The organism is Phaeovulum molybdatiresistens (assembly GCF_023544865.1).
Taxonomy (GTDB): domain Bacteria; phylum Pseudomonadota; class Alphaproteobacteria; order Rhodobacterales; family Rhodobacteraceae; genus Pontitalea.
On record NZ_JAMJFX010000009.1, the window covers coordinates 1 to 110,084 of the forward strand.

The 110,084-nt window shown below is 67.2% G+C and carries 111 protein-coding genes and 5 tRNA genes (1 of these 116 running past the window's edge); 42 read left to right on the forward strand and 74 right to left on the reverse strand.

Going from position 1 to position 110,084, the window contains the following annotated elements; genetic code table 11:
* Positions 1–580: 580 nt before the first annotated feature.
* The 3 genes from MXB90_RS17845 to MXB90_RS08120 all read right to left on the reverse strand — a co-directional run bounded on the left by MXB90_RS17845 (position 581) and on the right by MXB90_RS08120 (position 2,699).
* Entirely contained in the window at positions 581–703 is a 123-nt protein-coding gene (locus tag MXB90_RS17845) for a DUF6538 domain-containing protein (protein ID WP_462982246.1), read from the reverse strand.
* A gap of 61 nt (positions 704–764) precedes the next feature.
* Positions 765–840 (reverse strand) — tRNA-Thr (locus tag MXB90_RS08115).
* A 164-nt stretch (positions 841–1,004) separates the two neighbouring features.
* Positions 1,005–2,699, reverse strand: a complete 1,695-nt coding sequence (locus MXB90_RS08120; RefSeq protein WP_462982255.1) for an ABC transporter permease — start codon at positions 2,697–2,699, stop codon at positions 1,005–1,007.
* An 81-nt stretch (positions 2,700–2,780) separates the two neighbouring features.
* On the opposite strand from MXB90_RS08120, the gene MXB90_RS08125 reads away from it, so the two are divergent.
* The gene (locus MXB90_RS08125; protein ID WP_250043432.1) at positions 2,781–3,656 is read left to right on the forward strand and encodes a hypothetical protein; all 876 of its coding nucleotides are present in this window, start codon (positions 2,781–2,783) and stop codon (positions 3,654–3,656) included.
* A gap of 50 nt (positions 3,657–3,706) precedes the next feature.
* On the opposite strand, the gene MXB90_RS08130 is transcribed toward MXB90_RS08125, so the two are convergent.
* The gene (locus MXB90_RS08130; RefSeq protein WP_250043434.1) at positions 3,707–3,958 is read right to left on the reverse strand and encodes a DUF2312 domain-containing protein; all 252 of its coding nucleotides are present in this window, start codon (positions 3,956–3,958) and stop codon (positions 3,707–3,709) included.
* A 141-nt stretch (positions 3,959–4,099) separates the two neighbouring features.
* Here MXB90_RS08130 and MXB90_RS08135 point away from each other — a divergent pair, with 141 nt between their 5' ends.
* Positions 4,100–4,315 carry a hypothetical protein gene (locus MXB90_RS08135; protein WP_250043437.1) on the forward strand — a complete coding sequence of 72 codons (216 nt, stop codon included), beginning with the start codon at positions 4,100–4,102 and terminating at the stop codon, positions 4,313–4,315.
* A 32-nt stretch (positions 4,316–4,347) separates the two neighbouring features.
* Here MXB90_RS08135 and MXB90_RS08140 read toward each other — a convergent pair whose 3' ends face one another.
* Together MXB90_RS08140 and MXB90_RS08145 are read right to left on the reverse strand one after the other, a co-directional pair.
* Entirely contained in the window at positions 4,348–6,351 is a 2,004-nt protein-coding gene (locus MXB90_RS08140) for an enoyl-CoA hydratase-related protein (protein ID WP_250043440.1), read from the reverse strand.
* Between the two features lie 168 nt (positions 6,352–6,519).
* A complete protein-coding gene (locus MXB90_RS08145; protein WP_250043443.1) occupies positions 6,520–6,843 on the reverse strand; it encodes a TraR/DksA family transcriptional regulator in 324 nt (107 codons plus the stop codon).
* A gap of 165 nt (positions 6,844–7,008) precedes the next feature.
* Here MXB90_RS08145 and MXB90_RS08150 point away from each other — a divergent pair, with 165 nt between their 5' ends.
* Together MXB90_RS08150 and MXB90_RS08155 are read left to right on the forward strand one after the other, a co-directional pair.
* Entirely contained in the window at positions 7,009–7,434 is a 426-nt protein-coding gene (locus MXB90_RS08150) for a YeeE/YedE family protein (protein WP_250043446.1), read from the forward strand.
* Complete coding sequence (locus MXB90_RS08155) at positions 7,434–7,883, forward strand: DUF6691 family protein (RefSeq protein WP_250043449.1); 450 nt, start codon at positions 7,434–7,436, stop codon at positions 7,881–7,883. Before MXB90_RS08150 ends, MXB90_RS08155 begins: the two co-directional genes overlap by 1 nt.
* Positions 7,884–7,959: 76 nt before the next feature.
* Here the strand turns inward: MXB90_RS08155 and MXB90_RS08160 are convergent, their stop codons facing one another.
* The 14 genes from MXB90_RS08160 to aptA all read right to left on the reverse strand — a co-directional run bounded on the left by MXB90_RS08160 (position 7,960) and on the right by aptA (position 23,023).
* The gene (locus MXB90_RS08160) at positions 7,960–9,180 is read right to left on the reverse strand and encodes a FliM/FliN family flagellar motor switch protein (protein ID WP_250043452.1); all 1,221 of its coding nucleotides are present in this window, start codon (positions 9,178–9,180) and stop codon (positions 7,960–7,962) included.
* A gap of 109 nt (positions 9,181–9,289) precedes the next feature.
* A complete protein-coding gene (locus MXB90_RS08165) occupies positions 9,290–11,998 on the reverse strand; it encodes an ATP-binding protein (protein WP_250043455.1) in 2,709 nt (902 codons plus the stop codon).
* A 3-nt stretch (positions 11,999–12,001) separates the two neighbouring features.
* Entirely contained in the window at positions 12,002–12,286 is a 285-nt protein-coding gene (locus MXB90_RS08170; protein WP_250043457.1) for a hypothetical protein, read from the reverse strand.
* A gap of 1 nt (position 12,287) precedes the next feature.
* A complete protein-coding gene (locus MXB90_RS08175) occupies positions 12,288–12,668 on the reverse strand; it encodes a response regulator transcription factor (protein ID WP_250043459.1) in 381 nt (126 codons plus the stop codon).
* A gap of 54 nt (positions 12,669–12,722) precedes the next feature.
* Complete coding sequence (locus tag MXB90_RS08180) at positions 12,723–14,060, reverse strand: helix-turn-helix transcriptional regulator (RefSeq protein ID WP_250043461.1); 1,338 nt, start codon at positions 14,058–14,060, stop codon at positions 12,723–12,725.
* A gap of 96 nt (positions 14,061–14,156) precedes the next feature.
* The gene (locus tag MXB90_RS08185; RefSeq protein WP_250043463.1) at positions 14,157–14,330 is read right to left on the reverse strand and encodes a hypothetical protein; all 174 of its coding nucleotides are present in this window, start codon (positions 14,328–14,330) and stop codon (positions 14,157–14,159) included.
* A 123-nt stretch (positions 14,331–14,453) separates the two neighbouring features.
* A complete protein-coding gene (locus MXB90_RS08190) occupies positions 14,454–14,918 on the reverse strand; it encodes a hypothetical protein (RefSeq protein ID WP_250043465.1) in 465 nt (154 codons plus the stop codon).
* Positions 14,919–15,046: 128 nt separating this feature from the next.
* Positions 15,047–16,030: an ABC transporter substrate-binding protein gene (locus MXB90_RS08195; protein WP_250043467.1), complete on the reverse strand. Its 984-nt coding sequence runs from the start codon at positions 16,028–16,030 to the stop codon at positions 15,047–15,049.
* A gap of 54 nt (positions 16,031–16,084) precedes the next feature.
* Positions 16,085–16,933, reverse strand: a complete 849-nt coding sequence (locus MXB90_RS08200) for an ABC transporter permease (protein WP_250043469.1) — start codon at positions 16,931–16,933, stop codon at positions 16,085–16,087.
* Positions 16,933–17,793: an ABC transporter permease gene (locus MXB90_RS08205; RefSeq protein ID WP_250043471.1), complete on the reverse strand. Its 861-nt coding sequence runs from the start codon at positions 17,791–17,793 to the stop codon at positions 16,933–16,935. Before MXB90_RS08205 ends, MXB90_RS08200 begins: the two co-directional genes overlap by 1 nt.
* A 90-nt stretch (positions 17,794–17,883) precedes the next feature.
* A complete protein-coding gene (locus MXB90_RS08210) occupies positions 17,884–18,681 on the reverse strand; it encodes an ABC transporter ATP-binding protein (protein ID WP_250043473.1) in 798 nt (265 codons plus the stop codon).
* Positions 18,681–20,132 (reverse strand): dihydropyrimidinase, encoded by a 1,452-nt coding sequence (hydA, locus tag MXB90_RS08215; protein ID WP_250043475.1) that lies wholly within the window; start codon positions 20,130–20,132, stop codon positions 18,681–18,683. The genes MXB90_RS08210 and hydA overlap by 1 nt, the downstream gene beginning before the upstream one ends.
* Before the next feature lie 69 nt (positions 20,133–20,201).
* Positions 20,202–21,452, reverse strand: a complete 1,251-nt coding sequence (locus MXB90_RS08220; RefSeq protein WP_250043477.1) for a Zn-dependent hydrolase — start codon at positions 21,450–21,452, stop codon at positions 20,202–20,204.
* A 245-nt stretch (positions 21,453–21,697) separates the two neighbouring features.
* Positions 21,698–23,023, reverse strand: coding sequence for an omega-aminotransferase AptA (gene aptA / locus MXB90_RS08225; RefSeq protein ID WP_250043479.1), 1,326 nt, complete (start codon positions 23,021–23,023; stop codon positions 21,698–21,700).
* Between the two features lie 154 nt (positions 23,024–23,177).
* Here aptA and MXB90_RS08230 point away from each other — a divergent pair, with 154 nt between their 5' ends.
* Both MXB90_RS08230 and MXB90_RS08235 read left to right on the forward strand, forming a co-directional pair.
* Positions 23,178–23,807 (forward strand): TetR family transcriptional regulator C-terminal domain-containing protein, encoded by a 630-nt coding sequence (locus tag MXB90_RS08230; RefSeq protein WP_284040777.1) that lies wholly within the window; start codon positions 23,178–23,180, stop codon positions 23,805–23,807.
* A gap of 103 nt (positions 23,808–23,910) precedes the next feature.
* Positions 23,911–24,465 carry a hypothetical protein gene (locus MXB90_RS08235; RefSeq protein ID WP_250043484.1) on the forward strand — a complete coding sequence of 185 codons (555 nt, stop codon included), beginning with the start codon at positions 23,911–23,913 and terminating at the stop codon, positions 24,463–24,465.
* A gap of 16 nt (positions 24,466–24,481) precedes the next feature.
* Here MXB90_RS08235 and preA read toward each other — a convergent pair whose 3' ends face one another.
* Positions 24,482–25,783: an NAD-dependent dihydropyrimidine dehydrogenase subunit PreA gene (gene preA, locus MXB90_RS08240; RefSeq protein ID WP_250043486.1), complete on the reverse strand. Its 1,302-nt coding sequence runs from the start codon at positions 25,781–25,783 to the stop codon at positions 24,482–24,484.
* Between the two features lies 1 nt (position 25,784).
* Positions 25,785–27,128 carry an NAD(P)-dependent oxidoreductase gene (locus MXB90_RS08245; protein ID WP_250043488.1) on the reverse strand — a complete coding sequence of 448 codons (1,344 nt, stop codon included), beginning with the start codon at positions 27,126–27,128 and terminating at the stop codon, positions 25,785–25,787.
* A 220-nt stretch (positions 27,129–27,348) separates the two neighbouring features.
* Between MXB90_RS08245 and accB the strand changes: the two genes are divergently transcribed.
* Together accB and accC are read left to right on the forward strand one after the other, a co-directional pair.
* Positions 27,349–27,843 carry an acetyl-CoA carboxylase biotin carboxyl carrier protein gene (gene accB / locus MXB90_RS08250; protein WP_250043490.1) on the forward strand — a complete coding sequence of 165 codons (495 nt, stop codon included), beginning with the start codon at positions 27,349–27,351 and terminating at the stop codon, positions 27,841–27,843.
* A 10-nt stretch (positions 27,844–27,853) separates the two neighbouring features.
* The gene (accC, locus tag MXB90_RS08255) at positions 27,854–29,200 is read left to right on the forward strand and encodes an acetyl-CoA carboxylase biotin carboxylase subunit (RefSeq protein WP_250043492.1); all 1,347 of its coding nucleotides are present in this window, start codon (positions 27,854–27,856) and stop codon (positions 29,198–29,200) included.
* A gap of 28 nt (positions 29,201–29,228) precedes the next feature.
* On the opposite strand, the gene MXB90_RS08260 is transcribed toward accC, so the two are convergent.
* A complete protein-coding gene (locus MXB90_RS08260; RefSeq protein WP_250043495.1) occupies positions 29,229–29,933 on the reverse strand; it encodes a methyltransferase domain-containing protein in 705 nt (234 codons plus the stop codon).
* Positions 29,934–30,003: 70 nt separating this feature from the next.
* Here MXB90_RS08260 and aat point away from each other — a divergent pair, with 70 nt between their 5' ends.
* Entirely contained in the window at positions 30,004–30,642 is a 639-nt protein-coding gene (gene aat / locus MXB90_RS08265; RefSeq protein ID WP_250043497.1) for a leucyl/phenylalanyl-tRNA--protein transferase, read from the forward strand.
* Here aat and MXB90_RS08270 read toward each other — a convergent pair.
* The 6 genes from MXB90_RS08270 to MXB90_RS08295 all read right to left on the reverse strand — a co-directional run bounded on the left by MXB90_RS08270 (position 30,606) and on the right by MXB90_RS08295 (position 34,792).
* Positions 30,606–30,968 (reverse strand): DUF2155 domain-containing protein, encoded by a 363-nt coding sequence (locus MXB90_RS08270; RefSeq protein WP_250043499.1) that lies wholly within the window; start codon positions 30,966–30,968, stop codon positions 30,606–30,608. The genes aat and MXB90_RS08270 overlap by 37 nt on opposite strands.
* The gene (mlaD, locus tag MXB90_RS08275; RefSeq protein WP_250043500.1) at positions 30,965–31,465 is read right to left on the reverse strand and encodes an outer membrane lipid asymmetry maintenance protein MlaD; all 501 of its coding nucleotides are present in this window, start codon (positions 31,463–31,465) and stop codon (positions 30,965–30,967) included. The genes MXB90_RS08270 and mlaD overlap by 4 nt, the downstream gene beginning before the upstream one ends.
* Positions 31,466–31,480: 15 nt before the next feature.
* Positions 31,481–31,855 carry an NADH:ubiquinone oxidoreductase subunit NDUFA12 gene (locus MXB90_RS08280; protein WP_250043503.1) on the reverse strand — a complete coding sequence of 125 codons (375 nt, stop codon included), beginning with the start codon at positions 31,853–31,855 and terminating at the stop codon, positions 31,481–31,483.
* Positions 31,856–31,956: 101 nt separating this feature from the next.
* Positions 31,957–33,222, reverse strand: a complete 1,266-nt coding sequence (clpX, locus tag MXB90_RS08285) for an ATP-dependent Clp protease ATP-binding subunit ClpX (RefSeq protein WP_250043505.1) — start codon at positions 33,220–33,222, stop codon at positions 31,957–31,959.
* 120 nt (positions 33,223–33,342) lie between these two features.
* Positions 33,343–33,972, reverse strand: a complete 630-nt coding sequence (locus MXB90_RS08290) for an ATP-dependent Clp protease proteolytic subunit (protein WP_250043508.1) — start codon at positions 33,970–33,972, stop codon at positions 33,343–33,345.
* Positions 33,973–34,093: 121 nt separating this feature from the next.
* Positions 34,094–34,792 carry a fumarylacetoacetate hydrolase family protein gene (locus MXB90_RS08295; protein ID WP_250043510.1) on the reverse strand — a complete coding sequence of 233 codons (699 nt, stop codon included), beginning with the start codon at positions 34,790–34,792 and terminating at the stop codon, positions 34,094–34,096.
* Positions 34,793–34,978: 186 nt separating this feature from the next.
* Here MXB90_RS08295 and MXB90_RS08300 point away from each other — a divergent pair, with 186 nt between their 5' ends.
* Positions 34,979–35,494: a MarR family winged helix-turn-helix transcriptional regulator gene (locus MXB90_RS08300; RefSeq protein WP_250043513.1), complete on the forward strand. Its 516-nt coding sequence runs from the start codon at positions 34,979–34,981 to the stop codon at positions 35,492–35,494.
* Between the two features lie 24 nt (positions 35,495–35,518).
* On the opposite strand, the gene MXB90_RS08305 is transcribed toward MXB90_RS08300, so the two are convergent.
* From MXB90_RS08305 to gabT, 5 genes are all read right to left on the reverse strand, one after another.
* Positions 35,519–36,940, reverse strand: a complete 1,422-nt coding sequence (locus MXB90_RS08305; RefSeq protein ID WP_250043514.1) for a Glu/Leu/Phe/Val family dehydrogenase — start codon at positions 36,938–36,940, stop codon at positions 35,519–35,521.
* 38 nt (positions 36,941–36,978) lie between these two features.
* A complete protein-coding gene (locus MXB90_RS08310) occupies positions 36,979–37,899 on the reverse strand; it encodes a phosphate acyltransferase (RefSeq protein WP_250043516.1) in 921 nt (306 codons plus the stop codon).
* On the reverse strand, positions 37,893–38,996 hold the full coding sequence (gene buk / locus MXB90_RS08315) for a butyrate kinase (protein ID WP_250043518.1): 1,104 nt from the start codon (positions 38,994–38,996) through the stop codon (positions 37,893–37,895). The genes MXB90_RS08310 and buk overlap by 7 nt, the downstream gene beginning before the upstream one ends.
* Positions 38,997–38,999: 3 nt before the next feature.
* Positions 39,000–40,439, reverse strand: a complete 1,440-nt coding sequence (locus tag MXB90_RS08320) for an aldehyde dehydrogenase family protein (protein WP_250043521.1) — start codon at positions 40,437–40,439, stop codon at positions 39,000–39,002.
* Between the two features lie 75 nt (positions 40,440–40,514).
* The gene (gabT, locus tag MXB90_RS08325) at positions 40,515–41,810 is read right to left on the reverse strand and encodes a 4-aminobutyrate--2-oxoglutarate transaminase (RefSeq protein ID WP_250043523.1); all 1,296 of its coding nucleotides are present in this window, start codon (positions 41,808–41,810) and stop codon (positions 40,515–40,517) included.
* 123 nt (positions 41,811–41,933) lie between these two features.
* On the opposite strand from gabT, the gene MXB90_RS08330 reads away from it, so the two are divergent.
* The 4 genes from MXB90_RS08330 (at position 41,934) to MXB90_RS08345 (ending at position 45,738) form a co-directional block, all read left to right on the forward strand.
* On the forward strand, positions 41,934–42,509 hold the full coding sequence (locus tag MXB90_RS08330; protein ID WP_250043526.1) for a cupin domain-containing protein: 576 nt from the start codon (positions 41,934–41,936) through the stop codon (positions 42,507–42,509).
* 297 nt (positions 42,510–42,806) lie between these two features.
* Positions 42,807–43,826 carry a TRAP transporter substrate-binding protein DctP gene (gene dctP, locus MXB90_RS08335; RefSeq protein ID WP_250043528.1) on the forward strand — a complete coding sequence of 340 codons (1,020 nt, stop codon included), beginning with the start codon at positions 42,807–42,809 and terminating at the stop codon, positions 43,824–43,826.
* 20 nt (positions 43,827–43,846) lie between these two features.
* The gene (locus MXB90_RS08340; RefSeq protein ID WP_250043531.1) at positions 43,847–44,353 is read left to right on the forward strand and encodes a TRAP transporter small permease subunit; all 507 of its coding nucleotides are present in this window, start codon (positions 43,847–43,849) and stop codon (positions 44,351–44,353) included.
* A 65-nt stretch (positions 44,354–44,418) separates the two neighbouring features.
* Complete coding sequence (locus MXB90_RS08345; protein WP_250043534.1) at positions 44,419–45,738, forward strand: TRAP transporter large permease; 1,320 nt, start codon at positions 44,419–44,421, stop codon at positions 45,736–45,738.
* 67 nt (positions 45,739–45,805) lie between these two features.
* Here MXB90_RS08345 and MXB90_RS08350 read toward each other — a convergent pair whose 3' ends face one another.
* Positions 45,806–48,262, reverse strand: coding sequence for a Lon protease family protein (locus tag MXB90_RS08350; protein WP_250043703.1), 2,457 nt, complete (start codon positions 48,260–48,262; stop codon positions 45,806–45,808).
* A 170-nt stretch (positions 48,263–48,432) separates the two neighbouring features.
* Between MXB90_RS08350 and ftsH the strand changes: the two genes are divergently transcribed.
* Positions 48,433–50,250: an ATP-dependent zinc metalloprotease FtsH gene (ftsH, locus tag MXB90_RS08355; protein ID WP_250043536.1), complete on the forward strand. Its 1,818-nt coding sequence runs from the start codon at positions 48,433–48,435 to the stop codon at positions 50,248–50,250.
* Here ftsH and MXB90_RS08360 read toward each other — a convergent pair.
* The 13 genes from MXB90_RS08360 to MXB90_RS08420 form a co-directional block, all read right to left on the reverse strand.
* The gene (locus tag MXB90_RS08360; RefSeq protein ID WP_250043538.1) at positions 50,244–51,449 is read right to left on the reverse strand and encodes an ABC transporter permease; all 1,206 of its coding nucleotides are present in this window, start codon (positions 51,447–51,449) and stop codon (positions 50,244–50,246) included. The genes ftsH and MXB90_RS08360 overlap by 7 nt on opposite strands.
* 1 nt (position 51,450) lies before the next feature.
* Positions 51,451–52,203 carry an ABC transporter ATP-binding protein gene (locus MXB90_RS08365; protein WP_284040774.1) on the reverse strand — a complete coding sequence of 251 codons (753 nt, stop codon included), beginning with the start codon at positions 52,201–52,203 and terminating at the stop codon, positions 51,451–51,453.
* A 1-nt stretch (position 52,204) separates the two neighbouring features.
* Positions 52,205–53,452 carry an efflux RND transporter periplasmic adaptor subunit gene (locus MXB90_RS08370; RefSeq protein WP_250043540.1) on the reverse strand — a complete coding sequence of 416 codons (1,248 nt, stop codon included), beginning with the start codon at positions 53,450–53,452 and terminating at the stop codon, positions 52,205–52,207.
* A 156-nt stretch (positions 53,453–53,608) separates the two neighbouring features.
* On the reverse strand, positions 53,609–54,079 hold the full coding sequence (locus MXB90_RS08375; protein ID WP_250043542.1) for a hypothetical protein: 471 nt from the start codon (positions 54,077–54,079) through the stop codon (positions 53,609–53,611).
* A gap of 3 nt (positions 54,080–54,082) precedes the next feature.
* On the reverse strand, positions 54,083–54,454 hold the full coding sequence (locus MXB90_RS08380) for a glycine zipper domain-containing protein (protein ID WP_250043544.1): 372 nt from the start codon (positions 54,452–54,454) through the stop codon (positions 54,083–54,085).
* Between the two features lie 147 nt (positions 54,455–54,601).
* Positions 54,602–56,911, reverse strand: coding sequence for a Tex family protein (locus tag MXB90_RS08385; RefSeq protein ID WP_250043546.1), 2,310 nt, complete (start codon positions 56,909–56,911; stop codon positions 54,602–54,604).
* A 77-nt stretch (positions 56,912–56,988) separates the two neighbouring features.
* On the reverse strand, positions 56,989–57,711 hold the full coding sequence (locus MXB90_RS08390; RefSeq protein ID WP_250043548.1) for a GNAT family N-acetyltransferase: 723 nt from the start codon (positions 57,709–57,711) through the stop codon (positions 56,989–56,991).
* Complete coding sequence (menC, locus tag MXB90_RS08395; RefSeq protein ID WP_250043557.1) at positions 57,708–58,832, reverse strand: o-succinylbenzoate synthase; 1,125 nt, start codon at positions 58,830–58,832, stop codon at positions 57,708–57,710. The genes MXB90_RS08390 and menC overlap by 4 nt, the downstream gene beginning before the upstream one ends.
* Positions 58,833–58,852: 20 nt before the next feature.
* Positions 58,853–59,638, reverse strand: coding sequence for an ABC transporter ATP-binding protein (locus MXB90_RS08400; RefSeq protein ID WP_250043566.1), 786 nt, complete (start codon positions 59,636–59,638; stop codon positions 58,853–58,855).
* Positions 59,635–60,342, reverse strand: a complete 708-nt coding sequence (locus tag MXB90_RS08405; RefSeq protein WP_250043568.1) for an ABC transporter permease — start codon at positions 60,340–60,342, stop codon at positions 59,635–59,637. The genes MXB90_RS08400 and MXB90_RS08405 overlap by 4 nt, the downstream gene beginning before the upstream one ends.
* Entirely contained in the window at positions 60,339–61,052 is a 714-nt protein-coding gene (locus MXB90_RS08410) for an ABC transporter permease (RefSeq protein ID WP_250043571.1), read from the reverse strand. Before MXB90_RS08410 ends, MXB90_RS08405 begins: the two co-directional genes overlap by 4 nt.
* Before the next feature lie 79 nt (positions 61,053–61,131).
* Positions 61,132–61,902, reverse strand: a complete 771-nt coding sequence (locus MXB90_RS08415) for an ABC transporter substrate-binding protein (protein ID WP_250043573.1) — start codon at positions 61,900–61,902, stop codon at positions 61,132–61,134.
* Between the two features lie 59 nt (positions 61,903–61,961).
* Positions 61,962–62,870: a MurR/RpiR family transcriptional regulator gene (locus tag MXB90_RS08420; protein ID WP_250043575.1), complete on the reverse strand. Its 909-nt coding sequence runs from the start codon at positions 62,868–62,870 to the stop codon at positions 61,962–61,964.
* A 186-nt stretch (positions 62,871–63,056) separates the two neighbouring features.
* On the opposite strand from MXB90_RS08420, the gene MXB90_RS08425 reads away from it, so the two are divergent.
* Positions 63,057–63,653 carry a rhodanese-like domain-containing protein gene (locus tag MXB90_RS08425; protein WP_250043577.1) on the forward strand — a complete coding sequence of 199 codons (597 nt, stop codon included), beginning with the start codon at positions 63,057–63,059 and terminating at the stop codon, positions 63,651–63,653.
* Positions 63,654–63,691: 38 nt separating this feature from the next.
* Here MXB90_RS08425 and MXB90_RS08430 read toward each other — a convergent pair whose 3' ends face one another.
* The 7 genes from MXB90_RS08430 to dksA form a co-directional block, all read right to left on the reverse strand.
* Entirely contained in the window at positions 63,692–64,381 is a 690-nt protein-coding gene (locus MXB90_RS08430; RefSeq protein WP_250043580.1) for an ABC transporter ATP-binding protein, read from the reverse strand.
* Entirely contained in the window at positions 64,378–65,130 is a 753-nt protein-coding gene (locus tag MXB90_RS08435) for an ABC transporter ATP-binding protein (protein ID WP_250043582.1), read from the reverse strand. Before MXB90_RS08435 ends, MXB90_RS08430 begins: the two co-directional genes overlap by 4 nt.
* The gene (locus MXB90_RS08440) at positions 65,123–66,103 is read right to left on the reverse strand and encodes a branched-chain amino acid ABC transporter permease (protein WP_250043585.1); all 981 of its coding nucleotides are present in this window, start codon (positions 66,101–66,103) and stop codon (positions 65,123–65,125) included. The genes MXB90_RS08435 and MXB90_RS08440 overlap by 8 nt, the downstream gene beginning before the upstream one ends.
* Positions 66,100–67,014: a branched-chain amino acid ABC transporter permease gene (locus MXB90_RS08445; protein ID WP_250043587.1), complete on the reverse strand. Its 915-nt coding sequence runs from the start codon at positions 67,012–67,014 to the stop codon at positions 66,100–66,102. Before MXB90_RS08445 ends, MXB90_RS08440 begins: the two co-directional genes overlap by 4 nt.
* A 79-nt stretch (positions 67,015–67,093) precedes the next feature.
* A complete protein-coding gene (locus MXB90_RS08450; protein ID WP_250043589.1) occupies positions 67,094–68,248 on the reverse strand; it encodes an ABC transporter substrate-binding protein in 1,155 nt (384 codons plus the stop codon).
* Between the two features lie 99 nt (positions 68,249–68,347).
* Positions 68,348–69,541: an FAD-dependent monooxygenase gene (locus tag MXB90_RS08455; RefSeq protein ID WP_250043592.1), complete on the reverse strand. Its 1,194-nt coding sequence runs from the start codon at positions 69,539–69,541 to the stop codon at positions 68,348–68,350.
* Positions 69,542–69,648: 107 nt separating this feature from the next.
* Positions 69,649–70,074, reverse strand: coding sequence for an RNA polymerase-binding protein DksA (dksA, locus tag MXB90_RS08460; protein WP_250043594.1), 426 nt, complete (start codon positions 70,072–70,074; stop codon positions 69,649–69,651).
* Positions 70,075–70,324: 250 nt separating this feature from the next.
* On the opposite strand from dksA, the gene MXB90_RS08465 reads away from it, so the two are divergent.
* The 5 genes from MXB90_RS08465 to rnd all read left to right on the forward strand — a co-directional run bounded on the left by MXB90_RS08465 (position 70,325) and on the right by rnd (position 75,436).
* Positions 70,325–71,167 (forward strand): AAA family ATPase, encoded by an 843-nt coding sequence (locus MXB90_RS08465; RefSeq protein ID WP_250043596.1) that lies wholly within the window; start codon positions 70,325–70,327, stop codon positions 71,165–71,167.
* A 237-nt stretch (positions 71,168–71,404) separates the two neighbouring features.
* Complete coding sequence (locus MXB90_RS08470) at positions 71,405–73,450, forward strand: ASKHA domain-containing protein (RefSeq protein WP_250043598.1); 2,046 nt, start codon at positions 71,405–71,407, stop codon at positions 73,448–73,450.
* Positions 73,451–73,633: 183 nt separating this feature from the next.
* Positions 73,634–73,707, forward strand: a tRNA-Gly gene (locus MXB90_RS08475).
* 89 nt (positions 73,708–73,796) lie between these two features.
* Positions 73,797–74,147, forward strand: coding sequence for a RidA family protein (locus MXB90_RS08480; RefSeq protein WP_250043600.1), 351 nt, complete (start codon positions 73,797–73,799; stop codon positions 74,145–74,147).
* Between the two features lie 134 nt (positions 74,148–74,281).
* Positions 74,282–75,436, forward strand: coding sequence for a ribonuclease D (rnd, locus tag MXB90_RS08485; RefSeq protein ID WP_250043602.1), 1,155 nt, complete (start codon positions 74,282–74,284; stop codon positions 75,434–75,436).
* Positions 75,437–75,513: 77 nt separating this feature from the next.
* Here rnd and MXB90_RS08490 read toward each other — a convergent pair whose 3' ends face one another.
* Positions 75,514–76,002 carry a hypothetical protein gene (locus MXB90_RS08490; protein WP_250043604.1) on the reverse strand — a complete coding sequence of 163 codons (489 nt, stop codon included), beginning with the start codon at positions 76,000–76,002 and terminating at the stop codon, positions 75,514–75,516.
* A 121-nt stretch (positions 76,003–76,123) separates the two neighbouring features.
* On the opposite strand from MXB90_RS08490, the gene MXB90_RS08495 reads away from it, so the two are divergent.
* A complete protein-coding gene (locus MXB90_RS08495) occupies positions 76,124–76,552 on the forward strand; it encodes a SufE family protein (RefSeq protein ID WP_250043606.1) in 429 nt (142 codons plus the stop codon).
* Between the two features lie 75 nt (positions 76,553–76,627).
* Here the strand turns inward: MXB90_RS08495 and purN are convergent, their stop codons facing one another.
* Together purN and purM are read right to left on the reverse strand one after the other, a co-directional pair.
* Entirely contained in the window at positions 76,628–77,215 is a 588-nt protein-coding gene (gene purN, locus MXB90_RS08500) for a phosphoribosylglycinamide formyltransferase (protein WP_250043608.1), read from the reverse strand.
* On the reverse strand, positions 77,212–78,270 hold the full coding sequence (gene purM / locus MXB90_RS08505) for a phosphoribosylformylglycinamidine cyclo-ligase (RefSeq protein WP_250043609.1): 1,059 nt from the start codon (positions 78,268–78,270) through the stop codon (positions 77,212–77,214). Before purM ends, purN begins: the two co-directional genes overlap by 4 nt.
* Positions 78,271–78,421: 151 nt before the next feature.
* Between purM and MXB90_RS08510 the strand changes: the two genes are divergently transcribed.
* From MXB90_RS08510 to MXB90_RS08535, 5 genes are all read left to right on the forward strand, one after another.
* Positions 78,422–78,497: transfer RNA gene (locus MXB90_RS08510), tRNA-Ile, on the forward strand.
* 108 nt (positions 78,498–78,605) lie between these two features.
* Positions 78,606–78,932: a hypothetical protein gene (locus MXB90_RS08515; RefSeq protein WP_250043612.1), complete on the forward strand. Its 327-nt coding sequence runs from the start codon at positions 78,606–78,608 to the stop codon at positions 78,930–78,932.
* Between the two features lie 526 nt (positions 78,933–79,458).
* Entirely contained in the window at positions 79,459–79,659 is a 201-nt protein-coding gene (locus MXB90_RS08520; RefSeq protein WP_250043614.1) for a hypothetical protein, read from the forward strand.
* 163 nt (positions 79,660–79,822) lie between these two features.
* Complete coding sequence (locus tag MXB90_RS08525) at positions 79,823–80,506, forward strand: cupin domain-containing protein (RefSeq protein ID WP_250043616.1); 684 nt, start codon at positions 79,823–79,825, stop codon at positions 80,504–80,506.
* Between the two features lie 13 nt (positions 80,507–80,519).
* On the forward strand, positions 80,520–81,596 hold the full coding sequence (locus MXB90_RS08535) for a flavin monoamine oxidase family protein (protein ID WP_284040775.1): 1,077 nt from the start codon (positions 80,520–80,522) through the stop codon (positions 81,594–81,596).
* A gap of 241 nt (positions 81,597–81,837) precedes the next feature.
* Here MXB90_RS08535 and MXB90_RS08540 read toward each other — a convergent pair whose 3' ends face one another.
* Complete coding sequence (locus MXB90_RS08540; RefSeq protein WP_250043618.1) at positions 81,838–82,851, reverse strand: LLM class flavin-dependent oxidoreductase; 1,014 nt, start codon at positions 82,849–82,851, stop codon at positions 81,838–81,840.
* Positions 82,852–83,203: 352 nt separating this feature from the next.
* Here MXB90_RS08540 and MXB90_RS08545 point away from each other — a divergent pair, with 352 nt between their 5' ends.
* Positions 83,204–83,902, forward strand: a complete 699-nt coding sequence (locus MXB90_RS08545) for a spermidine synthase (RefSeq protein ID WP_250043620.1) — start codon at positions 83,204–83,206, stop codon at positions 83,900–83,902.
* A 48-nt stretch (positions 83,903–83,950) separates the two neighbouring features.
* The gene (locus MXB90_RS08550; RefSeq protein WP_250043622.1) at positions 83,951–84,685 is read left to right on the forward strand and encodes a pseudouridine synthase; all 735 of its coding nucleotides are present in this window, start codon (positions 83,951–83,953) and stop codon (positions 84,683–84,685) included.
* Between the two features lie 113 nt (positions 84,686–84,798).
* On the opposite strand, the gene MXB90_RS08555 is transcribed toward MXB90_RS08550, so the two are convergent.
* From MXB90_RS08555 to MXB90_RS08570, 4 genes are all read right to left on the reverse strand, one after another.
* A complete protein-coding gene (locus tag MXB90_RS08555; RefSeq protein WP_250043624.1) occupies positions 84,799–85,773 on the reverse strand; it encodes a type I glyceraldehyde-3-phosphate dehydrogenase in 975 nt (324 codons plus the stop codon).
* 87 nt (positions 85,774–85,860) lie between these two features.
* Positions 85,861–85,937, reverse strand: a tRNA-Arg gene (locus MXB90_RS08560).
* A gap of 49 nt (positions 85,938–85,986) precedes the next feature.
* Entirely contained in the window at positions 85,987–86,445 is a 459-nt protein-coding gene (locus MXB90_RS08565) for a GNAT family N-acetyltransferase (protein WP_250043626.1), read from the reverse strand.
* Positions 86,446–86,535: 90 nt separating this feature from the next.
* Positions 86,536–87,933: a S8 family serine peptidase gene (locus MXB90_RS08570; RefSeq protein WP_250043628.1), complete on the reverse strand. Its 1,398-nt coding sequence runs from the start codon at positions 87,931–87,933 to the stop codon at positions 86,536–86,538.
* A gap of 99 nt (positions 87,934–88,032) precedes the next feature.
* On the opposite strand from MXB90_RS08570, the gene MXB90_RS08575 reads away from it, so the two are divergent.
* Together MXB90_RS08575 and MXB90_RS08580 are read left to right on the forward strand one after the other, a co-directional pair.
* Entirely contained in the window at positions 88,033–88,524 is a 492-nt protein-coding gene (locus MXB90_RS08575) for an RNA polymerase sigma factor (RefSeq protein ID WP_250043630.1), read from the forward strand.
* Positions 88,525–88,563: 39 nt separating this feature from the next.
* Positions 88,564–89,394: an anti-sigma factor family protein gene (locus MXB90_RS08580; RefSeq protein ID WP_250043632.1), complete on the forward strand. Its 831-nt coding sequence runs from the start codon at positions 88,564–88,566 to the stop codon at positions 89,392–89,394.
* Between the two features lie 28 nt (positions 89,395–89,422).
* Here the strand turns inward: MXB90_RS08580 and MXB90_RS08585 are convergent, their stop codons facing one another.
* From MXB90_RS08585 to MXB90_RS08600, 4 genes are all read right to left on the reverse strand, one after another.
* Positions 89,423–90,334: an ABC transporter permease gene (locus tag MXB90_RS08585; protein WP_250043633.1), complete on the reverse strand. Its 912-nt coding sequence runs from the start codon at positions 90,332–90,334 to the stop codon at positions 89,423–89,425.
* 80 nt (positions 90,335–90,414) lie between these two features.
* Positions 90,415–91,665, reverse strand: coding sequence for an ABC transporter permease (locus tag MXB90_RS08590; RefSeq protein ID WP_250043634.1), 1,251 nt, complete (start codon positions 91,663–91,665; stop codon positions 90,415–90,417).
* Positions 91,666–91,785: 120 nt separating this feature from the next.
* Positions 91,786–92,889: an ABC transporter ATP-binding protein gene (locus tag MXB90_RS08595; protein ID WP_250043635.1), complete on the reverse strand. Its 1,104-nt coding sequence runs from the start codon at positions 92,887–92,889 to the stop codon at positions 91,786–91,788.
* Between the two features lie 328 nt (positions 92,890–93,217).
* Positions 93,218–93,304 (reverse strand) — tRNA-Leu (locus tag MXB90_RS08600).
* 184 nt (positions 93,305–93,488) lie between these two features.
* Between MXB90_RS08600 and lipB the strand changes: the two genes are divergently transcribed.
* The 4 genes from lipB to MXB90_RS08620 all read left to right on the forward strand — a co-directional run bounded on the left by lipB (position 93,489) and on the right by MXB90_RS08620 (position 97,134).
* The gene (gene lipB / locus MXB90_RS08605) at positions 93,489–94,193 is read left to right on the forward strand and encodes a lipoyl(octanoyl) transferase LipB (protein ID WP_250043636.1); all 705 of its coding nucleotides are present in this window, start codon (positions 93,489–93,491) and stop codon (positions 94,191–94,193) included.
* Positions 94,194–94,271: 78 nt separating this feature from the next.
* Complete coding sequence (locus tag MXB90_RS08610) at positions 94,272–94,694, forward strand: c-type cytochrome (protein WP_250043637.1); 423 nt, start codon at positions 94,272–94,274, stop codon at positions 94,692–94,694.
* A 199-nt stretch (positions 94,695–94,893) separates the two neighbouring features.
* Positions 94,894–96,567 carry a cytochrome c oxidase subunit I gene (ctaD, locus tag MXB90_RS08615; RefSeq protein WP_250043638.1) on the forward strand — a complete coding sequence of 558 codons (1,674 nt, stop codon included), beginning with the start codon at positions 94,894–94,896 and terminating at the stop codon, positions 96,565–96,567.
* Between the two features lie 9 nt (positions 96,568–96,576).
* Positions 96,577–97,134, forward strand: a complete 558-nt coding sequence (locus MXB90_RS08620; RefSeq protein WP_250043640.1) for a DUF2244 domain-containing protein — start codon at positions 96,577–96,579, stop codon at positions 97,132–97,134.
* 75 nt (positions 97,135–97,209) lie between these two features.
* Here the strand turns inward: MXB90_RS08620 and MXB90_RS08625 are convergent, their stop codons facing one another.
* Positions 97,210–97,668: a GatB/YqeY domain-containing protein gene (locus MXB90_RS08625; protein WP_250043642.1), complete on the reverse strand. Its 459-nt coding sequence runs from the start codon at positions 97,666–97,668 to the stop codon at positions 97,210–97,212.
* Positions 97,669–97,835: 167 nt separating this feature from the next.
* On the opposite strand from MXB90_RS08625, the gene carA reads away from it, so the two are divergent.
* A complete protein-coding gene (carA, locus tag MXB90_RS08630) occupies positions 97,836–99,002 on the forward strand; it encodes a glutamine-hydrolyzing carbamoyl-phosphate synthase small subunit (RefSeq protein ID WP_250043644.1) in 1,167 nt (388 codons plus the stop codon).
* 146 nt (positions 99,003–99,148) lie between these two features.
* Complete coding sequence (locus MXB90_RS08635) at positions 99,149–101,146, forward strand: glycosyltransferase (RefSeq protein WP_250043647.1); 1,998 nt, start codon at positions 99,149–99,151, stop codon at positions 101,144–101,146.
* A 12-nt stretch (positions 101,147–101,158) separates the two neighbouring features.
* Here MXB90_RS08635 and MXB90_RS08640 read toward each other — a convergent pair whose 3' ends face one another.
* Positions 101,159–101,824 carry a GntR family transcriptional regulator gene (locus tag MXB90_RS08640; RefSeq protein ID WP_250043649.1) on the reverse strand — a complete coding sequence of 222 codons (666 nt, stop codon included), beginning with the start codon at positions 101,822–101,824 and terminating at the stop codon, positions 101,159–101,161.
* A 150-nt stretch (positions 101,825–101,974) separates the two neighbouring features.
* On the opposite strand from MXB90_RS08640, the gene MXB90_RS08645 reads away from it, so the two are divergent.
* From MXB90_RS08645 to MXB90_RS08660, 4 genes are all read left to right on the forward strand, one after another.
* On the forward strand, positions 101,975–102,622 hold the full coding sequence (locus MXB90_RS08645; protein WP_250043651.1) for a pyrimidine 5'-nucleotidase: 648 nt from the start codon (positions 101,975–101,977) through the stop codon (positions 102,620–102,622).
* Positions 102,623–102,729: 107 nt separating this feature from the next.
* On the forward strand, positions 102,730–102,954 hold the full coding sequence (locus MXB90_RS08650) for a hypothetical protein (protein ID WP_250043653.1): 225 nt from the start codon (positions 102,730–102,732) through the stop codon (positions 102,952–102,954).
* 67 nt (positions 102,955–103,021) lie between these two features.
* The gene (locus tag MXB90_RS08655; protein ID WP_250043655.1) at positions 103,022–104,233 is read left to right on the forward strand and encodes a UbiH/UbiF family hydroxylase; all 1,212 of its coding nucleotides are present in this window, start codon (positions 103,022–103,024) and stop codon (positions 104,231–104,233) included.
* A gap of 102 nt (positions 104,234–104,335) precedes the next feature.
* Complete coding sequence (locus tag MXB90_RS08660) at positions 104,336–104,674, forward strand: hypothetical protein (protein WP_250043656.1); 339 nt, start codon at positions 104,336–104,338, stop codon at positions 104,672–104,674.
* A 7-nt stretch (positions 104,675–104,681) separates the two neighbouring features.
* Here the strand turns inward: MXB90_RS08660 and MXB90_RS08665 are convergent, their stop codons facing one another.
* Complete coding sequence (locus MXB90_RS08665; RefSeq protein ID WP_250043658.1) at positions 104,682–105,140, reverse strand: Lrp/AsnC family transcriptional regulator; 459 nt, start codon at positions 105,138–105,140, stop codon at positions 104,682–104,684.
* Positions 105,137–105,595: an Lrp/AsnC family transcriptional regulator gene (locus tag MXB90_RS08670; RefSeq protein ID WP_250043661.1), complete on the reverse strand. Its 459-nt coding sequence runs from the start codon at positions 105,593–105,595 to the stop codon at positions 105,137–105,139. The genes MXB90_RS08665 and MXB90_RS08670 overlap by 4 nt, the downstream gene beginning before the upstream one ends.
* A 126-nt stretch (positions 105,596–105,721) precedes the next feature.
* Here MXB90_RS08670 and ilvC point away from each other — a divergent pair, with 126 nt between their 5' ends.
* The gene (gene ilvC / locus MXB90_RS08675; protein ID WP_250043663.1) at positions 105,722–106,744 is read left to right on the forward strand and encodes a ketol-acid reductoisomerase; all 1,023 of its coding nucleotides are present in this window, start codon (positions 105,722–105,724) and stop codon (positions 106,742–106,744) included.
* Positions 106,745–106,871: 127 nt separating this feature from the next.
* Here the strand turns inward: ilvC and glmM are convergent, their stop codons facing one another.
* The 3 genes in view from glmM to MXB90_RS08690 are tightly spaced (at most 17 nt apart) and all read right to left on the reverse strand, a layout consistent with a single transcriptional unit that may run on beyond the window.
* Entirely contained in the window at positions 106,872–108,215 is a 1,344-nt protein-coding gene (glmM, locus tag MXB90_RS08680) for a phosphoglucosamine mutase (protein ID WP_250043665.1), read from the reverse strand.
* Positions 108,212–109,231, reverse strand: a complete 1,020-nt coding sequence (gene folP, locus MXB90_RS08685) for a dihydropteroate synthase (protein WP_250043671.1) — start codon at positions 109,229–109,231, stop codon at positions 108,212–108,214. The genes glmM and folP overlap by 4 nt, the downstream gene beginning before the upstream one ends.
* 17 nt (positions 109,232–109,248) lie before the next feature.
* Positions 109,249–110,084, reverse strand: partial view of a dihydroneopterin aldolase gene (locus tag MXB90_RS08690; RefSeq protein WP_250043672.1) — the 3' portion only. The gene runs 106 nt beyond the window's last position; only the last 836 of its 942 coding nucleotides appear in the window; the start codon falls outside the window, past its right edge; it ends in the stop codon at positions 109,249–109,251.

Consider the following 110,084-nt stretch of genomic DNA (forward strand, 5'->3'; position numbering starts at 1 on the left):
ATGGGTCTGCTCATGCCCTCCAGCTACCACACTGGATTCACGAGATGAATCCCCCACGGGTTTTGTGCAACAGAGCCGCGGTGCGACGACAACTCGCCTGCGGCGCCAGATCGAATGATGGCGCCGTGCAGGTGCTATTTCGCCAGATTTCCGCGGCCCGCGCGCGATCCATCGGCGGCAGCCCGCCGGATCGGCGGGGTTCGGGGCGGATGTGACAGCATGGCCTGGCGTGCGGGGAAGGCGTTCGCATCCGACTTCGTGTAGACTGCGATGTCCTTGTCTCCGCATACGTCAATGACATAGCCGCAAGACCGTTCAGCGGACCGCTGGAAGGTGATGGGCGACCCTTGCCCGTCAGGCGCAGGTAGATGCCGACAGCCTTTGAGAGCTTCACGCTGGCCGCTATGGACGCCGTAGGTGCGATCGGCAGCGCGGAAGGAGCCGCGCCGCCTTTCCCAGCCATGCGGAGCATGTGCTTCCCCGGCAGATCGTTGTCGGTGATTCTGAGGTAGCACCAATACTCGTCGAGCTTCTGGGCAGCCCGAATGGCGCGAGAAGCAGCTACTTTGACCGACCGCGTTCACAAAGAAAATGAGATTTTCGGTGATGTGTAATGGTGCCGAAGGTCGTTCGGAACCCGTCTTGCGAAGGAGTAGACCCCGTCCTTCACAAATGAATGGGGTGCAGTTTTGTTCTCCGCCACGTTCTACGCTCGCTCTATCCAAAGACAAAGCTGAGGCCAATCAATGGTTTAGAGTTCAAAGTGGTGCCGGAGAAGGGACTCGAACCCCCGACCCTCGACTTACAAGATCGCCGCTCTACCAACTGAGCTACACCGGCCAACCACAAGGTTCAGATAAATCGCCCGCCCCGCGCGCGCAAGCCCCCGCGCGTCCCCGCCCCCCGATCCTGCCTGCCTTCGGCTTTGCAAAAATATCCTCCGGGGGTCCGGGGGTGGAAAACCCCCGGTCGCGCCGTCTGCAGGCCACGCAAGGTCCGCGACCTCACCCCCGCGCGGGCTGGCCCCGATTGGTCCGCGCCAGAATCGCCACCGCGACCAGCCCCACCACCATCACCAAAAGCGCGGCCGGCGAGGCATCGCCCAGGTTTTCCAGGCTCGCCTTTTCATGCACCCGCGTCGCCAGCGTCTCATAGTTGAACGGCCGCAACAGCATCGTCGCCGGCAATTCCTTGACGCAATCGACAAAGACCAGCAGCAGCGCCGACCCGACCGAACCCTTCATCAGCGGCAGATAGACCTCGCGCAGGGCGCCGCCGGCGGTGCGGCCCAGCGACCGCGCGGCCATCGGCAAGGACGGTGACACTCGGCCAAAGGCGGTATCGGCCGCCCCCTGCGCGATGGCAAAGAACCGCACCACATAGGCCAGCACGATTGCCGCCGCCGACCCGGTCAGCAACAGCCCCGGATCATGCCCGGTCAGCGCCAGGATCAGATCAGCCAGGCGGTGATCCAGCGCCGCCAGCGGCAGCAGGATGCCCACCGCCAGCACCGCCCCCGGCGCGGCATAGCCCAGCGTGGTAAAAGGCAACACCAACCGCGGCAGCTGCCGTCCGGTCATCCGCACGCCATAAACCATGAACAGCGCCGCCAGCACCGTCAGCACCGCCGCCGTACCGCCCACCGCCACCGTATGCCACAGCGCGCGGCTCAGCCCCGGGCCGAACCAGCCATCCGGATTGGCCAGCGCATGCGCCCCCATCACCGCAACCGGCAGCACAAAGCCCAAGGCGAAGGGCAGCGCGCAGGCCAGCATCGCGGCCCATCCCGCAAGGCCGCGCAGGGACTGGCGCGCAATCGGGCGCGGCTGGCGGGCCGATTGGTAATAACGCGAATTCTTGCGGCTGACCTTTTCCAGCGCCAGCAGCGCAAAGACCACGCCCAGGATCACCCCCGCGATCTGCGCCGCGCCCCCGGCATTGCCGGCCTCAAGCCAGGTGGTAAAGATCCCCGTGGTCAGCGTCTGCACCCCGAAATAATCCACCACGCCATAATCGGCCACCGTCTCCATCATGGCGATGGCCGCCCCCGCCGCGATGGCCGGGCGCGCCAGCGGCAGGCCCACCCGCCAGAACAGGCCCAGCGGCCCCGCGCCCAGGGCCCGGGCCACCTCATAGCTGCCGCCCGATTGTTCGCGAAAGGCCGCGCGCGCCAGCAGATAGACATAAGGATACAGCGCCGCCGCCAGCACGATCACCGCCGCCGCGCGCGAACGCACCGGCGGAAACCAGTAATCGCGCGCCGAGGCCCAGCCAAAGGTCTCGCGCAGGGCGATCTGCACCGGGCCGGAATAATCCAGGAAATCCACCAGCGCATAGGCCCCCACATATGCCGGGATCGCCAGCGGCAGCAGCAGCAGCCATTCCAGCACCCCCGACAGCGGAAAGCGATACATCGTGATCAGCCAGGCCGCCCCCGCCCCCACCATCGCCGACAGAATGCCCACGCCCCCCGCCAGGATCGCCGTATTCACCAGATAGCGCGGCAGCGCGGTCGCCATCAGATGCGGCCAGATGTTTTCCGACGGGTTCGCCGCGACCCACAGCACCGCCAGGATCGGCGCGACGATCAGCGCCGCAATCACCAGCGCGCCCGCCGACCAAAGCCCGCTGCCGGACTGGCGCAACCCCTGCGTGGCGGCGCCCGCGCGCGCCAGTGATTGACTGTTTTTCTTGGTCATCATGCAAGTGGGTTACAGCAAAGCCATTTGCCTGTCCAGAAAGGCCCCTGTAAGACTTTGCCGAACAGTAGGGTATATGTCATGCAGGTTGTATTCCACCTTGGCGCACACGCAACGGATGAAGACCGGCTGGTCCGCGCGTTGTTGCGCAATGCCGATACGCTCAATGCCGATGACATCGCGGTGCCCGCGCCCTCACGCTATCGCATGGCGCTGCGCGATGCGCTGGTCGCGCTGAAGGGCGACCCCGCCCCGGCCGATGTGCAGACCCGTCTGCTGACCGGCGCCATCGACCGCGACCCGCCGCGCCGGATCGTGTTCAGCCATGACTTTTTCCTCTGCGTGCCCCAGCGCGTCATCCTGCCGCAGGGGTTTTACAGCATGGCGCCGGGCAAGTTCGCGCCGCTGGCCAACCTGTTCCCCGAGGCCCGGACCGAATTTCACCTGGCGCTGATCAACCCCGCCACGCTGATCCCCGCCCTGCTGGGACGGATTGAGGGGGCAAGCTATGAAACCCTGATGGCGGGGCATGATCCGCGCGCGCTACGCTGGGCGCCGGTGGTGCGGCGCATGGTCGAAGCGGCGGCGGGCCGGCGCTTTGTGATCTGGTGCCACGAAGATACGCCGCTGATCTGGCCCGAGGTGATGCGATCCGTCGCCGGCCTGCCGCCCGAGGCGCCGCTGCGGGGCGATTTCACCATCCTGTCGACGATCATGTCCCAGGCCGGGATGAAGCGCCTGCGCGCCTATCTGGCCAGCCATCCGCCGAAAACCATCGCCCGGCGGCGGCGGATCATCAGCGCCTTCCTGGACAAGTTCGCCCTGCCCGACCAGATCGAACTGGCCCTGCCTTTCCCGGGCTGGGACGAGGCACTGGTCGAGGAGATCACCGCCGCCTATGAGGCCGATTGCGCCGAAATCGCGGCCCTGCCCGGGGTCGAATTCATCACCCCCTGAGGCGCGACCGCGACGGGGGGCGCCGGACGCTCAGGCCCGGCGCAACCGGGTCAGGCCATGCCCAGCGCGGCCTTGTAGATATCCAGAATCGCCTCTTCTTCGGCCAGATCATTCTTGTCGCGCTTGCGCATGCCGATGATCTTTTTCATCACCTTGGTGTCATAGCCGCGGGCCTTGGCCTCGGACATGATATCCTTCTGCTGTTCGGTGATGTCCTTTTTCTCGGCCTCAAGATGTTCATATTGCTCGATGAACTGGCGCAGTTCGTCGGCGGCGACATTGTAGGTGGCATCGCTGGGCATGTCGGTCCTCTTTCACGGGCGCATCGCTTTGGCCCCCTGACTAGACGGTCATCGGCCGGTCTTCAAGAAGATGCCGCCCTTGCCATGCGCGGGGCTTCGCGCTAGGCGGCAAGGATCGGCACAATTGGGTGAGGACGGGGCATGGACGGGCTGATCTGGACGGGCGCGGCGGTTTCGGTCGCGGGCTTGGCGGGGATTGTCTGGTGCATCCTTGCCGTCACCCGGGCCAAGCGCGCGGGGCTGAACGATGCCGCGCTGCGCGCGCGCCTGCAGCGGGTGGTGGCGATCAACCTGGCGGCGCTGTTCGTGTCGGTCTTGGGGCTGATGATGGTCGTGATCGGCGTCGTGCTGCGCTAGCGCCCCGCCGGGCCATCGCGCAGGGCCATCGCTCAGGCCAGGCTAAGGTCGCCAAACCGCTTGCCATTGCGGATCAGCACATCCCACAGCGTGACGGGCGCGGGTGCGCCTTCCGCCTCGGCCAGCGCGCGCAACAGCTTGCGCGTGGCCAGAAGGCCCGCCTGGTCGGCCTGAAACAGCGGCCCGCCCAGATGATCGGGAAAACCCAGGCCCAGAATCGCCGCCAAGTCGATATCGCTGGCGCGATGTGCGGCACCTTCCTGCAGCAGGGCGGCGCCCTCGGCGGCCATTTCGGCCCACAGCCGGGCGCGCAGCGTGGCCGGCGGCAGGCGGCGCGCGACCACCCCGGCCTCGCGCCGGACGGCCTCCAGCAGCGCGTCCAGCCGCGGGGCGGGCACGGGCGGGGCGCCTTCGGGATGCAGATACAGCGCCGCCCCCGCCCCCTGCTGCGCCAGCGCCAGAAGCCCCGGGTCACGCCCGCCACGCCGGATCGCCGTGGCCAGACGGCCCGGACCGATGCGATCGACGCGCGCCAGCGGCCCCTGCGCCAGGCCCAGTGCGATCAGCGCCTGATCCACCTGCAGCGGCGCCGCCCCCGCGATCACCGCACGTTCCGCCGCGGCCAGCAACGCCGCCTCCAGCCGTGCCAGAATGCCCACGCCCGCCGCCGCGCCCAAGATAACCGCGCCCGGTTCCAGCGCCAAAAGCCCGTGCGCCAGCGCCACCGCAGCAGGCGCCGCCTGATCGCTGGCCGCAACTTCGCAAAACGCCCCGCCCCGGCGCAGCCCCAGAACCGGGCCCGCCGCCTGCGCGCCTTCCAGCACCAGAACCGTCGCCGGGCCGCACAGCGCGCGCAGCCCCGCCGCGGTTTCGGCCCGCGCCTGCGCCGGGCCGCCCAGCCCCGCCACGATCAACGCGGGCGCATCGCCCCCCGCCGCGCGCAGGCCCGCCGGTTCGGTCGCAGCCCCCAGCCGGCCCCAATCGGCCTCGCGCCGGGCGGGGTCCAGTCGGCCCGCTTGCACCGCGGTTTCCTGCGCCATGGCAATGCGCGCAAAGGCCTGCTGCAAGCGTTCGGGGGCCGAGGCGCCCAGAACCACCTCATGGCCCGCGCCGATCAGCGCCAGCGCCAGCGTCTCGGGCTGATCCCACAGAGCCACGCGCAGCGGCGGCTGCAGATCGGGCCGGGGCGCCGACGCCACCGCCCCGGGCAGATGCGCAGCCCGGCGGCGCGCGGCCGCGGCATGGCGCAGGCCCTGCGCCACCGCGCCCCCGGCCAGATCGGCAAAGGCGACCTCTTCGTAGTCCAGCGCCTCATCCAGCGGCAGCAACAGCGCGGCCTCGGCGCAATCGGCACGCCGGCCTGCAGCCTCGGCCAGCGGGCCCGGCGCGATGCGCGCGCGCGCCTGCGCCACCGCCGCAAGCCCCGCCGCCGGATCGGCCAGGCCCGCATCAGGGCCGCGGCCCAGCGGCAGGCCATTACCCAAAAGCCCGCGCGCCAGAGCCACGGGATCGGCAGCCTCGGCCGACAGAACGGCATCGCAAAGGCCAAGGCCCAGCGCGTGCTGCGCGGGGATCGGCCCCTGAACATGATTGCACAGCGCCAGCGCCGCCCCCGGCCCCGCCCGGCGCGCCAGCCGCACCAGCCCGCCCGCCGCAGGCAACAGGCCCAAGTCGAACTCGGGCGCAAGGAAGGTGGTCCCGGTCAGCGCCACGCGCAGCCGCGCCGCCTGCGCCAGCGCCAGCGCACCGCCCGCCACCTGCCCCGACAACAGCGCGATCACCGGCACCTGCGCCCCCGCAAGCCCCCCGGCCAGCGCCCGCAGGCCCGGCGCGCCGGGGACATCGTCATAATCCCCGGCCACATCCACCGCGACCGGCCAGCCCGCGCTGGCGCATAGCACAACCGCCCGGGCACCCGGCGCGGCAAGCGTCTCTGCCAAGGCAGCGCCAAGCGCGGCCCGCAGCGGCGCGCCAAAGCCCGCGTCAGGACGGCCCGCCAGCACCGACAGGTCGATCACCGCGACCCCTTCGGTCATTCGAAACCCGCCTTGCACGGTCATCTCCACTCGCCCCTTGCGCGCCCATCCCATTGCCGGGGCCCGAGTTTACGGCCAAATCGGCACAAGGCAACGCCCCGAAGGCCGATTTGGCACGGGGCGTGCACAGGCCGCGACCCCATGGTTAACGGCGGGGATCAGCGGCGGTCAATGCGCGGCAGCGTGATCGCGGCAAAAGGGGGTGCCGGGCAGCACGTCCAGCCGCTCCTCGGCGATGCGTGCGCCGCAGGTGACGCAAAACCCGTATTCCCCCTCGATGATGCGCTGAAGCGCCGCGTCGATCATGCGGATCTCGGCCTGCGCCGCATGGCCCAGATCTTCCAGAACCTCATCCTGTTCGCGTTCGGTGGCCAGCTCTTCCCAGTCCTTTTCCTGATGCTGGTCCAGCTCAGAATCGATGCTTTGCATGCGCTGTGTCAGCTGGGCGCGGCGGGTTTCCAATTCGGCCTTGCGGGTTTCTACGGATTTCATCGCAATCTCCTGTCGATCCTGTCCATTTAGGCATAGCACCCCCACGCAGCCTTGATACAGGTCAAAGCGGACCCGCCTTGAGATTGTCCGCCCCCCGCCTGTATCCTGCCCCCGCGCAAGGGAGCGCCGGCGTCCCCGCCGGCTGCGCGCGAATTGGGAGAAAGCATGGAACAAGACTGGATCTGGGGCCTTGTCGGCGGCCTGATGATTGGGGCGGCGGCGGGCCTGTATCTGCTGGTGAACGGCCGCATCATGGGGGCAAGCGGCATTCTGGGCGGGCTGGTGGACGGCACCGGGCGGCGCGAGGGCGCCGAGCGGCTGGCCTTTCTGGTCGGCGTCATCGCGGTGCCGCCGATTCTGGTGCCGCTTTATACGGTCGTGGACACGCATATCACGTCGAATGCGGTGGTGATCGTGCTGGCGGGCCTGCTGGTGGGCGTAGGGACGCGGATCGCCAATGGCTGCACCTCGGGGCACGGGGTCTGCGGCATGTCGCGCTTTTCGCTGCGTGGCTTCGTGGCCACGGTGTTCTACCTGCTGGGCGGCGGTCTGGCGCTGGTGCTGGGGCGCCATGTTCTGGGGGTGATCTGATGCGCAACCTGTTCGCCTTTATCGCCGGGGGGCTGTTCGGCGCGGGGCTTCTGGTCTCGGGCATGGTGGATACGACCAAGGTGCAGGGCTGGCTTGACGTGTTCGGCGCCTGGGACCCGACGCTTGCCTTTGTCATGGGGGGCGCAGTGGTGCCCATGGTCTTTGTCTGGCGCCTGGCGGACCGGCGCGGGCGCGCGGTGCTGGGCGATCCGATCCCGCGACCGCAGCCGCCTCTGGTGGACCGCAACCTTGTGGTGGGGTCGCTGCTGTTCGGGGCGGGCTGGGGCATCGCGGGGCTGTGCCCGGGACCGGCGCTGGCACAGCTGAGCTTTGGTGGCTGGCAGGGCGCGCTGTTCGTGGCCGCCATGGTGGCCGGGATGGCGGTTGCGCCTAGCCTGCGCGGCCTGCTGGACCGGGTCGACCGCCCCATGCCGCAGCAGGACGCCTGACCCCGGGGCGACCAGACAGGCGGACGCGCCGCGCCGCCCTGTCTGGCCAGCCCTGCCCGGGCGCGGCACCCTGCGCCTAGAAGGCCGAACCCATGCGCAGCGGCGCCAGCCCCGCCCCGTCATCCAACGGGGCCGGATCAAGCCCCCCAGCCAGCGGGTCGAGGCCCCCGGCAAGGCCGGGCATGTCCGCCCCGAAGTTGGCAGGCGAGGGCAGGTCCAGATCGAAGCTGCGCGCCTCATTGCGGGCATTTTCGGACAGGAACCCGGGCGGCGAGGTCGCCATCCGGGCCGAGGGCCGGGGCATCGGTGCCAGCGTCGCGCCCGATGCCTCGGGGCTATCGGCGCCCGGGTCTTCCTCACCCGTCTCGCAGCGCGGCACCACGCGTAATGCCCGCATCCCGCGCGCCTGGCCCAGCCGCCCGCCCGCGACATGGCGCCCGCCGCTGCCTTCCAGGCGCAGCGATTCCAGCGCATCGCCCGGCAAGGGGATATCCATGCCCACCCGCAGCGACAGCACCGCCGACAGCGGCACGGTCATGCGATGCAAAACCGCGTTCAGCGTCACCGGCGCGGCCAGGACCGAGCGTTCCATCTGCGTCTGCCACTGCGCCTGCGCATCGATTGCATCGGGGGCATCGCCCCCCAGCACCGGGTCCGCCCCCCCGCGCCGGGCCACCGCAATCCGGTCCGGCCCCGGGCCGCGGCCCTGCGCGGGAACCGCCCAAAGAAACCCCGCCTCACGCTCACCGCCCGCGCCCAGGCGCAGCTGCGCCCGGTAGACGCGATAGGACACATCTTCCAGCAAAAGGCCCAGCGGGCGCGGATCATCCAGGAATGAGGCATAGCGGAACCCACCCGCCCAGGTGATCGCCTCATCCGCCGCAAGCGATTCTTCCACCGCGGCCAGCACCGTGTCGATGAAATCGGCCGACATCGTCGCATCGGTCCGCGTCGGGCGGCGGGCGGGCGGGGCATGGGCGGACAGCCGGCCCATCGTCTGCGCCTCGATCAGGGCCGACATCATCCGCGGCGGCAGCGCCACCAGGCCCAGCCCTTCGCCCGGGCCTTCGACCATCGCCAGCAGGGACAGGTCTTCCAGCGCCTCGGGTAGGTCCGACAGCGTCATGCGCGTTTCCTTCAGATCGACCACCTGCGCGGCCAGGTTCAGCCGGTCCTGCGCCGCCCGCACCAGCGCCTGCGAAATTGCCCGATCCGGTGTCATCGGCGCCCCGGGCGGGGGCGGCTTGCCCGCCTCGGCCTTCTTGCGCAACACCGTATGAAGCCTGTCGCTGGTCATCCGTCTGGTCCCGTCTTCGCCCCCGCAAGCCCCCGACAGGGGCCTTTTCCGAAGGGATCGCAGATCAAGGTTTAGAAATCGTTGCCAACTGTTCGTTTTCCGTTCCGGCCTACACGCCCGGATCGGCCCCCGCCGCCCCCTCGCGCCGGCGCAGCGGCAGGGTCACGCGAAAGGCCGCGCCCCCCTGCCCGGGCACATAATCGATGGTGCCGCCCAGGTTCACCATGATCTCACGGCAGATCGCCAGACCCAGCCCCGCGCCCCCCGCCTTCGACGTATCCGTCAGGCGCGAGAATTTCTCAAAGATCAGGCCTTGCGCCTTTTTCGGGATGCCGGACCCGTTGTCGATGAAATCCACCTGCACGCGGTTGGCGCGCTTCTTGACCTCGATGCGCAGCACGGGGCGGTCGGCGTCACAGTATTTGCGCGCGTTTGAAATAAGGTTGATGAACACCTGCACCAGCCGGTCGGCATCGGTAAAGACCGGCATGTGTTCGGCGGTGAAATCGCGTTCAATCCGGAACGGGCGTTCCGCGCGCGAGGATGAGGCCGCCGTGACCGCGCGGCTGATCAGATCATGCAGGTTGGCCACGGTGATGTTCAGCTGCGCCTTGCGGTTTTCCAGCACGCTGAGGTCCAGAAGATCATCCAACAGCCGGGTCAGGCGGCGGGCCTCTTCGTGGATGATCTCGGCATATTGGGCGCGCATCGGTTCGGGCAGGTCGGGTTCCATCAGAATCTCGGAAAACGCCCGGATCGAGGTCATCGGTGTGCGCAGTTCATGGCTGATCTGGCCCAGGAAGGCATCCTTCTGCACCGACAGCTCGGTCAGCTTGTCATTGGCCTCGCGCAGCGCGCGCGCGGTGCGGGCCAGTTCCTCGGACTTGGCTTCCAGCTGGGCGGAATATTCCTTGATCTCGGCGGCCTCGCCCGCCACCGCGATCAAATCCTGCACCGACACACTGGCCCCGCCCGACAGCTGCGCGATCATCGCATGGGCCGTCGCCGCCCCGACCGAGCCCGCCAGCTGGCGTTCCAGCCGGGCGATGAAATCAGGCGTGGTGTCGGGCAGAAAGCCCGCCTTGCCCTGCGCGGCCGCCTCGGCCTGAAAGAATCGCTGCGCCTCATCCGCGCCCAGGATGCGCTGGGACATCGACAGCAGATCCTCGGCCTCGGCCTGGCCGCGCGACCAGCTGCGCGCACCGGGCGCCTGATCGAAGATGTTGACGAAGGCCACGCCCTGAAGCCGCTCCATCGGGCCGGGGAAGGAAAACAGCGACACCCCCAAGAAGGCCGCCGTGTTCAGCAAAAGCGACCAGAACAGCGCATGCAGCAAGGGGTCCAGCTCCTCGATCCCGAAAAGCGCGCGCGGACGCAGCCAGCCGATGCCAAAGGGCCCCTCGGCGAGGACGGCGGCGGAAATCAGGCCATCTTCCCCAAAAGACGGCAGGAACAGCGTGTAAAGCCAGATCGCAAAGCCCAGGCACAGCCCCGCGATCGCGCCCGACCGCGTGCCCCCGCGCCAGAAGATGCCGCCGATCATCGCCGGCAGCACCTGCGCGGTGCCCACAAAGGCGATCAGCCCGATCGCCGCCAGCGCCGCCGACCCGCCCGACAGGCGAAAATAGCCATAGCCCATCGCCAGCACCACCGCGATCGACAGCCGCCGCGACATCAGCACCAGCCCGCGCACATCCCCCGGCGCGCGCGCCGATCCCACCCGCAACGCCAGCCACAGCGGCGTGACGATATGGTTCGACACCATCGTCGCCAGCGCAATCGCCGCCACGATTACCATCGAGGTGGCCGAGGAAAACCCGCCCAGAAAGGCCAGCAGCGCCAGCCCCCCCTCGCCCGCGGCCAGCGGCAACGTCAGCACGAACAGGTCCGGGTTGGTGCCCGGCGGCATAAGTTCCAGCCCGACCACCGCGATCGGCACGACAAACAGGCTCATCAACATCATATAGGCGGGAAAGGCCCAGCTGGCGGTGGCCAGATGGCGTTCGTCGGTGTTTTCGACCACCATCACCTGAAACATCCGCGGCAGGGTCAGGATGGCCGCGGCGGACACGAAGGTCAGCCCCGCCCAGCGGCCCGGCTGCAAGCGCCAATCCGAAATCGCCGAGGCATCGATGCGCGCCAGCACATCCGCCACACCCCCTGCCAGCCCCCAGACCACGAAGATCCCCACCGCCAGCAGCGCCACCAGCTTCATCACCGCTTCCAGCGCGATCGCCATGACCACGCCGTGATGGCGTTCGTTGGCATCCAGGTTGCGCGTGCCGAACAGGATGGTGAACAGCGCCAGCCCCCCCGCCAGCCACAGCGCCGTCGCCCCCTGATCGGGCAGCGCCCAGCCCAGCGGCGCATCGGCGGCAAAGACCCCGAAGCTGAGCGTGACCGATTGCAGCTGCAGCGCGATATAGGGCGTGTAGGACGCAACCGCCATCAGCGTGACGATCACCCCCAGGGTGTTCGACTTGCCATAGCGGCTTGAAATCAGATCCGCGATCGAGGTCACCCGCTGCGCCCGGCCAATCCGCACCAGCTTGCGCAGGATCCACCACCAGCCGACAAAGACCAGCGTCGGGCCCAGATAGATCGTGACGAATTCCAGCCCCGAACGCGCCGCATAGCCCACCGCGCCGTAAAAGGTCCAGGCGGTGCAATAGATCGACAGCGACAGCGTATAGACGATGGGGCTGCGCAAAAACCGCACGCGCTTGCCGCGCATCTCGCGCCGCTCGACCTCAAAGGCCACCGCGAACAGGATGATCACATAGACCAGACAGACCGCGACCAGAACGTTGAAGGGCATCGCCTAGCCCCCCGGTCCATTGCTGCCCTCGGGAACCTCTTCATCCTCAAGCGCGGGGCCCAGCGCGCGTGAAAGCCCAAAGGCCGCCAGGATCAGAAAAAGCCAGACCGCGAACAGATAAATGGTGCCGCGCGCTGTATCGGGCTCGGGCGTCTGGGCGGGTTGCCACAGGGTGGGCAGCATCACCAGCACCGCCCCCAGCAGCGGCAACAGGCGCACCGCATCCATCATCCGCCGCCGCCGGTAGGACCGGCGCGCCAGGAACAGCGGCTGACCGGTCGCCGGCATCTCAGGCGGGCTCGCCGTCGGCCAGCGCGCGCACGGCGGCCAGCACATCGGCATTGGCAAAGGGCTTGGACAGAAAGGCGCTGGCCCCGGCGCGCGCGGCCGCGTCGCGGTCACGCTGCTGGCCGCGCGCGGTCAGCATCAGCACCGGCAACGCCGCAAAGCGCGCATCGGCGCGCAGATCGGACAGGATTTCCAACCCCGACCGACCCGGCAACATCAGATCCAGGATCACCACATCGGGGGGCGCCGCGGCAATCGCCGCCATCGCCGTCAGCCCATCGTGCTGCAGCGACACCTGCCAGCCCGCGCGCGACAGGATGAACCGGATCGCCTCGGCGATATGCGGCTCATCCTCGATCAGAAGCACATGCCTGCCCGACATTCTGCGCTATCTCCTCTTCCCCGGTGCCGACTATCGCGGGGCGCGGGGCGCGTGTCAAACACCGCGCGGGCCCTGGCCCTCGGTCAGGATCGAGGGTTCACGCCGCCCCGGGCAGGCGGCGCGCGGGCAGATCCGGCACGATGACCCCACCGCGCGTTCGGAAGCGGCGCGTTCGGCGGGCGCGGGCAGGATCAGCATGAAGGCCTCGGCCAGAACCGGCCCGTCAAAGCCCGCGGGCGCGCGCGGCTCGCAAAAGGCAAAGGTCAGAAAGCGTTGCGGCAGGCGACCGGCCATATCGACCACGGCGCGGATCGGCTGCATCGGTCGGGCCAGCGCCTCATAAAGCGGCCATAGCGGGCAGGCCGCGCCGAAGCGCGGGAGCGCAAAGCCCGGCATGGGGCGGCGAAAGGTCAGCGTGCCGGACCCGTCGCAGATCACCAGGCCCAGCGCGGGCAGGCCATCGGTGCCCGCCGGCAGGCTGGCCAGCCGACGAAACACCACCGACAGCGGCACCCCCGCATGCGCCGCGATCCGCCCCGGTTCCGGGCCCTCGGCGGCAAGGGCGGCACGCAGGCGCGCCAATGGCAGCGCGCGCGCATCGGCGGCAGCGCGGTCCAGATACATCCGCGCCAATGTGCGCCCCGCCCCGCTGGCCAGTTCCGGCACCCCCGCGATGACCGCCTCGGGGTCGAACCGGCCGGGGCGTTCGACCTCGTCCAGATGCCAGCCGCGGGCTGCCAGCCAGGCCTCCAGCTCTTCCTGCGGCGAGGACAGGCCCGTCTCGGCCTCATCCAGCGTATCGAGATAGCCCACCAGCGCCTCGGCCGTGTCCGACAGGCGCAGGCTTTCTTCCTGAATGGTGCGCAGAAAACGCGCGCGCCACTGCGGCTCGATATCCTCGGCCTCGACCAGAATCGCCGCGGTTGACCGCAGCGAGGTCACCGCCGACAGCACCTCATGCAATGAGGCCAGCAGGAACGGGTCCTGCGCCATGCGTTCGGCATAGCCTTCGACGACGCGTTCCAGCTGCGCGACCCGCGCCTGCCCCCCCGCCAGAACCGCCGCCCAGCCGGGAAAGCGGCCCACGAATTCCTCAATCCGGTCCAGTTCGGGCGCCGCCGACAACGGATCGCCCAGCCCCGCCGCCGCCGCAGCCTCGCGCAGACCGTCAAACAGCGCGCCCTCGGCCCCCTCGGACAGGGCCAGCGGATCAACCGACAGCGCCCCGGCCAGCTGATCCAGCAGGCTGTCGCTGACCCGGCGGCGGTTGTGTTCGATCAGGTTCAGATAGGCCGGCGACACGCCCACCGCGCGGGCCAGATCGGCCTGCTTCATGCGCAGCGCGGTGCGACGTTCGCGTATGCGGGTGCCGGTCAGGGCGGAACGGGCCATCGAAACCTCCGCCCAAGGATTTACACGGAAACCGCCGGGGCCAAAAGGTTTTTACAAGGCCAGGGCAGCCCCGGCCCGCCGCCCCGACCCCACGCCTCAGCAGCCCGGCGGGGTTACGGTCGCCATTTCGCTGATCGTGTCGACACCGGGTTCACACTGGCCGACCTCATCCTGCACGGGTGCGCAGGCCGCGACCAGCACCGCCATGCCCAGCGCTGCCAGCGCCGCGCGCCAGCCACCGACACCGCGGCCATTCATCACAAGCTTCATTCGATCCTCCTTGCCCGACAGGGGCCCGATCCCAGCCCCCGCTCCTTGCCATCGTAACCGAAATCCTGACCGCGAAACCCGCCGCAATCAAGCCCCGCGCCCGTGACGCTGCGTCATGCCGCGCTATTGGAAGGCGCGGAAGCGATGCCCCAGTTCCACCGCGCGATAGCCGCATTGCTTGGTTGCGGTGGCCAGATGCTGGCTGTCGGTCACCACGCCGCGGGCCAGATCGCGGCCAAGGGCCGCCTCGCCCGCCGCAATATGGGTGGCAAGGTCGCCGCCGCGATCGCGCAGCCGGCGCAGCCAGAAGGTGGCCTGTTCGTCGATGAAGCCGGTCATGCCCGCGGTCACCTTGCCCCGCGTCATCGCCTGCGAGGCGCGCGCCACCGCCAGGCAATAGCCCGCCTCGGCCGTCATGTTCGGCGTGCCGAACAGATACCCCGGCGCCGAGGCTGGGGCCAGCCGCCAGATCCCGTAAAACAGCCCCGCCACGACCGCCAGGGCAAGCCCGCCCCCGGCGATCCAACGCCACCTGCCCTGCCCGTCCGACGCCCGCCTTGAACGCGCGGGCCCTGCCTGCGCCACCATGTTCGCCCCCATGATCGACACCCCAGATCACGCCTGAGTCGTCGCCATCAAAACAGGCAAAGGTAAAGAAAAAGCGCGCATCCCCGGGGATGCGCGCCAAAATCAGCGCAAGCGCCGCACCTTGCGCCTTACTGCAGCGCCTTGTCGGTGATCTGATGCGTCCAGGCGCCTTCGGGCATTTTCGAAATCACCGGGTCCGATCCACCGCCCATCAGCGTGCCCACCGTCCGGTCGAAATCGGCCGGGTCCAGCGCGCCGTTCGAACCGGCGGTCAGCTTGGCGATCTCGGCCATCATGCGTTTCTGATGGGTTTCCGTCTGGGCGCCGGTCTCATCATTGTCCAGCACGATCATCGCGGCTTCGTCGGGGTTTTCCTCGGCGTATTTCCAGCCCTTCATGGACGCGCGGACAAAGCGGACCATCTTGTCCTCAAACGCCGGGTCTTTCAGATTGTCTTCCAGCACATAAAGCCCGTCTTCCAGCGTGGCCACGCCCTGATCCTCATACTTGAAGGTGATCAGTTCTTCCGGGCTGATGCCCGCGTCGATCACCTGCCAATATTCGTTATAGGTCATGGTCGAAATGCAGGCCGCCTGCTTTTGCAGCAAGGGATCGACGTTGAAGCCCTGTTTGAGCACCTCAACCCCGTCCGCGCCGCCATTGGTGGGCAGGCCCAGCGTGCTCATCCACGACAGGAAGGGATATTCGTTGCCGCCAAACCAGACGCCCAGCGTCTTGCCCTTGAAATCCGCAGGCGTCGCCACGCCCGATTCCTTCAGACAGGTCAGCATCATGCCCGACGATTTGAAGGGCTGGGCGATGTTCACGATCGGCAGGCCCTTTTCGCGCGCGGCCAGTGCGGACGGCAGCCAGTCCACCATCACATCGGCCCCGCCCCCCGCCATCACCTGCGGCGGCGCGATATCGGGGCCGCCGGGCAGGATCGTGACATCCAGCCCCTCTTCCTCATAGAACCCCTTGTCCAGCGCGACGTAATAGCCACCAAACTGGGCCTGGGTGACCCATTTCAGCTGCAGCTTCACCTCATCCGCGGCCCAGGCGGCCGAACCCGTCAGCGCCGCCAGCGCCACACCCGTCATCAGCTTCTTCATTCTCGCTCTCCACTGTTGACCCCCGGCGTTTCCGATGCCGGGTGTTTGTAATTCCTATCGGCGACGGCGCTGTGACGGATGCCAGAAGGTCACCCCCCGCTCGATCAGCGCCATCACGCCATAGAAGGCCGACCCCGCCACCGCCGCCACACAAATTTCCGCCCAGACCAGCGGCAGATCAAGCTGTCCCACCGCGGTCGAGATGCGAAACCCCATGCCCCGCGTCGGGCTGCCGAAAAATTCGGCAACGATCGCCCCGATCAGCGCCAGCGTGGTCGCAATTTTCAGCCCGTTGAACAGAAACGGCATCGCCGCGGGCAGGCGCAGCTTGACCAACGTCTGCCAATAGCTGGCCGAATAGGTCGCCATCAGATCGCGCTGCAAGGCATCTGATGCCTGCAGCCCCGCGACCATGTTCACCAGCACCGGGAAGAACACCATCACCACGACCACCGCCGCCTTCGACTGCCAGTCGAAGCCGAACCACATCACCAGGATCGGCGCGATACCGACAATGGGCAGGGCGGCGACGAAATTGCCCACCGGCAACAGGCCGCGCTGCAGGAACGGGGACCGGTCGATCAGCACCGCCACCGCCACCGCCGCGCCGCAGCCGATGACATAGCCCGACAGCGCGCCCTTGACGATGGTCTGCAGGAAATCGGCCCACAGGATCGGCGTCGCCCCGGCAAAGCGGCTGGCGATGGCCGAGGGCGCGGGCAGGATCACGGGGCTGACCCCAAGACCGCGCACCAGCCCCTCCCACAAGATCAGCAGCGTCGCGCCGAACAGCAGCGGGATGAACAGCCGCACCCGCCGGTCCGCGCCATGGCGGGCGGCCAGCCAGCTGTTGAAGGCCCAGGCCGCCAGCCAGAACAGAACCACCCCGCCTGCCCAGATCATCACGCCATCCCCATGCGTTTCAGCGTGGCGCGTTCAATCGCGCCCACGATCACCACCAGCCCGGCCGCCAGCGCCGCCGCCGCAAACAGCGCCGCCCAGATCTGGATCGTCTGCCCGTAATAGGACCCCGACAACAACCGCGCGCCCAGGCCCGCCGTGGCGCCGGCCGGCAATTCCCCCACGATCGCCCCCACAAGGCTGGCCGCAATCCCCACCTTCAGGCTGGCGAACAGATAGGGCAAGGACGCGGGCAGGCGCAGCTTCCACAGCGTCTGGGCCCGGCTGGCGTTATAGGTGCGCAGCAGATCCAGCTGCATCCCGTCGGGCGCGCGCAGGCCCTTGACCATCCCCACCAAGACCGGGAAGAACGACAGATAGGCCGAAATCACCGCCTTGGGCAAAATCCCCGTCACCCCCACCGAGGCCAGCACCACGATCACCATCGGCGCAATCGCCAGGATCGGAATGGTCTGGCTGGCAATCGCCCAGGGCATCACCGACAGATCCATCGCCCGGTTGTGCACGATCCCCACCGCCAGCACGATGCCCAGCCCCGTGCCGATGCCAAAACCCAACAGCGTCGCCGACAGCGTCACCCAGCCATGCCAGACCAGGCTGCGCTTCGAGGTGATCTTCTGCCCCGCCACACCATCCCAAAGGCCACGGGCCACCTGATGCGGCGCAGGCAAGACGGGGCGTTCCTGCGCCATCGTGTCGTTGACCACATCCACCAGGGTCGGATGCGTGCCCGCCCGCGCCGCCTGATCATAGGTCCAGGCAGAATTCAGCCAGACCGCCGCGCCATACCAGACGACCAGGATCGCCAGCACCACCACCAGAACCGGCAGGACCGACCTCATCGCCGCGCTCTTTCTTCTTGGTCCAAATACTCTCGGGGGGCGCGGGGGGCAGACAGCCCCCCGCATTCCGCCCGCCATCCCTGCCCCGCGCTAGTCATAGGCATGGCCCGCCCGCAGACCCTCGCGCACGCGATGGGCAATCTCCAGAAATTCCTTCGAATCACGGATCTCCAGCGGGCGTTCGCGCGGCAGGGGGCTGTCGATCACATCGGTGATCCGCCCGGGCCGCGGCGACATCACCACGATCTTGGTCGACAGATAAACCGCCTCGGGGATCGAATGGGTGACAAAGCCAATCGTCTTGCCGGTCCGCGCCCAAAGCTTCAGCAACTCCTCATTCAGACGATCCCGCACGATTTCGTCCAGCGCCCCGAAGGGTTCATCCATCAGCAGGATATCGGCGTCAAAGGCCAGTGCGCGGGCGATGCTGGCGCGCTGCTGCATCCCCCCCGACAGTTGCCAGGGGAATTTCTTGCCAAACCCCTCCAGATCGACCAGCGACAGCACCCGCGCCACCCGTTCGTCCTGCTCGGCGCGGGCATAGCCCATGATCTCCAGCGGCAGGCGGATATTGCCTGCGATCGTGCGCCAGGGATAAAGCCCCGCCGCCTGAAACACATAGCCGTAGGACCGCGCCTGCCGGGCGGCCTCGGCGGTCATGCCGTTCACGCGCAGCACGCCCTCGGTCGGATGCTCCAGCGCCGCGATACAGCGCAGGAACGTGGTCTTGCCACAGCCCGAGGGACCGATGAAGGACACGAATTCCCCCCGCCCAATCTCCAGATCCACGCCCTTCAGCGCATGCACCGGGCCGTCATTGGTCTGGAACGTCAGCCCCAGACCCGTCGCCTCGATCACCGGCGCCGCAGCGCCCGTCACATCCTTCATCACACCCCCGACGCCGGTATCCCAGACCGCTGCACGGGCCGCGGCGCAGTCAGCTCCTTCCAGGTGGACAGCGCCCTGTTCACCGCCGCCCCGGCCGGGCGGGCCACGAACTGCCCATGCCCCTCGGCCGGCGCCACCGCGCCCTCGGTCACCGCCACCCGCCCGCGCGTCAAGGTAAAGCGCGGCAGGCCCGTCACGACCTTACCCTCGAAGACGTTGTAATCAATGGCCGATTGCTGTCGGGATGCGGAAATCGTCTTGCTGGCCTTCGGATCCCAGACCACAAGGTCCGCATCCGCCCCCACCAGAACCGCGCCTTTCTTCGGATAGATGTTCATGATCTTGGCGATATTGGTCGAGGTGACGGCGACGAATTCGTTCATCGTGATCCGGCCGGTGTTCACGCCATAGGTCCACAGCATCGGCATCCGGTCCTCAAGCCCGCCGGTCCCGTTCGGGATCTTGGTGAAATCGCCCACGCCATAGCGCTTCTGGTCGCTGGTGAAGGCGCAATGATCCGTCGCCACAACCGACAGCGTCCCCCCCGACAGCCCGGCCCACAGGCTGTCCTGATGGCGCTTGTCGCGGAACGGCGGGCTCATCACGCGGCGCGCGGCATGGTCCCAATCGGCGTTGAAATATTCGCTGTCGTCCAGCGTCAGATGCTGGATCAGCGGCTCACCCCAGACGCGCTTGCCCTGCTGGCGCGCGCGCCGGATCGCCTCATGCGCCTCCTCGCAGCTGGTGTGCACCACATAAAGCGGTACGCCGGCCATATCGGCAATCATGATCGCACGGTTGGTGGCCTCGCCCTCGACCTGCGGCGGGCGGGAATAGGCATGGGCCTCGGGGCCGGTGTTGCCCTCGGCCAGCAGCCGCGCCGAAAGCTCGGCCACCACATCGCCGTTTTCGGCATGGACCATCGGCACCGCGCCCAATTCCGCACAGCGCCGGAAGGACGCGAACAGCTCATCGTCATTGACCATCAGCGCGCCCTTGTAGGCCATGAAATGCTTGAAGGTGTTGATGCCGCGATCCACCACCTCCTTCATCTCGTTAAAGACCTGCTCGCCCCACCAGGTCACCGCCATGTGGAAGCTGTAATCGCAATGCGCCCGCCCCGCCTTGTTGTCCCACATCTGCAGCGCATCCAGCAGCCCCTGCCCGGGGCTTGGCAGCGCGAAATCCACCACCATCGTGGTCCCGCCCGCCAGCGCCGCCCGGGTGCCGCTGTCGAAATCATCGCTGGAATAGGTGCCCATGAAGGGCATCTCCAGATGGGTATGCGGGTCGATCCCGCCCGGCATCACATAGCAGCCGGTAGCGTCCAGGACCTCATCGCCCGTCAGCCCCGGACCGATCGCGGCGATCCGGCCGCCCTCGATCAACACATCCGCCTTGTAGGTCAGATCCGCGGTCACGATCGTGCCGTTCCTGATCACCGTGCTCATCCGTCATCCTCCCGCCTTGTTTCTTCTTGGCTCAAATACTCCGGGGGTCCGGGGGCAGCGCCCCCGGCCTCACGCCACCACCTGCGCCACGTCCAGCACCGCATGCAGCAACACATCCGTTCCGGCCGCGGCCCATTCGGGGCTGATTTCTTCGGCCTCGTTATGGCTCAGCCCGTCCACGCAGGGGCACATCACCATCACCGTGGGCGCCACACGGTTGATCCAGCAGGCGTCGTGGCCCGCGCCGGAAATGATATCCATGTGGCTATAGCCCAGCCGCTCGGCCGCGCCGCGCACGACCTGCACCAGACCCGGGTCAAAGGTCACCGGGTCGAAATGGCCCACCGGCGCAATCGCGATCCCCAGGCCCAGCTCGGCCGCAATCGCGGGGGCCTCGGCCTCAAGGCGCGCGCGCATGCCGTCCAGCTTGGCCTGATCGGGGCTGCGGAAATCCACCGTGAAGACCGCCTTGCCCGGGATCACATTGCGCGAGTTCGGGTAGACATTCGCCTGCCCCACCGCCCCCACCGCGCCGGGCTGGTTGTCCATTGCGATGCGGTGGACCAGTTCGATGATCCGCGCCATGCCAAGGCCCGCATTCACCCGCATGTTCATCGGCGTCGAGCCGGTATGGGCATCCTTGCCGGTCAGCGTCACCTCCAGCCACCACAGGCCCTGGCCGTGGGTGACCACGCCGATGTCGCGGCCCTCGGCCTCCAGGATCGGGCCCTGCTCGATATGCAGCTCGAACATCGCATGCATCTTGCGCGCGCCCACGGGTTCGTCCCCGACCCAGCCGATGCGGGCCAGTTCATCCCCGAAGCGTTTGCCCTCGGCATCGACCCGATCATAGGCCCAGTCCTGCCCATGCATCCCGGCAAAGACACCCGAGGCCAGCATCGCGGGCGCAAAGCGCGTGCCTTCCTCATTCGTCCAGTTCGTCACCACGATCGGATGGCGCGTGCGCAGCCCCAGATCGTTCATCGTGCGCACCACCTCCAGCGCGCCCAGAACGCCCAGCACGCCGTCATATTTGCCGCCCGTGGGCTGGGTATCCAGATGGCTGCCCATGTAAACGGGCAGCGCGTCGGGGTCGGTGCCCGCGCGGGTGGCGAACATGTTGCCCATCGTGTCGACGCCCATGGTCATGCCCGCTTCCTCGCACCAGCGCTGAAACAGCGCACGGCCCTCGGCATCGGCATCGGTCAGGGTCTGGCGGTTGTTTCCGCCCGCGATGCCCGGCCCCACCCGGGCCATCTGCATCAGGCTGTCCCACAGGCGCGCGGAATTGATACGGAGGTTCTCTCCGGCTGCTGGCATTGGTGTATCTCCCTGTCGGCTGCAGGCCATTTCCGGCTTCTTGCGACGATTCCGTGATTGACCCTGGGGTCCCGGTCAGGCGACCACGTTCTGACCAAACGGTCAACAAAATTCTCGGCCCCCGCGGCGCAGCCGCCCTGCAATTCGCCCCTGCCCGAAAAACAGACAGACCCACGGCCCGACCGCCCGAAGACGGGCAGGCCCAGGCCCAGAAAAAAGGCCCCGGTTTCCCGGGGCCCTTCGGTTCAATCCAGCCCCTCCAGCACCTCTTTCAGGGTGCCGATCAGCTGGTCGATATGGGATTTCTCGATGATCAGCGGCGGCGACATGGCGATGATGTCGCCGGTGGTGCGGATCAGGATGCCTTTCTCATAGGCCTTGAGGAAGGCCGCGAAGGCGCGCTTGGTCGGCTCGCCCGGGATCGGGTCCAGTTCTACCGCACCGATCAGACCCTCGTTGCGGATGTCGATCACGTGACGGGTGCCGCGCAAGGAATGCAGCGCATCCTGCCAATAGGGGGCCAGCTCGGCCGCGCGGTCGAACAGGCCTTCCTCGCGGTAGGTGTCCAGCGTGGCGATGCCGGCGGCGCTGGCGATCGGGTTGCCGGAATAGGTGTAGCCGTGGAACAGTTCGATCATATGTTCAGGCCCGGCCATGAAGGCGTCATGCACCGTCCCCGTGGTCAGCACCGCGCCCATCGGGATCACGCCATTGGTCAGGCCCTTGGCGGTGGTCATCATGTCGGGCAGCACGCCATAATGCTGCGCGGCAAATGCGCTGCCCAGGCGGCCAAAGCCGGTGATCACCTCATCAAAGATCAGCAGGATGCCATGCTTGGCCGTGATCTCGCGCAGGCGCTGCAAATAGCCCTTGGGCGGCAGCAGAACGCCGGTGGACCCCGCCATCGGTTCCACGATCACCGCGGCGATGGTTTCCGCGCCATGCAGCGCGACGATGCGTTCCAGATCATCGGCCAGATGCGCGCCATGTTCGGGCTGCCCCTTGGTAAAGGCGTTCTGCGCCGGCAGATGGGTATGCGGCAGATGGTCCACCCCGCCCAGCATCGTGCCAAAGACCTTGCGGTTGTTCACGATCCCGCCGACCGAAATCCCGCCGAAGTTCACCCCGTGATAGCCGCGTTCGCGCCCGATCAGCCGGGTGCGCGCGCCCTCGCCCCGGGCGCGATGATAGGCGATGGCGATTTTCAGCGCCGTATCAACGCTTTCGGAACCAGAGTTCGTGTAGAACACATGCTCCATCCCCTGCGGCGCGATGTCGACCAGGCGGTTGGCCAGTTCAAAGGCGATCGGGTGGCCCATCTGGAAGGCGGGGGCATAGTCCATCTCGGCGGCCTGTTTCTGGATCGCCTCGGTGATCTTGGGGCGGCAATGGCCCGCGTTGCAGCACCACAGCCCCGCGGTGCCATCCAGCACCTGGCGGCCATCGGCGGTGGTGTAATGCATGTCCTTGGCGGCCACGAACATGCGCGGGTTCTTCTTGAACTGCCGGTTTGCCGTGAAGGGCATCCAGAAGGCATTCAGATCATTGGGCGTCTTGCGGTCCAGCGCCATTGCGATATCTCCCCGAAGTGCCCGCGGGACGGTCCGGGGCTGATTTTCTTTGACCATGCGGTCAGCGTCACGCTACCACAGGGCAAAGCCCAGTCAAGAACGCCCCGGCCTGCAGTCGGGCCCCCGCGCCGGAGAATGCCACGTGAACGATCCCCTGTCTGCCCCCCGTGACCCGGCGGCCCGCCCCCAGACCCGCATCCAGGCGCGCAACACCCGCGCCATCCTGGATGCCGCGCTGGAGGTGTTTTCCGCCCAGGGGTTCCGCGGCGCGACGCTGGATCAGATTGCGACCGAGGCGGGCCTGTCCAAGCCCAATCTGCTATACTACTTCCCCTCGAAAGAGGCGATCCACCTGGCCTTGCTGGGCGGGCTGCTGGACGTGTGGCTGGCGCCGTTGCGCGCGCTGGACCCCGAAGGCGACCCGCGCGGCGAGATCATGGGCTACATGCGCCGCAAGCTGGACATGAGCCGCCAGATGCCGCGCGAAAGCCGGCTGTTCGCCAATGAAATCCTGCAGGGCGCGCCGCGTCTGAAGGGGTTGATCGAGGATGATCTGAAGACGCTGGTCGATGAAAAGGCCGCCGTGATTCGCCGCTGGGCCGATCAGGGGCGGATCGCGCAGGTCGATCCCTACCATCTGATCTTTTCAATCTGGGCGCTGACGCAGCATTATGCGGATTTCGAAATGCAGGTCCGCGCCGTGCTGGGCCCCGATCGCGACCCGTTCGACGAGGCGGGCATCTTTCTTGACATGATGTTTTCGCGGCTGCTGGCGACCGATTAACCCTGGCCCGCGAAAGCCGCCCCCGGGCAGGCCAGCCTTTACCCTTCGTTCACCCCTCGGGCGCAGAATCGTTTGCGTGGGATTTTAATGAAGGAGGCCGGGGATGGACCGGATTTCGGGGCTGATGCCCCAGATCGGCTGGTCGCCACTGCTGGCGGTGGCGGCCCCGAAGAAAGCACCCTCAACAACGGTCGAGGCCGCCGGGGGCGCCGACGGGGCGCGGGCCAGGCTGGGGGCGGATGTCGGCGGGCAGACCGGCCAGCCGCGCGGCTTTGCCGGCGCGCGCGACCAGGGTCAGGGCGATGCCGACGCCGGGCTATATGGGGGTGAGCCGCCGCCCGACCCCGATGCCCCCACCGGCCCGCCCCCCGCCTTCGACATGACCTGGCTGGAGGCGCAGGCGGCCCGCCGCCGCGCGGGCCTGCCCGATCCGCCCCCGCGCGATGGCGGGGAAAAGGACGCCGGGCAGCCGGAGGCTTTGCAACTGGCCCCGGGGCAACCCGACCCGGTCCAATCAGGCCTTGGCCCTGCCGCCCTGTCGGTGCCCCGGGACGATCCCACCCCGCCCCGGGACGAGGCCGCCCCCCGCCCGGCCAAGGCCGAGGGCTGGCCTGTTCTGGCCCCCGATCCCGCGCCACGGCTGGATGTGACGCGCTGATCGGGCCGGGCCGCCGTTATTCGGCGGCCTGGGCGCTGGGGTTGTTGGGATGCGTGGTCCAGTTGGCGTAATCGCCCACCACCTGCCCGGTGCGCGGGTCCACCGCGCCCTTGGGCAGTTCTTTCATGGTGATGCAGTTTTCCACCGGGCAGACATCGACACACAGGTTGCAGGCCACGCATTCTTCATCCTTCACGGTGAAGACGCGGTCGGGCGACATGGCGATGGCCTGATGGCTGGTATCCTCGCAAGCGGCATAGCAACGCCCGCATTTGATGCAATCATCCTGATTGATCACCGCCTTGGTGACATAGTTCAGGTTCAGATACTGCCAGTCGGTCACATTGGGCACCGCACGGCCCACCAGATCGGCGGTGCTGGTGAACCCCTTGCGGTCCATGTAATCCGACAGGCCCGAGATCATTTCCTGCACGACCTTGAAGCCATAGGTCATCGCGGCGGTGCAGACCTGCACATTGCCCGCACCCAGCGCCATGAATTCGGCCGCATCGCGCCAGGTCGTCACCCCGCCGATGCCGGAAATCGGCAGGCCGGCGGTGGCGGGGCTGCGGGCGATTTCGGCCACCATGTTCAGCGCGATGGGCTTGACCGCCGGGCCGCAATAGCCGCCATGCGTGCCCTTGCCGTCGATCTTGGGTTCGGGCGCGAAGTCATCCAGATCTACCGAGGTGATCGAGTTGATCGTGTTGATCAGGCTGACCGCATCGGCGCCGCCGCGCTTCGCCGCCTCGGCCGGTTTGCGGATGTCGGTGATGTTGGGCGTCAGCTTGACGATGCAGGGCATGCGGCTGTGCTGTTTGACCCAGCGCGTGACCATTTCGATATATTCGGGCACCTGGCCCACGGCAGACCCCATCCCGCGTTCGGCCATGCCATGCGGGCAGCCAAAGTTCAGCTCGACCCCGTCGGCGCCGGTATCTTCGACCCGGGCCAGGATCGCCTTCCAGCTGTCCTCGTCGCAGGGCACCATCAGCGACACGACCAGCGCGCGGTCGGGATAGTCACGCTTGACCGACTTGATTTCACGCAGGTTCACCTCCAGTGGGCGGTCGGTGATCAGCTCGATGTTGTTGATGCCCAGCACGCGCCGGTCGGCGCCGTGGATCACACCATAGCGCGGGCCGTTGACGTTGACGACCGGCGGGCCTTCGGCGCCCAGCGTCTTCCACACGACCCCGCCCCAGCCCGCCTCATAGGCGCGGCGGACGTTGTATTCCTTGTCGGTGGGCGGGGCCGAGGCCAGCCAGAACGGGTTGGGCGACTTGATGCCGATGAAATTGCTGGTCAGGTTCGCCATGTCAGGCCCCCATCAGGAAAGTGTGGATGTCTTCGGCCGCATCGCGGCCCTGGGCCACGGCGGTCACGGTCAGGTCATCGCCGCCCAGGGCGCAATCGCCCCCCGCCCAGACCCGCGACAGGCTGGTGCGGCCGGAATGTTCGATCCAGATCTTGCCCCCCGCGATCCGGATCGCCTCGGGCGTGCCCTCCAGCGTCTGGCCGATCGCCTTGAAGCATTGGTCGGCCTTCAGCCGGAAGGTTTCAGGCAGGCGCTCGATCCCCTCGGGGCCGGGGCGGGTATAGGCAAATTCCACCTCGCGCACCGCGCCATTGCCGTGGATCGCCACGGGCATCGCATTGGCGATGATCCGGACCCCCGCGGCGGTGGCATGGTCCTGTTCGTGGCGGCTGGCGGGCATGTCCGCTTGCGACCGGCGATAGACGATGGTGACGTTTTCAGCGCCCAGCAGTTTGGCCTGCACCGCGGCATCCACCGCCGTCATGCCGCCGCCGATCACCACCACGTCACGGCCCACCGGCAACGCGGCCAGATCGGCGGCCTGGCGCAGTTCGGCGATGAAATCGGTGGCGGGGGTGACGTGGTCGCGGTCCTCGCCCGGGATGCGCAGCGCATTCACCCCGGCCAGCCCCATCCCCAGGAACACCGCCGCATGGCGGGCCAGAAGATCGTCCAGCGTGCCATCGCCCGCACGGCCCAGTTGCCAGTTCTCGACCACGCTGATGCCGCCGATCTGCATCAGCCAGTCGACCTCGGCCCGGGCAAAACCGCCCGGCGCCTTGTAGGAGGCGATGCCATATTCGTTCAGCCCCCCCGGCTTGGGGCGCGATTCATAGATCGTGACATCATGGCCCCGCATCGCCAGCCGATGCGCGCAAGCCAGGCCCGCAGGCCCCGCCCCCACCACCGCGACCGACTTGCCCGTGGGCGTGGCGCGGGCGAAGGGATGGGCATTGGCCGCCATCAGCGTGTCGGTGGCAAAGCGCTGCAGCGCGCCGATCTGGACCGGCTGGCCCTCGGCGGTTTCGCGCACGCATGACCCTTCGCACAGGTTTTCCGTCGGGCAGACCCGGGCGCACATGCCGCCCAGGATGTTTTGCGACAGGATCGTCTTCGCCGCCGCCTCGGGCGTGCCGGTCGCGATCTGGCGGATGAACAGCGGAATGTCGATCGCGGTCGGACAGGCCGTCACGCAGGGCGCGTCATGGCAGAAATAGCACCGATCCGCCGCAACCCGGGCTTCGTGCCCATCCAGCGGCGGGGCGACATCGGCAAAATTCTGGCAATAGGATTCGGCTGTAAGCCGCCCCGGCACCACGCCGGGGGTCAGCTGGCTGTTGGTCACGGTGGACCTCCCTGTGATTGGTGTTGTTTTGTCCTACGCTGCCACAGGCTGAAATTTTATCAAGTGGTAAAATGCAGTCCGCAGGCGCGCGTGCCGCGTCCTGGACAAACGCTTCCCGCTTTCCTCCCCCGCATGGGTCGCGTATAACGCCCCCCAGAAATGGCGACGCCCGCGCCGGACGGGCGGGACAAGACCCGATAACGGATCCTTTGAGGACGGCATGACCAAACATTCCCATGAAAACGACGTGGCCTTCATCCAGGCGCTGGCAGAACTTCTGAACAAGAATGAGCTGACCGAGCTGTCGGTGGTGCGCGAATATGGCGAGGATGACAGCCTGGAGGTGCGCGTGGTCAAGCAGGCGACCGTTGTCGCCGCCGCCGCGGCCCCCGTCCACTATGCCCCCGCCCCGACTGCGGGCCCCGCCGCGGCCGCCCCCGTAGCCGCACCCGCCGATGCGGGCGGCGATCCGGCCAGCCATCCGGGCGCGGTCAGCTCGCCCATGGTCGGCACGGTCTATCTGGCGGCCGAACCGGGCGCGGACCCCTTCGTCAAGGTGGGCGATGCTGTGAAAGAGGGCCAGACCCTGCTGATCGTCGAGGCGATGAAGACGATGAACCACATCCCCGCGCCGAAATCGGGCACGGTCAAGCGCATCCTGGTCGATGACGCCTCGCCGGTCGAATACGGCACGCCGCTGATGATCGTCGAGTGAGGGGCGCGCGATGTTCGACAAGATCCTGATCGCCAACCGCGGCGAGATCGCGCTGCGCGTCATCCGGGCCTGCCGCGAAATGGGGATCGCCTCGGTCGCCGTCCATTCCACCGCCGATTCCGATGCCATGCATGTGCGCATGGCCGATGAAAGCGTCTGCATCGGGCCCAACCCGTCCGCTGACAGCTATCTGTCGATCCCCGCGATCGTGGCCGCCTGTGAAATCACCGGCGCGCAGGCGATTCATCCGGGCTATGGCTTCCTGTCGGAAAACGCCGCCTTCGTGCAGGTGCTGGAAGACCACGGCATCACCTTCATCGGTCCTTCGGCGGAACATATCCGCATGATGGGCGACAAGATCACCGCCAAGGAAACCGCCAAGAACCTGGGGATTCCGGTGGTTCCGGGCTCGGACGGCGGCGTGGCGGATTTTGCCACCGCGAAAACCGTGGCGGCCCAGATCGGTTATCCGGTCATCATCAAGGCCACCGCCGGCGGCGGCGGGCGCGGCATGAAGGTGGCGCGCGATGAAAGCGAGCTGGAAGTGGCCTTCCGCACCGCCCGGTCCGAGGCCAAGGCCGCCTTCGGCAATGACGAAGTCTATATGGAGAAATACCTCCAGCGTCCGCGCCACATCGAGATCCAGGTCTTTGGCGACGGCAAGGGCAACGCCGTGCATCTGGCGGAACGCGACTGTTCGCTGCAGCGCCGCCACCAGAAGGTGTTCGAAGAGGCCCCCGGCCCCGTCATCACCCCCGAACAGCGCGCCCGCATCGGCAAGATCTGCGCCGATGCCATTGCCAAGCTGGGCTATTCCGGCGCGGGCACCATCGAATTCCTGTTCGAGGATGGCGAATTCTACTTCATCGAGATGAACACCCGCCTGCAGGTGGAACATCCGGTGACCGAGGCGATCTTTGGCGTCGACCTTGTGCGCGAACAGATCCGCGTGGCCGAAGGCTATCCGCTGTCCTTCACGCAAGATGACCTGTCGATCAACGGTCACGCGATCGAAGTGCGGATCAACGCCGAAAAGCTGCCGATTTTTTCGCCCTGCCCCGGCAAGATCACCCAGTATCACGCGCCGGGCGGCCTTGGCGTGCGGATGGACAGCGCGCTTTATGACGGCTATTCGATCCCGCCCTATTACGACAGCCTGATCGGCAAGCTGATCGTGCATGGCCGCGACCGCCCCGAGGCCCTGTCGCGCCTGTCGCGCGCCTTGGGCGAGCTGATCGTGGACGGTGTGGACACCACGATCCCGCTGTTCCGCCAGCTTCTGGAAGACCCCGACATCCAGACCGGCGACTATTCCATCCACTGGCTGGAAAAGTGGCTGGCGAAAACCTACGGCTAAGACAGCGCCCCCGAAACCGGGGGCGTTTTCATTTCGGGCGCAGCAGGCAGGTGGCGCGGCGCTTGACCTCGGGGCGGAAGTAATCGGCCACCGGGGCGCGGCGATCGGCGGGCAGATCGGACCAGTCCAGCCACTCGCAAGCGTAATCCAGCGCATCGGCAATCGCCTCCATCGCGGGGAAGGACGGGATGCCGATCAGTGCGCGGTCCTGCCCCGCGATCTGGGGGATGGAATTCAACACCTTGTCGGTGCGTTCGCGCCCCAGCACGATCACCGGCCCCGGACGCAGGGCAAATTCGCTGTCGACGATCACCAGCCGCGGGCCCAGCGCGCGCACCAGCCGGAACAGGCGAAAATGGTCCATGACGTGATACAGGATGCCCAGAACGGCAACGACGTCAAACCGTTCGCCCGCGGCAATCGCCTGTTCCATGCCGTCAAAAATATCGTCGCAGCGCAGCGTTACCCGCGCGGCAAAATCGCTTTGCGGGAAATGCGCGAAGCGGTCGATCAGATCCTGCCGCCCCTCGATCCCCACCACCTGCGCCGCGCCCGCCGCGGCAAAGGCATAGGACCAGCGCCCGTCATGCGCGGCCAGATCCAGCACCCGCGCGCCCGCGATCTGTGGCACCAGCGGCGCCACGATCCTGCGGTGACGTTCGTTCAGCCGCGTGACGGCGCCGGGGTCTTCGGCATAGGCCGCGACCTGGGGCAGAAAGTCGAAAAAACCCATATTTGCCCCCGGCAAGAAACTCGTCCATCCTGCCGCCAGATTAGACAGGCGTCAGGGGGCGGGCAAGGCGATGGGCCAGGGATTGACGGGGGAAATGCTGCTGGCGGGCTATGCGCGCGGCATCTTTCCGATGGCCGAAAGCCGCGAGGATCCGACGCTCTATTGGGTCGATCCGCGCCAGCGCGGGGTGATCCCGCTGGACGGCTTTCACCTGTCGCGATCTTTGGCCCGCACGATCCGACGCGGCGGCTTCCGGATCAGCACCGACACCGCCTTTGCCGCCGTGGTGGATGGCTGTGCCGCGCGGGATGAGACCTGGATCAACACGCCGCTGCGCGCGCTTTACGACGATCTGCACGCCAAGGGCTTTGCCCACAGCCTGGAGGTCTGGGCCGGTGATCAGCTGATCGGTGGGGTGTTCGGTATCGCGCTGGGGGGCGCGTTCTTCGGCGAAAGCATGTTTTCGGCGCGCCGCGACGCCTCCAAGATCGCGCTGGCCTATCTGGTGGACCGGCTGCGCCAGACGGGCTTCACCCTGCTGGACACGCAATTCCTGACGCCGCATCTGGCAAGCCTGGGGGGCGTGGAAATTCCGCGTGCCGATTATCGCCGCCAGCTGGCACGCGCGCTGCGCCAGGACGCGAATTTCAGCGCCCCCGCCGTGCCCGACGCTCAGTCAATCTTGCAGCGGATGACCCAGACGTCATAGCGGCGGTGATCCAACGCCGACAGTGCCGGGCTGTCCGCGATCATCCAGCCCGAAAAGGCGGGCGCGCTGGCGCCGCGATCGGTGATAGTGACATGGGCGAAGGCGTTGGAGGAAGGATCCTCGGCCGGATAGCGGCATTCGCGCAAGGTCACCGTGATCAGGCCATAGGTCACGCTTTCGCCCGCCGCCAGGTCCAGATCGGTGGTCGATCCCGCAACCTTGTCCAACGCGCGCAGCACGGCGCCGGGGGCCTGGGCCACCTCTTGCGCGGCCAGGGGGGCGGACAATGCCGCAAGCAGGGCCGCACCGATCACCGACCTGATCATGGCGCATCCCCCGCCGCATCCTCGGGCGCCACGGCACCCGGCGCGGGCGCGTCATCGCCGCCGCCATCAACGAATTTCATCATCAGCGAAATCACCGAAACCGCGCCCTGCGTATCCTCGATTTCATCGCCGGGGCCCAGGTTGTCCAGGCTGCCACCGGGCATCAGTTCGATGAAGGCGCCGCCCAAAAGCCCCTCGGACGACACCAGAATCGCGGAATCGGTGGGGAGAATCACATCCTTTCGCAGCGCGACCGTGGCATCGGCAAAGAAGGTCTGCGGGTTCAGTTCCAGCTTGGTGACCGTGCCCACCTTGACCCCGGCCAGCCGCACATCGGTGCCAACCGTCACCCCCTCGACCGAGCGGAACGAGGCATGCAGGTCATAGGTGCCCGACGTGGACCCAAGCCCCCGCCCCTGCGACGCCCAGGCCAGAAAGCCCGCCGCAACGGCCAATACGACCGCCCCCGCCAGCACTTCGGTGCGGTTCTCGCTCATCGCCGCTCCTCCGGGTTATTCGGGCTGCCAGGCCTCATAGTCGCGCCGCTCGGCAGGGGCGGTGCGGCGCAACGACCCTGCGGGCGCATAGGCGCCGGGCGTGCCGGTCAAGTTTTCCTTGTGCGGCAGTTCCCAGGCCTTGTGGGCCAGCGGCGCGGTGGTCGGCGGCTGATCCCAGGTGAAGTGGATCCAGCCGTGCCAATCGGGGGAAATCCGGCTGGCTTCGCATTCGCCATTGTAGATCACCCAGCGGCGCTTGCCATCGCGGGTCTGGTAATACGCGTTGCCCTGTTCATCCTCGCCGACCTTGACCCCCTTGCGGGCGGTAAAGATCTGGGTCCCGAGCGTCTGGTCATTCCACCAGGTCAGAAGGCGAAGCAGGAATTTCATCATAAACCTCCGCGGGCAAGTCCCGCCCCTTATACCGCAGGCGCGCGCAAGGTCCAGTGCCTTGGGGTGCCAAAGCGAAGGCGGGCCGAAGCCCGCCTAAATCAACCCGCCGATTTCGGCTCTTTCTTCTGATCGGCATAGATCAGAAGCGGTTTCGCCCCGGGGCTGTCCACCGCCTCGTCGTTCACCACGACTTCCTGCACGCCGGTCATGCCCGGCAGTTCGAACATCGTATCCAGCAGGATGTCTTCCATGATCGAGCGCAGCCCCCGCGCGCCGGTCTTGCGCTTGATCGCGCGGCGCGCGATCGCGCTCAGCGCGTCTTCGGTGAAGGTCAGCTTGACGTCCTCGATCTCGAACAGGCGCTGGTATTGCTTGACCAGCGCGTTCTTGGGTTCGGTCAGGATGGTAACCAGTGCGGCCTCGTCCAGATCGGTCAGGGTGGCGATCACCGGCAGACGGCCGACGAATTCCGGGATCAGGCCGAATTTCAACAGATCCTCGGGCTCCAGCTCCTTGAACAATTCGCCCACGCCGCGATCATCGGGCCCCTTGACCTCGGCGCCAAAGCCCATCGCGGACCCTTTGTTGCGCTGCGCGATGATCCGATCCAGGCCCGCAAAGGCGCCGCCACAGATGAACAGGATGTTGGTCGTGTCCACCTGCAGGAATTCCTGCTGCGGATGCTTGCGCCCGCCCTGCGGCGGAACGGATGCGACCGTGCCTTCCATGATCTTCAACAGCGCCTGCTGCACCCCCTCGCCCGAGACATCGCGGGTGATGCTGGGGTTGTCGGACTTGCGCGTGATCTTGTCGACCTCATCGATATAGACGATGCCGCGCTGCGCGCGTTCGACGTTGTATTCGCTGGCCTGCAGCAGTTTCAGGATGATGTTTTCCACATCCTCGCCGACATAGCCCGCCTCGGTCAGCGTGGTCGCATCGGCCATGGTGAAGGGCACATCCAGGATCCGCGCCAGCGTCTGCGCCAGCAGCGTCTTGCCGCAGCCGGTGGGGCCGATCAGCAGGATGTTCGACTTCGCCAGTTCGATATCGGCCTTGGACCCGTGGTTCAGGCGCTTGTAGTGGTTGTGCACCGCGACCGACAGCACGCGCTTGGCATGTTCCTGGCCGATCACGTAATCGTCCAGCACCTTGCAGATGTCGCGCGGGGTGGGCACCCCGTCGGTGGCCTTCAGGCCCGTCGATTTCGTCTCTTCACGGATGATATCCATGCAAAGTTCGACACATTCGTCACAGATGAACACGGTGGGGCCCGCGATCAGCTTGCGCACCTCATGCTGGCTCTTGCCGCAGAACGAGCAGTAGAGCGTGTTCTTGCTGTCCGAGCCGGAATTGTTCGCCATCGTCTTCCTCTGGGCTGGCCCGGCGCGAACCGGGGCCTGTCTTGGGCTGTCCCTGAAAGTCTAGGACAGCCCTACCTTCATCACAATGTCAAAATGACGCCGCGGGCATCGCCCCGCCCATCACTTTTCCGCTTCGGCCTTGCCGCGGCTTTCCAGGATCTCGTCGATCAGGCCCCAGTCCTTGGCCTGTTCGGCCGACATGAAATTGTCGCGTTCCAGCGCCGCCTCGACCGTGGCCAGATCCTGGCCGGTGTGGCGCACATAGATCTCGTTCAGGCGATTCTTCAGCTTCTGGGTTTCCTGGGCGTGGATCATGATGTCCGTCGCCTGCCCCTGATACCCGCCAGAGGGCTGGTGCACCATCACGCGGCTGTTGGGCAGCGAAAAGCGCATGCCCTTTTCCCCCGCGGTCAACAGCAGGCTGCCCATCGACGCCGCCTGCCCGATCACCAGGGTCGAGACCTTGGGCCGGATGTATTGCATCGTGTCATAGATTGACAGGCCGCTGGTCACCACGCCGCCGGGGCTGTTGATATACATGGCGATTTCCTTGGACGGGTTTTCCGCCTCAAGGAACAGAAGCTGCGCACAGATCAGCGTCGACATGCCGTCATGCACGGGGCCGGCCAGAAAGATGATGCGTTCCTTCAGCAGCCGCGAATAGATGTCATAGGCGCGTTCGCCGCGGCTGGTCTGCTCGACCACCATCGGCACGAGCGTGTTCATGTACAGATCAATCGGGTCTCTCATCGCGCCTGCCTCTTTCCGCTGTCTCGTGAAATCCATAGCCCCAGAACTTTACCGGAGTCTTAGTGTCGCGATCCGGGGCCTGCAAGGGCGCGCGATGCGATGGGCCCCGATATCGCGCCGCTCACTCCGCCGGGCCGATCGTCAGGCGCACGGGGTCCAGCCCCTCGATCACGCCCTCGATCACATCGCCGGGCTGCACCGCGCCCACACCCGCCGGCGTGCCGGTATAGATAAGATCGCCCGGGCCGAGATGATAGAGCGTGGACAGATGGCAGATCAGATCCTCGATCCCCCAGACCATGTCGGACAGGTGCCCCGCCTGACGCGGCGCGCCATTGACCCGCAGCGTGATCGCCCGCGCGCCCGGCAGGCCGAAATCCTCGGCCCGGGTGATCGGGGCGATCACGGCCGCGCCCTCAAAATCCTTGCCTGTATCCCAGGGGCGGCGCTTGTCCTTGGCCGCTGCCTGCAGATCGCGCCGCGTCATGTCCAGCCCCGCCGCATAGCCAAAGACCGCCGCGCGCGCCTGATCCGGGGTGGCGCGAAAGGCGGGCGCGCCGATCGCCACGACCAGCTCCATCTCATGCTGATAATCGGACGTCCCCGGCGGATAGGGCTGCACCGCCCCCGACAGTTCCACCGCATGCGGCGCCTTGAGGAAATAGAACGGCGCCTCGCGGTCGACCTCGGCGCCCATTTCGCGGGCGTGATCGGCATAGTTGCGCCCCACGCAAAAGATCCGGTGAACGGGAAAAGCCGCGCGTGTGCCCCGCACCGGAACGGTGCGCGGCGCGGGTGGGGCAAACAGCAGATCGTGCATCGGGCGCTCCTGTCCTCGGGGGCTTGCGGGCGCGGGCATCCTGCGTCAGCGCCCGCCCGATGCCAAGCCCCCGCGCGCGGCAAGATAACGCCCCCGGAACGCCCCCCTTGCGCATCGCATGACAAATCGGCGATGAAACCATGACGCCGGGCTGTGGCGGCCCGTGCCAACCGACAAGGAGGCAGCATGCTTGCGCTGCACGATTCACCGGGCCATCTGGCCCGGCGCCTGCACCAGATATCCACCTCGATCTTCGCCGATCACATGGCCCGGCTGGGCGAAGACATCACCCCGGTGCAATATGCCTGCCTGGTGGCGCTGGTGGATTTTCCGGGCCTGGATCAGGCCAGCCTGTCGGGGCTGGTGGCCCATGACCGGGTGACGATCGGCGGCGCGGTGGACCGGCTGGTCGCCAAGGGCCTGGTGCAGCGCAAGATCAGCCACCGCGACCGCCGCGCCCGCGTCCTGACGCTCAGCCCCGAGGGGCGCGAATTGCTGGACCGGATCGAACCCGGGGTTCAGATGATGCAGTCGGAATTGCTGGACGGGCTGACCGACAAGGAACGCGCCACCTTCCTGCGGCTGTTGCGCAAGGCCGTCGTCGCCGGCAACGACCGTAGCCGCGCGCCGCTGCATCTGCCCGAAATCCCGACAGATCCGGCATCGGACGCCCCATCCGGCGCGACAGACGGGGACGGCTAAGACCGCCGCCCCCGGCCCAGGGCCTTACAGCCCCTTGGACCGATAGGCCTCGGCCACGCGGCGGATCGCGATGCAATAGGCCGCGGTGCGCAGATCGGCCACGCGCGGGTCATCGTGCCACAGCGCGCGCATCGCCTGATAGGCCGCGCGCATCGTGTCATCCAGCCCGGACCGCACCAGTTCCAGTTCCGAGGCCCCGTTCAAAAAGTCGCGCTTGAAGCCCGGCGACAAGGTCCAGCCCAGGCCCTTGTCCGCGCTCAGCCGTTCCAGCTCATTCACCAGCATCTGGTTGCGCGCCTCTTCATGGCGGCGCTGCATCCGCCCAAAGGGGATGTGCGACAGGTTCTTGACCCATTCGAAATAGGACACCGTCACCCCGCCCGCATTGGCATAAAGATCGGGGATGATCACCACGCCGCGATCGCGCAGGATCTGGTCGGCCTCGGCGGTGACGGGGCCGTTGGCGGCCTCAAGGATCAGCGGCGCGCTGATCCGGGCGGCGTTGCCTTCGTGGATCGCAGCCTCCATCGCCGCGGGGATCAGGATGTCGCAGGGCGTCTCCAGCGCGGCCGCGCCGTCGGGGGTAAAGCTGCCGCCGGCAAAGCCCTTGACGCCCCCGGTCGCGCGCAGATGGTCGATCAGCGCGGGAATATCCAGCCCCGCTTCATTGCTGATCGCGCCGTCGCGTTCCACCACGCAGATGATCCGCGCCCCGTCTTCCTGCGCCAGAAAGCGCGCGGCATGGCTGCCCACATTGCCCAGGCCCTGCACCACGATGCGCTTACCGTCCAGATCGCCCGACAGCCCCGCGCGCGCCACATCCGCCGGATGGCGGAAGAATTCGCGCAAGGCATATTGCACGCCCCGGCCCGTCGCCTCGACCCGGCCGACGATGCCGCCCGCGTTCAAGGGCTTGCCGGTAACGCAGGCATGGGCGTTGATATCGGTGGTGAACATGCGCGCATATTGGTCCGCCATCCAGGCCATTTCGCGTTCGCCCGTGCCCATGTCGGGGGCGGGCACGTTCTGGCTGGGGCTGATCAGGCCGCGCTTGGCCAGTTCATAGGTGAAGCGGCGGGTGATCTGTTCCAGCTCATGCGGCTCCCAGTCGCGCGGGTCGATGCACAGGCCGCCCTTGGACCCGCCAAAGGGGGTTTCCACCAGCGCGCATTTATAAGTCATCAGCGCGGCCAGCGCCTCGACCTCATCCTGGTTCACGCCCATCGCATAGCGGATGCCGCCCTTGACCGGCTCCATATGCTCGGAATGAACAGATCTGTAGCCGGTGAAGGTGTGGATCTGCCCGCGCAGCCGCACCCCGAACCGCACGGTGTAGGTGGAATTGCAGACGCGGATCTTTTCTTCAAGGCCCGGCGACAGGTCCAGCAGCGCCGCCGCCCGGCGGAACATGACATCGACAGAATCGCGGAAGGAAAGGTTCGACATGGATCACCTGTTGGGGTTTGGGATTATTCAGGGAACGGTCAGGCGCAGGCCGCCTGCCCGGCCAGCACGCAATGCGCCATGATCAGCCCGGTCACCCGCCGATCCGGCCCATCGGCGCGCGAATTCAAAAGCACCGGCGCCGCCGCGCCCAGCACCAGGCTGCCGGTCTGCGCCTGGCCATGCAGCTTCCAGGCCTTGGCGGTGGCATTGGCGGCCTCGATATTGGGAAACAGGATCAGATCCGCCTGCCCCGCCACATCCGAACCGCCCAGACCCTTGGCCTCGGCCGCGGGCCGGCTGATCGCCACGTCATAGCCAAAGGGCCCGTCGATGATCAGCCCCGGCAGATCACCCGCCCGCGCCATCGCGGCCAGCGCGGCGGCATCCCCGGTGGCGGGCTGGCGGTCGCTGACCTTTTCGGACGCCGCGATCGCCGCAACCCGGACCTGATCCAGCCCCAGCCCGCGAAACAGCGGCAGCGCGTTCAGCACGATCGCGCGTTTCTGTTCCAGCGTCGGCGCCGGGATGATGCCATTGTCGGTCGCCCCGATCAGCCGCGGGACCGAGGGCATCTCGGCCAGCGTCAGGTTCGACAGAATACCGCTGCCCCGGATGCCCGCGTCACGGTCGACCACGGCGCGCAAATAGGCCGCGCTGTCGACATGACCCTTCATCAGCACCCCGGCCCGCCCCGCGCGCAGTTCCGCCACGGCGGCGGCGGCGCAGGCGGCGGGGGTTTCGGCGGACAGCAGGCGGATGCGGTCGCGCAAGGCCGCGGGCAGCGCCGCAGCGATCCGGCCCGCATCCCCTGAAATTGCGGCGCTGGCGACCAGCCCCGCCTCAAACCCCGCGATCACCCCGGCCAGAACATTCGGATCATCGCCCCCCGCCACGGCCAGATCCAGCGGCGGGCGGGCGGCCATCGCGGCACGCAGGGCGGCAAAGCTGCGGATCACCATGGCAGCGGCTCAACCGCAAGGGTGACGGGCCAGCGCATCGCCGCCTCGGCCCCCGACAGAACGCGCGCGGCGCCTTCGGCCAGGGCGCGCGATTCGTCCGATCCGGGATAGATCCGGATCGGTGCCAGCGCGCCGCAACGCTCGGTCAGGGCCTGCGTGATGCGCGCCGAATGCGCGATGCCCCCGGTCAGCACCAGCGCATCGGCGCGGAAATCCAGCACCGCCGCCATCGCGCCGATCGCCTTGGCGGTCTGATAGACCATCGCCTGCAGCACCAGATCGGCGCGCGCATCGCCCGCGGCGGCCATGCTTTCGGCCTTGCGGATGTCCTTGGTGCCCAGATAGGCAAAGACCCCGCCCTGACCATACAGCCGCCGCATCAGCGCGTCCTTGTCATAGCGCCCGGAAAAGCACAGCTCGATCAACGGGATCGGTGGCAGGCCCCCGGCGCGTTCGGGCGTGAAGGGGGAATTTTCCATCCGGTTCGTGCTGTCCACGATCCGCCCGCCCCGCAGCGCGGCGATGGAAAAGCCCGCGCCCATATGCGCCACCACGGCATTCGTCTGCGCGAAAGGCTTGCCCAGCTCTGCCGCCAGTCGCCGCCCGCAGGCGCGGATGTTCAGCGCATGCACAAAGGAAAAGCGCGCAATGTCCGGGCAGCCCGAAACCCGCGCCACCGGCGGCAGTTCATCGACGCTGACCGGATCGACGACATAGGCCGGGCATCCCGCCTGCGCCGCGATGGCATGGGCCAGCGGCGCGCCCAGGTTCGAGGCATGGTGATGACGCGGCGTGTGCAGGGCAAAGCGCACCAGATCGGGACAGACCCCGATCACCCCCGCCGGTACCGGCGACAGCATCCCGCCGCGCCCCGCCACCGCGACCAGCCGCGCGCCCTGCAGATGCGCGTCCAGAAAATCGCGCAGGCAGGCCGCGCGATAGTCCAGCTGATCGGCAATGGCGGCAAAGCCCGCCATCACCGTTTCCTCATGTTCGATCGTCGCCTCATGCACCGGGCGCACCCCGGCGCCTTCAGGCGCGAACAGGCCCACCCGGGTCGTGGTGGTGCCAGGGTTGATCGTCAGGATCAGATCCATGGCTCAGCCCGCGAAGCTGTAGGCGGTCTTGACGGTGGTGTAGAATTCGGCGGCATGGCTGCCCTGTTCGCGCGGGCCAAGGCTGGACCCCTTCCGCCCGCCGAAGGGGACGTGGTAATCCACCCCGGCGGTGGGCAGGTTGACCATCACCATGCCCGCCTGCGCATGGCGCTTGAACGCGCGCGCATGGCGCAACGAACTGGTGCAGATCCCCGCCGACAGGCCAAAGTCGCTGTCATTGGCCACGGCCAGCGCCTCATCGAAATCGGCGACCTTGATGACGGCGGCGCAGGGGCCAAAGATTTCCTCACGCGCGACGCGCATGGTGTTGCGCGCGCCCACGAACAGCGCGGGGCGCTGGAAAAAGCCCTCGGTCGGGCCGTTCAGCCGCTCGCCCCCCAGCACCTCGCAGCCCTCGTCGCTGGCCAGGCGGACATAGGACAGGTTGCCCTCCAGCTGCGACAGGCTGGCGACGGGGCCGATCTGGCTGGCGGCGTCCAGCGCGGGGCCCACGCGCAGCGCGGCGGCCTGACGGGCCAGTTCCTCGACAAAGGCGTCGTGAATCCCCGCCTGCACGATCAGCCGGGACGAGGCCGTGCACCGCTGGCCGGTCGAAAAGAACGCGCCGTTCAGACAGACGGACACGGCCGTGGCCAGATCGGCATCGTCCAGAACCACCATCGGGTTCTTGCCGCCCATCTCCAGCTGGACCTTCTTCATCTGCTCGGCCGCGCGGCGCGCGATCATGCGCCCGGTCGGCACCGATCCGGTGAACGAAATCCCGCCGATCAGCGGATGATCCAGCATCGCCGCGCCGACCGTGCTGCCCGGCCCCATGACCAGGTTGAACACACCCGCCGGGCAGCCCGCCTCATGGATGATCTGCGCCAGCAGATGCGCGGTCCCCGGCGTCAGATCGGCGGGCTTCATCACCACCGCATTGCCATAGGCCAGCGCCGGCGCGATCTTCCAGGCCGGGATCGCGATGGGGAAGTTCCAGGGCGTGATCAGCCCCACCACGCCCAGCGGTTCGCGGGTGATCTCGACATCCACGCCCGCCCGGACCGAGGCCAGCGCCTGACCCGGGATGCGCAGCGCCTCGCCCGCGAAAAACCGGAAGATCTGCGCCGCGCGGCGGGTTTCGGCCACCGCCTCGGGCAGGATCTTGCCCTCTTCGCGCGCCAGCATCGTGCCGATTTCGGTGGCGCGCGCCTCGATCAGGGTGGCGATGCGGTCCAGAAGGTCGGCGCGCGGCTGCGGGCCTGCGTCGAACCAGGCGGCCTGCGCCTGGGCCGCGGCCTCGGCGGCGCGGGCCACATCCTCGGCGTTGCCTGCGGCATAAAGCCCGATCTCATCGGACAGATCCGAGGGGTTGCGGTTCATCGTGGCGGTTTCGCCCGGGCACCAGGCCCCGGCAATAAGGTTCAGATGCGGCTGGGTCATGGGGCCTCCGGGCAACAGGGGGCCGCGCGCCGGATCGCTCCGGCGCGGGCCATTACAGGGTTCGGGTGGGGTGGCTCAGGCGGCCTGCTTCATCACCGCCGCCTCGATCGAGGCCTCGATGATGTCCAGCGCCTCATCCAGCTGATCCATCGGAATGGTCAGCGGCGGCAGCAGGCGGATCACGTTATAGCGCGTGCCGCAGGACAGAAGGATCAGGCCGCGCGCCTCGGCCTCGGCCACGATGGCGCTGGTCAGCGCCGCATCGGGGGCGTTGCTGGCGCGGTCGGTCACCAGTTCAAAGGCATTCATCGCGCCCAGGCCCCGCACCTCGCCAATGCATTCCATGCCCTGACGCGATGCGATCTGGTTCAGCCGGGCTCGGATCTTTTCGCCGATCTGATCAGCGCGCTCGCACAGCTTTTCGTCCTCGATCACGTCCAGCACGGCATGGGCCGCGGCCACCGCCAGCGGGTTGCCCGCATAGGTGCCACCCACCCCGCCGGGGTTCGGCGCATCGACGATCTCGGCCCGCCCCGTCACCGCCGACAGCGGGAAGCCCCCGGCCAGACCCTTGGCCATGGTCACCAGATCAGGCACCACGCCGGCATGTTCGCACCCGAACATCCGCCCCGTGCGCGCCATGCCGGCCTGCACCTCATCCAGGATCAGCACAATGCCATGCTGGTCACAGATTTCGCGCAGACGGCGCAGGAAGCCGAAGGGCGCTATGGTAAAGCCGCCTTCGCCCTGCACCGGCTCGACGATCATCGCGGCCACGCGTTCGGGATCGACCGAAGACGCGAACAGACGGTCCAGATGGCGCAGCGCCTCATCTTCGCTGACGCCATGCAGCGCGTTCGGGAAAGGCGCGTGGGCCACCTCGGGCGGCATCGCGCCAAAGCCCTTCTTGTAGGGCGCGACCTTGCCGGTCAGCGCCATCCCCAGCAGCGTGCGGCCGTGGAAGGCCCCCGAAAACGCGATCACCCCCGACCGCCCGGTAAAGGCGCGCGCCATCTTGACTGCGTTTTCCACCGCCTCGGCGCCGGTGGTGACCAGCATCGTCTTTTTCTCGAAATCGCCGGGCGTGGCCGCGTTCAGCCGTTCAGCCAGCCGGACATAGCTTTCATAGGGCGCGACGTGGAAACAGGTATGGGTGAAGGCCTGCGCCTGTTCGGCCACCGCCGCCATCAGGCGCGGGTGGCGGTGCCCGGTGTTGTTCACCGCGATCCCGGCGGCGAAATCGATGAACCGGCGGCCATCGGCATCCCACAGTTCGGCATTTTCGGCGCGGGTGGCGTAGATGCCACGGGTGGACACGCCGCGCGCGACAGCGGCGGACTTGCGGGCGGACAGTTCGGCATTCGTGGTCATGGCACACTCCCTGCTATGCTTCGAATCAACCCTACATTCGCGCAGGATTTTGAGCAAGAGATTCCTGCCAATTGCACAAGCGATTGCGCAGCCCTATCTTTGCTGCAGCAAACAGGAGGCCCCATGCAGGATTTCGACGTAGGCGCGCGGCTAAAGGAAATGCGGGTGGCGGCAGGCATGTCGCAGCGCCGGCTGGCGGAACTGTCGGATGTGCCGCATGGGCAGATCTCGATGATCGAAACCAACCGATCCAGCCCCTCGGTCGCCTCATTGCGCAAGATCCTTGGCGGACTGGGCGTCACAATGTCGGAATTCTTTGAACCCGACAGCGGATCCAGCAGCGCGGTCTTTTTCAAGCCGGGCGAGCTGCGCGACCTGACCTCGCGGCTTTACAGCACCTTTGAGGCGCAGGGCCGCATCACCCTGCAACAGGTGGGGGATGCGCGCGCGCACAACCTGCAGATCCTGTATGAACGCTATGAACCGGGCGCGGATACCGGCGAAACCATGCTGGAACATGTCGCGAGCGAAGGCGGCATCGTCATCGCGGGCGAACTGGAAATCACCGTGGGCGAACAGACCGCGATTCTGAAGGCGGGCGACAGCTATCTGTTCAACTCGACCCAGCCGCACCGATTCCGCAACATTTCCGACCGCGAATGCGTCGTCGTGTCGGCCTGTTCGCCGCCATATCTGTGATTCCGACCGGATCTGGCGCGAAAATTTTGGCGATCTGACAGGGATTTGCGCAAAATATTACGCACCACCCGGAAAATATCTTGCGCAAAATTCTGCGCAGCCCTAGGAATCGACCCTGAGGAGTTGAGGGATTTTCGGCCCCCTGCCACCGGCAAGAAGACCGGCCCGGGGATGCTTGAAATCTTGCGCGGCCTGAACCGGCCTGCCGGGGGGCTGCATAATCGCATGGCGCGGAACAAAGGCCTGGCGACTGTGCCGGGCATCGGTCCCGCCATGCCCTGACGGGAGAGGAAGACCATGACCCCCACCAAGACCTTCGGCCGCATCGCGACCGGCCTTGCCGCTGCCCTGCTTCTGGGCAGCGCCGCGCTGGCCGATACCACGCGCATCCGGTTCCACACCTTCTACGGCACCGAAATCGACGATATCGCGAAGAAATTCCGCGACACGGTCGAGGAGAAATCCGGCGGCGCGCTGAAGATCCAGTATTTCCGCGGGGGCGAACTTGTCGCTTCGGACCAGTTCGTCGACGCCATCGCCAAGGGCTCGATCGACGTGGCCTATGGCGTGGGCAGCTACTGGCCGGGCATGATCGACATCGGCAATATCGAGGCCGGCCTGCCGGGCTTCTGGACCTCAAAGGACGAAGCCGCCGCGATCCTGGAAAGCGACACCTTCCTGGCGATGCTGGAAGATGCCTATGCCGAAAAGGGCGCCAAGTTCATCGGCCGCGGCTATGGCTCGGACTATGACCTGCTGACCAAGGCCCCGGTGACCAGCCTGGACGATCTGAAGTCGATGAAGATCCGCGCCACCGGCCAGGTCGCCAAGGTGCTGCAGGCCTTTGACATTCCCACCGTCTACCTGCCCGCGCAGGAACTCTATATCGGCCTGTCGACCGGCGTGATCGACGGCGCGATCTATGGCGGCCCGGTGGAATACGAGCAGCTCAAGCTGCATGAGGTCGCCACCCATTACACCTTCCTCAACATGCTCAACCCCGGCTGGACCGATACGATCATCGCCAACCCCGCCGTCTGGGATGGCCTGTCCGACGAAAACCGGACGATCCTGAAAGAGGCGATCGATCAATACGCCGCCGACATCCACGCCTGGCTGGAAGAGGGCAACGACAAGATCATCGAGGCCGGTGAAGGCGGCATCTTCACCTTCGCCACCCTGCCCGCCGAAGATTCCGCCCGCCTGACCGAGGCCGCCCAGGGCGTCTGGCAGGAAGAAGCCGCCAAATCCGACCGCAATGCCAAGGCGATCGAGATGCTGGTGGACAACGCCAAGGCGCAGGGCCGCCTGAAGTGAGCGTGCTTGCCCGATATCTCGTGGCACAGGATGGCCTGTCCGACCTTGTCGGACGGGCCATTTCCTGGCTGACGCTGGTGATGATCGGCGCGCTCGTCTGGGAAATCGGCGCGCGCTATTTCCTGAACGCCCCCACCGTCTGGGCGCATGAACTGTCGACCATGCTCTATGGCGGGTTCTGCATCCTGGCGGGCAGCTACACGCTGCGCCATCAGGGCCATGTCCGATCCGAGGTGGTCTATGGCCTGCTGCCCCCGCGTGCCCGCGCGGCCTGCGATGTGGTGGTCTATGTGCTGGCGCTGATGGTGCTGGTGGTGTTTCTGGACATGGCGATCGATTTTGCCGCGACCTCCTGGGCCGCGCGCGAATATTCCGCCCGCTCGATCTGGCAACCGCCGCTTTATCCGTTCAAGACCGTGCTGCCGGTGGCAGTGGGCCTGCTGGCGCTGCAGGTCGTGGCCGAATTGCTGCGCGCGCTGCTCCGGCTGGCCGGGCGCGATGATGAACGGCTGGCCCCGCGCAACTGACCGCGGCGGATCTGAACCCTTCCCTTTGACCTGACGCGCCGCCCGGCGCAGACAGGAGGATACCCATGGTCGATCTTGATCCGATGACCATTACCGCAATCATGTTCGCATCCATGCTGGTGCTGATGATCCTTGGCGCGCCCTTGGCCTTTGCGCTGATGATTTCGGGCATGGGCGCGGCCTATATGATGTTCGGGCCCGGCGGGCTTGACCTGCTGGTCGCGTCCGCCTTTGGCGCGATGGACAATTTCCTGCTGGTGTCGCTGCCGCTGTTCATCTTCATGGGGCTGGTGCTGGAACGGTCCGGCATCACCGACGATCTGTTCGCGATGATGCACAAGCTGATGGGCGGCCTGCCCGGGGGCTTGGGCGTCGGAACGGTGCTGATCTGCGCGATCATCGCGGCGATGGCGGGTGTGTCGGGGGCGGCCACGGTGTCGCTGGGCATCATCGCGTTGCCCTCCATGCTGCGGCGTGGCTATGACAAGCGGCTGGTCACCGGCACGATCATGGCCGGGGGCGCGCTTGGCTTTCTGATCCCGCCGTCGGTTCTGATGATCATCTATGCGTTCCTGGCGCGCGAATCCGTGGGCAAACTGTTTGCGGCCGGGCTGATCCCGGGGCTGATGCTGGCGGGGATCTACATCGCCTATATCCTGATCCGCTGCGGCCTGCGTCCCGAAATGGGCCCGCCCGCGCCCGCCCACGATCGCGTCAGCGGCGTGGAAAAGCTGAAGGCGCTGCGCCATCTGGTGGCGCCGGGGCTTCTGGTGGGGGCGGTGCTGGGCTGCATCATCGGCGGCATCACCTCGCCGTCCGAGGCTTCGGCCATCGGCGCCTTTGGTGCGCTGGTCATCGCCGGGCTGCGCGGGCGGCTGGACTGGCCGATGCTGAAATATGTCATGCTGTCCACGACAAAGCTGATGGGCATGCTGATGTGGATCGCGCTGGCGGCGGTGTTCTTTTCCAAGATCTACGTGGGCCTTGGCGCGGGATCGGTGGTCAGCGACCTGATCGACGATTTCGAGGTTTCGCCCATGGCGGTGATCGTGGCGATGCTGGCGGTCTATTTCGTGCTGGGCATGTTCCTGGACGATTTCGCCATCGTCTTCATCACCGTGCCGATCTTTGTGCCGATCGTGCGCGAACTGGGCTTTGACACCACCTGGTTTGCGGTGCTGTTCGTGCTGTCGATGCAATCGGCCTATCTGACGCCGCCGTTTGGCTACAACCTGTTCTACATGCGATCGGTTGCGCCGAAAGAGGTGACGATCACCGACATCTACATGGCCGCCCTGCCCTTCGTGGGGCTGCAGATCCTGGGCCTGGCGCTGGTGGTGATCTTCCCGCAGATCGCGCTGTGGCTGCCCTCGGTGCTGTTCTGACCGCAGACGGCCTTGCCACTGACCCGTAAAAGAACGCCCCGCCGGACCGATCCGGCGGGGCGTTTGATCAGCTGTCCTCGGCCCCGGTGGTGGTCACGGTAATCTCGGGCTGGGCAAAGCCGCGCCGGGCCTCGGCAAAGTCCAGCAGGCGCACCTCGACATTGCCGTTGACCGTGCCGCCCGGGAATTCGTCATTCATCCCGCGCACGCCCGCGGGCAGGCCGGTCAGGATTTCCATCGCCTGATCCACATGCGAAATCGCATGGATCTGGAACTGTCCCGCCGCCACCGCCGCCACGACATCGGGACGCAGCATCAGGTTGTCGGCGTTGCGCCGCGGGATCAGCACCCCCTGCCGCCCCGTAAGGCCTTGCGCGCGGCAGCTGTCGAAAAACCCTTCGATCTTTTCGTTGATGCCGCCCACGGGCTGCACCTCGCCCATCTGGTTGATCGATCCGGTGACCGCGAAGGATTGCGACAGCGGCACCTCGGCCAGCGCCGACAGCAGCGCGCACAGTTCCGCGACCGAGGCGCTGTCGCCCTCGATCCCGCCATAGGTCTGTTCAAAGACCAGGCTGGCCCAGAGCGATAACGGCTCTTCTGGGGCGTAGCGGGTGGACAGAAAGCTGGACAGGATCAGCACCGCCTTGGAATGGATCGGCCCGCCCAGCTTGACCTCGCGTTCGATGTCGATGACCTGGCCCGCGCCCACCCGCACCCGCGCGGTGATCCGCACCGGCCAGCCAAAGCGCGCCCGGCCCAGCTGTGCCACGGTCAGCCCGTTGACCTGCCCCACCACGCTGCCGCGGGTGGAAATCAGGATCGTGCCGCGCCCGATCATGTCCTGCATCCGTTCACGCGGCAGATCGGCGCGCCGTTCGGCGGCACGTTGCGCGGCCTCGACATGATCGGCGGTGACCGTGGCCGCCCCTGCCTGGCCCGCCAGATGATCGGCCTCGCGCAGGATGTCCCACAGCGCGCTCATGCGCAGCGACAGCTTGGTCTGGTCCTCGGCCATCCGCGTCGCCGCATCGACCATCGCCGCGACGCCATCACGGGTCACATGACGCAGCTTTTCATCGCGCACGATCTTGGCCAGCATCCGCGCCAGCAGCCGCAGCGTTTCGGGATCGCGCGTCATGTCATCGCCGAATTCCGCCGCCACGCGGAACAATTCGGAAAAGTCGGGATCAAGGTCTTCCAGCAGCAGATGCAGCAGCCGGTCGCCCACCAGCACCACCCGCACATCCAGCGGGATCGGGTCCGGTTCCAGCGTGGTGGTGGCGATCAGGCCCATCCGCTCGGCCGCGGTAATGACATGCACCGCCTCGGTTTCCAGGCAGCGCTTCAGCGCATCCCAGGCGAAGGGTTCGGACAGCACGCGGCGCGCATCCAGCAGCAGATAGCCGCCATTGGCCCGATGCAGCGCGCCGGGGCGGATCTGGGTGAAATCGGTGACCAGCGTGCCCATCGTCGGCAGGTATTCGATCCGCCCCGTCAGATTGGCCAGCGTCGGCAAGGTTTCCACCACGACCGGCGCGCCCTGCCCCGTATCATCCGCGACCGAGACCATGACATTGACGCCATAGCGGTGAAAGCGCAGGTCGTCATGCACCCGGGCGGTGGCCACCGGAAAAGGGCCATCCTCGCCGCGCGCGCCGGCCTTCAGGAACAGTTCGGCATTGGCGATGATGTCGGTGCGCACCGCCTCAAAATAGGGCACCAGCACCGCGATCTTGCCAAAGGCGGCGGTCGCCTCTTTCATCGCGGTCGCCACGGCCGCCTCGGCCAGTTCGGCATTCAGCCGCGTCACCTCGGCGCGGTGTTCCTTTTCCAGCCGCGGCAGGGCAGACAGGAATTCCTCCAGCTCCTGTTCGGTATCCGCCAGGTGTTTCTGGATCTCGACCCGTTCGTCTTCGGGCAGGCGGGCGATCGCCTCGGATTTCAGCACCTCGCCTTCCTTCATCGGCGCCAGGGCAAAGCCCATCGGCGTGCGCAGGATCGCCACATCGCGGTCGCGCGCAGCCTCGCCCAGGGCCTTGAAGGCCGTGTCGCGCCGGCCCGAAAATTCCTCTTCGATGGCGGCGCGGCGGCTTTGATATTCCTCGCTGTCGAACAGGGCGGGGATGTCATTGGCCAGATCGTCCACCAGTTCGCGCATCGCATCGCGCAGGCGCGGCCCCACCCCGCGCGGCAGGCAGATGGCGCGCGGCTTGTCGGGGTTGTCGAAGTTGTGGACATAGACCCAGTCCTGCGGCGCGGGCCGCGCGGCCGCCTCTTGCTGCAGGATGCGCAGCACGGCGGAATGGCGCCCGGTGCCTTCGGGGCCGTGGACGAACAGGTTGAAGCGGCGATGGCGCATCCGCGCGGCCAGGCCGATCGCTTCCATCGCGCGGTCCTGCCCGATGAAATCGGCCATCGGTTCCAGGGTTTCGGTCGTCTCGAAGTCGAAAAGCGCGGGTTCGCAGACCGCCCGCAATTGTGCCGCCGACAGGACCGTGCCCGCGTGATCGTCGCTGCCCATTGCCACTGGTTCCTCCATTGCCGCCCCAATCTGATGGATCGAACCTAGCATCATGGCGCAAAAGGGAAACCCGCCTTTCGACCCGATCGCCACCCTTGGGCTTTATCGCGGGGCCGAAGCGGCCTATCGTGCCCCCGGACAACGGCAATGGATACGGCAGGGGCGGCGCGATGGACAAGGAAAAGCAGTTCCACATCTGGTATGTGCTGATGGGGTTCGTGGCGCTGCTGCTGTTTCAGGAATGGCTCAGCGGTGCGGCGGTGACAGAACGCATCCCCTATTCGCGCTTTCTGGACATGCTGGAACGCGGCCAGATCGCCGAGGTGCAGGTGACGACCGAACAGCTGTCGGGCCGCTATGCCGAACCCCATGACGGGCGCACCAATTTCGTCACCAATGTCGTGTCCAAGGATCTGGCCGATGCGCTGTCGCGCAATCAGGTGGAATTCGACGGCACGGTGGAAAACACCTTCATCGGGGCGCTTTTGTCCTGGGTGATGCCGGTGATCCTTTTGTTCGCGCTGTGGTCGTTCTTCTTTCGCCGCTTCGCCGAAAAGCAGGGCTTCGGCGGGGTGATGAACGTGGGTAAATCCAAGGCCAAGGTCTATGTCGAAAAGGACACCGGCGTCACCTTTGACGATGTGGCCGGCGTCGATGAGGCCAAGGCCGAGCTGAAAGAGATCGTCGATTTCCTGCGTGAGCCGGAAAAATTCGGGCGCCTGGGCGCGCGCATCCCCAAGGGCATCCTGCTGACCGGCCCGCCCGGCACCGGCAAGACGCTGTTTGCCCGCGCCATCGCGGGCGAAGCACGGGTGCCGTTCTTCTCGATCTCGGGGTCGGAATTCGTGGAAATGTTCGTGGGCGTCGGTGCGGCCCGCGTGCGCGATCTGTTCGAACAGGCCCGCAAGGCCGCGCCCTGCATCATCTTCATTGATGAACTGGATGCGTTGGGCAAGCGGCGCGGGATCGGCGGCCTGGGCGGGGGCTATGACGAAAAGGAACAGACGCTCAATCAGTTGCTGGCCGAACTTGACGGGTTTGATCCGCGCGAAGGCATCGTTTTGCTGGCCGCGACGAACCGCCCCGAAATCCTTGACCCTGCCCTGATGCGGGCGGGCCGCTTTGACCGGCAGGTGGTGGTGGACCGCCCCGACCGCACGGGCCGCGCCGCGATTTTGCGGGTGCATCTGCGCAAGGTGAAGGCGGCGGGGCTGGATGTGGACCAGATCGCGGCGCTGACGCCGGGCTTTACCGGGGCCGAACTGGCCAATCTGGTGAATGAGGCCGCGATCCAGGCCACCCGCCGCGGCGCCGAGGCGGTGACGATGGACGATGTGACCCGCGCCATCGAACGCATCATTGCGGGGCTGGAACGCAAGGGCCACCTGCTGAACCCGCGCGAACGCGAAACGGTGGCCTGGCACGAAATGGGCCATGCGCTGGCCGCCGCCTCGCTGCCCGGGGCGGACCCGGTGCACAAGGTTTCAATCATCCCGCGCTCGGTCGGGGCCCTGGGCTATACCATGACCCGCCCGACCGAGGACCGCTTTCTGATCACCGGGCAGGATCTGGAAAACCGGATGGTCGTGCTGATGGCCGGCCGCGCCGCCGAGGATCTGGCCCTGGGCGAGATTTCCACCGGCGCCGCCGATGACCTGGCCCGCGTCACCGACATCGCGCGCCAGATCGTCACCCGGTATGGCATGCACCCCGATCTGGGGCAGGCGGTGCTGGAACCCGAACGCGCCAGCTTTCTGGGCGAGGACCGCCTGACCCTGTCGCCGCGCGACTATTCCGAGGCCACCGCGCGCGAAGTCGACATCGCCGTGCGCGACCTGATCGCCCGCGCCTTCGCCCGCGCCCGCGACCTGCTGGAAGCCCGCCGCGCCGATCTCGAGGCCGGCACCCGCCTGCTGCTGGAACGCGAAACCATCACACCGGACGACTTTCCCGCCCTGCGACAGGCCGGGCCGGGCGACGGTCACTGATAACGCAGCGCCTCGATCGGATCGAGGCGCGCGGCGCGGCGCGCGGGGAAAAATCCGAAGATCACCCCGACAAAGCCTGAAAACAGAAAGGCCAGCGCCACCACCCCAAGGCTGGGCGAAAACGGGATCACCATGATCTGCGCGGCCAGAAAGGCCAGCCCCAGCCCCAGCGCGATGCCCAAGACCCCGCCGATCACCGACAGCACCACCGCCTCGACCAGGAACTGCGTCATCACTTGCGCCGCACTGGCCCCGACCGCCAGCCGGATGCCGATTTCGCGCGTCCGCTCGGTGACCGACACCAGCATGATGTTCATGATGCCGATGCCCCCCACCAGCAGGCTGACCGCTGCGACAGATGACAACAGCCCCGTCAGCACCGCATTGACCGACGACAGCATTGATGCGATCTGCGCCATGTCCAGCACCGAGAAGTTATCCTCTTGCCCCGGCCCGATGCGGCGGCGTTCGCGCAGCAGCGCCTCGACATCGCGGATGCCGCGCGCGGTGGACACGCCCGGCGCCAGCGCCACCGACAGGGTCGATACATCCTGCATGCCCAGAAGCCGGCGTTGCACCGCACGGATCGGCATCAGGATGAAATCGTCCTGATCCTGCCCCATCGCGCCCGCGCCCTTGGCCTGCAACAGGCCGATCACCTGGCAGGACACGGTCTTGAGGCGGATCACCGCGCCGGTGGGATCGGCCGCGCCGAACAGCGCCCGGCGCAGGCTTTCGCCCAGGATGCAGACCGCGGCGCCCGCGGCCTCTTCGCCCGGGGCGAAGGCGCGGCCGCGCAGCACCGTCCAGTTCGACACCGTCAGGTAATCCGCCGTCGTCCCGGTGACCGAGGTGGCGACATTGGCATTGCCGAACACCGCCGTCTGCCCCGTGGTCACGATCGGCGCCACCGCCTGAACCGCGGGCAGATCGGCCAGCGCCGTTGCGTCGTGCAGGCTGAAAGCCGGGGCGCTTTCGCGCGCGCCGGGGCCCATCATCTGCTTGCCGGGGCGGACCATCAGCACATTGGTGCCCAGGCTTGCCACGCTGGCGCGCACCTGTTCGGACGACCCCTGCCCCACGGTCACCATCGCGATCACCGCCGCCACGCCGATCACCACCCCCAGCACCGTCAGGAAGGACCGCAGCGCGTTGCGCGTGATCGCCTGCAGCGCCAGGCGGATGGTTTCCCACAGCATCTCAGCCCCCCTGCCCGCGCGGCGCCACCGGCTCATCCCGGGCCAGGCGGCCATCGACAAAGACCACCAGCCGCCGGGCAAAGGCGGCCATGCCTTCCTCATGCGTGACCATGACGATGGTGATGCCCTCATCGCGGTTCAGCCGGGTCAGCAGGTCCATGATTTCGTGCGAGCGCTGGGTATCCAGGTTGCCCGTCGGCTCATCCGCCAGGATCAGCATCGGGTTGCCGACCAGCGCGCGGGCAATGGCCACACGCTGCTGCTGGCCGCCCGACAATTGCGAGGGGTCATGCCCCTCACGCCCGCCAAGGCCCACCTTGTCCAGCGCGGCGCGCGCCTGGGCGGCGCGTTCGGCCCGGCCCAGCCCCTTGTAGATCAGCGGCAGTTCCACATTTTCCAGCGCCGAGGTGCGCGACAGCAGGTTGAAGCCCTGAAAGACGAAGCCCAGATATTCGCGCCGCAGCACCGCACGCTGATCGCGGCTGAGCCCGGCCACCTCGACCCCGTTGAACAGGTATTGCCCCGAACTTGGCCGGTCGAGGCAACCGATAATGTTCATCGCCGTCGACTTGCCCGACCCGGACGGGCCCATGATGGCGACAAATTCGCCCTGCCGGATCGTCAGATCGACACCATCGACCGCGCGCACCTCAGCCTCGCCGGTGCCATACACCCGGGTGATGCCACGCAATTCGATCAGCGGCGGACCATCGGGTTGGGCGGGGGGTTGGGCATCGGGTTGGGCGGCGGCCATGCTACGGCGCCCCGGTCTGATCGGTGATCACCGCCTCGCCCGCGGCCAGATCGCCGGCAAGGATCGCCGTGTGACGCCCGTCGCTGTCACCCGGCGTCACCGCCACCTCGACCGCCGCGCCATCGCGCAGCGCCCAGACCGACCGCGCGGCCCCGTCACCCGCCGCCCCATTGCCGCGCGGGCGGGCGGGCATGATCATCCCGATCAGCCCCGATCCCGTGGCGCGTTCGGTTTCCACCACCTGCGGCGGGGCAAAGCGCAGCGCGGCATTGGGCACAAGCAGCGCATCGTCGACCTGGGAAACCGTGATCGTGGCGGTGGCCGTCATGCCGGGGCGCAGCGCCAGATCGGCGTTGTCCACCGACAGAACGCCTTTGTAGGTCACCACCCCATCGGTGGTTTCGGGGGCAAAGCGCAACTGCACCAGTTCGGCGGCAAAGGCCCGGCCCGGATAGGCATCCACGGTGAACTGCGCCGGATTTCCCACCGCGACACGGCCGATGTCGGCCTCATCAATATCAACGCGCAGTTCCATCCGGGCCAGATCCTCGGCCAGGGTGAACAGCGTCGGCGCCTGCAGCGTGGCGGCAACGATCTGGCCCGCCTCGGCGGCGCGGTCCAGCACGATCCCGGCGATGGGCGATCGGATCACGGCATTGTCCAGATCGGCCCGGCGCAGCGTCAGATTGGCCTCGGCCAGGGTCAGATCGGCCCGCGCCATGTCCAGCGCCGCGCGCGCGCGATCAAAGGCGGCCTGCTTGGCCACGAATTCGCGATGCGTGCCGACGCCGCGTTCATCCAGCTGGCGCTGCGAGTCATAGTTTACCTGCGCCTCGGTCAGGCTGGCCTCGGCCTGGGCGACCTGGGCGCGCGATGCGGCCAGCGCGGCCTCGGCATTGGTCAGCTGGGCGCGCAGCTTGGTGTCATCCAGCCGCGCCAGCACCTGCCCCACCGCGACGCGGTCGTTGTAATCCACCTCGACCGTGGCCAGCGTGCCCGACAGTTCCGAGGATACCGCAACCTCGGTCGTGGGCTGCACCGTGCCGGTCGCGGTCACGGTCACCACCAGCGGGCCGCGGGTGACAGGCTCGGTCAGATAGCTGACCGATGCCCCCTGCCGCGCCGATTGCAGCCAGACGGCACCGCCCAGCGCCAGCACCAGAAGCCCGGAAGCCCAAAGCCACCAGGGCCTGCGCCGCGCGCCTGCGGCGGCAAGGGTGCGGGCGATGTCGTCGCGCGACTGGCTCATGGGAACGTCCTTTCGGGCCCGGCTGTCAGGGCAGGCCAAAAAGATCAGAGCCGTCCGCCCATGTCCAGTGCCAGCACATGGGCCAACACTGGGCGGGGCCGCCTTGCGGACCGCTGCGGGGCCGGGCAAATTGCCACAGCCACGCTGCAGACAGGGTCAGTCCTTGCGCGGGCGGCGCAGGGCCAGTGCCAGATCAAGGCCGATCAGAAACGCCCCCAGCAGCGCCGGAACCGGCCCCTGATCGCGCATGGTGTCGCGCGCTGTCCCGCCGAAGGCCGCATTGAGACCGGCCTGAAACCCCGCCTCGGCCCCGGCTGCGGCGCCAGCGGTGGCGCCTGTCGTCGCGGCAACGGCGGGGGCAACGGGCGCCGGCACGGGCCGGGGCCGCGCCAAGGCCAGTAGCACCAGCCCCAGCCCGCCATAGGCCAGCCCCAGGACCAGCGCCACCTGCACCGGCGCCATCACCGCGCGCAGCGCAAACCAGGCCGAGGCGGTCAGAAAGCCCAGGCCAACCAGCACCATCCCTCCGCCCAGCGCGCCCAGCGCCAGCCGCCGTCCCAAAGCGGCGGCCCGGGCGGCGGCCTGCGCGCGCAGCCCGCCCGCCATGCCGCGGATCACGGCCAGCATCGGTTATTTCCGCGCCAGCAGCAGGCCCGCCAGAAAGCCAAGGCCCGCCGCAATGCCCATCGCAGTCGCGGGCTGGCGGCGCACCATGTCATTGCATTCGGCATAGGCATCGGTCGCGCGCTGGGCCAGATCCTCGGCGCGCTGTTCGCCCGCCGCATAGAGCCGTGAGGCATTGTCGCGCAGGCTGTCGGCCACGGCCTCGCCGCGGTGGCGGCCCAGATCGGCCAGCGTCCCGGCAATGCGCGCCATATCCTCGCGCAGGCGATCCAGTTCCTGGCGCAGATCCTCGGCCGAGGGTTCGGTGATCTTGTCCTTCACCTCACGCGCGGCGGCCTTGGCGGTATCGGACATCGAGGCGGTGGTCTGGGCACTCATCATCATCTCCCTTGTGATGGTCGATTACAGCGGTGGTGCGGGGCAACCCCGCGCCGGTGACATCCCCATAACGCAGCCGCCGCGCCGGGGGTTCCCGACGCGGCGGCGGTTTGGGGGCAACCCCGGCAGCGGGGCCCGGTCCGGCGTTCAGCGTTTGCGCATCGCATCCAGCAGCGCCGCGCCCAGCGCGCCGGGGCCCGCATCGCCCTTGGGCGGGGCGGCCTGCGCCTTGCCCCCGCGCGGGCCCTTGGCGGGCGCCCGGGCGGGATCGGGGCGGGCAGCTTCGTCACGACCGCCGCCGTCCTTGCGCATGCTCAGCCCGATGCGCTTGCGGGGGATGTCGACCTCGACCACGCGGACCTTGACCACATCGCCCGCCTTCACCACCTCATGCGGGTCTTTGACGAAGCGGTCGGCCAGCTGGCTGACATGGACCAGCCCGTCCTGATGCACGCCGATATCGACGAAGGCACCGAAGGCCGCGACATTGGTGATTGTGCCTTCCAGCACCAGGCCGGGGCGCAGATCCTTGATATCCTCGACCCCCTCGGCAAAGGTCGCGGTGACAAAGCTGGGGCGGGGATCGCGGCCCGGTTTTTCCAGTTCCGCCAGAATGTCGCGCACCGTGGGCAGGCCAAAGCTGTCGTCCACGAAATCTTCGGCCCGCAGCCGGCGCAGGGCGGCGGTATCGCCCATCAGCGCGCGGATGTCGCGCCCGCAGGCCTTCACGATGCGCCGCGCCACGCCATAAGCCTCGGGGTGGACGGCCGAGGCATCCAGCGGTTCCGCCCCGTCGCGGATGCGCAGGAAGCCCGCGCATTGTTCAAAGGCGCGCGGCCCAAGGCGGGCGACCTTCAACAGATCCTTGCGGCTGGAAAACGCCCCGTTCGCATCGCGATGCGCCACGATCGCCTCGGCCAGCGACGGCCCAAGGCCCGAGACATGCGCCAGAAGCGGCGCGGACGCCGTGTTCAGATCGACCCCGACGGCGTTCACCGCATCCTCAACCACCGCCTCCAGCGAGCGGCCAAGGCGGTGCTGGTCCACGTCATGCTGATACTGGCCGACGCCGATGGATTTGGGCTCGATCTTGACCAGTTCGGCCAGCGGATCCTGCAGCCGCCGCGCGATCGACACCGCGCCGCGCAGGCTGACGTCCAGATCGGGGAATTCCCGCGCCGCCAGTTCGGATGCCGAATAGACCGAAGCCCCCGCCTCGGACACCACGACCTTGGTGGGTTTCCTGGTGCCGGGCAGCTTTTTCAGAAGGTCCGCCACCAGACGTTCGGTTTCGCGGCTGGCGGTGCCGTTGCCGATGGCGATCAGCTCGACCCCGTGTCTCACGATCAGGCTGGCCAGCGCGGCTTCGGCCCCGCGCAGGTCGTTTTTCGGCTGGAACGGATAGACCGTGGCGGTGTCGATCAGCTTGCCGGTGGCATCGACCACCGCCACCTTGACCCCGGTGCGGATGCCGGGGTCCAGCCCCATCGTCGCCTTCGCCCCCGCCGGTGCGGCCAGAAGCAAGTCCTTGAGGTTGCGGGCAAAGACCCGGATCGCCTCGTCTTGGGCGCGGGCGCGCAGATCGGCCATCAGGTCCAGCATCATCGACAAGCTCAGCTTGACCCGCCAGGTCCAGCCCGCCACCTGCCGCAGCCAGCGATCGCCCGCACCATCGCTGCGCACCTCCAGCGCGGCGGCGACCATGGCTTCGGCGCGCGCCGCGCCCTCATCGCCATCGGGGCCGATGTCCAGCGTCAGCACGCCCTCGTTCGCCGCCCGCATCATCGCCAGCGCGCGGTGACTGGGCACATCGGCCCATTTTTCCCGATGCGCGAAATAGTCGGAAAACTTCGCGCCCTTGTCTTCCTGCCCGGCGATGACCTTGGCGACCAGCCAACCGTCGCGCTGCAGGAAGGCGCGCAGATCGCCTAGAAGGGTCGCGTTTTCCGCCAGCCCCTCGGCGATGATGTCGCGCGCGCCGTTCAGCGCGTCTTTCACATCCGGAACCGCCTCGGACAGATATCCCGCCGCCAGCGCCTGCGGATCGGCGGCGCGGTCGGCCAGGATCGCCTCGGCCAGCGGGCCAAGGCCGTTTTCGCGCGCGATCGTGGCCTTGGTGCGGCGCTTGGGCTTGTAGGGCAGGTAAATATCCTCAAGCTCGGCCTTCGTCGTCGCGCCCGCGATCGCGCGTTCCAGATCGGGGGTCAGCTTGTCCTGGCCCTTGATCGTGTCCAGGATCGTGGCGCGGCGCGCCTCCATCTCGCGCAGATAGGCCAGCCGGTCGGCCAGCGTGCGCAGCTGCGAATCGTCCAGCCCCCCCGTCACCTCTTTGCGGTAGCGCGCGACGAAGGGCACGGTGGCGCCCCCGTCAAGCAGCGCGGCGGCCGCGGTCACCTGTTCGGGGCGGGCGCCGATATCCTGGGCGATGGTCCTTGCGATGCGTGCTGCGGTATTCACGTCTGGCCGTCCGATCTGCTGCTGTTGGGGAGGTCCTTCTAGCGCCCCGGCCCGCCCGCGCCAAGACGGCGCGGTGCCTAACGCTGGTCTTGCGTCAGCAGATAGCAGGAAGCCGCCGGGTCGAACCCGGTGACCCGCAAGCCGCGCGCAAAGGCATCCCGCATCGCCGCGCGCAGGTCCAGCCGCGTGGCCAGCGCTGCGGTCGGATCGGCGGCGATCAGCGCGTCCAGATCGGGCGGGATCGGCAGGCGCAGGTCCACGGGGGACGAAGGCACCGGCGCCCGCGCCGCCCGCGCGACGACGCCGGGCGCGGCCAGATCCCATTCCGCCAGCACCCGATCCGAGGGCAGGCCCGCGTTGATCCCTTCCATCGGGCCGTAATAATCGACCAGATAGGTGCCCGCCGTGGCCCCCAGCGCGGCGATGTTCAGACGCGCGTTGATCGCGCGCATCGGATCATAGGTCCATCGGACCGTGTGAATGCCACGCGCCAGGCACCAGTCGCGCTGATACCATTTCAGCCGCGCCCCAAGTCCCAGCCCCCGCGCATCGCCATGCACCGCCAGCCGGTGCGAATGCTGCACCCCCGCCGTGGCGGTGGGAAAGCCGAAGACGAACCCCAGCAGCTGCCCGCCCCGGAAGGCGCCAGCCACCAGCCCGCCTTCATGCTGGATCGCCAGCAGGATGTCGGAATTGTCAGGCAGGTCGGCCGCGCCCCAGACCTGCAGCTGCAGCGCCTCGGCGGCCTTCATCTCGGCCACGCCCTCAAGGTCGCGGATCACCACGCCCTCGGCGGTCATCGGATCACCTCGGTCCGCCGGGTGACGCTGTCCAGAAAGGGCCGGTCCAGCGTGACGCCGATGCCGGGGCAGTGCCCGGGCACGGGCATCAGGCCATCGGTGGCCTCCAGCGACTGCTGGATGATGTCGCGCTTGAAATAGCGGCTGGCCGAGGAGGTATCGCCCGGTTTGGTGAAATTGGGCAGGGTGGCCAGGTGGATGTTATGCGCCCGCCCCACCCCGCTTTCCAGCATGCCGCCGCACCAGACCGGCGCGCCGAAGGCCTGGGCTACATCATGGATCGCGCGCGCCGCGGCAAAGCCGCCGACACGGCCCACCTTGATGTTGATGACCCGCGCCGCCCCTGCGACCAGCGCCTTGCGCGCATCGACCGCCGACCGGATGCTTTCATCCAGGCAGATCGCAGTGCGGATCGCGGCCTGCACCTGGGCGTGATCGTGGATATCGTCAAAGGCCAGCGGCTGTTCGATGTAATCCAGGGCGAAATCATCCATCGCCCGCAGCACCGGCAGATCGACCAGGCCGTAATCGGTATTGGCATCGACCGTCAGCTTGATATCGGGAAATTCCTTGCGCACGGCGGCAAGCAGGGTCAGGTCATGGCCCTGGCGGATCTTCAGCTTGGTGCGCCGATAGCCCGCCGCCTGCGCCGAAGACACGCGTTCCAGCGTGCGCGCGATGGGCGCGATGCCCAGGCTGACGCCCACCTCGACCGCATCGCGCACCCCGCCCAGCGCCGCGGCCAGCGGCAGGCCCAGCGCCTTGGACCACAGATCCCAGACCGCCATTTCCACCACCGCCTTGGACATCCGGTGGCCGCGCCAAGGATCCAGGATCGCCAGCAGATCGGCCGGGCTGGCAAAGCGCTGGCCGACGATGCGCGGCAGGATGATGTCTTGCAAAAAGGCCATCGCGCCGGGGATGGTTTCTTCCAGATAGTCAGGCGCGGGGTCCATCACCGCCTCGGCCAGCCCTTCCAGCCCCTCGGCCTTCAGGATCAGCAGGGCAAAGACCTTGTCGGTCATCGTGCCGGTGGAAATCACGAAGGGGGTCAGCAGCGGCAGCGACACGATGCGCAATTCTGCCGCCTCGATGCGGATGCCGGGGAAGGTCTGGGGCATGATGGGTCTTTCGTCTGGGGTCAGCGGATCTTGGCGATGAAGCGGCGGAAGGCGTCGCTTTGGGGGTCGGTGAACATCTGCTCGGGCGGGCCCTGTTCGGCCACGCGGCCTTCGTGCAAAAAGACCACCCTAGTCGAAACCTCGCGCGCGAAGGCCATTTCATGGGTGACCACGATCATCGTGCGCCCTTCTTCGGCCAGCGATTGCATGACCTTCAGCACCTCGCCCACCAGTTCGGGGTCCAGCGCCGAGGTCGGTTCGTCAAACAGGATCGCATCGGGTTCCATCGCCAGCGCGCGGGCGATCGCCACGCGCTGCTGCTGGCCGCCCGACAGTTGCGCGGGATACATCTGCATCCGTTCGCCCAGCCCCACGCGCAGCAAAAGCGCCTCGGCCTTGTCGCGCGCCTCCGCGCGGGGCAGGCGCTTGACCAGCACCGGGCCTTCCATGACGTTTTCCAGAACGGTGCGGTGCGACCACAGGTTGAACTGCTGAAACACCATCCCAAGCCGGGTGCGCAGCCGTTCCACCTGGCGGGGATCTTGCGGGCGGCCGTTGCGCACCACGATTTCCTGCCCATGCACCGTGACCCTGCCCGAGCTGGGCGTTTCCAGAAAGTTCAGGCAGCGCAGAAAGGTCGATTTGCCCGACCCCGAGGCGCCGAGGATCGAGATCACATCATGGTTGCGCGCCTGTAGCGAGACGCCTTTGAGCACCTCGATCTGGCCAAAGGATTTGCGGATATCATCGGCCTGCACGATGATTTCGGGCGCGGCGCCGGTCGGGGAAACGATCGGGGGGGTCATGGATGGGCTCCTTTCGCGCGGGCCGCCAGATGGCGCGACAGCCGCCGTTCGGCGATGCGCCAGATCACGACAAAGGCCGCGGTGATCGCCAGATAGATCAGCGCCGCCCAGAGGTAGACGGAAAAATCGAAGCTGCGGGAAAACACCTGCCGGGTGCGCCCCATCAGCTCAAAGACCGTCACCACCGAGGCCAGCGCCGAGGCTTTCATCAGCAAGATCGCCTCATTGCCCAGCGCCGGCCAGGCGATGCGATAGGCATGGGGAAAGATCACCCGGCGCAGCAGCAGCGCCCGGCCCATGCCGATGGCGCGCGCGGCCTCGATCTCGCCGCGGGGCACGCCCTGAATGCCGCCGCGCAGGATTTCGGTCTGATAGGCGGTGGAATTGGCCGCAAAGACCAGAAGCGCGCAGTTGAACGGGTCGCGGAAAAAGCCCCACAGGCCAAGCGAGGTCAGCTCGGCCCGGAACTGCCCCGCGCCGTAATAGACCAAAAACAGCTGCGCCAGGATCGGCGTGCCGCGGATGAATGAGATGTAAAGCCGCAAGGGCGCCTGTGCCAGCGGGTGCCCATAGGCGCGCCACAGCGCAAGCCAGGGCGACACCGCCGCCGCGATCAGCGCGCCCAGCCCGGTCAGCTGCAGCGTCATCAACGCGCCGTCCCAAAGGCGCGGGCCATTGTCCAGCAGGATGGCGATCGGGTTCATGCGCCCAGCCCCCGCACGCCGCGATTGGCCCGCCGTTCCAGCCGCGCCAGCACGACTTCGGACATCAGGCACAGCGCCCAATAGATCAGGCAGGCGACCAGATAGAAGGTGAAGGGCTGCTTGGTCACCCCCACCGCCACCTTGGTCATGCGCATCAGATCATCCAGCGCGATGATCGACACCAGCGCCGTGTCTTTCAGCAGGTTGATCCACAGATTGCCCAGGCCCGGCAGCGCAAAGCGCCAGATCTGCGGCAGTTTGATGCGCCAGAAGATCTGGCCCCGGCGCATGCCCACGGCCAGCCCCGCCTCGATCTGGCCGGGGTCAAGGGCGGCAAAGGCGCCGCGGATCACCTCGGCGGCGAAGGCGCCAAAGACCATGCCCAGCGCCACAACGCCCGCGGCAAAGGGGCTGAAATCGACCGGGCCCGCGCCCGGCGCAATCCAGCCCATCGCCGCGTTCAGCGCCAGCCCCGCCCCGTTATAGACGACGAACAGCGTCAGAATTTCAGGCAGGCCGCGCATCAGCGTGGTATAGCCCACCCCCAGCGCCCGCAGGGCGGGGTTGCGCGCCATCGAGGCGAAGGCAATCGCAAAGCCGATCCCAAGCCCCACCGGCAGCGTGACCAGCGCCAGCCGCACCGTCATGCCCAGACCGCGCAGGATTTCATCCCCCCAGCCGGCATCGCCATAGGCAAACAGATCCATCATCGCCCTGTCCTTCGCCGCAACGGGGCGCCAGGCCACCGCCCCCGGCCCACGGGGGCGGCGGTCGCACCCGCAGGGGCGCTTACTTCATCGTGTAGACATCGATGGCGAAATACTTGTCATTGATCGCCTTGTAGGTGCCATCGGCGCGGATCTCCTGCAGGGCCGTGTTCAGGCGTTCGCGCAGATCGTCAGCTTCCTGGCGCAGCGCGATGCCCACACCCTCGCCCACAAAGGCCGGGTCGGTGATCGGCTCACCGGCCAGTTCACAGCAGGCGCCGTCCTCGGACTTGGTGGTCCAGTCCAGCATCGGCAGCATGTCGCCCACCTGCAGATCGATGCGCCCGCTGACCATGTCCAGGTTCACCTCATCCTGGGTCGGATAAAGGCGGATGTCGGCATCGGGATAGGTGGCGGTGATGTAATCGGCCTGGGTCGTGCCCGATTGCGCGCCGATGACCTTGCCGGCCAGCGTCTCATTGGTGAATTCGGTAATGCCCGCATCTTTCGGCACCACATGGGTCATCGCCGCCATGTAATAGGGATCGGTGAAATCGACCTGCTGCTTGCGGTCTTCGGTGATGAACATCGAGGCGATGATGAAATCGTATTTCTTGGCCAGAAGGCCGGGGATGATGCCATCCCAATCCTGGGCCACGACCTCGCATTCGGCGCCAATGCGCTTGCACAATTCCTGGCCGATCTCGACGTCAAAGCCCGCGATGGTGCCGTCGCTTTCGATATAGTTGAAGGGCGGATAGGCGCCCTCGGTGCCAAGGCGCAGGGTTTCGGCCGCGGCCGTCGTGCCGATCAGGCCGGCCAGCAGGGGAAGAAGGGCGATCTTGCGGATCATTCGATTACTCCGTGTTGGGTGGTTTGTTATGGTTGGGTCGTCTTTGTCAGGGGTCGGGGTCATTTCACCACCGGCGCCACAGGGTCGCCGACATGTCCGATGAAACCGCCATACAGGCGGGCGATGCGGGAAAGGCGGTGTTCGGCGCCCTGCCCCAGTTCCAGAAAGATGTCGTTGATCAGCAGGTTGCCCAGGATCGCCATCATCGCGGTCGAATCCCAGAACTGGGCGAACTGGGTGGGCACGGCGAACAGCTCATCACTGGTCTCGGCGCCCCAGGTGCAGAACTGATCGGTGATCAGCGTGACGTTGATGCCCGCCGCGCGCGCCTGCTGCGCCAGCACCTTGGCCAGCCGCGAATAGCGCCGCGCCTCAAAGATCACCAGGGCCGCACCCGGCGCGTCCGCGGCCAGAAGCTCGGCAAAATTGCCCGCGGCCAGGTCCAGCATCTGCACCCCGTCGCGCACATATTGCAGCTGCGCGCAGAAATATTGCGCCATGCCGCGTTCGGTCTGAAACCCCGCCACGAAGACGCGCGGGGCATGGGCCAGCCTGCGCACCAGCCCCGGCCAATCGGGGCGGCGGCGCATTTCATGCACCTGCACAAGGCCCGCCATTTCCAGTTCCAGCGCCTGGGCATGGGGGCCGGTGTCGGTGGCGTGCCCGGCCACAGCCCCGCCCTGCCCCGCGCGGGCGCGCAGGTCCGCCAGACGATCGGCGATCAGCCAGGGGCCGTCCCCGATGTCTTCCTTCAGATGATCCTTGAGATCGCGGAAATTGGCATATCCCAGCGCGCGGCAGAACCGGCCTACCGTCGCCTCGCTGACGCCGACCTTGTCGGCCAGGCTTGCGGCGGTTTCAAAGGGCAGATCGGCCAGCGCATGGGCCATGAAGGTCGCCAGCGCCCGTTCCGCGCGCGAGCCGTCCCGGGCGGCTTGGGCAAGGCGGCTGCGCAGGGGCTGGGTCAAGGGCGGGCTCCGGGGATGACGCAGGATTTTGCAAGTTAACCGCCAAAGGGAGAGTTCTGTCAAGAAACTTGCACAAAGCCCCGCCACTGGTGACACCCGCCCCCCCCGGCGCCTATGCTGGTCGGGTCCGGGCGGCCCGGCCCGCCGGTGCCGCGCGCCCCGCATCCGATGAAAGGAGACCGCATCATGCGCATCACCTGTCTGCCCGCCATCCTGGCGCTTCTGGCCGGCCCTGCCCTGGCGCAGGATGTCAGCGTGGGCATCGGCAAGGACCTGCCCCGCGTGACCATTACCACCGACGCTGGCCCGGTCGAGATTTCCCGCATCCAGGACCCCGCGCATGAGATCAGCGGCGAATGGGCGCGCACCTCGCGGCCCTGCCCGGATTTCTGCATCCAGCCGATGGTCGCCGCCGAAGGCGTCACCACCATAGGCGAGCTGGAATTGCTGGCGATGCTGCAAGACCCCGAGGCCGTGGTGGTCGACAGCCGCACCCCCGACTGGTTTCAGGGCGGCACGATCCCGGGCGCGATCTCCATCCCCTATACGCAGATGACCGACGAACTGGCCCGGCTGGGCTGTGAAATCGACTTCGACGGCTGGGATTGCACCGACGCGCGGCCCGTCGCGCTGTTTTGCAACGGCATCTGGTGCGGCCAGTCACCCACCGCCATCCGCGCGATGATCGCCGCCGGTTACCCGGCGGAGCGGATCTTCTGGTATCGTGGCGGGATGCAGGTCTGGCGGCTTCTGGGGCTGACGGTGGCGGGCGGACAAGGCTGACGCCCGCGCCGATCAAGCGCCGCAGTCAGGCGCCGCAGTCAGACGCCCAGATAGCGATCGGCCAGCTGCGGGCCCAGATCGGCCAGCGGCCCGTTCCAGACGCTGGCGCCGCGTTCCAGGATCACCGCCCGGTCCGCGACGGCGGCAATCTCGCGCAGGGATTTGTCGACCAGCAGGATCGACAGGCCGTCGGCCTTCAGCTGGCGCACCGCCTGCCAGATTTCCTGACGCACCACCGGGGCCAGCCCCTCGGTCGCCTCATCCAGCACCAGCAGGCGCGGGTTGGTCATCAGGGCCCGCCCGATCGCCAGCATCTGCTGTTCGCCCCCCGACAGCGTGCCCGCCACCTGCCCCATCCGTTCGGCCAGCCGCGGGAACAGCGCACAGACCCGCGCCATATCCCAGGGTCCGGGGCGCGCCGCGACGGTCAGGTTTTCCGCCACGCTGAGCGGCAGGAAACAGCGCCGCCCCTCGGGCACCAGACCGATGCCCAGCCGGGCGGCGCGATGGGCAGGCAGGCCGGTCAGGTCCACCCCGCCAAAGCGCAAGCCCCCCCCGGCATGGGGCAGCAGCCGGCACAGCGCGCGGATCGTGGTGGTCTTGCCCATGCCATTTCGCCCCATCAGCGCCAGCACCTCGCCCTCGGCCAGGGTCAGCGAGACATCGAACAGCGCCTGAACCGGGCCGTAAAAGGCGGACAGATGGTCGATTTGCACAAGATCGGTCATGGCGCATCCTCGCCCAGATAGGACCGGCGCACCTCGGGGTCGGCGCGGATTTCGGCCACGGTGCCGGTGGCGATGATGCGCCCGTAGACCAGCACCGAAATCCGGTCGGCCAGGGCAAAGACCGCGTCCATGTCATGTTCGACCAAAAGGATCGGCGCCTCGGCGCGCAGGTCGGACAGGATCGCGGTCAGCTGGCGCGCGCCTTCCAGGCCCATGCCCGCCATCGGCTCATCCAGCAGAAAGGCGCGCGGACGCAGCGCCAGCGCCATCGCGATTTCCAGCTTGCGCCGTTCGCCATGCGACAGATCCGAGGCCAGAACCCCTTCACGCCCCGCCAGACCCGCGTGGCGGATGTGAAACACCGCCGGTTCGACCAGCGCCGGATCGCGCAGCGCGGGGCGGTGGAACTGATAGATCCGCCCGCTGGCCCCGGCCACCGCCAGCACCACGTTTTGCAGCACGCTGAAGCCCGGGACCACCGAGGACACCTGAAAGCTGCGGGCCAGCCCCAGCCGCGCGCGGGCGGGCACATCCAGCCCGTCGATCGCCTGCCCCTCAAAGCGGATGGTGCCCGCGTCGGGGCGGATCTCGCCCAGGATCTGTTTGATCAGCGTGGATTTGCCCGCGCCATTGGGGCCGATCAGCGCGTGAATTTCGCCCGGGCGCAGGGTCAGGCTGACGCCATCGGTGGCCACCAGCGCGCCAAAGCGCTTGCGCAAGTCGCGAAGCTCCAGGATCGGCTCAGACATGGCGCCGCCTGGGCGCGATCAGCCCCACCAGGCCGCCGGGCGCGAACAGCACGATCCCCAGCAGCAACAGCCCCAGCAGCACCTGCCAGTAATCGCTGACCCCGCCCAGCAGATGTTCCAGCAAAATATAGATCGCCGCCCCCGCCACCGGGCCGCACAGCCGCCCGACCCCGCCCAGGATCACGAAGACCATGATCTCGCCCGACATGTGCCACGACAGCATCGCCGGGCTGACAAAGCGGTTCAGATCGGCATAAAGCGCGCCCGCCAGCCCCACGATCATCCCCGACAGCACGAAGGCCGTCAGCCGCAGCCCATAGGGCCGGATGCCCAGCGCCTGCGCCCGCGCGGGGTTCTGGCGCGCGCCTTCCAGCGCCAGGCCAAAGCGCGCGCGCAGGATCAGCGCGCAGACCCCCAGCGCCAGCACCAGCAGCGTGGCGCAGATCGCGAAATACTGGATCGGGTCAAAGGTGTTCAGCCCCGGAAAGCTGTTGCGGACATAAAAGCTAAGCCCGTCATCGCCGCCATAGCGCGGCCAGCTGACGGCGAAGTAATAGATCATCTGCGCGAAGGCCAGCGTGACCATGATGAAATAGACCCCCGTGGTGCGCAGCGACAGCGCCCCGATCAGCCCCGCCGCCAGCCCCGAAACCGCCATCGCCACGGGCCAGATCGCGGGCATTTCATTCGTGCCCGCGATGGTGAAGGGCAGCACCGCCACCGGCTGGCCGCTGGCCGCATGGCTGGCCAGGATCGCGCAAACATAGCCGCCGATGCCAAAAAAGGCGGCATGCCCCAGCGACACCATCCCACCAAAGCCCAGCGCCAGGTTCAGCCCCACCCCGGCCAGCGCAAAAATGGCGGCCTTGGTGGCCAGCGTCACCACGAACCCCTCGCCCAGCGCCTGCGCCACCAGCGCGGTGCCGATCAGCGCGGCCAGGATCACCAGATTGACCAGGGTTTCGCGGGTCATCCTGCGCGCACCCCGAACAGGCCCTGCGGGCGCACGATCAGCACCGCCGCCATCAGGATGTAGATCAGCATCGAGGCCAGCGCCGAGCCGACCGCATTGGCGCTGGCCGCATCCGTCACCCGCGCCAGCAGCCCCGGCAGCAACGCCTTGCCCAGCGTGTCGGTCATGCCCACCATCAGCGCGCCCACCAGCGCCCCCTTGATCGAGCCGATGCCCCCGATCACGATCACCACGAAGGCCAGGATCAGCACCGGCTCGCCCATGCCGACCTGCACCGACTGGATCGTGCCCACCAGCGCCCCGGCCAGCCCCGCCAGACCCGCGCCCAGCGCAAAGACAATCGTGTAAAGCCGTGCGATATCAACACCCAGCGCGCCGATCATCTCGCGGTCGGCCTCGCCCGCGCGGATGCGGATGCCCAGCCGCGTGCGCCCGATCAGCCAGAACAGGCCCAGCGCCACCGCCCCGCCCAGGCCGATGATCACCAGCCGGAACAGCGGATATTGCAGCCCGCCGGGCAGGGTCACCGCCCCCGACAGCGCCGGCGGCAGCGTCAGATACAGCGGAAAGGCCCCGAACAGCCAGCGCGTGCCCTCGGAAAACACCAGGATCAGCGCGAAGGTCGCCAGCACCTGATCCAGATGGTCGCGCGCATAAAGCCGCCGGATCACCGCCAGTTCCACCAGCGCACCGGCCGCGGCCGCGGCGGCCAGGCTGGCGCCCAGTCCCAGCCAGAACGACCCCGTCGCCCCCGCCACCGCCGCGCAGGCAAAGGCGCCAACCATATAGAGCGCGCCATGCGCCAGATTGATCAGCCCCATGACGCCGAACACCAGCGTCAGCCCCGCCGCCATCAGGAACAGCATCATCCCGTATTGCAGGCCATTCAACGCCTGCTCGGCCAGCAACATCACGCGCCTCTCTCCTGCCGTCGCGGGCTGTCATGCGAGCCGGAAGCACCCGGCCCGCCCGACACGCCGAAGCTCGGTCCTACATCCCGCACTGATCGCCATAGGCGTCGGCGCGGTCGGTCATCGCGGTGCCGATGATGCGGTTGGTCAGCACGTCGCCGTCCTTGACCACCTCGCGGACATAGATGTCCTGCACGGGGTGCTGGTTGCGGCCAAAGGCGAACTTGCCCCGGACGGATGCGAAATCGGCGGCGGCAAGGGCGGTGCGGAACGCGTCTTTGTCGGTGACATCGGCGCGCGCCAGAGCCGACAGCAGCAGATTCGCCGTGTCAAAGCCATAGGCCGCGTAGATGGACGGCAGCCGGCCATATTCGGCGCGGAAGCCTTCGACGAAGCCCGCATTGGCGGCATTGTCCAGATCGGGCGACCAGTTGGCGGTGTTGATCTTGCCCAGCGCCACATCGCCCACCGCCGGCAGGATATCCTGGCTGAAGCTGAAGGCCGGGCCGATCAGCGGAATGTCCACCCCCGATTCGGCATATTGCTTCATGAAGGCAATGCCCATGCCGCCGGGCAGGAAGAAGAACACCGCGTCCGCGCCGCTGGCCCGGATCTGGGCGATTTCGGCGGCATAATCGGTCTGGCCGACTTGGGTATAGACCTCGGACACGACCTCGCCGTCGTAGAACCGCTTGAAGCCCGCCAGCGAATCCTGCCCCGCGGGGTAGTTCGGGGCCATGATGAACACCTTGGCGATGTCGGCATCCGCTGCATAGGCGCCCGCGGCCTCATGCAGGTTGTCGTTCTGATAGGAGACCGAGAAATACAGCGGGTTGCAGCCCGCCCCCGCCAGAGCCGAGGGCGCGGCATTGGTGGACAGGTAGAACCGCCCCTGCGCCGTGGCCGCGGGCACCACCGCCATCGCCAGGTTCGACCAGACGATCCCGGTCAGCAGATCGACCTTGTCGGACTGAATCATCTTGTCGGCGATCTGCACCGCCACGTCGGGCTTTTGCTGGTCATCCTCGATGATCAGATCGACCTTGCTGCCCGCCTCGCCCGCCTGTTTCAGCGCCAGCAGAAACCCGTCGCGCGTATCAAGGCCCAGCCCCGCGCCCCCGCCGGAAAGCGTGGTGATCATGCCGACCTTCACCCCCTCGGCCTGTGCCGCCAATGCCCCGAACCCAAGCGCCATCGCCGCGATGCCGCCCATGAGTGCTGTTTTCAAAGCCATCTCTCGCTCCCTGATGTTTGGCCTGTCATCGCGCAGATTCGCGCCGCTGTCCACGCTGTCGGGCCTATTGCGGCCCTGCCCGCGCAAAACCCGCAGGGATCAGCCCCCCGCGCCCCCGGTGACGTCATGGCCATAAATCCAGTCGAACCGGCCCAACAGCTTGTCCGGCGCCAGCCCGGAAATCGCGCGCAGCCCCAGATGCGCAACCGACCGGCTGATCCCCGACAGGTGATAGTTGCGCGCGTTGCGGTTGGCGGCCTCGACGATGGCCGCGCAGCGCGGCGCGCGGGCGGCCTGATAGGCGGCAAAGCCGGCCTCAGTGCTGTCATGCCCGGCCAGCGCCTCGGCCAGAACCCAGGCATCCTCCAGCGCCATGACCGCGCCCTGCGCCAGAAATGGCAGGGTCGGATGCGCCGCATCGCCCAGAATCACCGCCCCCCGCCCGTGCCACTGCGCCGCGACCGGATGGCGGAACAGGCCCCAAAGCCAGCAATCCTCGACCTGATCCAGCCAGCCACGCACCAGCGGGCAGAAATCGGCAAAGGCCGCGCGCAGCGTCAGCGCATCATCGCGCAGGTTCCAGCTTTCCTCGACCCAGCGGCGGCGTTCCTCGACCGCGACAATGTTGCGCAGCCCGCCCCCCAGCGGATAGCTGACCACATGCCGCCCCGGCCCCATGAAGACCTGCGCCACCGGGCGGGCATCGACCTCGGCCGGGATCAGCGCGCGCCAGGCGACCTGATGGGTGAAGAAGGGCGCCACGCGGCCATTGAGCGCCTCGCGCACCTTCGAATGAAGCCCGTCCGCCCCGATCAGCAGGTCCACCTCGGCCACGCCATTCTGCGCCGTGACCAGACGGGGGGGATGATCGCCCAGTTCCACCCGATCAATGCGCTGCAGCAGGCGGATCTGAACGCCCGCGGCGCGCGCGCCCTCGGCCAGAAGGTCGATCAGACGGGCGCGATGCACCAGGTGATACGCATCGCGCGGGCGCAGACGGGCCAGATCCAGCCGCGCAACCCGCGTGCCGGTTTCGCCATCGAACATCTCGACCCCGACGGATCGCGGCCCCGCCGCCGCCAGCGCATCGCCTAGGCCCAGCGCGCGCAGAACCCGCACCCCGTTGGGCGAGATCTGCACCCCCGCGCCCACCTCGCGGATCGCCTCGGCCTGTTCCAGAACCGTCACCTCGGCCCCGCGCAGCGCCAGCGCGCGCGCCACCGCCAAGCCCGCAACGCCCGCACCCAGCACCGTGATCCTCTTGCCGATCAGCACATGCCCCCCCATCCGCATCGCCCCCCGAAGGGGCCCCTAGAAAGCAAAACCACCGGCACCCTGCGGGCCCGGTGGCATGACGTCCTTGCGCCAGATCAAACCGCGCCAGATCAGGGCGCCGCGGATCAGTCGTCGCGGTGAACGCGCTCGCGCCGCTCGTGCCGTTCCTGCGCTTCCAGCGTCATCGTCGCGATCGGGCGCGCATCCAGCCGCTTCAGGCTGATCGGCTCGCCCGTCATCTCGCAATAGCCGTATTCGCCATTGTCGATCCGGCGCAGCGCCGCGTCGATCTTGGACACCAGCTTGCGCTGACGGTCGCGGGTGCGCAATTCCAGCGCGCGGTCGGTTTCCTCGCTGGCGCGGTCGGCGATGTCGGGCACGTTGCGCGCCGATTCCGCCAGCCCCTCCAGCGTTTCGGCCGATTGTTCCAGCAGCTCGTTCTTCCAGGCGATCAGCTTGCGCCGGAAATATTCCAGCTGCCGGTCATTCATGAAGGGTTCGTCTTCGGCTGGGCGGTAATCCTCGGGAAGGAAATTCTCGGGTTTCACCATTGAGCCCTCCTTGAAGCCGGTCTGTGCGATGATCCATCCGGTCAACCGCCACGTCTCGGCGGGCTAATACCCGATGTGTCGGGGGTTGTCACTACCCCTAAATCTTCGGTTCACGCCCGCCCACGCCGTCCACCACACCACGGGTTGCGAGCGCGATTGCACCCCGCTAGTGTCGCGCCGCAACCCGCGGCCATCCCAGCGCCGCCCCCCGGCCGCACCCCCGTGCAGCCCCCATGACGGAGCCCCGCGCATGCGTTTCCAATCGACCGAGACCTATGTCGCCCCCCAGGATCTGACCGTGGCCGTGAATGCCGCGGTGGCCCTTGAACGGCCCCTTCTGGTGAAGGGCGAGCCGGGTACCGGCAAGACCGAACTGGCCCGCCAGGTCGCGGCCAGCCTGGGCCTGCCGATGGTGGAATGGAACATCAAATCCACCACAAAGGCGCAGCAGGGCCTGTATGAATATGACGCGGTCAGCCGCCTGCGCGACAGCCAGCTGGGCGATGCCCGCGTCAATGACGTCAAGAACTACATCCGCAAGGGCAAGCTGTGGCAGGCCTTCGATGCGCCCGGCAAGGTGGTGCTGCTGATCGACGAAATCGACAAAGCCGATATCGAGTTCCCCAATGACCTGCTGCAGGAACTCGACCGGATGGAATTCCACGTCTATGAGACCGGCGAGACAATCCGCGCCCGCCACCGCCCCGTGGTGATCATCACTTCCAACAATGAAAAGGAATTGCCCGACGCCTTCCTGCGCCGGTGCTTTTTCCACTACATCCGCTTCCCTGATGCCGAAACCATGCGCCAGATCGTGGCCGTGCATTTCCCCGCCATCAAGGACGCGCTGCTGACCACCGCGCTGACCCAGTTCTATGAAATCCGGGAAACGCCGGGCCTGAAGAAAAAGCCCTCGACCTCGGAAGTGCTGGACTGGCTCAAGCTGCTCCTGGCCGAGGATCTGACCCCTGAGGATCTGAAACGCGACGGGGCAAGCCTGCTGCCCAAGCTGCACGGCGCGCTTCTGAAGAACGAACAGGACGTGCACCTGTTCGAACGCCTTGCCTTCATGGCCCGGCGCCAGGGGCGCTAGGCGCACCAGGGGGCTCTGCCCTCTCTGGCCTGCGGCCATTCACCCCCGAGGTATTTCGGGCAAGATGAAAGACACCCATTCACCTTGCCACAAATACCTCGGGGGGAGTCGCGCAGCGACGGGGGGCAGCGCCCCCCATGCCCCGGTATGACGCATTCACACCACATGCGGTCGCGCCCGGGCCATGGCCCCACCCAGCTTCGACCTAGAACCGGATGAAGGCGAAGGGGGCAAGCGATGAGCGATGACGCGCTGGTAATCTTCACCCCGTCGGGCAAGCGGGGTCGCGTGGCGATCGGCACATCGGTGCTGCAGGCCGCGCGGCAGCTGGGGGTCGATCTTGATTCGGTTTGCGGCGGCCGCGGCATCTGTTCGAAATGCCAGGTGGCGCCCGCATTTGGCGCATTTCCCAAGCATGGCATCACGGTGGGTGCTGCGGCGCTTTCGCCCCCGAACGCGGTCGAGGATCGCTATGACCGGGTCCGCGGCCTGCCGCCGGGGCGCCGCCTTGGCTGCCAGGCGCGGATCATGGCCGATGTCGTGCTGGACGTGCCGCCCGAAAGCCAGGTGCATCGCCAAGTGATCCGGAAATCCGCCACCGAGCGGGTGATGCAGATGGACCCAGCGACACGGCTTTGTTTTGCCGAGGTGGCCGCCCCCGACATGCATGACCCCACAGGTGATTTTCAAAGACTTGCCGCAGCCCTGAAAGAGCAGTGGAGTATCAGTGATCTGCACGCCGACCTTGATGTCTTGCGCAAACTGCAGGCCAGCCTGCGCAAGGGCGGCTGGCAGGTGACCTGTGCCATCCATCACGACCATATGGGCCCGCCCCGATTGATCGGGATCTGGCCCGGCTATCACGAAGGCCCGCTGTTCGGTCTGGCGATCGATCTGGGCTCGACCACCATCGCGGGCCATCTGGTCGATCTTGGCGATGGCCGGGTGCTGGCCTCGTCGGGGATGATGAACCCGCAGATCCGCTTTGGCGAAGACCTGATGAGCCGCGTGTCCCATGCGATGATGACCCCCACCGGCGCGCGGGATATGACGGCCGCAGTGCAGAACGCGCTGGCCGCGCTTGGCCGGGTGCTGGCGGACGAGGCCGGTGTGACGGCGGATGCGATTGTCGAGGCGACCGTCGTCTGCAACCCGGTCATGCATCATCTGCTGCTGGGGATCGACCCGGTCGAACTGGGTCAGGCGCCCTTCGCGCTGGCCAGTTCGGACAGCCTGTCGATCCGCGCCGCCGAGATTGGCCTGACCACGATCGCGCCCGCAGCACGCGCCTATATCCTGCCCTTGATCGCGGGCCATGTCGGCGCTGATGCCGCCGCGGTTGCCCTGTCCGAGGCGCCCGAATCGCAGGACGCCCTGACGCTGATCCTGGATGTGGGCACCAATGCCGAAATCCTGCTGGGCAACCGCAGCCGGGTGCTGGCCTGTTCCTCGCCCACCGGCCCCGCCTTCGAAGGCGCGCAGATCTCCTCGGGCCAGCGCGCCGCGCCCGGCGCGATAGAACGGCTGGAGATCAACCCCGCCACCAAAGAGCCACGCTTTCGCGTGATCGGATGCGATCTGTGGTCCGATGCGCCCGGCTTTGCCAGCGCCGCCCCCGCCATCACCGGCATCTGCGGATCGGGCATCATCGAGGCGGTGGCCGAAATGCGCGCCGCCGGCGTCGTCGATGCCAGCGGGCTGATCGGATCGGCCGAACAGGTGGGCAGCGCGCGTTGTCAGCCGACCGGGCGCACCCAAGAATATGTGATCCATGATGCCAGCGCAGCAGGCGGGCCGCGCATCACCGTCACCCAGGGCGACATCCGCGCGATCCAACTGGCCAAATCGGCGCTTTACGCGGGCGCGCGGTTGTTGATGGATGAAATGGGCGTCGACCGGGTGGACCGGGTCGTGCTGGCCGGCGCCTTCGGGGCCCACATCAGCCCCAAACACGCGATGATCCTTGGGATGATCCCCGATGTGCCGCTGGCGGCCGTCACCTCGGCGGGCAATGCTGCGGGAACGGGCGCGCGCATGGCGCTGTGTTCGGTCAGCGCGCGGCGCGCGATCGAGGCGCAGGTCAAACGCATCACCAAGATCGAAACCGCGATCGAGCCACGATTCCAGGACCATTTCGTCGCCGCCAGCGCCCTGCCCCACGCCACCGCCCCCTTCCCGGAACTGGCCCGGGTTGTGACCCTGCCGGATGTGGCTTTCAACACCCGATCGGGCAACACCGGATCGGGCGGCGAAGGGGGCGGGCGCCGGCGCCGCCGGGGCTGACGCGCGCGCCTTTCGGCTTTGCAGAAATATCCTCGGGGGTGAATGGCCGCAGGCCAGAGGGGGCAGACAGCCCCCTTGCCCGCCCCCCGCTTGCCCGCCGCCCCTGTCGGGCGCCATTTTTCCCGCCCCGCCGCGCGCCCCCGCTTGACGTCGCCCGCGCCATCGCTTACCTGTCCCACCCACGCGGGTGTAGCTCAATGGTAGAGCCGCAGCTTCCCAAGCTGAAGACGAGGGTTCGATTCCCTTCACCCGCTCCATCCCCCGAAACCTGCCGATCTTTCCCGCTGGCTTGGGCCTGCGCCTTTCGCTATCACCGTCGCACAATCTCAACGGACAGGAGACGGCGATGGCCGATATCAAACGCATCGAATGCGGCGCCCGCATGAGCGAGGCCGTGGTCTACAACGGCATGATCTGGCTTGCCGGCCAGGTCGGCGCGCCGGGCAAAAGCGTGACCGAACAGACCACCGAAATCCTGGCCTCGATCGACCGGCTGCTGGCCGCGGCCGGGTCGGACAAGACCCGCATCCTGTCGGCGCAGATCTGGCTGGCCGATATCGCCGATTTCGCCGAGATGAACGCGGTCTGGGATGCCTGGGTGCCGCAGGGCCACTGCCCCGCCCGCGCCACCGGCGAGGCCAAGCTGGCCACCCCGGATTATCGCGTGGAAATCATCGTCACCGCCGCGCAGGCCTGACCGACGGGGCGGGCCCGTGCGCCCTGTTCCCCGCAATGGGCCCCGCAATGGGCGGTGCGCGCTTTTCATTCACGCGCCGCTCGCCTAAAGGGATCGAACCGGCGGGATGACCCCGCGACGAAAGAAAGCCCCTGATGCAGACCATCACCACCACCGACGCCCTTGCCGCCTTTTGCGAACAGGCGAAAACCCAAGCCTACGTCACCGTCGACACCGAATTCCTGCGCGAACGGACCTATTGGTCCAAGCTCTGCCTTGTGCAGATGGCGCTGCCGGGCAAGGACGGCGCGGCCGTGCTGGTCGACCCGCTGGCCGATGGCCTGTCGCTGGAGCCGCTCTATGACCTGTTCCGCCATGAAGGCACGGTCAAGGTGTTCCACGCCGCCCGCCAGGACCTGGAGATCTTCTTTACCGAAGCCGGGGTCTTCCCCAAGCCGCTGTTCGACACCCAGATCGCCGCGATGGTCTGCGGCTTTGGCGAACAGGTGGGCTATGAAACGCTGGTCAAGAAGATCGCGCGTCAGGCGCTGGACAAGACGTCGCGGTTCACCGACTGGTCGCGCCGCCCGCTGACCGAGGCGCAGCTGGTCTATGCGCTGGCGGATGTGACCCATCTGCGGGTGATCTATGAATTCCTGTCCAAAGAGCTGCAGAAATCCGGCCGCGAAGCCTGGGTCGAGGAGGAAGAGGCGATCCTGCTGTCACCCGAAACCTATATCACCCGCCCCGAAGAGGCCTGGCAGCGCGTCAAGACACGCACCACCTCGGGGCGGTTCCTGGCGATCGTGCGCGAACTGGCGCGCTTCCGCGAGGCCCATGCCCAGGCCCGCAACATCCCCCGTTCGCGCATCTTCAAGGATGATGCGCTGCTGGAACTGGCCTCGACCAAGCCGACCTCGCTGGAGGAACTGGGAAAGTCGCGCCTGCTGCTGCGCGAGGCGCGCCGCGGTGACATTGCCGATGGCATCCTGGCCGCAGTGAAAGCCGGGCTTGAGGCCCGCCCCGAAACCTTCCCCAAGGTCGAGGAGGAAGCCGCCCAGCTGCAGGTCAACACCGCGCTGGCCGATCTGCTGCGGGTGCTGCTGAAGGCAAAATCCGAAGAGGCGGGCGTCGCCGCCAAGCTGATCGCGACGTCATCGGATCTGGACCGGATCGCGGCGGGCAAACGCGACGTGCCCGCGCTGACCGGCTGGCGCCATGAGGTCTTTGGCCACGACGCGCTGCGCCTGGCGCGTGGGGAAATCGCCCTGACCGCCGCGGGCGGCGCAGTGCGGGTGGTGGTGGCCTAGCCCCGGCCCGCGTCCCGGCCTGTCACGACACAAAACGCGCCCCGGGCCCATGCACCGGGGCGGCGGCGGGGCCGGGTTCAGCGGCTGACGGCGCGCGAATTGCCCGCGCCGGTCACCACGATGCGCTGCACCCCGGCCAGGCGGATGGTCGACAGATGCGTGGCCACCGTCACCTCACGCGATTGCGGGGTGGATACGCGCGTGGCGGCGGGTGTGCCGGGGGCCGGTTCGGCCAGGGCAAAGCGATAGGTCAGCACGCCATCGACCGGAAGCCCGTCGTTTTCGGGCACCAGTTCGGCATCCCACCAGCCTTGGGTCGGCGGCAATCCGGCGGCGAAGATGATCGCGCCGCCGGGGGTCTGGCGGACCTCCAGCCGGGTGACCTCGGCCACCAGCGCGCGCGCATCGCCCGGCCGCCCGGTATCGGTCTGCACGACCGCCGCCGGGGCGGCTTCGGACCGGCCAAACCAGTTGAACGGGTTCAGGCGGCTTTCGCCGACCCGGTCACACCCGGACAGCGACAGCGCCACAGACAGCGCGAGCAGGACGGGAAGCTTCGACGTCATGGGCCCTCCGGGTGCAATTGCCCCCCTTGGGTAGCCGATCGGAAGGGTTTTGAAAAGGCCGCCACTGGACCTTGGGCCACGCCGGCGCTAGCACAAGGCAAACCGGAAAAAGGAACGCGCCATGGCCACCCCCGCCTTTGAGGAGATCGCCGAGACCTTCGAATTCCTGGACGACTGGGAAGACCGCTATCGCCATGTGATCGAACTGGGCCGCGCCATGCCCGCGCTGGACGAGGCGCTGCGTGTGCCCGCGATCAAGGTGGAAGGCTGCGCCAGCCAGGTCTGGCTTTTGCCGCGGATTGACGGCACCGGCCCCGGCGCGCGGTTCGATTTTCAGGGCGAAAGCGATGCAATGATCGTGCGCGGTCTGATCGCGGTGCTGCATGCGCTGTATGCCGGGCTGACGGTGGCCGAGGTGGGCCAGGTCGATGCCGCCGCGGAACTGGGCCGGCTGGGGCTGAACGATCACCTGTCCGCGCAGCGGTCGAACGGGCTGCGCGCGATGGTCGAACGCATCCGGAAACTGGCGGCGGAAACGGCGGCGGGCTGAACGCCCCTGCCCGCCCGCGTGCGGGCAGCCCCTGTGGGCGCCTCCGGCGGGAGTATTTGGGCCAAGAAGAAGCGGTCAGAGAGTAATGGGCCTGCGATCGCCCGCGGCGAAGCGGCGCAGGACGGCCGGATAGAGCTGATGTTCCATTTTCAGCACGCGCGCGGCCAGCGTATCAGCCGTGTCGCCCGGTTCCACCGGCACCCGCGCCTGGCCCAGGATCGGGCCGTCATCCAGAACGGGCGTCACCTCATGCACGGTGCAGCCGGCCTGCGTGTCGCCCGCCGCGATCGCGCGGGCATGGGTGTTCAGGCCCGGATATTTCGGCAAAAGCGAGGGGTGGATGTTCAGCATCCGCCCGGCAAAGCGGTTCACGAAATCCGGGGTCAGCACGCGCATGAACCCCGCAAGGCACAGGATGTCGGGTTCGGCGGCGAGAATCGGCTTGAGAAGTTCGGCCTCGAACGCGGCGCGGTCCTTGCCGAAGGGGCGGTGATCGACCACCGCCGTCGGCACGCCAAGCGCCGCGGCCTTTTCCAGGCCCGAGGCCGCAGGATCGTTCGACACCACCAGAACCGGCCGCGCCGGATGATCGCCCACCATGCTCTCGACCAGGCGGATCATGTTCGATCCGCCCCCCGAGATCAGGATGACGACGCGTTTCACAGCAGGCGGCCCCGATAGCTGACGCCCTGCCCTTCGGTGACGGTGCCGATCACGGTGACAATTTCGCCCTGCGTTTCCAGCAGGTTGCGCAGCGCCTCGGCGCGGTCGGGGGCGACGACGCAGATCATGCCGATGCCGCAGTTGAAGGTCTTGAGGAGTTCAGCCTCGGCCATATTCGCGGTTTCGGCCAGCCAGCGGAAGACCGGCGGCAGCTGCCAGGACGACAGGTCGATCGTCGCGCCAAGCCCCTCGGGCAGGACGCGGGGCAGGTTTTCGGTCAGCCCGCCGCCGGTGATATGGGCCAGCGCATGCACGCCGCCCGCCCGCACCGCCGCCAGCGCCTGTTTGACATAGAGCCGGGTCGGCGCCAGCAGGGCCGCGCCAAGGCTGCCCTCGGCGAAGGGCGCGGCGGCGTCCCAGCCAAGGCCGGAAAGTTCAACCACCTTGCGCACGAAGGAATAGCCGTTGGAATGCATCCCGTTCGAGCCCAGCCCCAGCAGGACATCGCCCGCCTGCACGCCACTGGGCAGATCGGCGCCGCGTTCCATCGCACCCACGGCAAAGCCGGCAAGGTCGAAGTCGCCCTTGTGATACATGCCCGGCATTTCCGCCGTTTCGCCCCCGATCAGCGCGCAACCCGATTGCGCGCAGCCCTCGGCGATGCCGTTGATGATGCGGGTAGCCTGATCGACATCCAGCTTGCCGGTGGCAAAGTAATCCAGGAAGAACAGCGGCTCGGCCCCCTGGCAGACCAGGTCGTTCACGCACATCGCCACCAGATCGATGCCGATCGTGTCGACATTGCCGGTGTCGATCGCGATGCGCAGCTTGGTGCCCACGCCATCGGTCGCGGCGACCAGCACCGGATCGGTATAGCCCGCGGCCTTCAGATCGAACAGCGCGCCGAAACCGCCCAAGCCCGACATCGTGCCCGTGCGCGCGGTGCGTTTCGCCGCCGGCTTGATCCGTTCCACCAATGCATTGCCCGCATCGATATCGACGCCTGCATCGGCATAGGTCAGCCCGTTCTTGCCCTCACTTGCGCCCGTGCTCATCGTCGCGAACTCCGCCTGAAACCCCGTTGCCCGCGCCTTAGCGCAATGACCGCGCGGGGGCAACGGATATGGCCCGAACGGCCCGATATTCTTGCACCGCCGATATTCTTGACCCGGCGCGGCAATCTGCTAGGCAAGGATCAGACCTTGGGGGCCTGTAGCTCAATGGTCAGAGCAGGGCGCTCATAACGCCTTGGTTGGGGGTTCGAGTCCCTCCGGGCCTACCAAACCAACACAAAAACAATTTCTTTTTAAAGGCTTGATTGGGATTCCGGACCACGACATCATCGTCATAGTCCATCTTGGGACCGATTGAAAACAACCGGCGACGCCCCATGGCGAAGGCTGCAAACCCGGTCCGCTCGACGCCTTCTGTGTCGATTTCGGACGTCTTCGCCGCTGACTGGGCCATCGTCGACATGAATTCATATTGTGTCGAACCACACGTGACGAGTTCACCCGCGGTGGCCTGTCCGAATTCCATGCTGAGAGCGACCTGCTTTGCCCTGACGATCGGCAAGACTAGCTTGGACGACCTATTTCCGGACCCTGCTCCACCGGCCCTCTGGCGATGCGAGGGCCTTGCCATCTTCCCATGCAGGCCAGGTTGCGGCGCATATCTCATCGCGAGCAAGCTCCTCCATGAGATCGTCAAGAATTGACATCGAAACGAATGCAGGTCCCTTTTTTGCAGGCTGCCAGAAAATTGAAAGACGCCCATTGATCATCTGGTCATTCGCGGGACCAAGGCCGTGCATGAGGGTACTGCCCGAGCGGTCGCGACCCTCGACTTGGACGGCACGCCAGATATTGGCTACAAACGCGCCCAGAGAGCCAGTGTTCAGCTTTTTCTTCTGCTTCGTCTCGGCGCTTTGCCAAAACGCGCGACATGGTCATCAAGGCGTTGGGTTTCCTTGGTGTCGGGACCGAGGAAGGCGTCAGGATCGCGGCAAACGCCTTCTTGCCCTGCACCTGCAGCTGCCTTCCTTCATCCACAGGTCTTCGTCCTCGGGCGGTTGCGGCGAAGGGCGGCTTTGGGTGATGACGGGCGGGTTTTATCGATGGCCGCATCGTCGGTGATCGTGGTCTGGGTATCCCGGCGACCCAGCAGCGTCTGGACATCCGGCAGTGCCTTAGTGTCTTCGCGCGGCCCCGGTTTGAACTGCTGTGGGTTCTGTTTCGGAAAAAATGCAGGTTGTCCCCATACCCAGGCAACAGCGCCTGCGGTCGTATCACTTCAAGATATTTCTGCAGCAGCTCCGACGCCGCGGCGCCAAGATCGATACGCAGATCATTGTCCCGTGGGGTGGCTCGGACAGCAACGTGATTGCGTTTCGAACCCCTGTCGATCTGCAGGATGATGATTTCGAGCTCCTGGAAGCCCGATGATCGCCGGTGGTGTCAGCAGAGCGAGAGAACGCGCGGCCAGATGGCTGCGTGGCAAGGGAACACGAAAATACGCCAGGCATGTTCGATGTCCCTGCGGAACCCGGGCATTTCCGAACGTGAAGTGCCGCCTATATAGCCCATGTGAACAACTGGGGGCCGCGCCATGAAGATCAACGAAGACCTGACAAAACCCGTCATGTTGGATGCCGGGGCGATGGAATGGGTGCCAAGCCCCGCTGCCGGCGTGGATCGCCGGATGCTCTATCGGGAAGGGGCCGAGGTTGCACGCGCCACATCCATCGTGCGCTATGCCGCGGGCAGTGCCTTTCCCCCGCATGTGCATTCCGGGGGCGAGGAGATCCTGGTCCTGTCCGGCACGTTTCAGGATGAACATGGCGACTATCCTGCGGGCAGCTATTTTCGCAACCCGCCCGGCACCGCACACAGCCCCGCCGCGGCCGAGGGCTGCGAGATCTTCGTGCGACTTTGGCAATTCCGGCAGGGGGACGGGGCGCAGATCGTGCGGCAGCCGGGCGAGGGGGACCCATTGCCCCCGCGCCAAGGCGTTGCCGCGTCGCGCCAGCTGTTCGATGATGGGGCCGAGAGGGTCGTGATCGAAAGCTGGGCCGCGGGTGCCGCGGTGACGGTCCCGAACCGCCGCGGGCTGGAGTTTCTGGTCCTGTCGGGCAGCATGACCGTCGAGGGGCAGGCGACCCTGTCGGCGCAAGGATGGGGGCGTCTGCCCGCAGGCCAGGATCTGACCGCGACGGCTGGCGCCGAGGGGGCCAAGATCTGGATCAAGGATGCCCCCCTTCAGCACCCCGATGTGCTGACGATGCCGGTCTGATCCGGGGGCGGGAATGACCAGGACAACCGTCGCCATCATCGGCGCAGGCCTTGCCGGCCTGAACGCCGCGCGGCTGCTGCACCGGGCCGGGGTGGACTTTCAGCTTTTCGAGGCACGCGATCGGGCCGGTGGACGCATCCTGACGGTGGATGCGTCAGGGGTGCCAGCCGAGGATGGCTTTGACCTTGGCCCCTCCTGGTTCTGGCCGCAGATGCAGCCCGGGATCGGCGATCTGGTGGCCGCGCTTGGTCTGCCCAGCTTTGCCCAGCACAGCACAGGCGATTTTGTCTTTGAACGCAGGAGGGGCGAAAGCCCGCACTGCATGCCGGGCATGGCGCAAGAGCCGCCGTCAATGCGCCTTGTCGGCGGGACGGCGGCACTGGTGCGCGCCCTGTTGCGTGACCTTCCGCAGGCGGCGCTGCAGTTTGGCACGCCGGTCACCGCCCTTCGTCTTGGTCACGCTGGGGTCGAGGTGACGGCGGGCGGGCAGAGGCTTGAAGCCCGACATGTCATCGTGGCCATGCCGCCGCGCCTGTTGGCGGAAAAGGTCGCGCTGCACCCAGCGCCCCGGCCGCAAGACCTTGCGCGGTGGAAGGCCACGGCGACCTGGATGGCCCCGCATGCCAAGGTGATGGTCCTTTACGACCGCCCATTCTGGCGCGAGGCGGGTTTTTCGGGCATGGCGCAAAGCCTGGTCGGCCCGTTGGCCGAAATCCATGATGCGACCACGGCCAGCGGCAAAGCAGCCCTGTTCGGCTTTGCCGCTGTGCCCGCCACACACCGCGCTACAATCGGCGAGGACGCCCTGACCCGCGCGGTGATCCAGCAAGTCACGCGGCTCTTCGGCCCCGAGGCTGCGGCACCCCGCGCGACCTTGGTCATGGACTGGGCCGCCGACCCCTGGACGGCCACGGTTGCCGATCGCACACCCACGGGCCACCCCGCGCCTTGGCCGGGGAATTGGGTGACCGGCGACTGGGCGGGGCGCCTGATCATGGCGGGCAGTGAAACAAGCCCGGTCGAGCCCGGTTATCTGACAGGGGCGGTGGAGGCGTCAGAGCTGGCTGTCGCCCGGGTTCTGGGTTTGTAGAACTCTGGCCGGGTTTGCGCATGCACAACCGCGGTCGACTTGGGGTCCTTCGCGAAAGGCGTGACCATTCGACCCGTTGCAGACAGTCGCGTAATCTGGCGGCATTTCGATCCCCACCAAGCGAAAAGGCGATCCGCCGGGTCGCTTGGCCGCGTCCGTGAGGACGGTGCTGAAGCAGGCGGAGGTGCTTGTCACCAAGTTGAGCTGATGATTTCTCGCAGAGACGTTGGGTTCCGCAACTTCAGGCCGCCGGGGGCTTTTCGCACAGGTCCGTCAGGACATCGGCCGCAATCTCGAATGAACGGACCCGGGCTGTGTGGTCGTGGATCATTCCGGTGATCATCAGCTCATCGGGGCGGAAGGTGTCGATCAGCGCAGCAAGCTGGTCGCGCACCGTCGCGGCCGCGCCGGTGGCGGAACAGGACAGGGCCTGACGCACCTGGGCCAGGATCGGCGCGGGGATGTCGCGATCCAGATCGCGGGTCGGGTGCGGCAGCTTGCCGGGCTGCCCCGTGCGCAGCCGCGCGAAGGCCAGCATCTGTGACGATCGCAGGAATGCCGCCTCGTCATCGCTGTCGGCGGCACAGACGCCCGCCGCCATCATCACATAGGGTCGTTCCAGCCGATCCGAGGGCCGGAAGCTGCGACGATACACCTCCAGCGCCTGGCCCAGCATGGCGGGGGCGAAATGCGAGGCAAAGGCATAGGGCAGGCCCAGATAGGCCGCCAGCTGCGCACCATAAAGGCTGGATCCCAGGATCCAGACCGGGACATGGGTGCCGGTTCCCGGGATGGCGCGCACGGGCGCGGCGGCGGTGCCATTGCCATTGCCGAAATAGCCGATCAGTTCCTGCACATCGTGGGGGAAGCTGTCTTCGGGCGCCATATGGCGGCGCAAGGCGCGGGCCGTGGCCATGTCGGTGCCGGGCGCGCGCCCCAGCCCCAGATCGATCCGCCCGGGATACAGCGTCGCCAGCGTGCCGAACTGTTCCGCAATGACCAGCGGCGCGTGATTCGGCAGCATGATGCCGCCTGCGCCGATCCGCATCCTTCGGGTCTGGCTTGCCACATGGCCGATCAGCACGGCGGTGGCGGCACTGGCGATGCCCGGCATGTTGTGATGCTCGGCCAGCCAATAGCGGTGATAGCCGAAGCCTTCGGCCGCGCGGGCAAGATCGACGGTCGCCGCCAGCGCATCGGCTGCGGTGTGCCCCTCGGGGATGGGGGACAGGTCAAGAAGTGAAAAATGCTGCATCAAACCTCCGTCCGGACCAAGCTAATCATCCTGCGCGCCAAGGCCAAGGGGATTTGGCCGGTTCGGCCACCGGGTCCTGCGCGAGGCGTCATGCGGGGGCGGGGCGGTTGCCTTTTGCGCAAAGCATCTTAGGATGCGCGCGGTATTGACACCAACGTTGACCTTTCCTGGCCGGGCTGGACCATGACCCCCTATTCCAATCTCTCGGCCATCTTTCCCCTGCTTGTCGGCTTCAGGGCAAACAATGTCTAAGGGTTGCCGGATCGCATGACGCGCTTGGCAACCCGGATCTGACCTGAACCTTTGATTGCCCCCGCCGCCGCGCGTGGGGCGCTGCCTTGCAGGATCTGACATGACTTTCTGGACCACCCTTGCCCGCGCCGGGACGGCGTCGGGGGATGACATTCTTTTGCGCCAGCGCGGTGCGATCTTCGAAATCCGCTATAACGGGATCGAGCTGATGTCGAACCTTAACCACCAGTCCGAGGATCAGCTGGCCCGGCGCAGCCTGCGCCGGATGGACTTTCGCGCCCGCAAGATCCTGATCGGGGGGCTGGGGCTTGGCTTCACCCTGCGCGCGGTGCTGGATCTTGCGCCCGCGGATGCACGCGTCACGGTCTGTGAGTTGATCCCCGAGGTCGCCGCCTGGAACCGTGGCCCGCTGGCGCATCTGGCGGATCACCCGCTGGACGATCCGCGCACCCACCTGCGGATCGAGGATGTGCAGGCGCATCTTGCGCAAAGTCCCGGGGCCTATGACCTGATCCTGCTGGATACGGACAATGGCCCCGATGTCCTGGTCCGGACCGAAAACACCGGGCTTTACCACGACACCGGCCTTGCGATGGTGGCCAAGGCGCTGACCCAAGGGGGATTGGCGGTTTTCTGGTCGGCCACCGCCTCGCCCGAATTTGAAGGCCGGCTTTCCGCCCACCCCTGGGCCTGGCTGCGCGAGGATATTCCGCTGGTGCCCGGGCGGGGCGACGCCACGCATCACATCTATAGCTGCAGCCGGGACGCGGCCCTGTTACACAGGCGCAAGGCCGCCTGAGAGGGGGGCGGGCACGGGCGGTCCGGGCAGTTTTGGGGGCAGGAAGCAATGGTCAAGGTTCCGACATCGCGCGTTGACAAGTTGTTGTCCTCGATGGGTTATGGCTCGCGCAACGAAATGGCGCGGCTGGCCAGGGCGGGCGGCATCACGCTGGACGCGGCCCCGCTTCGGGATGTCAGCAAACGCATCCCCGTCACGCCGGATCTGCCCGCCCGCATGAAGATCGACGGCGAAGCGCTCGACCCGCTTGCGGGTCTGGTGATCCTTTTGAACAAGCCCTTGGGGATGACCTGTTCGCACAAGGAAGATGGGCCGCTGGTCTATGACCTGCTGCCCGCGCGGTGGCGACGGCGGGAACCGGCGATCTCGACCATCGGTCGTCTGGACAAGCAAACCACAGGTCTTCTGTTGCTGACCGATGATGGCGACCTGCTGCACCGGGTCATCAGCCCCAGGCGCCACGTCAAGAAGACCTATCGCGCCAAGCTGGCCCGCCCGCTTGATGGCACCGAGGGCGCGCTGTTTGCCTCGGGTCAATTGATGCTGGAAGGCGAGGACAAGCCCCTGGCGCCGGCCGAACTGGCGGTCGTCTCGGCAACCGAAGCCCTGCTGACCGTGACCGAGGGGCGATATCACCAGGTGCGCCGCATGTTCGCGGCCACCGGCAACCACGTCGAGGACCTGCACCGCGAACGTCTGGGCGGTTTGACGTTACCGGACGCGATGGCCCCGGGTCAGTGGAAGCTGCTGACGGACGCAGAGATCGCATTGATCTTTGCGTAACCCCAATTGCCCTGCGCCCCAAGCGTCGCGGGCCTTCCCCAGCGCTGCAAGGCCGGATGTCGCGGTTCAGGCAGCGTCTGCCACGGGCGGGGCTGGTAGCTGGTGCCGCTGCGTCAGGCCATGCGGCAGGCCACGTCCAGCATGCGGTTGGAAAAACCCCATTCGTTGTCATACCAGCCGAACACGCGCAGCATGCCGGCCTGCGTGACCCGCGTTTCCGACGTGGCCATGATGATGCTTTCGGGCCGCGCCCGCAGATCGGATGATACCAGCGGCAGATCGGTGGCGCCGATCACCCCGCCAGCCGCGTGGAAGGCCGCATTGACCGCCGCCACGGTCGCGGGACGTTCGGTCATCACCACCAGATCCACCGCCGAGACGCTGGCCGTGGGCACCCGCACGGCCGATCCCTCGATCCGCCCGGCGATCTGCGGCAGGACGCGGTCCAGCAAGCGCTGCGCGCTGGTGGTGGTGGGCACCATCGACAGCGCCGCCGCGCGCGACCGGGCGTAATCGGCGGCTGGCGCATCCACCGTGGGCTGGCTGCCGGTGTAGCAATGGATCGTGGTCATCGATCCGGTCACGATGCCCCAGTTTTCGTGGATCAGCCGCGCCAGCGGCGCCAGCGCATTGGTGGTGCAGGACGCGTTGGACACGATGCGCTGATCGGTCAGCGCCGCCTCATTCGCGCCCAGAACCACCGTCAGGTCCGCCGCCGCCGACGGACCCGAGATCAGCACCCGCCGCGCACCCGCCGCCAGGCCCCGCCCCGCCACCGCCGCACTGTCAGCACGGCCAGTGCATTCCATCACGACATCCACGCCCGACAGGTCCAGCCCCGACAGGTCGCCGCTGCGCGCAAGCGGGATCGCGCGCCCGTTCACAACCAGCGCGCCTGCGTCCAGCGTGGCCGTGCCGGGGAACGGGCCAAAGACGCTGTCATATTGAAACAGATAGGCGCACATGTCGGGCGCGGCGATGTCGTTGATGCCCGCGATCTCCAGCCCCGGCCAGCGATCGGGCCGCAGCGCCCAGGCGCGCAGCACCGACCGCCCGATCCGCCCGAACCCGTTGATGAACACCCGCATGATCCGCCTCCGCGCCGTTTCGCGGCGGAGGCTATGCCCGCCGCGGGCCAAGCTCAAGCGGCCATCGTGCAGGACAGGTGGCGGAAATGGCGACCCCGGAAGGAATCGAACCCTCAACCTGCCGATTAGAAGTCGGCTGCTCTATCCAGTTGAGCTACGGGGCCATTCGTGCCCTTTTGGGCCAAGCCCGCGCGTCGCGCAAGGCCCCTGTGGTCAGATCGCGCGGGTCATGAAGACGCTGTTGGGATCGGGGCCATAGCCTTCAAAGGGGCCGCATTCCACGAAACCTGCCTGCGTATAAAGCGCGCGCGCCGCCGCGAAGGACGGCTGGGCGCCGGTTTCCAGACTAAGGCGCGCGAATCCGGCGGTGCGGGCGTGGGCCATCAGATGGTCCAGCAAGTGCCGCGCCAGCCCCCTGCCCCGCGCCTCGGACAGGACATGCATCGATTTGATCTCGGCATGGGTCGCATCGATGCGCTTGAAGGCACCCATGCCCAGCGCCACGCCCGCCTCACGCATCACGAAGAACCAGATGCCCGGTGCGGCCAGCGCATCGGCGGGCAGCATGTGGATCGATTCGGGCGGGGTGTCGGCATGCATCGCCTGGGTATGACGGGCGTGCAGCAGGGCCAGATCGGGCTGCACCGGATGTTCCTGCGTGATGGTGATCATGGCTGCACCCTTTCGCCGACCGCATGTCGGCGCGGTTGTGCCAAGATCGGCCGGGCGCGGCAAGACCTGCCCGGCGCGATCAGTCCCGGTCTAGGGCGCGGGCGGCACCGGCAGACAGTCGGCGGGCAGTTGCAAAAGCCCCGCGCCAAAGACCGCATCAGGCCCCGGTTCGCCCAGATCGCGCGCGGCGGCGCGCAGCCGCTCGATCACGGCCTGCGCATCCAGGTCGGGCTCTGCCTCGCGCAGGATCGCGGCGGCGGCGGTGACGAAGGGCACCGCGAAGGACGTCCCCGTCTTGTGTCGCGCGCCGCTGACCGAGGCCGCCGTCCAGACATCGACCCCGGGCGCGGCCAGGTCGATATGCGGCCCCTGCGCGGCGCGGCGATAGACGCGGCCGTCGCGATCCACCGCCGTGACCGCGATTACCGGGTCATAGGCGGCCGGAAAGGCCGGTTCCGCCCGCGGCCCGCCATTGCCCGCCGCCGAGACCAGGACGATATCGCGGTCCACGGCAAGACGGGTGACCATCTCTTCCAGAACCGCGTTCGAGGGGCCCGCCAGGCTCAGGTTGATCACGCGCGCCCCGGCATCGGCCAGAAAGCCCAGCGCCTCGATCAGGTTGACGACATCGGCGCGCTCATCCCCGCGGTCGCGATAGAAGGCATCGACCGCCACCAGCCGCGCCCCGGGCACCAGCCCCGGTGACCGCGTTGCCGGATCGCCGACCAGAAGCGCCGCCACCGCCGTGCCGTGAATGGCGCGCGACGGGTCCATCCGGTCGGCGGACAGGCGGTGCAGTTCCAGCTGCGCACCAGCGAATGTGGCGTGGTTTTCGTTGATGCCGGTGTCGATCATGCCGATCGTCACGCTGCGCCCGCAACTGGCTGCGGCGCGGTCGGGAAAGCGCGGCCAGTCGATCACCTCGCGCGCCGGGCAATCGGCGCCCCGGCACCCCTCAAAGGCCTGTTCCGCCCGGTAGTAATGGTTGAAATCGGCCGCCTGCCCGGACGGTCGCGCGCGCACCGCGGCACGCGCCTGTTCCAGCGTCTGCCCGCGCGGGATCGCCAGCCGGTGCGCGGTCAGCCCAAGCCCCGGCACCGTCTGTTCTGACAGCACCGCAAAGCCCTGTTCGGTCAGCGCGGCCAGATCATCGGCGGCAAGGCCCAGCGCCACGATCTCGGCGGGGGCAAAGGCGGGGGGCGGCGGCGGGGGGGCGCTGCGGCGCGCCGGGGCCTGCGGCACACGGGTCGCGCGCGGCAGCAGGCGCCAGCCATCGCCATCGGTTTCGCGCCCACCCGACGGGCTGGCGCCGCTGCTTCTGTCGTCGTCGTCGTCGTCATCATCATCGTCGCCGTCATCATCGCCACCGTCATCGTCGTCATCGGCCCAGGCCGTGGCGACAAAGCCCGCCTCGGGCCAGACCACCGGCGGCAGGGCAAAGGCCGAGATCAACAGCAGCGGCAGCAGCAAAGGGGGGCGAAACGGCATGGCGAAATTCCTTCTGGCAAGCGGTCACTATCGCGAATACGTTCTGGGCGTGCATTTATTCCCCTGTGCCCGCAAGGCAACCCGGACAGGCTACGTCATATGGGCGATTCCTTTGAAACCGAACTGATTGCGCTATTGCCGAATCTGCGGCGCTTTGCGCTGTCGCTGTGCCGGCGTGGCGATCTGGCCGATGATCTGGTGCAGATCACCGTCGAAAAGGCGCTGGCCGCGCGTGACCGGCGCGACCCCGACCTGCGGCTGGATGCCTGGACCTTCCGTATCCTGCGCAACGCCTGGATCGACATGACCCGCCGCAACCGCACCCGCGGCACCGAGATCGACGTGACCGACGCCCCCGAATCCGCCACCGTCGACGGCGCGGGCGTCACCGAAAGCCGCCTGATGCTGAGCGCGACCGAGGCGGCGATCGCCGAACTGTCCGCCGATCACCGCGAGGTGCTGGTGCTGGTGGCCTATGAAGACCTGTCCTATGCCGAAGCGGCCGAGGTTCTGGGCGTGCCCAAGGGCACCGTCATGAGCCGCCTTGCCCGCGCCCGCGTAGCGCTTGCAGAAAAGTTGGGAATAAAATGACCGCTGCCGCGTTATCGCAGCGGATCAAGGAGAAGCGCAATGGCCAAAGCCACCCCCCAGACAGCCCCGGGCGATGACCTGCTGATGGCCTACGCCGATGGCGTGCTGGATGACGCCACCGCGCGCGACGTCGAGGCGGCAATGGCCGCCGACCCTGACATCGCGGCACAGGTCGCGATGTTTGCCCGCACCGCAGAGCTGCTGCGCGCCGATGCCGCCCGCCCGGCCCCGCCCGTCCCTGATGCGCTGCGCGCCCGGATCGAGGCGACGCTGGCCGCCGCGCGCCAGACACCCGGCGCCGCCGCTGCCCCCGCCCCAACCTCTGCCGGGGCGACGATCCTACCGTTCCTGCGCCGTGCCGCACCCGCGGCTGCCGCACGACCGGCTGCCGCACGACCGGCCGCCGCACGGCTGGCGCTGGCGGCATCCATCGCGCTGGCGGTGGGCCTGGGCGCGGGGTTCTGGGCCGGGCAGACCGGCAAGCCGCAGGGCGTGACCGGCGGCCTGCGCATCGCCGCGCTGGACAGCCCCGATCTGCCCGCCACGCTGGCCAGCCTGCCCTCGGGTCAGGTCGCCACGCTGCCCAACGGCGACCGCATCGCCGCAATCGCCAGCTTCCGCAACGGGGCGGGCGAATTCTGCCGCGAATTCGAACAGGACGGGGTGGATGGCCGGACGCTGGTTTCCGTGGCCTGCCACGGCGGCGCGGATTGGGATATCCGCTTGGCCATCGCCGCGCCGCGCGCGGATGCGCAAAGCTATGCCCCGGCCTCGTCGCTGGAAACGCTGGATGCCTTCATGGCCGCGACCGAGGCCGGCGCGCCGATGCCCCCCGACGAGGAGCAGGACGCGCTGGACGCGCTACGCTGACCCGCCCGCGGGCAGCGCGCGACGCCGATCAGCGCGCGCTGATGCCCCGCAGCCGGTCCGAGCGGCGGCGCAGCAATTCAACCGTGGTCAGAAGCGCGATCGAGATCACCACAAGGATCGTCGCCACCGCCAGGATCGCCGGGCTGATCTGTTCGCGGATGCCGTTCCACATCTGCCGCGGGATCGTCTGCTGGCTGTGATCGGCCACGAACAGCACCACCACCACCTCATCGAACGAGGTGACGAAGGCAAACAGCGCCCCCGAGATCACGCCCGGCAGGATCAGCGGCATGATCACCTTGAAGAAGGTCGTGCGCGGATTGGCCCCCAGCGAGGCCGCCGCCCGGGACAGGCTTTGATCAAAACCCACCAGCGTCGCGGTGACGGTGATGATGACAAAGGGAATGCCCAGCGTGGCGTGGGCCAGGATGATGCCGGGATAGGAATTGGCCAGACCCGTTTTTGAATAGAAGAAGAACAGCCCCGTCGCGGTGATGATGATCGGCACGATCATCGGCGAGATCAGCACCGCCATGATCGCCCGCCGGAACGGCATTTCCGGGCGCGACAGGCCCAGCGCCGCCAGCGTGCCCAGCACGGTCGCCAGCAGCGTCGAGAAAAAGCCGATGATGATGGAATTCTTGGTGACCTGCATCCATTGCGCATTGCGCCAGAAATCCCCCCACCAGGCCGCATCGCGCGGCGCATCGGGTGCCTGCATGCCGAAGGTCAGCAGGCTGTCATACCAGCGCAGCGAATAGCCTTCGGGATCAAGCGCCATCATCTTCTCGGTGAAGGTGAAATAGGGCTCGGCGTTGAACGACAGTGGCATGATGATCAGGATCGGCGAGATCAGGAACAGGAAGATCAGCGCGCAGATCACCAGATAGGTGTAATGCCAGAGCTTTTCGAGCGGGCTTGCATAGGCGGGAAGCGCCATTCGGGTCGGTCTCCTGTCTTCTCGCGGCCGGGGGCGCGGCCCCCGGACCCCCGGAGTATTTCAGCCAAGAAGAAGCCGGATCAGCCCAGCTTCAGATTGTCGATGCCCACGAGCTTGTCGTAGAGCCAGTAAAGGATCAGCACGCCCCCCAGAAGCAGGCCCGCAAGCGCCGCCGCCAGTGACCAGTTCAGCGATTTCTGCATGTGGAAGGCGATCAGGTTCGAGATCAGCTGGCCATCCGCGCCGCCCACAAGCGCGGGGGTGATGTAGTAGCCGACCGCCAGGATGAAGACCAGAAGCGCGCCCGCGCCGATGCCCGGCAGGGTTTGCGGCAGGTAAATCCGGCGGAAGGCGGTCCAGCTGGTGGCGCCCAGCGAACGGGCCGCGCGCACATAGCTGGGCGGGATCGGGCGCATGACCGAATAAAGCGGCAGCACCATGAAGGGCAGCAGGATATGGGTCATGGCGATGATCGTGCCCATCTGGTTGTAGATCATCTGGATGCGCCCGTCCGCGCCCACGATGCCAAGGGCGACGAGGGCATTGTTGATCACGCCCTGCTGTTGCAGCAGCACGATCCAGGATGTCGTGCGCACCAGAAGCGATGTCCAGAACGGCAAGAGCACCAGGATCATCAGCAGGTTGGATTTCGCCAGCGGCAGCGTCGCCAGAAGATGGGCGATCGGGAAGGCCAGCAGCAGGCAGGTGAAGGTGATCAGCGCCGAAAGCATCAAGGTGCGCCCGAACAGAAGCTTGTAGACGCGTTGCTTTTCATCAACCTGGACGATCGCGCCGGTCTGATCCCGGGTCAGGTCCAGCGCGGCAAGGTAGAAATCGGCGGTGATCGGGCTAGAGGCCGAGCGCATGGCCCGCCACAGAAGCGGGTCGCCCCAGCCCGCGTCCAGATCCAGGATCGCCTCGCGGTAGGGCGGTTCCAGGCTGTCGGCGCGGCGCGCGGCCGCGGTGAACAGCGACCGTGTGCCCGCCACGTCATAGTTGATGCGGGTTCCGGCTGCGCCGGCGGTGCGTTCGGCGCGCATCTGTTTGAGGTCGGCGGCAAGCGCGGCAAAGGCCGACTCGTCGATCGCCGCGCCGGGGGGATTGTCGTCGAACCATTGCCGCAGCGCGGGGGCGGCATCGGCGAAGGTGGGGTTATAGACCGACTGGAACAGCATCTGGCCGATCGGGACCACGAAGGTAATCAGCACGAACAGGAACAAAGGCGCCACCAGCGCCAGCGCCCTGCGGCGCGCGCGGGTCTGGGATGCGGCCAGCGCCGCCTTGAGCGGGCGGCCATCTGCGGTGGAAAGCGGGGCGGCGGCGTCAGTCATCGGTCATCCTGTGGCAGTCTCGGGCGCGGCGGGCCCGGGCATTTCCTGCGCCCGGGGCCCAAAGTTCAGCGGGCCGGACGCGGCGGGACTGGCGCGGGGCACGGCCCGCGCCGGGCCATGCTACATCGGATCAAGCGCGCGGGCATCCTGGGGATGCCAGCCGATCCGGATGCGCGTGCCCCCGGACAGGCGCGTCTGGCCCAGCGTGTTGCGCATCTTCATCACGAAATCGTCCGACCCCGCCACGCGCAGCCGCGCGCGCAGGATGTCGCCCATATAAATCACCTCCAGCACCTCGGCGTCGATCGTATGGGCGCCGGGGGGCATCATCTCGGGCTTGAATTCCACCCGTTCGGGGCGGATCGAGACCAGCGTCTGCTGGCCGCGCGCCTGGATGTTCACGGGCGTCGCATCGATCAGTTCGCCATTGGCCAGCCGCACCAGGGCGCGGCCTTCGTGGATTTCCTCGATCGTGCCGGGCAGCTTGTTGTTTTCGCCGATGAACTGGGCGACGAAGCTGTTCTGGGGGCGTTCGTAAAGCTCATCTGGGGGGGCAAGCTGCTGGATGCGGCCGTCGTTGAACACCGCCACACGGTCGGACATGGTCAGCGCCTCGCCCTGGTCGTGGGTGACGTAAACCACCGTGATTCCAAGGCTTTCGTGCAGGCGCTTGATTTCGAACTGCATGTGTTCGCGCAGCTGCTTGTCCAGCGCGCCCAGCGGTTCATCCATCAGGACCAGCGCCGGATCGAAGACCAGCGCGCGGGCCAGCGCGATGCGCTGCTGCTGGCCGCCCGACAGCTGCGCGGGACGGCGGTTGGCAAAGGCCCCCATCTGCACCATGTCCAGCGCGCGGGCGATCTTGGCCTCGCGCTCGGATCGGCCCATGCCGCGCACTTCCAGCGGGAAGGACAGGTTTTCCCCCACCGTCATGTGCGGAAACAGCGCGTAATTCTGAAACACCATGCCAATGCCGCGCTTGTGCGGCGGGACCATGTTGATGTTGCGCCCGTCCAGCCGGATTTCGCCGTTGGTCGCGGTTTCAAACCCCGCAAGCATCATCAGGCAGGTCGTCTTGCCCGAGCCCGACGGGCCCAGCATGGTCAGGAACTCTCCCTTGCCGATCGACAGGTTCAGGTCTTTGACGACCAGAGTCTCACCATCGTAACTTTTCTGCACTCGATCAAAAACGACGAAACCATCGTCGGTGGCTGCGGTGGTCAAATGCGGGCTCCCTGTTTGTTCTTGTGATCCTGTTTCCCGTAGCGCCGACTAAAACGGAAGCAGATGCGCATTTCAACCCGTCACACATCCGGGGCCGGGACGCGGGCGGGCACGGGGGGCTTTCGGCGCCGCAAATGGCCCGGATGCGGCAACCTGCGCGCGGGCCGCGACCAAGGGCCGGCCCATCCGAAGCGCGAGTTCGGTCGGCGGGCTGGCGCCGGGGGGATGCGAATCGGCGAATCGTGGCGGGGCCCCTGCCCCCGGCGATGGCAAAGCCACGCGCCGAACCGATCGACGCGGCGCCGTGACCGTCAGACTGTCAGGAAAATGGTGCGGTCGAGAAGACTCGAACTTCCACGGGAGTTACCCCACAGCGACCTCAACGCTGCGCGTCTACCAATTCCGCCACGACCGCACGTCAGGGCTTGGTGGCGGCGTATTAGCCGAGCGGTCCGGCGTTGAAAAGGGAATTTTCGCGCCACCCCCGAAAATCTTGGCCCGCATATCCCGCCCCCCTTCCCGGCCGCCCCGGGCGCAATCAGGCTTGAGCCACGGGCCCCGTTCGCCTAAGCCGGATCTGACCCGATCAGGAGGCGCGCATGGTCGAATGGATCCACTCGGACCGGTTGGTGCCCTATGCAGAGGCGCTGGCCTTCATGGAAGACCGGGCCGCGGCCATCGCGCGCGGTCAGGCCCCCGAGGCGGTGTGGCTGCTGGAACATCCGCCGCTTTATACCGCGGGCACCTCGGCCCGGGCGCAGGATCTGACCGATCCCGACCGCTTTCCGGTGTATCAGGCCGGGCGCGGCGGGCAATATACCTATCACGGACCCGGTCAGCGGGTGGCCTATGTGATGCTGGATCTGAACCGGCGCGGGCGCGATGTGCGCGCCTTTGTGTGCAAGCTGGAACAATGGGTCATCGACACGCTGGCGGAATTCAACGTGCGGGGCGAACGGCGCGGGGGCCGGGTCGGCGTCTGGGTGGTGCGGCCCGACAAGGCGCCCGGCCCCGATGGCACCCCGTGCGAAGACAAGATCGCCGCGATCGGCGTCAAGCTGCGCCGCTGGGTCAGCTTTCACGGCATCTCGATCAATGTCGAACCCGACCTGAGCCATTTTCAGGGCATCGTGCCCTGCGGCATCCGCGACCATGGCGTGACCAGTTTGGTGGACCTGGGCCTGCCTGTCAGCATGGCCGATCTGGACGTGGCGCTGCAGCGGCAGTTCACGGCGATCTTTGGCGATGAGGCAGGGCAAGCCGGGGCGCAAGCGGGGGGCGCGACAGCCTGTCCTATGGAATAAGCCGCGCCGACGCCCTACCTGCCCGGCGTGAACCCCGGCCCGCTTGTGACGGCCGCAGTCCAGAGTGAAGGATCGCCCATGAAGACCCGCGTTATCATCCGCCTCGCCGCCACCCTTGGCGCGCTTGCCCTTGTCACCCCCGCCGCCGCCCAGGATGTCGCCGCGGGCGAAAAGGAATTCGCCAAATGCAAGGCCTGCCACGCGATCGTGGCCGATGACGGCACCGAAATCGTCAAGGGCGGCAAGGTCGGCCCGAACCTGTATGGCGTCGTGGGCCGCAAGGTCGGCGGGCTGGAAGGCTTCAAATACAAGGAATCGATCATCGCCGTGGGCGAATCCGGTCTGGTCTGGGATGAGGCCGAACTGGCCGCCTACATGACCGATCCCAAGGCCTGGCTGGTCGAAAAGACCGGCGATGCCGCGGCCAAGACCGGCATGACCTTCAAGCAGAAGTCGAAACAGGCCGATCTGGCGGCTTATCTGGCCTCGGTCGTGAACTGATCGGCAAGGGATCGGCGCCGGATCGGCGCCGCGAATCCCCCCGCGCGGCGCCCGCACCGGCGCCGCGCCGCATTTCGGCGCCTATTTTTGCACCATTTCCACGCTCGATCATTGCCGATCGCGAAATTGCGTTCTAGAAGAATTCCATGCAAGCCCGGGGCGGGAGACCCGCGGGCCACGCGCGAAATGGGAGATCAGCATGGCGGACGCAGCCGTTCACAGCCATGGTGAACATGACACGCGCGGGTTCTTTACCCGCTGGTTCATGTCCACCAATCACAAAGACATCGGGGTTCTTTATCTGTTCACCGCGGGCCTTGTTGGCCTGATTTCGGTGATTTTCACCGTTTACATGCGGATGGAACTGATGGAACCGGGCGTGCAGTACATGTGCGCCGAAGGGGCCCGGTTCATCGCCGACGCCTCGGCAGAATGCACGCCCAACGGGCATCTGTGGAACGTGATGATCACCTATCACGGCGTCCTGATGATGTTCTTCGTGGTGATTCCCGCGCTGTTCGGCGGTTTCGGCAACTATTTCATGCCGCTGCAGATCGGCGCGCCGGACATGGCCTTCCCGCGGATGAACAACCTGTCCTACTGGCTTTATGTCGCGGGCACGGCGCTGGGCGTGGCCTCGCTGCTGGCGCCGGGTGGCAACGGGCAGCTGGGCTCGGGCGTGGGCTGGGTGCTTTACCCGCCGCTGTCGACCAATGAAGGCGGGATCTCGATGGATCTGGCGATCTTCGCCGTCCACGTCTCGGGCGCCAGCTCGATCCTGGGCGCGATCAACATGATCACCACCTTCCTGAACATGCGCGCCCCGGGCATGACCCTGCACAAGGTGCCGCTGTTCGGCTGGTCGATCTTCGTCACCTCGTGGCTGATCCTGCTGTCGCTGCCGGTTCTGGCGGGCGCGATCACCATGCTGCTGATGGACCGCAACTTCGGAACGACCTTCTTCGATCCGGCCGGTGGCGGTGACCCGATCCTGTATCAGCACATCCTGTGGTTCTTTGGCCACCCCGAAGTCTACATCATCATCCTGCCGGGCTTTGGCATCATCTCCCACGTCATTGCCACCTTCTCGCGCAAGCCGGTCTTCGGTTATCTGCCGATGGTCTATGCGATGGTGGCGATCGGGGTGCTGGGCTTCGTCGTCTGGGCGCACCACATGTACACGGTGGGCATGTCGCTGACGCAGCAGTCCTACTTCATGCTGGCCACGATGGTCATCGCGGTGCCCACGGGCGTGAAGGTGTTCAGCTGGATCGCGACGATGTGGGGCGGCTCGATCGAGTTCAAGACGCCGATGCTTTGGGCCTTCGGCTTCCTGTTCCTGTTCACCATCGGCGGCGTGACCGGCGTGGTGTTGTCGCAGGCGCCGCTGGACCGGGTCTATCACGACACCTACTATGTCGTGGCGCACTTCCACTATGTGATGTCGCTGGGCGCGGTCTTTGCGATCTTTGCCGGCATCTATTACTGGATGGGCAAGATGTCGGGCCGGCAATATCCGGAATGGGCGGGCAAGCTGCACTTCTGGGCGATGTTCATCGGTGCGAACCTGACCTTCTTCCCGCAGCACTTCCTGGGCCGTCAGGGCATGCCGCGCCGCTACATCGACTACCCCGAGGCGTTTGCCACCTGGAACTACATCTCGTCGATCGGCGCGTTCATCTCGTTCGCCTCGTTCCTGTTCTTCATCGGCATCGTGGCCTACACCCTGCTGGCAGGTCGCCGCGTGACCGAGGCGAACTACTGGAACGAATATGCCGATACGCTGGAATGGACCCTGCCCTCGCCGCCGCCCGAACATACGTTCGAGCAGCTGCCCAAGCGCGAGGACTGGGACAAATCCCACGCGCACTGAGGCGGGCAGATGCCTTATGAATGGGTGACACACCCCGACACGGCCCCGGAGATTTCCGGGGCCGTTTGCGCATCGGGCCGCCTGGATGGTCCGCCGCTGGCTGAATTGCACGCCTGGCCCTACAGGTCGTTGCCGCGCAAGGGATTCGTGGTCTTCATCGGGGTGACGGCGGGGCTTTTGGCGCTGCCGCTGCTGGCGGTGCTGGGCTCGGTCATCCTGTGGGCGCTGCTGCCCTTCCTGATGATCGCGGTGGCGGCGGTCTGGTGGGCGCTGGCGTATAGCTATCGCACCGGCGAGGTGCTGGAGGAAATGCGGATCTGGTCGGACCGGGTCGAGCTGATCCGCCACGACCCCAAGGCCCCCGCGCGCCACTGGCAGGCCAATCCCTATTGGGTCAGCCCCGAGATCCACGCCAAGGGCGGCCCGGTCGAGCAATATCTGACGCTGAAGGGCGGCCCGCGGGTGGTGGAGCTGGGCGCCTTCCTGACGCCTGCGGAACGGCTGCAGCTGCGGCGCGAACTGGCCGCGGCGCTGGCCTGCGCGCGCAAGGCGGTGGCAACGCCCTGACGCCCCCTGCCCCAAGACACAAACGCAAAACGCCCGCGGCCTACCGCGGGCGTTACCCTTCACCTGCTCAGCGACCTAGCCCAGACGCGATTTCACCATGGGCCCCACGGCGCCGAAATCCATCTGCCCGGTGTATTTCACCTTCAGCTCGGCCATGACCCGGCCCATATCGCGGATCGAGCTGGCCCCCAGCGCCTTGATCGCCTGATCGACGGCGGCCGTAACCTCATCCGGGGACAGCTGGCGGGGCAGGAATTCCTCGATCACCTTGATCTCGGCCAGTTCCTTTTCCGCCAGTTCCAGCCGCCCGCCCTCTTCATAGGCACGCGCGCTTTCCTGGCGCTGCTTGACCATTTTTCCCATGATCGCAAGGATTTCCCCATCCCCCACGGTGCCGCCATCGCCTTCGCCGCGCAGCGCGATTTCACGGTCCTTGATGGCGGCATTGATCAGGCGCAGGGTCGACAGCCGATCCTGTTCCTTCGATTTCATCGCATCCTTGAGCGCCTGGGCGATCCGGTCGCGCATGTCCATGTTTTCATCCCCGTGTGGTTGAAGGTCGACAGAATAGCCAAAATGCGCGCCGGGCACAACCGCGCCAAGCCATTGATTTTCCACGATAACATGAATAACCTTACCCCCTTGACCCCAGCCGCCGCCCCCCGTAGGTTCCAGCAGATTTTGCCCCGGGGAGTCGCACCATGGCTGCACAACACCAGACATCGGAAAAACCCACCGCGCTGATTGCGCTTGCGGACGGGCAACTGTTCTATGGCCGCGGCTTCGGCGCCACCGGCGAAACGGTGGCCGAGCTGGTGTTCAACACCGCGATGACCGGCTATCAGGAAATCATGACCGACCCGTCCTATGCCGGTCAGGTCGTGACCTTCACCTTCCCCCATATCGGCAATGTCGGCGTCACCCCCGAGGATGACGAAACCGCCGAACCCGTCGCCGCCGGCATGGTGGTGAAATGGGACCCGACCGAACCGTCGAACTGGCGCGCCACCGGCGATCTGGTGCAGTGGCTGGAAAAGCGCGGCCGCATCGGCATCGGCGGCGTCGATACCCGCCGCCTGACCCGCGCGATCCGCCAGCAGGGCGCGCCGCATGTGGCGATCGCGCACAACCCCGATGGGGTGTTCGACATCGAGGCGCTGGTCAAGAAGGCCCGCGACTGGAAGGGCCTTGTCGGCCTCGATCTGGCGAAAGAGGTGTCCTGCACCCAGTCCTACAAATGGGACGAAATGCGCTGGGCCTGGCCCGAGGGGTATAGCCGCCGCGAAGGCCCGGGCCTGCGGGTCGTGGCGATCGATTATGGCGCCAAGCGCAACATCCTGCGCTGCCTGGCCAGTGCGGGCTGCGAGGTGACGGTTCTGCCCGCCACCGCCACCGCCGAGGACGTGCTGGCGCTGAACCCCGAAGGGGTGTTCCTGTCCAATGGCCCCGGGGATCCCGCGGCCACCGGCACCTATGCCGTGCCGATGATTAAAGGGGTGCTGGCGCGTGACCTGCCGGTCTTCGGCATTTGCCTGGGCCATCAGATGCTGGCGCTGGCGCTGGGCGCGCACACGATCAAGATGAACCACGGCCATCACGGCGCGAACCATCCGGTGAAGGATCTGACCACCGGCAAGGTGGAAATCACCAGCATGAACCACGGCTTCACCGTGGACAGCCAGACCCTGCCCGACGGCGTCAAGGAAACCCATGTCAGCCTGTTTGACGGCTCGAACTGCGGCATTGCTGTCGAAGGCAAGCCGGTGTTTTCCGTGCAGCACCACCCCGAGGCCAGCCCCGGGCCGCAGGACAGCTATTACCTGTTCGAACGCTTTGCCGCGGCGATGCAGGCCCGCCGCGCGGGATAAGCGGCGCGCAACGGCGGGGCGCCACGAAAATGCCCCGCCTTTGCCGCAACTTACCGGGACTTTTTAAGGTGTCGGCAACACCTTGTTAACGTTCTGTTAACCTTATGACCCCAACTTTCGGATGACTGACTATCCGAAGGGTTATTATGTCCGCCGCAGCGCTTGCCCGCATCCTGCCCTTCCCGAAGGCGCAGCCGCCAGAGCCCGAACCCGCCGCCCGCCCGGCAACCGGGCGTGTACCGCTGGGCCAGATCCTGCTGGACATGGGCGCGATCACGCCGGGCAACCTTCTCAAGGCGCTGGCGCTGCGCAACCGGCAAGAGGTGCGGCTGGGCGACATCCTGCTGGCGCATGGCTGGGTGTCCGAGACCGATCTGATGGCGGCGCTGGCGCGGCAATGGGGGGCAGCGGTCGTCGATCTGCTGGCCGAACGCCCCGATCCGCGGCTGATCGACGGCATCGGTGCAGAAACCTGCCTGCGCCATGCCATGGTGCCGTGGCGGCGGATCGGCGCCACCACCGTCATCGCCACCGCCCGCCCCGAGGATTTTGCCGCCCTGCGCGCCGCCCTGCCCCCCGCCTTCGCCCCCTATGCGATGGTGCTGGCGCCGGAACGCGACGTGCATGCCAGCCTGATCGCCCAGCGCCAGACCGCGATGATCCGGCGCGCCGAAACCCGCGTGGCGCCGCAGGAAAGCTGCCGCACCCGCGATGCGGCGCGGGCCTCGCGGCTGGCGCTGGGGGCGATGGCGGCGGTGACGCTGGGGCTGTTTGCCGCCCCCGTCGCGGTCTTCACGCTGGTCTTTGCCTGGGCGGTGCTGCTGCTGGTGCTGGGGACCGGGCTGAAGGCGCTGGCCTTCGCGGCCGAGGTTCGCGGCCAGGCCCGCGCGCGACGCACGCCCCCCGCGCCACCTGCGCCGATGGGGCGGCTGCCGATCATCTCGGTCATGGTGCCGCTGTTTCATGAACGCGACATTGCCGCGCGGCTGGTCAAGCGGCTGGGGGCGCTGACCTACCCGCGCGAGCTGCTGGATATCCTGCTGGTGGTCGAGGAAGACGACGCCACCACCCGCGAGGCGCTGGCGCAGGCCGATCTGCCGCGCTGGATGCGTGTCGTGTCGGTGCCGCGCGGGCCGATCAAGACCAAGCCCCGCGCGCTGAACTATGCGCTGAACTATTGCCGGGGCAGCATCATCGGCGTCTATGATGCCGAGGATGCGCCCGATCCCGACCAGCTGCACATCGTCGCGCGCCGCTTTGCCGAAACCGGCCCCGAGGTGGCCTGCCTGCAAGGTATTCTGGATTACTACAACCCCCGCACCAACTGGCTGGCGCGGTGTTTCACCATCGAATATGCGGCCTGGTTCCGCGCGATGCTGCCGGGGCTGGCGCGGCTGGGTCTGGTGGTGCCGCTGGGGGGCACGACGCTGTTCTTCCGCCGCGACGCACTAGAGGCGCTTGGCGGCTGGGATGCGCATAACGTCACCGAGGATGCCGATCTGGGCATCCGCCTGGTGCGCCACGGCTATCGCACCGAACTGATCCCCACCGTCACCGGCGAAGAGGCGAACTGCCGCGCGTTGCCCTGGGTCAAGCAGCGGTCGCGCTGGTTGAAAGGCTATGCAATGACCTGGGGGGTGCATATGCGCGACCCGGTGCGGCTGTGGCGCGATCTGGGGGCCTGGCGCTTCTTCGGCTTTCAGGTGCAGTTTCTGGGCGGGCTGTCGCAATACCTGCTGTCGCCGATTCTGTGGAGCTTCTGGGCCATTCCGCTGGGCCTGTGGCACCCGCTGCAGGCGGTGCTGAGCCAGGGCCAGCTGATCGCGCTCAGCCTGTGTTTCATTGCCGCCGAGGCGGTGAACATCACCGTGGGCCTGTGGGCGGTGCGGGGGCGCGCGCACCGGCATCTGATCGCCTGGGTGCCGACGCTGCATTTCTATTTCCCGCTGGGCGCGCTGGCCGGGTGGAAGGCGATCTATGAGGTGGTGGTGGCGCCCTTCTACTGGGACAAGACCTGCCACGGCGTCTTTGACGCAACGCCCCATCCCGTGGCCACGGCCAGCGCGCTGGTGCCCGCGATTGCCGCCGCCGCCGCCCCGCCGCCAGCCGCCGCCCGCATCGCACGTGCGCCGCTGATCGACTAGCACCGGGCCCGGTCAGGCCCGCGCCGCGGCGTCACGGCCCGCATCGCGCGGGGACTTCACCCCCCCGGCATCCAGCTTCAGCCGGGTTTCGAACGCCTTTGAAATATGCGCCCGCAGCGCCGCCTGCGCCCCCGCGCCATCGCCCGCCGCGATCGCATCGACAATCGCCTGATGTTCGGCCAGCGCGGTTTCCCCGCGCCCCTCGGCCGCAAGCGAGGTCGTCGCCAGAAGCGCCATCGACCGATGCACAAGGTCCAGCTGCTGCACCAGATAGCGGTTGTGCGAGGCCAGGTGCAGCTGATGGTGAAAGCGGCGGTTGGCGCGGCTTAGCGCCTCGGGGTCGGACATATAGGTGCGGTCCTCGGCGACCATGTCGTTGAGAACCTTGACCTCTTCGGGCGTGGCATGTTTCGCCGCCAGCCTTGCGGCCAGCGCCTCCAGTTCAGCCCGCACCACGTAAAGCTCGGCCAGCTGGTTGTGATCAAGCGAGGCCACGATCAGGCTGCGCCCGTCGCGCGCCAGCATCGATTGTGTCTCAAGGCGCTGCAGGGCCTCGCGCACGGGGGTGCGCGACACGCCGAACCGCTCGGCCAGTTCCGATTCCACAAGCCGGTCGCCAGGGCGGTAGACGCCATTGTCGATCGCTTCGAGAATCAGGGTATAGGCGTCTTTCTGCATCGTCTTGCCTTCGATCAGGGCCGGGGCCCAGACCCTAAGCGGGGAACGGCTGTCCTGACAAGGGCTTGGCGCGACGGGCGGGCGCGCAAACCGCCCCGATTGCGCCCGCCCCCGATTGCACCCACACCGATCCGCCGCTAGGGTGGCGCCATGCCTGCCGCGCGCTTTTCACATGTCACCGACTGGGTCTTTGACCTGGACAACACGCTTTACCCGCCCGAGGCGCGGCTGTTCGATCAGATCGAAATCCGCATGACCGCCTTTGTGATGCAGGCCCTTGGCGTCGACCGCCCCGAGGCCGACCGCCTGCGCCAGCATTACTGGCACAGCTATGGCACAACGCTGGCGGGGTTGATGCAGGAACATGGCGTCGATCCCGGCCCCTATCTGCATCAGGTGCATGACATCACGCTGGACCATCTGGCCCCCGATCCGGCGCTGCGCGCGGGCATTGCCGCGCTGCCCGGGCGCAAGATCGTCTATACCAACGGCTCGGCGCCCTATGCCGAACGGGTGCTGGCGGCGCGCGGTCTGTCGGGGCTGTTCGACGGGGTCTATGGGGTGGAACACGCGGGCTTTCGGCCCAAGCCCGACCGCGCGGCCTTTGAAACCGTCTTTGCCCGCGCCGGGATCACCCCCGACCGCGCCGCGATGTTTGAAGATGACCCCCGCAATCTGGCCGCGCCCCATGCGATGGGGATGCGCACCGTGCATGTGGCCCCCGCCCCCCGGCCCGCGCCGCATATCGAACACCACACCCCCGATCTTGCCGCTTTCCTGGCCCGCCTGCGACCCTGACCCCTGCGACACCCTGCCGCAGTGCGACAATTCATCCGGTTCCCTTGCACGCCCCGGCACCCTAGATCGCCAGTTCGCGAACAGGACCAACCGCAAGGAACCGCACAATGACCACCACCCTCGAAACCGCCGCCCAGGGCGGCGCGCACCCCACCCACGACCGCGCGCGCGAACGCAATGCCACGATCTCGATCGCCTTTTTCCTGATCGCCGTGGTCATCGCCACCGCGATCGCCACCCTGGCCTTCGGGCTGGCGGGGCTGACGATCTCGGCCGTGATCGGGGCCTGGGCAATCCTGGGCTTTCTGGTGGTGATGACCGCAGGAAGCTGACGCGCCCGCCGCCACGCATTGCACCTTGGCCGCAAGACGCTAGATTATGCGCCAAACGGAGGGTGCCATGACCGGACAAGCCACGCGCGAACAGACCGACATCGTGATTTCGGGCGGCGGGGTGGCGGGGCTGACCGCCGCCGCCGCCTTTGGCGCGGCCGGGTTTCGCGTGATCTGCGTCGATCCCGCCCCCCCTGTGACCGAGGAAACCGCGGCGGGTGCCGATCTGCGCACCACCGCCTTTCTGCAACCCTCACGCGCGGTGCTGGAGGCTGCGGGCCTGTGGGCGCGCCTGGCGCCCCATGCGGCACCGCTGCGCGTCATGCGCATCATCGATGCAGGCGGCGAACGCCCCGAGGCCCGGCTGACCCGCGATTTCAACGCCGATGAGCTGTCCGATGACCCCTTTGGCTGGAACCTGCCCAACTGGCTGTTGCGGCGCGAAATGGTGGCGCGGCTGGCCGAATTGCCCCAGGTCAGCTTTCGCCCCGGGCTGGCGACCGCGGGCGTTCTGACCCGCGACACCGGGGCCGAGGTGACGTTGTCGGACGGCAGCCACATCACCGCGCGGCTTCTGATCGCCGCCGATGGCCGCCATTCGCCGGTGCGTCAGGCGCTGGGAATTCCGGTGCATACGACGCGCTACGGCCAGAAGGCGCTGGCCTTCGCCGTGACCCACCCGATCCCGCATGACAATATCTCGACCGAGATCCACCGTTCGGGCGGGCCCTTCACCTTCGTGCCCCTGCCCGACCGGGACGGGGTGCCGTCGTCCTCGGTGGTGTGGATGGAACGCGGGCCCGAGGCCGAACGTCTGGCCGCCCTGCCCGTCGAGGCGTTCGAAGCGGCGATGTTCGAACGATCGACCGGCCTGCTGGGACCGCTGAAACTGGTGACACACCGGTCGGTCTGGCCGATGATGAGCCAGATCGCCAGCCGCTTTCACGGCCAGCGCAGCGCCCTGATCGCCGAGGCGGCGCATGTGATCCCGCCCATCGGTGCGCAGGGGCTGAACATGTCGCTGGCCGATCTGGCCTGCTTGCTGGATCTGGCCGCGCACGACCCCGCGGGCCTTGGATCGCCCGCGATGCTGGCCGCCTACAACCGCCGCCGCTGGCCCGAGGTGAAGGCGCGGGTGACGGGTATCGACCTGCTGAACCGCGCCTCGATGGTGCAGGCGCGGCCGCTGCGCGATCTGCGGGCCGGGGTTCTGGGGGCGCTTTACGCGCTGGCACCCGTGCGCCGGGGCATGATGCGCGCCGGTCTTGGCATGCGCTGAGGTTTCCGGGCAATTCGATGCGAATTCCTTACCCGGCTTAGCCATTTGTTAAGGGCGATGCGGCACTTTGACCCTGACCGCCGATGCAACAGGAGCCGCGCCATGCACCTTAAACCCCTTGCCGACGAACTGGCCGACATCCGGGCCGAAATTGCGCGGCTGAAGCGGCGCGAGGCGGAATTGCGCGCGGCCTACCTGACCCAGCCCGATCTGCCCAAGGTCGGGCGGCGGATGAAGGTCGAACTGGTCACCCAGCGCAGCACCATCTTTGATCCGCGGCTGTTGCCCGCCGAAATCCGCAACAACCCGGCCTATCAGCGCGAAAAGGTCACCCGGACGCTGCGCACCGTCGCGCTGGACCGGGCTGACACCGCCCTGCCCGCCGTTGACACCCGCGGCCTGCGAACGCGCAGCCTGTTCCGGGAATTGCTGCTGCAGTGACCCCGCATCAACCCAGCGGGCCGGGGCGGCGTTCTTCGGACAACAGCACATTCGCCTCAACCTGGCCTACCCCGGGCAACGTCATGATCCGGCGGCGCAGCACGCGTTCGAAATCGGCAATGTCGCGGGCGGTGACGCGCAAACGATAATCGAACAGGCCCAGAACGTGCTGCACCACCTGAACCTCGGGGATGGCGGTGGCCGCGCGCTCAAAATCCTCAAGGCTGACGCGGCCCTTGGTCGCCAGCTTGATCCCCAGAAACACCGTCACGCCAAAGCCCAGCGCCGCCGGATCGATCACCACCCGCCGCCCGCGCAGCACACCCGCCTCTTGCAAACGCCGGATGCGCCGCCAGGCCGCCGGCTGCGACAGCCCCAGCCGACGCCCCACCGCCCCCGCGCTTTGCCCCGCATCCTGCACCAGCGCGCGCAGGATCGCCCGGTCCAGATCATCCAGCGCAATCACAGCGGCAGCTCCGCGCTGTTCTTGATCGTGGAAATCAGCATCAAGGCATCCGTATCGGCGATATGCGGCAGCGTCAGGATGCGGGCGCGATAGATATCCTGATAATGCGCCATATCGCGCGCGATGACGTTCAGGCGCACATCGGTCTGGCCCAGAAAGGTCTGAATCTCCAGCACCTCGGGCACCTTGCGCGCAGCCTCCAGAAACTCGTCAAAGGCGCGGGGGTTGGTCTTGTCCAGTGTGAACCGCAACGACACCTCGACCTCCCAGCCCAGCGCGCGCCAGTCGATCACCGCCTCCTCGCCGCGCAGAACGCCGCCCACGCGCAGCCGCTCCAACCGTCGCCAGCAGGTCGCCGCCGTCACGCCCGCGCGCAGGGCCAGTTCGGCCGTCGGCAGATCCGGCTCGGCCAGCAGCTGACGCAGGATGCGCCGGTCCGTATCATCAATCTGCATGACTATTTCACCAAAAACCAATCTGACGAATAGTTATTATCCCAGAAACGTCCAAAAAGCAAACTTTGCACAGCCATTCCCGGATATTCCGCTATCCTGCCCCCATCAACAACCGGAGAACCGCCGATGCGCGTTTATTACGATCGCGATTGCGATGTGAACCTGATCAAGGACAAGAAAGTGGCCATCCTGGGCTACGGCAGCCAGGGCCACGCCCATGCGCTGAACCTGCGCGATTCGGGGGCCAAGAACCTCGTGGTCGCGCTGCGCGAAGGCAGCCCCTCGGCCAAGAAAGCCGAAGCCGAAGGCCTGAAGGTCATGGGCATCGCCGAAGCCGCCGCCTGGTGTGACGTGATCATGTTCACCATGCCCGACGAACTGCAGGCCGAAACCTACAAGAAATACGTCCACGACAACCTGCGCGAAGGCTCGGCGATCGCGTTCGCCCACGGCCTGAACGTGCATTTCGGCCTGATCGAGCCCAAGCCCGGCGTCGACGTCATCATGATGGCCCCCAAGGGCCCCGGCCACACCGTGCGCGGCGAATACACCAAGGGCGGCGGCGTGCCCTGCCTGGTGGCCGTGCATCAGGACGCGACCGGCAAGGCGATGGAAATCGGCCTGTCCTACTGCTCGGCCATCGGCGGCGGGCGTTCGGGCATCATTGAAACCAACTTCCGCCAGGAATGCGAAACCGACCTGTTCGGCGAACAGGCCGTGCTTTGCGGCGGTCTGGTCGAGCTGATCCGCATGGGCTTTGAAACCCTGGTCGAGGCCGGCTACGAGCCGGAAATGGCCTATTTCGAATGCCTGCACGAGGTGAAGCTGATCGTGGACCTGATCTACGAAGGCGGCATCGCGAACATGAACTACTCGATCTCGAACACCGCCGAATATGGCGAATATGTCAGCGGCCCGCGCATCCTCCCCTATGAGGAAACCAAGCGCCGCATGAAGGAAGTCCTCACCGACATCCAGACCGGCAAGTTCGTGCGCGACTTCATGCAGGAAAACGCCGTGGGTCAGCCCTTCTTCAAGGCCACCCGCCGCATCAATGACGAACACCAGATCGAACAGGTCGGTGAAAAGCTGCGCGCCATGATGCCCTGGATCTCGAAGGGCAAGATGGTCGACAAGGCGCGCAACTGATCGCGCCTCAGACAACCGAAGGGCGCCCCGCCGGGCGCCCTTTTCCTTTCGGCTTTCATCTTGCCCGAAATACCTTCCGGGGGTCCGGGGGTGGAAAACCCCCGGCGGCGGCCACGCGCCCCCCCCCTCAGGCCACGGTCGCGACGGCCTCGACAATCTCATCGACGGTGCGCGCCAGCAGCGCGGCATCCTCGGCCTCGGCCATGACGCGGATCAGGGGTTCGGTCCCCGATTTGCGGATCAGCACGCGCCCCTGCCCGGCCAGCCGTGCCTCGGCCGCGGCAATCACCTTGCGCACGCGGTCATCGGCCAAGGGCTCGCGCCCCGCCGCATAGCGCACGTTTTTCAGCATCTGCGGCACCGTATCGAACTGGGCCACCAGCTCGGACGCCTTTGCCCCGGTTTCCACCATCGCCGCCAGGAATTGCAGCCCCGCGATCAGCCCGTCGCCGGTGGTGGCGTAATCGGTCATCACGATATGGCCCGATTGCTCGCCGCCCAGGTTGAAGCCCCCCGCGCGCATCCGTTCCACCACATAGCGGTCGCCGACCGCCGTGCGTTCCAGCCGCAAGCCCCGCGCCTGCAGGAACCGTTCAAGCCCCAGGTTCGACATCACCGTTGCCACTAGCGCCCCGCCGCGCAGCCGCCCCTCGGCGGCCCAGCGGGCGGCAAACAGCGCCATGATCTGATCGCCATCCGCCACCCGGCCGGTTTCGTCGATGATCATCACCCGGTCGGCATCGCCATCCAGGCTGATGCCCAGATCCGCGCCATGCGCCACCACCGCCGCCGCCGCCGTATCGGTATGGGTTGATCCGCAGTTGTCGTTGATGTTGAAGCCATTGGGCGCGACCCCCAGGGGGATCACCTCGGCGCCCAGTTCCCACAGCACCTCGGGGGCGGCGCGATAGGCCGCGCCATTGGCGCAATCGACCACGACCTTCAGCCCCGACAGCTGCCCCCGCCCCGGGAAGGTGGTCTTGGTATATTCGACATAGCGGCCCCGCCCGTCGTCGATCCGCTTGGCACGGCCAATGTTCTGCGGCTGGGCGGGGGTGATTTCGGCGGCGACAATCGCCTCGATCTCGGCCTCGGCCTCATCCGACAGCTTGAACCCGTCGGGGCCGAAGAACTTGATGCCATTATCCTCGGCCGGGTTATGGCTGGCCGAGATCATGATGCCGATATCCGCCCGCATCGACCGCGTCAGAAACCCCACCGCCGGCGTCGGCACCGGGCCCAGCAGCAGCACGTTCATCCCCGTCGAGGTCAGCCCCGCCGTCAGCGCGTTTTCCAGCATGTAGCCCGACAGCCGCGTATCCTTGCCGATCACCACGCGGTGCCCGTTGCGCCCGTCGCGCCGGAAATAGCGCCCCGCCGCCGCACCAAGGCGCAGGGCCATCTCGGCGGTCATCGGCCAGCTGTTGGCGCGCCCGCGCACCCCGTCGGTTCCGAAAAGCTTTCTGCTCATGCCCCATATCCTTCGATGACAGCGCGCCAAAGGGCCAGGCCCTGCGCGATCTCGGCCACATCATGCACGCGGTGGATCTGCACCCCCTGCGCCAGCCCGATCTGCGTCAGCGCCAGCGTGCCCGGCAGGCGCGCATCGGCGGCCTCGGCCCCGCCGATGGTGCCGATGAAGCGCTTGCGCGACAGCCCCAGCAGCACCACACAGCCCAGCCCATGAAACAGCGACAACCCCCGGACCAGCGCCAGATTGTGCTGCACCGTCTTGCCAAAGCCGATACCGGGGTCGACCACGATCCGCGCGCGGTCAATGCCCGCCGCCTCGGCCACCGCGATGCGATCCGCCAGATGGTCATAGACGTCCAGCAACACATCGTCATAGTGCGGATCGTTCTGCATCACCTCGGGCGTGCCCTGGGTATGCATCAGGCAGACCGGCGCGCCGGTTTCGGCCAGAAGGCCCGCCATCAACGGGTCATAGCCCATCGCGGCCACGTCATTGACCAGATCGGCCCCCGCCGCCAGCGCCGCGCGCGCCACATCGGCCTTGCGCGTGTCGATCGACACCGGCGCCCGGTGGCCCGCCTCGCGCAGCGCGGCGATCACCGGGGCGGTGCGGGCGATTTCATCGGCCACCGGCACGGTCGCGGCCCCCGGGCGCGTCGATTCCCCGCCGATATCCAGAATATCCGCCCCCGCCGCCAGCAGCGCGCGCGCCTGCGCCAGCGCCGCCCCGGGGCGGTCAAAGCGTCCGCCGTCGGAAAAGCTGTCAGGGGTCACGTTCAAAATCCCCATGATCCGGGGCACGGTAAAATCCAGTCCCGCCAGGGCCGCGCGCGGCCCGCTCAGGCGTTGGGCGACATCGGCGGGCAGGTCGGCGGCGGCGATGATGCCACGCGCGCCGTCACGGGCCAGCACCTCGACCCGGTCGAACCAGCACCAGCCCCCCGCAAGCGGCAACGCCCCGGCGGGGCGCGCGGCATCGGTCATCGCGATCGGTCGGTAATACAGCCTGCTCATGCCCCGCTTTCACCCGATCAGGCGCGGCTTGGCAAGCCGTCCAGCGGCACCGGCCGCAGCGGCACGCGGCTTCCTGCCGGGGCTGAAACATCGCCGTGAAGTTCCAGCCGCGTCGCCGCCAGCGTCTCGGCCAGCCACAGCGCCAGCGCCACCGCATTATGGGCGGGCGCCTTCGGCCCATCGACCGCATCCAGCACGATCTTGGACGGCGCCCAGACGATCATCTGACCGTGCTTCATCGCCCAGTCGATTTCCGTCCGCGTTGCCACCACCACACAGCGCGGGTCGCGCGCGGCCAGAACCCAGGCGTTCTGTTCGATCGCCAGCAGGTCAATCCGGCGCTGGGTCGGGCGGTGGCCGGTCTGCGGCGCCGGGCTGTCGGGCAGCCCCACCGTCAGGATCACCGGCAGCCCCGCCGCCTGCAACGCATCCAGCCGCGCCGGCAGGTCCGGCGCCGCGATCGCGGCATTGGACAGGTAAACCACCAGCGGATGCAACGCCTGCGCGCTGCCATCGGCGGCCAGCGCCTGCACCGGCACGCCCGCGCGCGACCGCACGATTTCCACCCCCAGCGCGCCGGGCCCGCGATCCAGCTTTTCGATGCGCACGAACACCCGCATCACCTGCGGTTCGGCCAGCACCCGTTCGGCCACCCGTTCGGCCAGCGTTTCCAGCAGGTTCAGCCGTTCCGCCGCCAGTTCCGCCGCAATCGCCTCGGTGATGCGGTCGTAGGACAGGATGCGGTCCACATCATCTTCCAGCGGCGCGGGGTGGGGGCGCACCTCGGCCACCACGTTGAAGCGCAGCCGCTGGCTGTGGCCGCGTTCCTGTTGAAACGCGCCGATATCGGCCT

What these genes read in the sequence shown, in the direction of transcription:
- MXB90_RS08120 (WP_462982255.1), bottom strand. Translation starts at nt 2,699, where the DNA reads ATGACCAAGAAAAACAGTCAATCACTGGCGCGCGCGGGCGCCGCCACG.
- MXB90_RS08125 (WP_250043432.1), top strand. Translation starts at nt 2,781, where the DNA reads ATGCAGGTTGTATTCCACCTTGGCGCACACGCAACGGATGAAGACCGG.
- MXB90_RS08130 (WP_250043434.1), bottom strand. Translation starts at nt 3,958, where the DNA reads ATGCCCAGCGATGCCACCTACAATGTCGCCGCCGACGAACTGCGCCAG.
- MXB90_RS08135 (WP_250043437.1), top strand. Translation starts at nt 4,100, where the DNA reads ATGGACGGGCTGATCTGGACGGGCGCGGCGGTTTCGGTCGCGGGCTTG.
- MXB90_RS08140 (WP_250043440.1), bottom strand. Translation starts at nt 6,351, where the DNA reads ATGACCGAAGGGGTCGCGGTGATCGACCTGTCGGTGCTGGCGGGCCGT.
- MXB90_RS08145 (WP_250043443.1), bottom strand. Translation starts at nt 6,843, where the DNA reads ATGAAATCCGTAGAAACCCGCAAGGCCGAATTGGAAACCCGCCGCGCC.
- MXB90_RS08150 (WP_250043446.1), top strand. Translation starts at nt 7,009, where the DNA reads ATGGAACAAGACTGGATCTGGGGCCTTGTCGGCGGCCTGATGATTGGG.
- MXB90_RS08155 (WP_250043449.1), top strand. Translation starts at nt 7,434, where the DNA reads ATGCGCAACCTGTTCGCCTTTATCGCCGGGGGGCTGTTCGGCGCGGGG.
- MXB90_RS08160 (WP_250043452.1), bottom strand. Translation starts at nt 9,180, where the DNA reads ATGACCAGCGACAGGCTTCATACGGTGTTGCGCAAGAAGGCCGAGGCG.
- MXB90_RS08165 (WP_250043455.1), bottom strand. Translation starts at nt 11,998, where the DNA reads ATGCCCTTCAACGTTCTGGTCGCGGTCTGTCTGGTCTATGTGATCATC.
- MXB90_RS08170 (WP_250043457.1), bottom strand. Translation starts at nt 12,286, where the DNA reads ATGCCGGCGACCGGTCAGCCGCTGTTCCTGGCGCGCCGGTCCTACCGG.
- MXB90_RS08175 (WP_250043459.1), bottom strand. Translation starts at nt 12,668, where the DNA reads ATGTCGGGCAGGCATGTGCTTCTGATCGAGGATGAGCCGCATATCGCC.
- MXB90_RS08180 (WP_250043461.1), bottom strand. Translation starts at nt 14,060, where the DNA reads ATGGCCCGTTCCGCCCTGACCGGCACCCGCATACGCGAACGTCGCACC.
- MXB90_RS08185 (WP_250043463.1), bottom strand. Translation starts at nt 14,330, where the DNA reads ATGAAGCTTGTGATGAATGGCCGCGGTGTCGGTGGCTGGCGCGCGGCG.
- MXB90_RS08190 (WP_250043465.1), bottom strand. Translation starts at nt 14,918, where the DNA reads ATGGTGGCGCAGGCAGGGCCCGCGCGTTCAAGGCGGGCGTCGGACGGG.
- MXB90_RS08195 (WP_250043467.1), bottom strand. Translation starts at nt 16,030, where the DNA reads ATGAAGAAGCTGATGACGGGTGTGGCGCTGGCGGCGCTGACGGGTTCG.
- MXB90_RS08200 (WP_250043469.1), bottom strand. Translation starts at nt 16,933, where the DNA reads ATGATCTGGGCAGGCGGGGTGGTTCTGTTCTGGCTGGCGGCCTGGGCC.
- MXB90_RS08205 (WP_250043471.1), bottom strand. Translation starts at nt 17,793, where the DNA reads ATGAGGTCGGTCCTGCCGGTTCTGGTGGTGGTGCTGGCGATCCTGGTC.
- MXB90_RS08210 (WP_250043473.1), bottom strand. Translation starts at nt 18,681, where the DNA reads ATGAAGGATGTGACGGGCGCTGCGGCGCCGGTGATCGAGGCGACGGGT.
- hydA (WP_250043475.1), bottom strand. Translation starts at nt 20,132, where the DNA reads ATGAGCACGGTGATCAGGAACGGCACGATCGTGACCGCGGATCTGACC.
- MXB90_RS08220 (WP_250043477.1), bottom strand. Translation starts at nt 21,452, where the DNA reads ATGCCAGCAGCCGGAGAGAACCTCCGTATCAATTCCGCGCGCCTGTGG.
- aptA (WP_250043479.1), bottom strand. Translation starts at nt 23,023, where the DNA reads ATGGCGCTGGACCGCAAGACGCCCAATGATCTGAATGCCTTCTGGATG.
- MXB90_RS08235 (WP_250043484.1), top strand. Translation starts at nt 23,911, where the DNA reads ATGGACCGGATTTCGGGGCTGATGCCCCAGATCGGCTGGTCGCCACTG.
- preA (WP_250043486.1), bottom strand. Translation starts at nt 25,783, where the DNA reads ATGGCGAACCTGACCAGCAATTTCATCGGCATCAAGTCGCCCAACCCG.
- accB (WP_250043490.1), top strand. Translation starts at nt 27,349, where the DNA reads ATGACCAAACATTCCCATGAAAACGACGTGGCCTTCATCCAGGCGCTG.
- accC (WP_250043492.1), top strand. Translation starts at nt 27,854, where the DNA reads ATGTTCGACAAGATCCTGATCGCCAACCGCGGCGAGATCGCGCTGCGC.
- MXB90_RS08260 (WP_250043495.1), bottom strand. Translation starts at nt 29,933, where the DNA reads ATGGGTTTTTTCGACTTTCTGCCCCAGGTCGCGGCCTATGCCGAAGAC.
- aat (WP_250043497.1), top strand. Translation starts at nt 30,004, where the DNA reads ATGGGCCAGGGATTGACGGGGGAAATGCTGCTGGCGGGCTATGCGCGC.
- MXB90_RS08270 (WP_250043499.1), bottom strand. Translation starts at nt 30,968, where the DNA reads ATGATCAGGTCGGTGATCGGTGCGGCCCTGCTTGCGGCATTGTCCGCC.
- mlaD (WP_250043500.1), bottom strand. Translation starts at nt 31,465, where the DNA reads ATGAGCGAGAACCGCACCGAAGTGCTGGCGGGGGCGGTCGTATTGGCC.
- MXB90_RS08280 (WP_250043503.1), bottom strand. Translation starts at nt 31,855, where the DNA reads ATGAAATTCCTGCTTCGCCTTCTGACCTGGTGGAATGACCAGACGCTC.
- clpX (WP_250043505.1), bottom strand. Translation starts at nt 33,222, where the DNA reads ATGGCGAACAATTCCGGCTCGGACAGCAAGAACACGCTCTACTGCTCG.
- MXB90_RS08290 (WP_250043508.1), bottom strand. Translation starts at nt 33,972, where the DNA reads ATGAGAGACCCGATTGATCTGTACATGAACACGCTCGTGCCGATGGTG.
- MXB90_RS08295 (WP_250043510.1), bottom strand. Translation starts at nt 34,792, where the DNA reads ATGCACGATCTGCTGTTTGCCCCACCCGCGCCGCGCACCGTTCCGGTG.
- MXB90_RS08300 (WP_250043513.1), top strand. Translation starts at nt 34,979, where the DNA reads ATGCTTGCGCTGCACGATTCACCGGGCCATCTGGCCCGGCGCCTGCAC.
- MXB90_RS08305 (WP_250043514.1), bottom strand. Translation starts at nt 36,940, where the DNA reads ATGTCGAACCTTTCCTTCCGCGATTCTGTCGATGTCATGTTCCGCCGG.
- MXB90_RS08310 (WP_250043516.1), bottom strand. Translation starts at nt 37,899, where the DNA reads ATGGTGATCCGCAGCTTTGCCGCCCTGCGTGCCGCGATGGCCGCCCGC.
- buk (WP_250043518.1), bottom strand. Translation starts at nt 38,996, where the DNA reads ATGGATCTGATCCTGACGATCAACCCTGGCACCACCACGACCCGGGTG.
- MXB90_RS08320 (WP_250043521.1), bottom strand. Translation starts at nt 40,439, where the DNA reads ATGACCCAGCCGCATCTGAACCTTATTGCCGGGGCCTGGTGCCCGGGC.
- gabT (WP_250043523.1), bottom strand. Translation starts at nt 41,810, where the DNA reads ATGACCACGAATGCCGAACTGTCCGCCCGCAAGTCCGCCGCTGTCGCG.
- MXB90_RS08330 (WP_250043526.1), top strand. Translation starts at nt 41,934, where the DNA reads ATGCAGGATTTCGACGTAGGCGCGCGGCTAAAGGAAATGCGGGTGGCG.
- dctP (WP_250043528.1), top strand. Translation starts at nt 42,807, where the DNA reads ATGACCCCCACCAAGACCTTCGGCCGCATCGCGACCGGCCTTGCCGCT.
- MXB90_RS08345 (WP_250043534.1), top strand. Translation starts at nt 44,419, where the DNA reads ATGGTCGATCTTGATCCGATGACCATTACCGCAATCATGTTCGCATCC.
- MXB90_RS08350 (WP_250043703.1), bottom strand. Translation starts at nt 48,262, where the DNA reads ATGGGCAGCGACGATCACGCGGGCACGGTCCTGTCGGCGGCACAATTG.
- ftsH (WP_250043536.1), top strand. Translation starts at nt 48,433, where the DNA reads ATGGACAAGGAAAAGCAGTTCCACATCTGGTATGTGCTGATGGGGTTC.
- MXB90_RS08360 (WP_250043538.1), bottom strand. Translation starts at nt 51,449, where the DNA reads ATGCTGTGGGAAACCATCCGCCTGGCGCTGCAGGCGATCACGCGCAAC.
- MXB90_RS08365 (WP_284040774.1), bottom strand. Translation starts at nt 52,203, where the DNA reads ATGGCCGCCGCCCAACCCGATGCCCAACCCCCCGCCCAACCCGATGGT.
- MXB90_RS08370 (WP_250043540.1), bottom strand. Translation starts at nt 53,452, where the DNA reads ATGAGCCAGTCGCGCGACGACATCGCCCGCACCCTTGCCGCCGCAGGC.
- MXB90_RS08375 (WP_250043542.1), bottom strand. Translation starts at nt 54,079, where the DNA reads ATGCTGGCCGTGATCCGCGGCATGGCGGGCGGGCTGCGCGCGCAGGCC.
- MXB90_RS08380 (WP_250043544.1), bottom strand. Translation starts at nt 54,454, where the DNA reads ATGAGTGCCCAGACCACCGCCTCGATGTCCGATACCGCCAAGGCCGCC.
- MXB90_RS08390 (WP_250043548.1), bottom strand. Translation starts at nt 57,711, where the DNA reads ATGACCGCCGAGGGCGTGGTGATCCGCGACCTTGAGGGCGTGGCCGAG.
- menC (WP_250043557.1), bottom strand. Translation starts at nt 58,832, where the DNA reads ATGCCCCAGACCTTCCCCGGCATCCGCATCGAGGCGGCAGAATTGCGC.
- MXB90_RS08400 (WP_250043566.1), bottom strand. Translation starts at nt 59,638, where the DNA reads ATGACCCCCCCGATCGTTTCCCCGACCGGCGCCGCGCCCGAAATCATC.
- MXB90_RS08405 (WP_250043568.1), bottom strand. Translation starts at nt 60,342, where the DNA reads ATGAACCCGATCGCCATCCTGCTGGACAATGGCCCGCGCCTTTGGGAC.
- MXB90_RS08410 (WP_250043571.1), bottom strand. Translation starts at nt 61,052, where the DNA reads ATGATGGATCTGTTTGCCTATGGCGATGCCGGCTGGGGGGATGAAATC.
- MXB90_RS08415 (WP_250043573.1), bottom strand. Translation starts at nt 61,902, where the DNA reads ATGATCCGCAAGATCGCCCTTCTTCCCCTGCTGGCCGGCCTGATCGGC.
- MXB90_RS08425 (WP_250043577.1), top strand. Translation starts at nt 63,057, where the DNA reads ATGCGCATCACCTGTCTGCCCGCCATCCTGGCGCTTCTGGCCGGCCCT.
- MXB90_RS08430 (WP_250043580.1), bottom strand. Translation starts at nt 64,381, where the DNA reads ATGACCGATCTTGTGCAAATCGACCATCTGTCCGCCTTTTACGGCCCG.
- MXB90_RS08435 (WP_250043582.1), bottom strand. Translation starts at nt 65,130, where the DNA reads ATGTCTGAGCCGATCCTGGAGCTTCGCGACTTGCGCAAGCGCTTTGGC.
- MXB90_RS08440 (WP_250043585.1), bottom strand. Translation starts at nt 66,103, where the DNA reads ATGACCCGCGAAACCCTGGTCAATCTGGTGATCCTGGCCGCGCTGATC.
- MXB90_RS08445 (WP_250043587.1), bottom strand. Translation starts at nt 67,014, where the DNA reads ATGTTGCTGGCCGAGCAGGCGTTGAATGGCCTGCAATACGGGATGATG.
- MXB90_RS08450 (WP_250043589.1), bottom strand. Translation starts at nt 68,248, where the DNA reads ATGGCTTTGAAAACAGCACTCATGGGCGGCATCGCGGCGATGGCGCTT.
- MXB90_RS08455 (WP_250043592.1), bottom strand. Translation starts at nt 69,541, where the DNA reads ATGCGGATGGGGGGGCATGTGCTGATCGGCAAGAGGATCACGGTGCTG.
- dksA (WP_250043594.1), bottom strand. Translation starts at nt 70,074, where the DNA reads ATGGTGAAACCCGAGAATTTCCTTCCCGAGGATTACCGCCCAGCCGAA.
- MXB90_RS08465 (WP_250043596.1), top strand. Translation starts at nt 70,325, where the DNA reads ATGCGTTTCCAATCGACCGAGACCTATGTCGCCCCCCAGGATCTGACC.
- MXB90_RS08470 (WP_250043598.1), top strand. Translation starts at nt 71,405, where the DNA reads ATGAGCGATGACGCGCTGGTAATCTTCACCCCGTCGGGCAAGCGGGGT.
- MXB90_RS08480 (WP_250043600.1), top strand. Translation starts at nt 73,797, where the DNA reads ATGGCCGATATCAAACGCATCGAATGCGGCGCCCGCATGAGCGAGGCC.
- rnd (WP_250043602.1), top strand. Translation starts at nt 74,282, where the DNA reads ATGCAGACCATCACCACCACCGACGCCCTTGCCGCCTTTTGCGAACAG.
- MXB90_RS08490 (WP_250043604.1), bottom strand. Translation starts at nt 76,002, where the DNA reads ATGACGTCGAAGCTTCCCGTCCTGCTCGCGCTGTCTGTGGCGCTGTCG.
- MXB90_RS08495 (WP_250043606.1), top strand. Translation starts at nt 76,124, where the DNA reads ATGGCCACCCCCGCCTTTGAGGAGATCGCCGAGACCTTCGAATTCCTG.
- purM (WP_250043609.1), bottom strand. Translation starts at nt 78,270, where the DNA reads ATGAGCACGGGCGCAAGTGAGGGCAAGAACGGGCTGACCTATGCCGAT.
- MXB90_RS08515 (WP_250043612.1), top strand. Translation starts at nt 78,606, where the DNA reads ATGGCGAAGGCTGCAAACCCGGTCCGCTCGACGCCTTCTGTGTCGATT.
- MXB90_RS08520 (WP_250043614.1), top strand. Translation starts at nt 79,459, where the DNA reads ATGCAGGTTGTCCCCATACCCAGGCAACAGCGCCTGCGGTCGTATCAC.
- MXB90_RS08525 (WP_250043616.1), top strand. Translation starts at nt 79,823, where the DNA reads ATGAAGATCAACGAAGACCTGACAAAACCCGTCATGTTGGATGCCGGG.
- MXB90_RS08535 (WP_284040775.1), top strand. Translation starts at nt 80,520, where the DNA reads ATGACCAGGACAACCGTCGCCATCATCGGCGCAGGCCTTGCCGGCCTG.
- MXB90_RS08540 (WP_250043618.1), bottom strand. Translation starts at nt 82,851, where the DNA reads ATGCAGCATTTTTCACTTCTTGACCTGTCCCCCATCCCCGAGGGGCAC.
- MXB90_RS08545 (WP_250043620.1), top strand. Translation starts at nt 83,204, where the DNA reads ATGACTTTCTGGACCACCCTTGCCCGCGCCGGGACGGCGTCGGGGGAT.
- MXB90_RS08550 (WP_250043622.1), top strand. Translation starts at nt 83,951, where the DNA reads ATGGTCAAGGTTCCGACATCGCGCGTTGACAAGTTGTTGTCCTCGATG.
- MXB90_RS08555 (WP_250043624.1), bottom strand. Translation starts at nt 85,773, where the DNA reads ATGCGGGTGTTCATCAACGGGTTCGGGCGGATCGGGCGGTCGGTGCTG.
- MXB90_RS08565 (WP_250043626.1), bottom strand. Translation starts at nt 86,445, where the DNA reads ATGATCACCATCACGCAGGAACATCCGGTGCAGCCCGATCTGGCCCTG.
- MXB90_RS08570 (WP_250043628.1), bottom strand. Translation starts at nt 87,933, where the DNA reads ATGCCGTTTCGCCCCCCTTTGCTGCTGCCGCTGCTGTTGATCTCGGCC.
- MXB90_RS08575 (WP_250043630.1), top strand. Translation starts at nt 88,033, where the DNA reads ATGGGCGATTCCTTTGAAACCGAACTGATTGCGCTATTGCCGAATCTG.
- MXB90_RS08580 (WP_250043632.1), top strand. Translation starts at nt 88,564, where the DNA reads ATGGCCAAAGCCACCCCCCAGACAGCCCCGGGCGATGACCTGCTGATG.
- MXB90_RS08585 (WP_250043633.1), bottom strand. Translation starts at nt 90,334, where the DNA reads ATGGCGCTTCCCGCCTATGCAAGCCCGCTCGAAAAGCTCTGGCATTAC.
- MXB90_RS08590 (WP_250043634.1), bottom strand. Translation starts at nt 91,665, where the DNA reads ATGACTGACGCCGCCGCCCCGCTTTCCACCGCAGATGGCCGCCCGCTC.
- lipB (WP_250043636.1), top strand. Translation starts at nt 93,489, where the DNA reads ATGGTCGAATGGATCCACTCGGACCGGTTGGTGCCCTATGCAGAGGCG.
- MXB90_RS08610 (WP_250043637.1), top strand. Translation starts at nt 94,272, where the DNA reads ATGAAGACCCGCGTTATCATCCGCCTCGCCGCCACCCTTGGCGCGCTT.
- ctaD (WP_250043638.1), top strand. Translation starts at nt 94,894, where the DNA reads ATGGCGGACGCAGCCGTTCACAGCCATGGTGAACATGACACGCGCGGG.
- MXB90_RS08620 (WP_250043640.1), top strand. Translation starts at nt 96,577, where the DNA reads ATGCCTTATGAATGGGTGACACACCCCGACACGGCCCCGGAGATTTCC.
- MXB90_RS08625 (WP_250043642.1), bottom strand. Translation starts at nt 97,668, where the DNA reads ATGGACATGCGCGACCGGATCGCCCAGGCGCTCAAGGATGCGATGAAA.
- carA (WP_250043644.1), top strand. Translation starts at nt 97,836, where the DNA reads ATGGCTGCACAACACCAGACATCGGAAAAACCCACCGCGCTGATTGCG.
- MXB90_RS08635 (WP_250043647.1), top strand. Translation starts at nt 99,149, where the DNA reads ATGTCCGCCGCAGCGCTTGCCCGCATCCTGCCCTTCCCGAAGGCGCAG.
- MXB90_RS08640 (WP_250043649.1), bottom strand. Translation starts at nt 101,824, where the DNA reads ATGCAGAAAGACGCCTATACCCTGATTCTCGAAGCGATCGACAATGGC.
- MXB90_RS08645 (WP_250043651.1), top strand. Translation starts at nt 101,975, where the DNA reads ATGCCTGCCGCGCGCTTTTCACATGTCACCGACTGGGTCTTTGACCTG.
- MXB90_RS08650 (WP_250043653.1), top strand. Translation starts at nt 102,730, where the DNA reads ATGACCACCACCCTCGAAACCGCCGCCCAGGGCGGCGCGCACCCCACC.
- MXB90_RS08655 (WP_250043655.1), top strand. Translation starts at nt 103,022, where the DNA reads ATGACCGGACAAGCCACGCGCGAACAGACCGACATCGTGATTTCGGGC.
- MXB90_RS08660 (WP_250043656.1), top strand. Translation starts at nt 104,336, where the DNA reads ATGCACCTTAAACCCCTTGCCGACGAACTGGCCGACATCCGGGCCGAA.
- MXB90_RS08670 (WP_250043661.1), bottom strand. Translation starts at nt 105,595, where the DNA reads ATGCAGATTGATGATACGGACCGGCGCATCCTGCGTCAGCTGCTGGCC.
- ilvC (WP_250043663.1), top strand. Translation starts at nt 105,722, where the DNA reads ATGCGCGTTTATTACGATCGCGATTGCGATGTGAACCTGATCAAGGAC.
- glmM (WP_250043665.1), bottom strand. Translation starts at nt 108,215, where the DNA reads ATGAGCAGAAAGCTTTTCGGAACCGACGGGGTGCGCGGGCGCGCCAAC.
- folP (WP_250043671.1), bottom strand. Translation starts at nt 109,231, where the DNA reads ATGAGCAGGCTGTATTACCGACCGATCGCGATGACCGATGCCGCGCGC.